This is a genomic window from Sulfuritalea sp., from assembly GCF_031426875.1.
Taxonomy (GTDB): Bacteria; Pseudomonadota; Gammaproteobacteria; order Burkholderiales; family Rhodocyclaceae; genus Sulfuritalea.
Map to the genome: position 1 here is coordinate 166,720 of NZ_JASJPC010000008.1, position 109,900 is coordinate 276,619.

Consider the following 109,900-nt stretch of genomic DNA (forward strand, 5'->3'; position numbering starts at 1 on the left):
CTGATCGAAGCGCTGCGCGCGCGTGGCGAAAACGCTTGCGGCGGCGGGGGCGATCACATGCGGCGGTTCGCTGCTCGACTTGATCGGGATCACGGGAGTTTGGGTAGGTGCATTCATGGTGGGGAGAGTCTTACATAAAAAACCGCGGGCCGAAGCCCGCGGGTTTGCCGCTGCGGCTGACCGCCGGTTCAGGACTTGCCGGTGACTTGGCGATACCACGCCCGGTGATGCTGCTTGGCCCAGGCGCGGGTGACCGTGCCGTACACCATGGCGCGCACCGTTCCCCTGACCCACAGCGCGGCATAGACGTGCACGAAGATCATCGCGATCATGATCGCGGCGATCGCGGCATGGACCACTGCGCCAAGGCGCACCACATCCACCGGCAGGCTGAAATAGGCGCGCCAGAGGAAGATGCCGGAGACGAACAGCAGCAGCACGGAGAGCGCCATGACCCAGAACATCGCCTTCTGCCCACCGTTGTACTTGCCCTGTTCCGGCATGTTGTGGTCGTCGCCATTCATCATCTCGCCGGCACGCGAGAGCCATTCCTTGTCCGCCGGTGTCATGACGTTGAGCGCCCTGAAACGGAAGAACATGACGATGAACGCCACCGCCATGATCACGCCGATGTAGGGATGCAGGATGCGCGCCCAGACCCCGCCGCCGAACAATTGCGTCAGCGGATAGAAGGCCGGATGGAAGAAGGCCAGGCCGGACAGCGCGAGCAGGATGAAGCAGATGCCCACCAGCCAGTGATTGGCCCGCTCATGCGCGTCGTAGCGTGCAAGGTCTTTCGGATTGCGGATCATTTTGTGTCCTCCTTCTCCAGTTCATCCTCAAGCTCTTTGCTGACCTCGTTCGGACCCTTCATGACGTAGTGGAACAGGCTGCCCAGTGCCACGGCAGCCATGGCCACGGATGCCAGCGGCTTGGCGAAGCCCTTCCACAGCGACACCAGCGGACTGATGCTGGGGTCTGCGGGCAGGCCCTTGTAGAGCTCCGGCCGGTCGGCGTGGTGCAGCACGTACATGACGTGGGTGCCGCCCACACCGGCTGGATCGTAGAGCCCCGCCTTGTCGTAGCCGCGCGACTTGAGGTCGACCACACGCTTCGCCGCGTAATCCTTCATCTGCTCTTTCGAGCCGAACTGGATCGCGCCGGTCGGGCACACCTTGGCGCAGGCCGGAGCCTGGCCGACGGCCACCCGATCGGAACACAGCGAGCACTTGTAGGCCTTGTTGTCTTCCTGCGAGATGCGCGGGATGTTGAAGGGACAGCCGGTGATGCAGTAGCCGCAGCCGATGCAGTTTTCCTGGTGGAAATCGACGATGCCGTTGGCGTACTGGATGATGGCACCGGGGGCCGGGCAGGCCTTGAGGCAGCCCGGATCGGCGCAATGCATGCAGCCGTCCTTGCGGATCAGCCACTCCAGCTTGCCTTTCTCTTCCACTTCGGCGTAGCGCATCACGGTCCACGACTTGGCCGTCAGGTCCATCGGATTGTCGTACACGCCGTGGTTGACGCCGACTTCGTCGCGGATGTCGTTCCATTCCATGCACGCCGCCTGGCAGGCCTTGCAGCCGATGCAGGTGGAAACGTCGATCAGCTTGGCCACTTCCGTGGTCTGCCGGACGCCGGGTGCCGGGGTGGTCGTCGCCGAGCGGCGGGCGATATCTAAGCTTTGTAGTGCCATTTAGCTATCTCCTCACACTTTCTCGATGTTGACCAGGAACGCCTTGTATTCCGGCGTCTGGCAATTGGCGTCGCCGACGAAAGGCGTCAGCGTGTTGGTGATGAAGCCCGGCTTGGTAACCCCCTTGAAGCCCCAGTGGATAGGAATGCCGACGGTATGGATCTTCTTGCCGTCGACGTCGAGCGTCTTGATCCGCTTGGTGACCACCGCCACGGCCTTGATGAAGCCGCGGTTGCTGCGCACCTTGACCTTGTCGCCGGTGGCGATGCCCTTCTCCTGCGCCAGTTGCTCGCTGATCTCGACGAATTGGTCGGGTTGCAGCACGGCGTTGATCCGGGAGTGCTTGGTCCAGAAGTGGAAGTGCTCGACCAGGCGATAGGTGGTGGCCACATAAGGGAAGTCCTTGGCCTTGCCGAAGGTTTCCATGTCGCCCTTGAACACCCGCGCCGCCGGATTGCTGGTGGCTTTCGGATTGCCGGGATGGAAGGGGTTCTTGTCCAGCGGCGTTTCGAAGGGCTCGTAATGCTCGGGGAAGGGACCGTCGGCCATGGCCGGCGCGAACAGCCGCGCCACGCCTTCCGGCGTCATGATGAAGGGCATCACGTTCTCGTCGGGCGCCGCGTCGGGCCGCATGTCGGGCACGTCGTTGCCGCCCCAGGCGGTGCCGGTCCACTTGATCACGGTGCGCTTCGGATCCCAGGGCTTGCCGGAAAGGTCGCAACTGGCGCGGTTGTAGATGATGCGCCGGTTGGCCGGCCAGGCGAAGCCCCAGTTCAGCGTCTGCCCCAGTCCCGAAGGATCGGAGTTGTCGCGCCGTGCCGTGAGGTTGCCCGCCTGCGACCAGCAGCCGCTGTAGATCCAGTTGCCGCAGGAGGTGGAACCGTCGTCGCGCAACTGCGCGAAGCCGGCCACCTGGTCGCCGGCCTTGACGATGACCTTGGTCTTGTCCTTCGGATCGAAGACGTCGCCCAGCGCCTTGCCGGAGATTTCCATGAGGAGCTCTGCCGACGACGGCTTGGCCGGGATGCGGTAGGGCCAGGTCAGGTTGAGAATCGGCTCGGGCAGCTTGCCGCCGTCCTTGGCATACATCGCCTTGAGCTTGAGGAACAGCGCGGCCAGAATCTCGATGTCGCCTTTCGATTCGCCGGGACCGTCGGCGGCCTTCCAGTGCCACTGGATGACGCGGCCGGAATTGGTGAAGCTGGCGGTCTCCTCGGCGAAGAGGTTGGCCGGCAGGCGGAACACCTCGGTCTGGACCTTGCTCGGATCGACCTCGTTGAACTCGCCATGCGGCTTCCAGAACTCCGAGGTGTCGGTGGCCAGCGGATCGATGATGACCAGGAACTTGAGCTTGGCCAGCGCATCGCCCACCTTCTTCTTGTTCGCCACCGATGCCAGCGGGTTGAAACCCTGGCAGAAGAAGCCGTTCATCTTGCCCTGGTGCATGCGCTCGAAGATCGCCAGCACGTCATAGGCGGCATCCTTCTTCGGCAGCCAGTCGTAGCCGTAGTCGTTCTTGTCGGTTGCCGCCGCCCCGTACCAGGCCTTCTGCAGACTGGTAAACCACTTCGGGAAGTTCTGCGGGAAGTTCATCTGGTTCGGCCGCAGCGCCTTCGGCGTGCGCTTCTCCAGATAGGTCTTGCGATCGACATCGGCGTCGGTCGGCGCCGACAGGTAGCCCGGCAGCACTTCCGAGTAGAGGCACATGTCGGTGATGCCCTGCACGTTGGCGTGCCCGCGCAGCGCATTGATGCCACCGCCGGCCATGCCCATGTTGCCGAGCAGCAGCTGGATCAGGGCCATGGTGCGAATGTTCTGCGAGCCGACCGAATGCTCGGTCCAGCCCAGCGCATAACAGATCGTCATGGTCTTGTCGGGCACCGAGGTCTCGGCCATCATTTCGCAGATCTTGAGGAAGGCATCCTGCGGCGTGCCGGTGGTCTTGCTCACCAGTTCCGGCGTGTAGCGGCTGTAGTGCTTCTTCATCAGCTGGAACACGCAGTTCGGGTCCTGCAGGGTCGGATCGACCATGGCAAAGCCGTCCTTGCCCATCTGGTACTTCCAGGTGTCCTTGCCGTAGCTGCGTTTTTCGGCGTTGTAGCCGGAGAACAGGCCGTCGTCGAACTTGAAGCCTTCGTCGATCAGGAATGCGGCGTTGGTGTAGTTCTTGACGTATTCGTGATGGATCTTGTCCTTCGACAGCAGGTAGTTGATGACGCCGCCGAGGAAGGCAATATCGGAACCGGCGCGAATCGGCGCATAGAAATCAGAAACGGAGGCCGAGCGCGTGAAGCGTGGATCGACCACGATCAGCTTGGCCTTGCGGTCCTTCTTCGCTTCGATGACCCATTTGAAACCACAGGGATGCGCTTCGGCGGCATTGCCGCCCATGACGATCACCAGGTCTGAATTCTTCAGATCGACCCAGTGATTGGTCATTGCACCACGCCCAAATGTCGGACCCAGACTGGATACCGTGGGGGCGTGTCAAATACGTGCTTGCGTGTCGAGTGCGACGACTCCGAGGTTGCGCAGGATCTTGGACGTCAGGTAACCGGCTTCGTTGCCGGCGGCCGACGAGGCGAGGAAACCCGTGGTGTTCCAGCGGTTGACCGTGACGCCGTCGGCGTTCTTCTCGATCAGGTTGGCGTCGCGATCCTTCTTGACGTGGGTCGCGATGCGGTTGATGGCATCGTCCCAGGAGATGCGCTTCCACTCGCTGCTGCCGGCTTCGCGCACTTCGGGGTACTTGAGCCGGTTGGGGCTCTTGACCATGTCCATCAGACCCGCGCCTTTCGGGCACAGCGTGCCGCGATTGACGGGATTATCCGGATCGCCCTCGATATGGATGATGTCCGCCTTCGCGTTCTTGGACTTGTCGCCCGTGGTGTAGATCAGGACCCCGCAACTGACCGAGCAGTAGGGGCACATATTGCGGGTTTCCGTGGCGTGGGCCAGCTTGTAGCTGCGCACCTCCGCCAGGGCCGATGTTGGCGAGAATCCCATCAGTGCGATGGAAGACCCGCTCAGACCGGCGCCGCAGACCTTGAAGAACTGCCGCCGTGAGACTTGCATTTTTTGACTCCTCCTTGTTTGTATGCCAGCGGTCAACCAACGCAATTAACGCGCCAATTCATCACTATTCGAAAGCTCAAACACTTACCGCGTTGCAGCAATCACGACTGGACAAAATGTCCACGCCATATCGGGACAAGTGGGACAATTTGTCGCGCCGACAAAGCTTGATTGCCAAGCCACGTCGAATTGACGATGATTGGCGACATACAAAATTAAATCCAGCGAGGAGACAAGTTTGAGTTCCGTTCCTGCGGTCGCGACGGCTGAGCTTTCGCCATGGCAGCACCAGTCGGTGCTGGTGGTCGACGACGAACCGGGCATGGTCAGCTTTCTGCACCGTTCGCTGACCCGGCGCTGCGGCTGGGTGGCCACCGCCGGCAGCGTCGAGGAAGCGGCGGAACTGCTGAGCCGGCGTCACTTCGACCTGATCGTGCTCGACATCGCGCTGCCCGGCCGCTCGGGCGTCGAGTGGCTGCACCAGTTGCGCGACCAGGGCTTTGCCGGCGACGTGGTGCTGATGACGGCCTATGCCGATCTCGAAACCGCGATCGACGCCTTGCGCGCCGGCGCCGCCGACTTCCTGCTCAAGCCCTTCTCCGTGGCGCAGATGCTGAACGCGGTGAAGCGCTGCTTCGAGCGCTCCTCGTTGCGGCGCGAGAACTTCGTGCTGCGCCGCGAACTGGATCAGCGCGACGACAGCGTCGAGGGCATGGTCGGCCAGTCGGGGGCCATCCGCGATGTCTGCGCCCGCATCAAGCGCATCGCGCCGACCCCGTCGACGGTGTTGATCCATGGCGAATCCGGGACCGGCAAGGAACTCGCCGCGCGCGCCCTGCACCGCATGAGCCTGCGCGGCAGCGGGAAGAATGCCGGTCCCTTCGTGCCGATCAACTGCGCCGCAATCGCCGAGGAACTGATCGAGTCCGAGCTGTTCGGCCACGTCAAGGGCGCATTCACCGGCGCCGCCGCCGGCCGCGAAGGCCTGTTCTATTACGCCCGTGGCGGCACGCTGTTTCTCGACGAAGTTTCCGAACTGCCGCTGACGCTGCAGGCCAAGCTGCTGCGCGTGCTGGAGGAGCACAAGGTGCGCCCGGTGGGCTCGGAACAGGAAGTGCCGGTGGATGTGCGCGTCGTCGCCGCGACCAACCGCGACCTGCTGGGCGAGGTCGCCGCCGGACGCTTCCGCCGCGACCTGTACTACCGGCTGCAGGTGGTCGAGGTGCTGATGCCACCCCTGCGCGACCGTCTCGACGACCTGCCCGACCTGGTCCATTATTTCATCGGGCAGTTGTCGGCACGCCTTGGCGTATCCGAATTCACCTGCGATGCCGCAGTGATCGCGCGCCTGCGACGCTACAACTGGCCGGGTAATGTGCGCGAACTGAAGAACCTGGTCGAACGCTCGCTGATACTTGGCTACTGCGCCGACGATTTTGTGCCCGATGAAGAGGCAGGCGCCGTTACCTGGCCGCGAAGCGGCATCCCAGGTACGCAAAGCGACGTGGCGCCATCCGCGGGGGATGCCGTCTCCGGCTACCCCGAAGGCATCACTTCCGACGCCGGCGGCGAGGACTCGCTGGCCGCCATCGAACGCCGCCACATCCTCGGCGTGCTGGAAACCTGCAAGGGCAACAAGTCCGAGGCGGCACGGCGGCTCGGGGTTTCGCGCAAGACGCTCGAGCGCAAGTGCGCGGCGTGGGGAGTCTAGGAATTCTCGCCAGGCTGGGCGCGCGCTTCCGCGGTTCGCTGCGCTTCAAGCTGCTGGCGCTGGGACTGGGGCCGCTCCTGGTCGCCGTGCCGATCCTGATCGGCATCCTCGCCGGCTGGGGCGCGGTGTATTACGACCGGCTGCTGATTACCAAGGTGCAGAGCGACCTGGCCGTCGCCCACGGTTATTTCCGGCAGGTCAAGGACGTTCTCGACCGTCGCGTCGAGGCCCTTGCCGGTTCGGAGAGGCTTGCCCGCGCCTTGCGCGAGCGGTCGAGTCCCGCGGCGCTGGGCGAGCTGTTGCGCGAGATGCGACGCCAGCTCGGGATCGATTTCCTGATCCTGCTCGACGGCGAGGGACGCGTGCGCGCCGCCAGCAGCGGCCCGACGCCGGGCAGCCGCTACGGCGATTGGCCGATCCTGCGCCGCGCACTGTCAGGCCACGCCGAAGCCGAGGTGGATATATTCAATGCCGCCCAGCTTGCCGAAATTGACCCGGGGTTGACCGCCAAGGCGCACACGCCGCTGATCGCCACCCGCAATGCACGGGCGACGCAACGCACGGAGGAGACCAGCGGCATGGTGATGCACGCCGCCGCGCCGGTTGCCGTTGCTACCCGCGACGGCAGCGTCGGCACCGGTGTGCTGGTCGGCGGCCTGCTGCTCAACAAGAATCTCGACTTCGTCGACCGCATCAACGATATCGTTTATCCGGAAGGCGCCCTGCCGCTCGGCAGCATCGGCACCGCAACCCTGTTTCTCGACGATGTGCGGATCGCCACCAACGTCCGCCTGTTCGAGAACGTGCGCGCCATCGGCACCCGCGTCTCGGCAGCCGTGCGCAACACGGTGCTCGACCAGGGGCGCACCTGGCTGGACCGCGCCTTCGTGGTCAACGACTGGTATGTTTCTGCCTACGAACCGATCGTCGACAGTGGCGGCAAGCGGGTCGGCATGCTCTATGTCGGTTTCCTCGAGGCGCCGTTCCAGCATGCGCGGTGGCTGGCGCTGGCGGCGGTGGCGCTGCTGTTCGTGCTCACCGTGACGGTGGCCGCGTTCGTCTCGCTGCGCCTGGCGCGGCACGTCTCGCAACCGGTGGGGCGCATGCACGGCACCATGAGCGCCATCGAGGCGGGCCGGATCGAGGCGCGGGTCGGCGCCCATCCGCCGGATATCGACGAGGCGGACGAACTGGCCGAGCTGGCCGCGCACTTCGACCGCCTGCTCGACCGGCTCGAAGCCCAGACGGACGCGCTGCAACGCTGGGGCCACGAACTCGACGGCAAGGTGGCCGAACGCACCGCGGAACTCGCGGCCGCCAACCAGACGCTGCGCTCGGCTCAGCAGCGTCTGGTCATGTCGGAAAAGCTGGCCGCCATCGGCCAGCTCGCTGCCGGCGTGGCGCACGAGATCAACAATCCGGTGGCGGTGATCCAGGGCAATCTGGACGTGCTGCGCGAAACCCTGGGCGCCGCCGCCGAACCGGCACTCGCCGAGATACGCCTGATCCAGGACCAGGTGTTCCGCATCCGCCTGATCGTGACCAAGCTGCTGCAGTTCGCCCGGCCGGCGGAATACGCCGGCTATCTGGAACCGGTGCGCCTCGATCAGGTGGTGCAGGACAGCCTGGTCCTGGTGGCGCACCAGTTGAAGAAGACCTGCGTCGAAGTGGTGCAGGTGACGCCGGCGACGCGGCCGGTGACGATCAACCGCAACGAATTGCAGCAGGTGCTGATCAACCTCATCGTCAATGCCCTGCAGGCCATGCCCGGGGGCGGCACCTTGCTGCTGACCACCGGCGACCGCGAGGAAAACGGCATCCCGGGCGGCTATGTCGCCGTTGCCGACAGCGGCCCGGGCATTGCCCCCGAAATCCGCGAGCGCCTGTTCGATCCCTTTTTCACCACCAAGACCAGCGACGGCACCGGCCTCGGCCTGTGGGTCAGCCAGGGCCTGGTGCAGCGCTATGGCGGCCGCATCGAGGTTGCCAGCCCGCGAAGCGGTAGCCCTGGCATGCAAAGCACCAGCCCGCGTAGCGGAATTCCCGGCACGCAAAGCGATAGCCCGCCGGCCGGCGGCTCGGTGTTTACCGTGTGGCTGCCGAATGAAGCCCAGGCCGCCTAGCCGCCCGTGGGGTTGAAACGCTTCTCGATTTCCGCTGCCGGGATATAGCCGCCGACGCGTTCGCCGCTGGCAAAGAAAATCGCCGGCGTGCCGTTGATGCGCAGCTTGCCGCCGAGCTGGGCGGATTTGTCGAGGCCGGCGGTATTGCACTTGGCCGGTGCGGCAGGCGGCGCCTTGCCGGCCGTCATCCAGTCGACCCAGGCTTTCGCCTTGTCCGGCGCGCACCAGATCGCCTTCGACTTCTCGTAGGAATCGTCGCCCAGCACCGGCAGCAGGAAGGTATAGACGGTCACGTCCTTCAGCGTCATGAGGTCTTTCGCCAGCTTCTTGCAATAGCCGCAGTTCGGGTCCTCGAAAGTGACCATGACGTTCTTGCCCGAACCGCGCACCTGCTTGACCGCCAACTCCAGGGGCAGGGCGTTGAACTGGCGCTCCGCCGTGATGTTCCTGCCGGTCTTCATGTCCAGCAGATTGCCGAAAATCAGGTAGGTGGCCTTGTCGTCGGCGTAGAAGATCTGGCCGTCTACCGTCACTTCCCAGATCCCCGCCATGGGCGCCTTGACGATTTTTTCGACCTTGCCCAGCTTGGCTTCGACGGCCTTCTTGACGTCGGCCTCGTCAGCGAAGGCGGCGAGGGACACACAGGCCAGGGTGGCGGCCAGCAAAGATAGTTTCATGAGTTCTCCAGGGAAATTCGGGACGCCCTTGCTTCAGGACGCGAGCGCATAGCGGACCAGCAGGTTCTTTACGACCGGCAATGTATTGGTGAGGTTCAATCCGAAATTGCGCAGACGCCTCAGTGAGCCCGCAGCGGGCCCGAATAGGTCGTGCAGGCTGTCGGTCAGCGTCTGCAAAGTCACCACTTCCTCCTTGCGCGCCCGCTCGTAGCCGCGCAGCAGGGCCAGGTCGCCGCAATCCACATGGCCGGGCTTGTCGCACAGCACGCCGGCCAGGACCTGCGCATCCTGGAAGCCCAGGTTGATGCCGTGGCCGGACAGCGGATGTATCGTGTGCGCCGCATCGCCGATCAGTGCCAGGCGCGGCGCCACGGACCGCGGCGCGCGCATCAGGCGCAAGGGAAAGCCGGCCGCCGGCGTCAGCAGTTCCAGCGCGCCCAGGCGCTGCCCGCCCGCTTCGGCAACGCGGGCGCACAGCGCAGCGGGTTCGAGCGCCAGCAGTTCGCGCCCAGGGTCTTGCGCGGCCGACCAGACCATCGATATGCGATTGCCCGGCAAGGGCAGCCAGGCCAGCACCCCGTCCTGGCGGAACCACTGGAAGGCCGTGTCGCGGTGCGGCAGTTCGGTAGCGAAGTTGGCCACCACGCCGAGCTGGTCGTAAGGGTCGAAACGCACGTCGATGCCCGCCGCGGCGCGGGTCCAGGAATCGGCGCCGTCGGCCGCCACGACCAGTCGCGCCGCAAGGCTGCGGCCGTCGGCAAGGGTCAGTTGCGCCGCCTCGGCGCCTATCGTCAGGGCTTGCGGGCGCGCCGGGCAGAGCAGGGTCAGATTGCCCTGGCGCTTGACGGTCTCCCACAGCTCGCGCTGCATCAGCGAGGATTCGAGGATCCAGGCCAGCTCCGAGACGCCGCTGCCATAAGCCGTGAAATCCAGCCGGCCGCCGGCATCGCCGTGTATCTCCATGGCCCGCACGGCTTCCATGCGCTCCGCCGCCAGATGGCGCCAGGCACCCAATTCATCGAGGAAGCGCGCGTTGGCCGGACTGATGGCATAGATGCGCGTATCCCAGTCTTCCGCAAACACCGGCGCCCGCCCTTCGACCAGCGCCACCGACAGGGACGAGCGGCGCAAGGCCGCCGCCAGCGCCAGCCCCGCCAGCCCCCCACCCACAATCACGATATCGAAATTCATGACGCAATTGTCGCCTACCGGCGCTTGTCTTGACAAGGCAAGCCTGCGGCGAGGATAATTCCGCCCCTTTGCACGGTGATGTAGCTCAGTCGGTTAGAGCATCGGATTCATAATCCGGGGGTCGGTGGTTCAAGTCCACTCATCACCACCAGTATTCAAACGGCTCCCAGCGATGGGGGCCGTTTTCGTTGGTGGGATCGTAGCCTCCGAACACCGAGTCCAGTCGCGCAGCTGTCAAAGCCAGATGATGTTGTAAGCGCGCGCTTACACTGGTCGGAAGCTCCAAGAGCGGTTCTTGGTCTTTCGATCAGTTCAACCGCCCCGACTCCCTCGTGGTTCCGGGTGATCCATCAGTTGCCGTCATTTCGTCAATCCTGTCCGCTTGGGGGCTCTTAGTCGGCTGAAATACTCGGAGCGCTGGTGCAGCACCCGGACAATCTTGACCTCCCGCGCCCTGGACACATAGACCAGCGTGTAGGGGAAGCGCGTCATGACGCATTCTCGGGTTCCCGTCCGGATGCCCGGTCGAAACTTCAGGTCGAGGGCGGCGATCTTCTCGGCTTCGTTCAGGATGGCGTCCACCGCCCGGTCGGCGACCGTCTCGCCAGCTTCTTCCAGATAGTAGGCTTCGATGGCCTCAATGTCCCGGCGCGCCCTTGCCGCGTAGTCAAGCCGCTTTTTTGTCACGACGGGCAGATCGGCGCTTCGCAAAGTGTCCCCGGACATCCTGGGCGGAGTGGGTGCGCCCGGCCTCGATGTCGGCCAGGCCCTCGTTGATGTTCTTCACCGCGTACTCGCAATAGTCGAGTCCATCGCGGATAACGAAGCGCAGCATGGATTCAGGCGTCCGTCCCGCCGCCTGAGCGAGCTTTTCGATGCGGCGCGAAAGTTGTGCGGATAGCGCTAGCGATGCGGTAGGCATGAAGATTTCCCCGTCCCAATAAATCAGCTTGGATGATAGCCCGCAGCCTGCGGGGTGTCCATTCTGCAAGCCATTGACGCGGCGCGGTTGCAGACTTGGCTTCATAATCCGGGGGTCGGTGGTTCAAGTCCACTCATCACCACCAGCTTTCAAACGGCTCCCAGCGATGGGGGCCGCTTTTGTTTTTCCGAGGTCTTTGCGCCCGGCCTGTTTCCTGTGGCGCGGCTCGACGATGCCCATGTTGGGCGCCGGCTCGCCGACACTGCGCGGCGCTGTTCGCAGCGCTGCTGCACATCCCGCTGCTGCACATTGCTGTAGGCCACCCACCAGTCACGCTCGTCCTGGGTCCGGTAACTGCCGCGGCACAGCCCTTTTTCCGGATCGAGTTCGCAAACCTCGACGCATGGCGAGCGCACCGGCGGCGGAGCAATAAAGTTGTTCATCGGGTCGCTTCACAGCAACACGCAGCCCGGCCGCATGCGGCCACGACAAACGCAACATAGGAAAAACACGGCGCGGAATCGGATCTGCGCGCCATGCGCGGGCTTACTTCTTGGGCGCCTTCATCTTGCGGCAGCCAATCTGCCTGGCCTTGTCGTTGGCGAAGTATTCGAGTCCCATGGCGCAGCCCAAGGGCTTTGCCGGGGCCATTGCGCCCTTGCCGCCCTTGCAGGAGAAATCGCCGGCCTTGCCCATGCGGCCGACCATCCTGTAGCCCTGCGGACAGGTCGGGGCCGCGGCGGCGGCGGCCGGCCCCGGTTCGACCACCAGCTTGGCCGTTGCCGTGCCGACACAGGGGAAATGGGTAGTGATGCGCTTGCCTTCGGCCTTGATGCTGTAGCTGCCCGCCTTGGCATAGGTCTTGGAAATGCTGACGGGAAATTTGCCTTCCTTGCCGTCGATCTTGACGTTGCGCGATTCGCTGCCGTCATCGAAATGCACCACCATGCCGCAGAAGGCAGGCGCCTCGCCTTCGGCCGCGATGGTGATTTTCACTTCCTGCCCGGCGCGGGCCGGATTCGGTTCGACCTTTACCATGCCGATGCCGCTCTGCTGCGCGAATGCCAGCGTCGACGCCATGCCCAGAACAAGACTCAGTTTGTATTTCATTTGCACTCCCCTTCGCCTGTCAATCACATTAATCTAGCTCATTTTCCCGGAACAGGAAATTCGCATGAAGGCATTCCGCATTATCGGCATCGCACTGGGTCTGGCTCTGGCCCTGCTCGCGGTGGGGGTCGGCGTGCTGTACGCCCTGTTCGACGGCGAAAGGATCAAGGGCGAAATCAGCCGCGTGGTGCTGGAGCAGTCGCAACGCAGGCTGGACATCGCCGGCAAACTCGAACTCTCGGTGTGGCCGGATGTCGGCATCAGGCTCGGGCGCCTCAGTCTGTCGGAGCCCGGCGGCAAGGAGGAATTCCTCGCACTCGAATCGGCGCGCGTGGCCGTGGCCGTGATGCCGCTGCTGTCGCAGCAGGTGCAGGTGCGACGGATCGAAGTCGATGGCCTCCAGGCGACGCTGGTCAAGCGCAAGGATGGCACGCTGAACATCGACGACCTGACGGGCAGCAAGACCAAGAAGCCGAAAGTTGGCGCTGGCGACACGCCGAGCGCGCCGCTGCAGATCGACATCGCCGGCATCAAGCTGGCCAATGCGCAATTCACCTGGCGCGACGAGAAGAGCGGCAGCGCCACGACTCTGTCCAGGCTCGATCTCGGCACCGGGCGCGTGCAGGCCGACAGCGGCAGGCAGACCCTGTCGGTCGATGCGCTGGCGCTGGCCGCCAAGGGCAAGAGCGGCGGCGATGCCTTCGAGCTGAAACTCGATGCGCCGAAGCTCGCTATATCGCCCGACAAGGCCGGCGGCGAAACGCTGAGCCTCAGCGCGACGCTGGCCGGCAGCGGCCGCAGCGTCGCGGCAAAGCTGGTGCTGTCGAACGTCGAAGGCAATGCCAAGGCGCTGAAGATCGGCAAGCTGGCGCTCGATCTCGATGCGAAGTCGGGCGAGACGACGGTCAAGGCCCACCTCGATTCCCCGGTGGCGGCCAACGTGGCGGCGCAGACCGTGGCGCTGGAAAAGCTCGGCGGCAGCATCGACCTGGCCAATCCGCAGCTGCCGATGAAGCAGCTCAAGCTGCCCCTGTCGGGCAGCCTGCGCGCCGATCTGGCAAAGCAGAGCGCCACGCTTGATCTGGGCACCCGCTTCGACGAATCGACCATCGCGCTGATGCTCAACGTGGCGAAGTTCACGCCGCCGGCAATCGTCTTCGACCTCGGCATCGACCAGCTCAACGTGGACAAGTACCTGCCGCCCAAGGCCGCCGAGGACAAGACCGCCTTGGGCGGCAAGCTGGATTTCTCCGCCCTCAAGGGTCACGACGTCAAGGGCAGCATCCGCATCGGCGCGCTGCAGGTGTCGAAGCTGAAGCTGGCCAAGCTGAATGCGAAGCTCAGGCTCGCCGACGGACGATTGGACATCGCGCCGCTGAGCCTGAATCTCTACGAAGGCACGGCCAGCGGCAGCCTGTCGCTGAATGCGGCAGGCAATCAAGTCGGCCTCAAGCAGCACCTGGCGGGCATCAGCATCAACCCGCTGATGAAGGATCTGGCCGACAAGGATTTGCTGGAAGGTCGCGGCAACGTCGCGCTCGACGTCGCCAGCCGCGGCGACAGCGTCACGGCGATGAAGCAGGCGCTGGGCGGCACCGCCTCGGTGAACCTCAAGGATGGCGCGATCAAGGGCATCAACCTGGCGCAAACCCTGCGCGACCTCCAGGGCAAGCTCGGCGCCGCATCCGGCAAGGACTCGACGCAGCAGGCAAAAGCCGGCGACAAGACCGACTTCTCGGAACTCGCCGCCTCGCTGAAAATCACCAGCGGCGTCGCCCACAATGAAGACCTGGCGATGAAGTCGCCTTTCCTGCGGCTCTCCGGAGCGGGCGACATCGACATCGGCGGCGGACGCATGAACTACCTGGCCAAGGCCAGCGTGGTCGCCAGCAGCGCCGGCCAGGGCGGGCAGGGCCTCGACCAGTTGAAGGGACTCACCGTGCCGGTGCGCGTCGCCGGCCCTTTCGAGAAGCTCTCCTACACGCTCGAACTCGGCAGCCTGGCCGCCGACGCGGCCAAGGCCAAGGTCGAAGAGAAGAAGGAAGAAATCAAGACAAAGATCGAGGACAAGGCCCGGGACAAGCTCAAGGGTCTGTTCGGCCGATGAGTCCAAGGCGAAGCGGCGCGGCGTCAACCAGAACGGCATTGGCTTGCCGACCGACGGCGGCGGCGACCCGACGGCGTCGGGCAAGGCCCAGCATGCCCGACAGCGTGTTGCCGCTACGTAGATTCCGCAGTTTGTCGCGTAATTCACGGATCAACAAGGCGGCTTGTCTTTGAGAGTATCGGTCCGCTGGTGGCCGCAGCCATACCTGCGTTGCGGTTTGCCGATACGAGCGATGAAATCTGCGCCCTGTTGCGGGGATGATCGGGTAGGTGCACACATACATGCGAGGCAAGGACTTGGCTGAGAACCCGCCGTTCATCCCGGATACGCCGAGTGTCGCGACAACCTCATCGCCTGTGGCGGCGACGCCTGCGTTCCCAGGTCCGGCGCAGAGACGCCAATGCCCAGAGCAGTGAATTGTGGAAAGCAATGCGTCCAATAGCGCCGCAGCAGGAGCGACGAAGGCCTTGAAATTGAATTCCCTCGGTCTTTCCTCGATCGGCGCGAAACTTACCCTGGCGATCTGTTCGGTGATCGCGCTGGGCTTCGGCTCGATCGTGTTTTTCTACGCCAAGCAGCAGGAAAAGAACATCCTGCTGCAAAACGAGCGAGCGTTCCAGCAAGTCCTCAACAGCGTCAGCGAAGGATTGCAGACGGTCATGATCACCGGCTCGGCGGACGTCGCCGAACTCTATGCGGACAAGCTGAAGGGTATCAAGGATGTCGACGATTTCCGCATCGTGCGCACCAACGGTCTCGAGGCATTCCGCGACAACGAAACCATCCACAAGGTCAACCAGCATCGCGGCGAGGCCGACTTCGAACCAAGGCCGACCGAGCACGAGCACCGCGTTTTCGCCGCTGACGACGCCAACCTGGTACGGGCGATCAGCACCCAGCGCTTCGTCTATTACTATCATCAGCAGCACGGCCTGGAGCACCTGACCTTCCTGCTGCCGATCAAGAACGTCAAGAAGTGCCACCGCTGCCACGGCAAGGAACGCGAAGTGCTCGGCGTGCTCGAGTTCCGCTCCGCGCTGGACACCGTGCGGGAACAGGTGCGGCAAACCTGGATGCAGTCGCTGCTGGTCCTCGCGATGGCCCTCGCTGCGGTGCTGGTGGTGGCCACGGTGGTGCTGCGGCGCTACATCGTACGCCCGATCGAGGTCGTCTCGCTGGCGATGGCGAAGGTCGCTGCCGGCGATCTGAACCAGAACATTCCGGTCATTGGCCGCGACGAGCTATCGCTGATGGCGCTGTCCTTCAACAAGATGACCGGCGAACTGCGCGACAGTTATGCCGGATTCAATTCCGAGCACAACAAGCTGGAAACCATACTCATGGGCACCGACGAGGGAATTGTCGTCACCGACGGTTCCGGCGCTGTGGTGCTGGTCAACCCGGCGGCGGAAATCCTGCTCGACAAACCTGCCGCCCGCATCGTCGAGGAGGGTTTCCTGCGCCTGCTGGACGACCCGCAGCGCATGGAATGCTCGCTGGAACACGCGGGCATCGCCGGCACCAACGATGTCTTCCTCTACCACCAGCGTTTCCTCGCCGTCTATGCCTCGACCCTCAAGCGCACCGACGGGCGCATGCTCGGCCATGCCGCCATCATTCGCGACATGACCAAGGAAAAACGCCTGGAACAGTTGCTGCGGGAGCTGTCGAACACCGACGCGCTGACCGGCCTGGCGAACCGGCGCGCGCTCGATGAAACCCTGGCGCGGGAATTCGCCCTGGCCCACGAGCAGGGACGTGAACTGGCCGTGCTGATGTTCGACGTCGATCACTTCAAGAAATTCAACGACAGCCATGGCCACGACCAGGGCGACCGGGTACTCAAGGCTTTTGCCGTCACCACGCGTTCCTACGTCCGCGAGGTGCTCGATACCGTGTGCCGCTACGGTGGCGAGGAATTCATGGTGATCGCCCGGGAGACTTCGCAGGAGGGAGCCGTCATCCTGGCCGAGCGCATCCGGGAGGGCATCGAAGCCATGGTGGTCGATGGCCTGCGCGTGACGACCAGCATCGGCGTTGCCGGCATCCGCGAAACCGGCGCCGGCACGCCCGGCGAACTGATCGAACGCGCCGACGCTGCGCTTTACGAAGCCAAACGCAGCGGACGCAACCGCGTCACCGCGGCGGCCCGCGGAGGTGCCGCATGATCCACTTCAGGCGCATCGGCCACCGCCTGCTCGCCTCGGTGGGCGGCATCGTGATCCTCGGCATCGTCGCGATCGCCCTCACCTATGCGATACGGCAGGAAGCCTCGTCCCTGCAGCAGGCCGAAAATGCGCTGGGCAAGGTGACCGACAGCGTCGCCGAAGGCCTGGCTGCGATCATGCTGGGCGGTCATGCCAAGGCGGCGCCGGATTTCGCCAGCCGCCTCAAGAATGTGCCGAATGTCGTCGACTATCGCATCATCCGCATCGACGGCACGCAGGCTTTTGTCGACAACGCCACGGTGGAACAGGTCAACGCTCGCTTGGGCGAATTCGAGTTCACCGGCCGCAAGGGCGAACCGGCGCCGGTCCGCGCCGTATCCAGCATCGACCCGGCCCTGGAACGCATGCGGCAAACCGGCGAACGCGTGTTCTCCTACCATACCCAGCCCGGCGGCGAACGCCTGGTCACGGTGTTCAGCCCGATACACGCCGGACTTTCCTGCAAGAAGTGCCATGGTGCCGAGGCCGCCCTGCGCGGCGCCATCACGCTCACCGTTTCGATGAAGGAGATCGACGACGACGTCGAGCACACCTGGCGCCTGTCGATCCTGGTGATCATCGGGGCACTTGCCGGGATCATCACGCTGATCTACTGGTTCGCCCACCGTACCGTGGTTTCCCAGATCGTCGAGTTCCTGAAGGCCATGGAAACCGCCGCGGTCGGCGACAATTCGGTGCGGCTGAAGGCCACCAGCCGTGACGAAATAGGCCGCATGGCCCGTTCCTTCAATCACATGAACGAAGAGCTGCTGCAGATCTACGGCAACCTCAAGGAGGAACGTGCCAAGCTCAATACCGTGATTCATGGCGCCAGTTCCGGGATCGTGGTCACCGATGCGCTGCAGCATGTGGTACTGGTCAACCGCGCTGCGGAAAACATCATCGGCAGAAGCGAGCAGGCAATCATCGAAGGCGGTTTCCTGCATCTTTTCGACGATTCCGCATGGATGGAGGCGCGTATCCAGAACGAAGGGGGAGAAGCCTCCTCGCCCCTGCTCGAATGGAATGGCAAGATCCTGTCGGTCCAGGCATCGACCATACGCCACGAAGGCGGCACGATCATCGGTTCGGCTGCGCTGATACGCGACATTACCGAGGAAAAGCGCCTGGAGGCCAGGCTGAAGGAACAGTCGATCACCGACGCCTTGACCGACCTGCATAACCGGCGCCATTTCGACGAGGTGCTGGTTACCGAATACAAGCGCTGGAAGCGCTATGCCCAGCCGCTGTCGGTGATGATGATCGACGTCGATCATTTCAAGAAATTCAACGATACGCATGGCCACGACTGCGGCGACCGCGTGCTCAGCGCGATCGGCGCGGTGCTCAAGACACTGGCAGCACCCTCGTTGATTCCCTGCCGCTATGGCGGCGAGGAAATGCTCATCGTCATGCCCGGAGTTGTCGAGGAACGGGGAGTGCAGCTTGCCGAAACGGTTCGCCAGCGGATTTCAGAGCTGGTGATAGACGGGCTGAAGGTCACCGTCAGTATCGGCGTCGCCGGCGTGCCGGGACATGAAGTGGAAAATGGCGACGCGCTCGTCAAGCTGGCCGACGACGCGCTTTACGATGCCAAGGAAGGTGGCCGCAACCAGGTGCGCCGCGCCGGCCCGCGATCGGCAGGCTATCTCGGCGCCGATACCCAATAAACGGCGCCTTCAGCGCCAGCGGTAGTAGTAGCTTGCGCCGATGAAGCTGGTGTCCTGCAGATTCGGCTGGCTCACCGTCGTTCCGTCGCTGTAGGTGTAGCCCGCCCAGCTCCAGTCGTTGGTCTTGCGGCGATCGTAGATGAATGTGGCGCGCAGCCCGGAATCCCGCTCGATGGCATAGTCGGCGAACAGCTTGAGCGACAACTGCCTGTAGAAATAGGCAGGCAGTGCGGTCGGGCTGAAGGTGTCGGTTGCGGTCCCGGCATTGCCAAGTCGTGCCATGCCGTGCTCGGCCGTATCGGTCGAACTGCTGAGATCCGCGCCGACTTCGAGATAGGCTCTGGGCTTGCCCTTCAGGCTGAGCCCCCAGGCCGTGGTGCCGTTGCGGATATCCGCCTCCCAGATCACGCCCTTGGCGTTGGCCACGGCCGAGGCGTAGTCCGTATGCGTCGTCTGGTTGGCGGTCGTGCGTTCGGCCGAGACCCAGCCGCTGAATTTCCATTTTTCGCTGATTGCATAGGTGGCGTCGCCGGACGCAAATATCCCGGTGCCCGTGCGCGGCCCAAGCGCACGGCCGCCGTAGCGGTCGGCCGAGACGTCGCCGATGAACTGTACGGACCACCGCTCGTCGGGAATCCAGTCGGCCGTCAGCCGCAACTTGTCGCGCTGGCGGTCGGCCCAGATCAGCGGATTGACCAGGTTGGTCGGTGCCGCCGCGGTTCCCGCATAGCTGTCATTGACGTAGTCCGATCCGCCCCGGTCGCTGCGCACGTAAGACACCGCGCCATTGAGCGTTTCCGAAAGACTGCGCTTGAGTTCGAGTCGCGCCAGGGTCTCATCGGTTTTCTCGCGGAAGGCAACGCGCCGGTACTGCACCGGGACATTGCGTGCGATCTGTTCCTGCTCCACGGTGGCGACCAGGCGGTAGCCGTCGTCGAGCTGGTAACCCGCCTCGACCATGCCTTTGAGCTGCTTCTGCGAGCGCGGCACGTTGAATCCGGTGAATCCGGCACTGGCCAGGCCGGGCGCGGCGGACGGCGCAGCAACCTGGCTGGGCAGATACAGGGCGGTCGGCGTCTGGTCATCGCGATCTTCATAGCGGATGTTCGCAGTAAGGCCGAGCCGGTCGAGCGGCCGCAGCGACAGATCGGCGAACGCCAAAGTGGTCACCAGGCGTCCGTCGAGCGACGCCTTGCCGGGCGCGTTGGCAATGCCGAAAACGCTGTCCTGCCGTGCCAGGGTGTGGGAAAACCTGAAGCTCGTGCGGGTGCTGTCGTCGATGTTGTAACCGCCGGAAAGAGCCAACTGATGCGCGTCGTTTGACGGCGGCAGCGCGAGCGTCGTGATGCCGGTGCCGCCGCCAGGGCTCACGGCCAACAACTGTTTTCTGTTCTCGAAGGACGAGCCGCTGTAGCCGCCGGACAGCTGAAGTTTCTTGTCGGCGTATCCAACCAGGACTTCCCACTGGCGAATTGTCCGGTCGATCGGTTCGGTAAGGAACTCTTGTGTGACCCCGCCGCCGCGTCCGTACATGCGGTCGCCGCGCTTCTCGTCCTGTTTGAAACTGACGCGGACATTGAACCCGCCGATGATGAATTTCCGTGCGCCGAGCGCGAAGGACTCGTGTTCCAACTTGAGGTTGACGTCGCGCTTGGGCGCCGCGGCGCTGACGGTTTCGGCGCTGGTGCCGATGCCGCCCAGACCGGTGCGGACTATCCAGGGTTCGTTGCGCGTCAAACGGCCGGATCCGAGAAAATAGCTCCAGTCGCCCTGACGCTCGTGATCGAAGCGAATTTCGCGATTTTCGTTACCGAGCTTGCTGCCCTTGAGCTTGAGCCAGGTGCCGGTCGCGTCGTCGCGTTTGATCAGGTCGAGGTTGAACAGGCCATAGGCGCCGTCGGAATTGAAGCCGCTGAACTGGCCGAAGCGCCGGCTTTCGCCGGAGACCAGGGCAACGCCGGCTTCGATGCGGCTGTCGGGAGTCGCCAGATCATGCCGGATCGCGTCGGAGACGGCGGCGACTTCGGCCGCCGATTGCGCAAACGCGGGACCGAAAGCCGCCAGCAGGGCAGCGGCCAGCGTCGACCGGCGAAACATCGATGGATGGTTTTTCGACATTCGCCTCTCCTAGCGCCGATCCACGCGGGAACCGGCGCTATTGGCCGGATTGCTGCCGCCGTGCAGGTTGGTATGGCAGTTCATGCAGCCGCGTCCCTGGGTCAAGCTGCTGGCGCCGACCGCATTGGTGGTCGCGCCGTTGAGGCCGGGGAAATTGCCGCGATGATTGGCCGGCTCGTGACATTGCTGGCACAGAAAGGGCATGCGCATTTTCAACAGGCTGGCGGCGACCGTGCCATGCGGGTTATGGCACAACGAACAATCCTGGCGGACCGCGGGGTGGCTCCAGAGGAAGGGGCCGCGATAGTCCATGTGGCAGGTGTAGCAGGTCTCGTTGACGCTGTCCTTGACCATCAGCTTCGGCCCGGCTGAACCGTGCGGATTGTGGCAATCGACGCAAACCATCTTGCCTTCGGGTACCGGGTGATGGTTCGGCCGCGCGAACTGGGCGCGCTTTTCCTTGTGACAGGACATGCACATGTCGGCGACTTTCTCCCGGGTCGTCGCCGGGTCGTGGGCTACGTGCATCTGATGGCAGCCACTGCAGGCCAGGTCGCGGCGCGAGTGGGTGCTGCCCCCCCAATGCATCAGCTTGTCGCCTTCGTGGCACGCCAGACAGGCCTTGTTGTGGGGCTTCGGGTCGCCCGCGGCATTCTTGCCGAAGGGGCGTTCGGGCAAGGGACGTTCGGTGCCCACCTGCTTCAGGTGGGTTTCGCTTTCGCCGTGGCAGGTCACGCAGGTCGGCGTGCGGGAATCGGCGACCGTGCCGTGCTTGGTACGGCCGATCGGGAGCACCGGGTAGTTTTCGATCTCGCCGTCGCTGACATCGTTGTGACAGCGGGTGCAACGGGCATCGCCGACCCTGAGGATGTCCTTGGCGTCACTCTTCTTGCCTGAGGATGCCGCCATGGCGGCCAGCGGCAAGGCGAGCAGGAGCGCCAAAAACCAGCGGGAAGAAAGCCGTATCGCACGCGCGCGGACCAGGCCCGCAGCACTCGCCCGGAGGATAGATGCGCTCACCGCGAGAGTATCCAGCGCAGCAGGTTGAGGATTTCCTCTTTCTTCTTCGACTTCACGATCTGGTGATCCTCCTCTTCGCCGTCGATCTTCACCTTGGGCGCGGTTGTGACATGCGTGAAAAGCGTTTTTTCTGCATCGGGTTTGCCGCGGTATTTCTTGGCGACTTCCCGATAGGGCGGACCTTCCTTCTTCACGTCGACCGAATGACACTTGAGGCAGTTGCTCTTCTTCGCCAGTTCAAGCGCCGCCTCCTCGTCGACCGCCGCCCGTGCCGCGCCAGGCAGGGTCAGGGCAACGCACGCCAGGAAGGTGCAAAAGCCGCCCGTCCGCCTCTTACTTTCGCGATAGGGCGGCAAGAATAACATTACCAAAATCATGGTCAACTCAGTATTTACCGTATCGCTTGGCGTCGGCAGATTCTCGCCCAGGCCGGGCGCGCCGGGCCGCGGTGGCGCCTCAGCCACGATACTATTCCAGCTTATCGGCACGCTCGGCAGAATGTTAAGGACAGGAATTGATCTTGGCGGCAGCAAAATCGAAATCATCGCCCTTGGCGATGAAGGCGAGGAGTTGTTGCGCGAACGCGTGGCCACGCCCCAGGGCGATTACATGGCGACACTGAGGGCCGTCGCCGATCTCGTCGTCGCGGCGGAATCGAGAGTTGGCGCTGGCGGTGCGGCGGCGAGTGTAGGCATCGGCATCCCCGGTGCGGAATCGCGCGTGAGCGGTCTGATCAAGAACGCCAACTCGACCTGTTTGATCGGCAAGCCGCTCAGGCACGACCTGCAGCAACTGCTGGCGCGCGAGGTGCGCATCGCCAACGACGCCAACTGCTTTGCCTTGTCTGAAGCCGTCGACGGCGCGGGCGTCGGCGCCCGGGTGGTGTTCGGCGTGATCCTCGGCACCGGCGTCGGCGGCGGCATCGTCATCGACGGCAAGCTGCTGACGGGAGCCAACGCCATCGCCGGCGAGTGGGGCCATAACCCCTTGCCCGGGGAACACCACCAGGACAGCTGCTATTGCGGAAGGCGCGGCTGCATCGAGCTCTACCTCTCCGGCCCGGGCCTGGCCCGCGATCATCGCCGCTCGGCGGGAGAAATCGCGGGCGACGACATGTCGCCGGAAGCCATCGTCCAGCGCGCAGCCGCCGGCGATGCGCAATGCGAAGCCACGCTGCAGCGCTACGAGGCGCGTCTGGCGAAGGCCCTGGCGACGGTGATCAACATCCTCGATCCGGATGTCATCGTGCTGGGCGGCGGCCTGTCGAACATCGACCGCCTGTATTCGAATGTGCCGCGCCTGTGGGGGCAGCACGTCTTTTCCGATCAAGTCGCGACCAGGCTGCTCAAACATCGCCACGGCGATTCCTCCGGCGTGCGCGGCGCGGCCTGGCTATGGCCCTGAATCCGCCCGTCCTGATCGACGGCCTGTATGCCGGTCAGGTAGCCCTGCTCGCCGGCGACAGCCGCAGCAGCGCGATCGTCAAGAGCGCCGTGGCCGGCCGCCGCCAGCTGAGCGCTGACGGCCTGGCCGGCGATACCCAGGCCGATCGCCGGGTGCATGGCGGCGGCGGCAAGGCTTTGCACCAGTTTCCCGCCGAACACCATGCGCGCCTGGCGGCAGCCTTTCCCGCGGCGCAGAATCTCGCGCCGGGCGGCCTCGGCGAAAACCTTTCGACGCGCGGCATGACCGAGGAGCAGGTCTGCATCGGCGACGTGTTTCGCCTTGGCGGCGCGCGCATCCAGGTTTCGCAGCCGCGCACGCCGTGCTGGAAGATCGATCGGCGCACGGCCTGCGAGGGCGTGGCGGCCTACATCGCCGAGCACGGCCTGGCCGGCTGGTACTACCGCGTGCTGGCGGCGGGCGGGGTCGCGGCCGGCGACCGGCTGGAACACATCGAGCGCCCGGCCGATGCCGTGACCCTGGCGGAATTCTGGCGCGTCGCCGGCGCGCCGCGGCCGTCGATAGCCGCGCTGCTGCGGCTGGCTTATGCCAGCGGCCTGGACCCGCAGTGGACCGGCAGACTGACCCAACGCGCGGAATGGCTGCGCAACAACGGAAACGCAACATGAATCTCTGGCTACGCATTTTCCTGCCCTTCGCCGCGGGCTATTACTTTTCCTACTTCCTGCGCAACGTCAATGCCGTGATCGCGCCGGAGCTGACGCGCGAACTGGGCGTCTCGGCGGCCGACCTGGGGCTGCTGACCAGCGCCTACCTGCTTGCCTTCGGCGCCGTGCAGCTGCCGCTGGGTCTCGCCCTCGACCGCTACGGCGCGCGCCGCGTCGAGGCCGCGCTGCTGCTGATCGCCGCCACCGGCTGCGCATTGTTCGCCGCGGGCAGCTCGCTGACCGAACTGGCGTTCGCGCGGGCGCTGATCGGGCTCGGCGTCTCGGCCTGCCTGATGGCCTCGTTCAAGGCCTTCAGCCAGTGGTTCGGCCTCGAACGCCAGGCCTCGCTCAATGCCGCGATCATGGCCGCGGGCGGCCTCGGCGCCTTGACCGCATCGACGCCGCTGTCCTGGGCGATTCCCCAGCTCGGCTGGCGCACCGTCTTCGTTGCGCTGGCGGTGGCCGGCGTAGCCGCCGCGGCGGGAATTTTCAGCACCCCGGAGAAGCCGGGCCACGCCCATTCCGAGCCGCTGCGCAGCCAGCTCGCCGGGCTCGGCGCGGTGCTCGCCAGCCGCGCCTTCTGGCGCTACGCGCCGCAATCGACGCTGATCATCGGCGGCTTCCTGGCCTTGCAGGGGCTGTGGGCGGTGCCCTGGCTGATGAACTTCGCCGGCCTGCCGCGCGAGGCGGCCGCCCACCATCTGCTGCTGATGGGCGGCGGCATGCTGGTCGGTTTTCTCGGCATCGCCTTCGGCGTCGCGCCGCTGGCCCGGCGCGGCCTCCAGCCCCTGCGGCTGTTGCAGGGCGGCATGGGCATAGGCTTGCTCGCGACCTTGCTGATCGTGCTCGGTACCGCGCCGGGTGAACCGCTGTGGTTCATTTTCGGCCTGGTGTTTTCGGTCGGCAACCTCGCCTACGCGCTGCTGCAGGCGCACTTCAGCCCGGCGCTGGCCGGACGCGTCAACACTGCGCTGAACCTGATGGTGTTCGTCGGCGCCTTCGCCATCCAGTGGGGTTTCGGCGCCATGGTGGATCTCCTGCAGGCCGCCGGCTACACCATGCGCGCGGCCTATCAGATGAGCTTCGGCGGCCTGCTGGCGGTGCAGGTGGCCAGCTGGCTGTGGTTTCTCAGGAAAAGCTAGAACTCCAGCGGATCCACGTCCAGATGCCAGCGCAGGCCGGCCGGCATCTTCAGCGCATAGAGAACTTCCATCCACGCCGCGAGGAAGGCCTGCAGGGCCGGGCGGCTCAGCGATTCGACCAGCAGCTGGCCGCGTTCGAGGGTCATCAGGCGTTGCAGGCGCATCGGCACCGGGTCGTAGAGCGTGACCCCGGCGGCCAGCGCTACGGCGGCACTGCGTGCGGCGGCGAGAAAGTCCAGCGCCTGCTCCATGGTCCGCGCCTCCGCGCGCAACATGGCCTGGAAGCTGAAGGGCGGGAAACCGGCGATACGCCGTTCGTCGAGTTGCGTGCGGGCGAAGCGCACGTAGTCGTGTTCGACCAGCGCCTGGTACAGCGGATGGTCGGGATATTCGGTCTGGATCAGCACTTCGCCGGGCAGCGCGGCGCGCCCGCTGCGGCCGCCGACCTGCATGAGCTGGGCGAACAGACGCTCCGGCGCGCGGAAGTCGGCGGCGAACAACGCAGCATCGGCGCCGACCGCGCCGACCAGGGTCAGCAGCGGAAAGTCGTGGCCCTTGGCCAGCATCTGGGTGCCGACCAGGATGTCGGCCTCACCGGCGTGGATGGTCGCGAGCAGCGCCTGCCATTTCTTCGGCGTGCTCGCCGAATCGCGGTCGATGCGCAGCACCCGCGCCTCGGGGAAGCGCTCGACCAGCATGGTTTCGAGGCGTTGCGTGCCGCGCCCGAAGGGCAGCAGATCGACGTTGCCGCAATCGGGGCAGGCGCGCGGCACCCGCGTCTCGAAGCCGCAGTGGTGACAGCGCAGGCGCCCGTCCGCCAGATGCAGCACCAGGTTGGCGGCGCAGCGCTGGCAGCGCGAGATCCAGCCGCAGGGCGGGCAGGCCAGCACCGGTGCATAGCCGCGCCGGTTGAGGAACACCAGGCTTTGTTCGCCGCGCTCCAGGCGTAGTTGCAGGCCGGCCAGCAGCGCGGCGGAGAGGCCTTCCTGCAGCTTCTCGCGCCGCGTGTCGATGATGCGCACCACGGGCATCGCCTCGGCCACGGCGCGCTCGGGCAGTTCCAGCATCTGGTAGCGACCCGTCCCACCGCCGGTGGGCCGCGCCCCGAAGGAAATCCCCTTGGTGGACCCCAAGGCGGGACCGTCCAATGACCCGGAGCCACTGCGCGGCGCACCGATGTCACCCCCCGGTGCGGGGGGGGCGGGCCTTGGGCTGGCGTGATGGAAGGTTTCCAGCGAAGGCGTGGCGGAACCGAGCACGATGGGTATATTCAATTGATGCGCGCGCCATATCGCGACATCGCGCGCCGAGTAGCGCAGGCCTTCCTGCTGCTTGAAGGAGGCGTCGTGTTCCTCATCGACGACGATCAGTTGCAGGCGCGGCAGCGGCATGAAGACGGCCAACCGGGTGCCGAGCACGATCTGGGCGCGCCCCGTCAGCGCCTCGATGAAGCCGCGGGCGCGCGCCGCATCGGCCATGCCGCTGTTGGCGCAGACGATGTGGGCGCCGGGGAAGCGCGCCGCGACGCGGCCTTCGAGCTGGGGGGTGAGCGCGATCTCCGGCACCAGCATCAGCGCCTGGCCGCCCCTGGCCAGCACGGCGTCGATCGCGCGCAGATAGACCTCGGTCTTGCCGCTGCCGGTGACGCCGTGCAGCAAGAGGGTGTGGAAGCCGTCAACGCCGGCTATCGCCTCGACCGCCGCCTGCTGCGCCGGCAGGAGCGGCGGCAGGGCGTCGACAGTTGGCGCTGGCGCTACGGCGGCGTCCGCTGCCGGCTTCCTGATGCGGGGCAGTTTGCCGCGCCGCAGCATCGGCGGCAGGGCGAAGGACGTCACTTCGCCCAGCGGCGTTTGATAGTAGCGCGCGCAAAATTCGCAAAGCGCCAGCCATTCGGCAGGCAAGGCCGGCATGTCGCGCAGGATCGCCGTCACGCTTTTCAACTTGCCATCGGGATGTTCACTGGCGGCCGCGATCGCGACAATCACTCCGGTCCGCGAAGCCTTGCCAAAGGGCACGGTCACCCTCCGGCCGATATCGCTTTCGTCAGAATCCGGCGCGAGATAATCGAAAAGCCGCGGCAGGGGCAAATCGAGAGCGACGCGGACTATGTTCATGTCTGCTCAGATGCTTGGCCGACAATGCTCGACAAAATCTCTGCATGGGCACTCAACGCTTTGCTGCAAAAGGGAAAATGGCTTACCCACAAATTCTGTGGATAACTTTGTGGGTAAGCAGCCGGTGAAACGTCTAAGTGGCCGTCCGACAAGGCGATTCCCATCTCTGTGCAATATTTGAACAAAATATTTTTATTTATAAACAACGTGTTACGCGAACAGATCAGGGAGTGGCGGGGCCGCTGCGGAAACTACGGGGTCTGGCGGATTTCTGTGAATAAGTCAACGCCTTGGGGCATTTTTCTGCCCCCTCCGCAAGCCTTGTCGGACGGCCTTTTTCGCGGAAGCAAGCGGCCCAAACCGCGCCTCCCTTGGCTTGGCAAATCAGCCGCGCGCGGAACCGCGCCGGCTGTGGCTGTGCACGGTGTCAACCAAAATTTTCACGTTCTCCGGCGGCGTAAATTGGGAAATCCCGTGACCGAGATTGAAGACGTGTCCGCCGGTATTCTTTCCGTCGCCGCCGTCGTCGGCGGCGTAACTGTCCAGCACACGCCGCGCTTCGGCCGCCACCTTGTCCGGCGAAGCGAACAAGGCCATCGGATCGAGATTGCCTTGCAGTGCAACACGGGAACCCACGCGTCGCCGCGCTTCGCCCAGATCGGTGGTCCAGTCGAGGCCCACGGCGTCGCAGCCGATGTCGGCGATGGCTTCCAGCCACTGGCCGCCGCCCTTGGTGAAGACGATACTGGGCACGCGCTCGCCGTCATGGCTGCGCTTGAGGCCGGCGACAATGCGTTGCATGTAGGCCAGCGAGAACTCGCGATAGGCCGCATGCGACAGCGCGCCGCCCCAGGAATCGAAAATCATCACGGCCTGCGCGCCGGACTCGATCTGCGCATTGAGGTAGTCGGTCACAGCAGTGGCCGTCACGTCCAGAATGTGGTGCAGCAGATCGGGTCGATCGTAGAGCATGGTCTTGATCGTGCGGTAATCGGTCGCGGAGCCCGAGCCGCCTTCCACCATGTAGCAGGCCAGGGTCCACGGGCTGCCGGAAAAACCGATCAGCGGCACCGAGCCATTCAGTGCACGACGTATTTCGACCACCGCATCCATCACATAGCGCAGGTGAACGTTGGGATCGGGGACCGTCAGATCGCGGATCGCCCATTCCTCGCGCAGCGGCCGCTCGAACTTCGGTCCCTCGCCATCGGCGAAATACAGGCCCAGGCCCATGGCGTCGGGCACGGTGAGAATGTCGGAAAACAGGATCGCCGCATCGAGCTCGAAACGCGAGAGCGGTTGCAGCGTGACCTCGCAGGCCAGTTGCGGGTTCTTGCACAGATTGAGGAAGCTGCCGGCGCGACGGCGCGTCTCGTTGTATTCGGGCAGGTAGCGTCCGGCCTGGCGCATCAGCCAGACGGGGGTGTACTCGACGGGTTCGCGCAGCAGCGCACGCAGAAAAGTATCGTTCTTGGGACGGGTCGAGGGTGACATGAGCGGCAATCCGGCAGGGCAAAGAACGGATTATCGCATTGCCTGCCCGCGAAGCGAAATTGCGTGCCCCCCGAAGGAAAGCCCCAGACACGCAAAGCGAGGCGTGCGAAGCAACCGCCCCGCCCCTGACATCAGCGCCGCCAGAAGGCCGGTGTAAACAAGACAAACACCGAAAGCACCTCAAGCCGCCCGAGCAGCATGGCGAAACTGCACACCCAGGTCTGGAAGTCGGTCAGTGCGGCATAGTTCTGCGCCGGACCGACGACATTGAGACCGGGACCGGCATTGTTGATACAGGCGACGATCGCAGTTATTGCAGACGTGAAGTCGAGGCCGCTGGCGATCAGGAAAAACGTCAGCTCGCCGACTGCAAGGATGTAAAGAAAGATGAAACCGAGCACGGCACCGGCAATTTGCTGGGGAATCGCGTTATGGCCCACCCGCAGGGGCGCCACCAGTTGGGGATGCACCAGACGCCGGAGTTCGACCAGGCCCTGCTGGGCGAGGATCAGCGTGCGGATCATCTTGATGCCGCCGCCGGTGGAACCCGAAGACACCGTGACGCAGGACAGGAACAGCATCCACAAGGGCACGAAGATCGGCCACTTGTCATAGTCCTGACTGGCAAAGCCGCAGTCGGTGGCGATCGAAACCAGGTTGAAGGCGACGTGACGCAACGCCGTCGCGAAATCCGGATAGACCCCCCGCGCCAGCAGGTAAATGGTGCAGACCAGAGTGCTGACCGCTAGCAGCGCCACCACCGCCCTGGCTTCCATGTCCGACCAGTAGGCCTTGAGCGAGCGCCCCTGCCAGGCGATATAGTGGGTGGCGAAGTTGATCGCCGCGACGATCATGAAGAAGATCAGCACGGCTTCGATCGCCGGTGAATCGAACTGGCCGACGCTGGCATCGTAGGTGGAAAAGCCGCCCAAGGAGAGCGCGGCGAAGGCGTGGCAGATGGCATCCAGCCAGTTCATGCCGACCGCCTTGAGCGCCAGGATGCACGCCAGCGTGACGCCGAAATACACCAGCCAGAGCGCCTTGGCCGTATCCGCGATGCGCGCGGTCAGCTTCGCATCCTTCATCGGCCCCGGCGTCTCGGCCTTGTACAACTGCATGCCGCCGACGCCCAGCAGCGGCAAGATCGCCACCGCGAGCACGATGATGCCCATGCCGCCCAGCCAGTTGAGTTCGTGACGCCAGATGTTCACCGCCGGCGGCAGCTTTTCGAGCCCGGCGAGTACCGTGGCCCCGGTGGTGGTCAACCCCGATATGGTCTCGAAAAAGGCATCGGTGAAGGACAGGCCGTCGATCACCAGCATCAGCGGCAAAGTCGCGATTGCGGCCATCAGGATCCAGGCCAGCGTGACCAGCAGAAAGCCGTCGCGCGGCTTCAATTCGCGCTTGTGGCGGCGCGTGCCGAACCAAAGCAGAAAGCCGGCGGCGAACGAGATCGCCATCGCATCGACAAAGTCGAGCGCGGTACCGTCGTCATAGATCAGGGAGCCGACGATGGGCATCAGGTAGGTGATGCTGAAGAACATCAGCATCCCGCCGAGAACGTGGCTGACCGGCAGCAGACGATAGAACATCAGAAAAACCCGGCGCTTACCTGGAACAGCTTTTCGACTTTCGCCACCTGCTGCTTGTGCGTGCAAAACACCACGACGTGGTCGCCCGCCTCGATTACCGTGTCGTGGTGTGGGATCACTACCCGGTCGAGTACTTCATCGACCAGGAAGCCTTCGCGCCGCACGACGCTGGTTTCGCTGCCGCGCCTGACGATTGCCGCAATGCGCGCGCCCCTGATCACCGGCAGTTCCTCGATGCGGCGGCCGACCACTTTCGATGTGGCGCGATCGCCATGCACCACCAGTTCGAGCGCCTCGGCCGCACCACGGCGCAGACTATGCACCCGTTCAACATCGCCGCGGCGCACGTAGGCCAGCAGCGAACCAATGGATATCTGGGCTGGCGAGAGGCCGATGTCGATCGGACCACCCTGCACCATGTCGGCATAGGCGCGCCGGTTGATCAGCGCCAGCACGCGCTTGCAACCCAGCCGCTTGGCCAGCGAGGCGGCCATGATGTTGTCTTCGTCGTCGTTGGTCAGGGCGAGGAACATGTCCATCTCGTCGATGTTTTCCTGCGCCAGCAGCTTCTCGTCAGTGGCTTCGGCACACAGCACCAGCGCCCCGGGCAGGCTCACCGCAATGGTTTCAGCGCGGCGCGAATCACGCTCGACGATCTTGACCTCGCAATGGGTTTTCAGCGCCGCGGCAACACGGGCGCCGATATTGCCGCCACCGGCGATCATCACCCGCTTCACCGGTTCCTGCATGCGCCGCAACTCGCGCAGGACGGGCCGGATGAAGCGTGTCGCGGCCAGCAGGAATACCTCGTCGCCGGCCTCGATCACCGTGTTGCCTTCCGGATCCACCGGCTGCAGGTCGCGGAAAATCGCGGCGATGCGGGCCTCGACGCCGGATCCCAGATGCTCCTTCATGGTATTGATCGACTGGCCCACCAGCAGGCCACCGTCGTAGGCCCGCACACAGACCAGCGTAACGCTGCCGTTGGCAAATTCGAGCACTTGCAGCGCCTCGGGAAACGCCACCAGCCGCGTGATGTAGTCGGTAACTTCCTGCTCGGGGCATATCGCATGGCTGACGCTGAACATGTCGTCGGCGAGCAGGGCTTCATCGGCGACGAAGTCGACCCCACGCAGGCGTGCGATACGGGTCGGCACGTTGAATATGCCTCGCGCTATCTTGCAGGCGACTAGGTTGGTCTGGTCGGACTGCGTCACCGCCACCAGCATTTCCGCGTCCTCGATGCCGGCGCTCCTGAGCACCGAGGGCAGCGCCGCGTTGCCGGTCACGGTGCGCACGTCGAGCCGGTCGGCGAGCTGCGCCAGACAGGCGCTGCTCTGGTCGACGACCGTGACGTCGTTGATTTCCGAGGCCAGGGCTTCGGCCACGGAGGCGCCGACCTGGCCGGCGCCGAGGATGATGATTCTCATGGTGTCTAGCGCAGTCCGAGGTCTTTGAGTTTTCGATACAGGTGGGTGCGCTCCAGCCCGGTCTTGTCCGCCAGGCGCGTCATGTTGCCGCCGTCCCGCGCCAGGTGGTACTCGAAGTACATGCGTTCGAAGGCCTCGCGCGCCTCGCGCAGCGGCAGCTCGATCACTTCCGGCGCCAGGCCGGCCGGCGCCAGGGTGGGCTCGCCGGCCGGCGCCAGCAGATGCAGGGTCTCCTCTTCGCCGATCTCCTCGTCCAGGCTGGCCAGCGCCAGCGACTTCACCGCCGCCTTGAGTTCGCCATAGCCGCCGCTCCAGGCATGCTGGCGCAGGGCGTTGAGCGCAGCGCTGGAAAACCGCCGCAGCGGGATCTCGTCGCTCTCCATCAACTGGGTCAACAAGTGCGCCGCGATGTCCGGCACCTCGTCCTTGAGTTCCGCCAGGCTGGGCACCCCGAGCCCGGTCTCGAACAGGCGCAGCAATCCGCCTTCCTCCCAGCCGAGGCCCTGCAGTTCCGCGCTGCTGTGCGTGGTCGCCGCCACCAGGCGCAGGCCGTAGCGGTCGAGGCGTTCGGCGGCAAACAGCAGGTTCTTCTGCTGCAGGCGCGTCAAGCGCGCCATTTCCTCACACCACAGCACGCCGCCGGCGGCACGCTGCAGCATCTCGGTACTCAGGGGATTGGAGTCGTGCGCCAGATCGATCCACGGCTTGCCGGGCACCTGCGCCGTGCGCGCCACCAGTTCGACGATGCCGCCGGGCGCGGCGCGCAGCAGCAGCAGGGGGCTCTTGGCCAGCACCTGGTCCAGCCGCCGCTTCAGGTCGCGCAAGGGGCCGGGGCGGGCGAAAGCGCCCAGCGAGAGGCCGCCGCCGGCATGGCGGGCGCTGCGTTCAAGCGCCTTCTTCACCGCCGCCAGCAGCTTCTGCATGCCGATCGGCTTTTCGAGGAAATCCAGCGCGCCGATACGGGTCGCCTCCACCGCCGTGTCGATCGTGGCGTGGCCGGACATCATCACCACCGGCATGTTGAGTTGGCCGTTGCCGGCCCACTCCTTCAGCAGCGTGATGCCATCGGTATCGGGCATCCAGATGTCGAGCAGGACCATGTCGGGGCGTCCGGCTTCGCGCGCCAGTCGCGCCTGCGCGGCGTTCTCCGCCAGTTGGACGTCGTGGCCCTCGTCGCGCAGGATCTCCGACAGCAGCTCGCGTATCCCGACCTCGTCGTCGACCACCAGTATTTTCGGCATTTCTCTAAGCTCCCTTTACCGCATCCTGCGTTGCCAGCGGCAACCAGATGCTTACCTCGCCACCCTGATGGTTCGCCAGGCGAATCTCGCCGCCATGGTCATCCACGATTTTCTTCACGATCGCCAGGCCCAGCCCGGTGCCCTTCGACTTGGTCGTGACGTAGGGCTCGAAGGCGCGCGACAGAATCTGCGGCGGGAAGCCCGGTCCGTTGTCGCTCACGGTCAAGCGCACGCGCGCCGCTTCGCGTGCCGTGGTGATGGTGATCCGTGCCTCGGCCGCGTCGCTCAGGGCATCCTGCGCGTTGGTCAGGACATTATGCAGCACCTGGCGCAACTGGTTGGCATCGGCCAGCACCGGCGGCAGGGGTTCGAGAGTTGCCGCTGGCGCCACGGCGATCGCGACGCCGGCGTTCTCGTAGAGACCCAGCACCTCACCGAGCAGGGCCCGCAGGTCGACGGGCGCGAGCTGTGGCAACGGGGTCCGGGCGTAGTCGCGGAAATCATTGACCATGTTCTTCATCGCCTCGACCTGATTGACGATGGTCTGCGTGGCGCGATCCAGCAGCTCGCGCGAGGCGCCCGTCAGCTGGTCGGCCAGCTTGAGTTGCAGGCGCTCGGCGGACAACTGGATCGGCGTCAGCGGATTCTTGATCTCGTGGGCCAGGCGCTGCGCGACCTCGCCCCAGGCGGCGGAACGCTGTGCGGCAATCAGCCGCGTGATGTCGTCGAACACCACCACATAACCGCCGCCACCGGTTGCCGGCAGCGCCGTGCCGCGCACCAGCAGCGCCTGCGACATGCCGTCGGGACGGGCGATTTCGAGCTGCTCCTGCCATTCGTCGCCGCGCCGCGCGAAGCCTTCCATGATCGCTGCGGCCAGGGTTTCGTGGCGCGGCCAGTCCTGCAGGCGGGTCTGCTCGAAGCCGGAGAGATCGTCGTCGAGTATCGCCAGCGCACCGCGATTCGCCGCGCGCAGGCGGAAGCGCAGGTCGAAGGCCAGCACGCCGGCCGAGAGATTCGCCAGCACCGATTCCAGGTAGGCCTGTGCCGCCTCGGTTTCCGCGCGGTTGTGCTCGGCCTGCGCGCGCGCCTCGCTCAATTGATGTGTCATGGTGTTGAAGGAATGCGTCAACACGCCGAGTTCGTCGGAGGCCTCCACCGTGGCACGCGGCGTGAAATCGCCGGCCGCCACCGCCTGCGTGCCCTCGGCCAGGATCAGCAAGGGCCGCGCCAGGCGCTCGGCGAGAAAGAAGGCCAGGGCGATCGCGGCGAACAGGGCCAGCAGCAGCGCCAATGTCAGCGTCAGCGTGTAGATGCGCTTGAGGCCGACGCGGCCCAGTTGCAGTTCCTGGTAGTCGCGATGCGCGGCCTCGACGCTTTCCGCGCTATTGACGAGGGAGTCCGGCACCAGCGCCGTCAATTGCAGGATGCGCGGATCGGCGTTGAAGCCGCTGCCGGCAACCGGCACCAGGGCGCGCACCATCAGGCCGCCGCCCGCGGCGTCGCCCACCAGCGCCAGCCCGCGCGCAGTGCGCGCCTGCCGTAGCTGGCTGGGCGCCGGGACGGAAGGCATGAAGCGACCCATCTCGGCGGAACTGCTGCTCAGCACCTGGCCGGAGAGCGTCAGCAGTGTCGCGCTCTGTGCGCCGGACTGTTCGCGCAGCCGGTTCAGCCGGCTTGGCCCGACGAAGACGTCGTCGCCCAGCTCCAGCGCCGCACCGCGTGCCTTGGCCAGCAGGTCGGTCTGCAGGGTATCGAGCACGCTGCGGCCGAGGGCGAGGCCGCCTTCCAGCGCGGCATCGACGCGCACGTCGAACCAGGAATCGATGCTCTTCACCGCGAACTGCATCGAGACCCCATATACCAGCGCGCCGGGTACCACCGCCATCAGCGAGAGCATCAGCAGCAGGCGCGACTTGAGACGCGAGCCGAACACGCCGTTTCTGTAATCGCGGCGTAGGCGGCGCAGCTGAAGGCCGACCAGCACCACCAGCGCCAGGGCGGCGACGCCGTTGATCGCCAGCAGCCAGGGATAGCTCGCCGCAAACAGCGCGGTGTTGGCGGAAGCCGAAGCCAGCAGGAACAGCAGGATCGCGCCGAGTGCGGCAATCACCGCCAGCGCAATTTTCACAGGACTACCCTCCCCCCGGCCCCGATCCCACGGCCGGCCCTGCATGGCCGGCCGGCTGCGGCAGCGCGGAGCAGTGCTCCGCGAAACCCTGCCTTCGCCCCAAGGCAGGGGGTGATATGTCCCTCCTCAGGAGGGACGGTATCCCCCGGTGGGACGGTGGTTCGCCGCTGCGCGGCTCCGTAGGGTGGCTGCGCCCCCCTTGGGACGGCCCGGCGGGGAGCGCTCATTGCGCCACCACGGGCGCGACGAATTGCCAGCGCAGAACCTTGGCATCCACCTGCAAGGCGCTGTCGGTGATCGCATCGACCTGGAAGGGTTTGGGCAGCTGGCTGCGATCGAGTGCCAGACGCACCGCCGCCTCGTAGGATTCGCCGGCCTTGAGGACATCCTTTTCCAGCACCGGCAAGGCCGCGATACGTCCGACCACGCGCATCGCCTCCGCCAGGCTGCCGAAGTTCTGGTGCAGGTTGCCGGTGGTCAGCCGGTACTGCCGCGTCAGGCTGCTGTAGGCGAGTCGGTAGCTCAGGCTGCGGGTCGTGATGTGTTCATTGACCCAATACTTGCGACTGCGCTCGAGCACGAATTCGAGATTGAAGTAAAGCGGTACGCCGCGCGCCACGGCGTCTTCCAGCCGATTGCCGAGATCGAGCGCGAACTCGGCCGACAGGCTGTAGCCGTCCTCTCCGGGAATCAGCGCCGCGCGCTTCGGCTCGATGCTGCCGGCCCGGGCGGCGCAGGACACTGCCAGCAGCAGGGCCATGACCAGGGCCGGCAAGCCGGCCTCAAGCCTTTTGCAGCAGCGCGAAATAAAAGCCGTCATGTTCGGCATCGGGTAAAAAATGTGCATCGCTGGTTGTGGCCTCTTGGGTCTTCAACTGCCGCGCATCGGCGTGGCGACCGAGGAAGGCTTCTACCTGACGGGCATTCTCCTGCGCAAACACCGAACAGGTGGCATAAAGCATTTTGCCACCGGGGGCCAGAGTTAGCCACAGGGCATCGACGATGGCCTGCTGCGTCGCGGCGAAGGCGGCAACGTCCGCTGCGCGGCGCAGCCATTTTGCATCGGGATGGCGGCGTACCACGCCGGAAGCCGAACACGGCACGTCGGCCAGGATGCGCTCGAAGGCACGGCCGTCCCACCAGGCATCGACGGCCCGTGCGTCGGCCACTTTCATCGTCGCCGCCAGCCCCAGGCGCTGCAGGTTGTCGCCGATGCGCGCCGCGCGCATAACGTCCGCATCGAGCGCGGTCAGCTCGATGTCGGCCGATTCAAGCAGATGCGCGGCCTTGCCGCCGGGTGCGGCGCAGGCATCCAGCACGCGCATGCCGTCGACCACGTCGAGCAAGCCGGCCGCGGCCTGCGCACCCCAATCCTGCACCGAGCACAAGCCGGCGCCGAAGCCGGGAATGCGTTCGACCGGCAACGGCTTGTCGAGCAGGATCGCGGTATCGTCCAGCGCGCGCGCCGCAATCCCGGCCGCATCGAGTTGTGCAAGGAAATCGATGGCGCTGGTACGGCGCCGATTGACGCGCAGGCACAGCGGCGGATGGCTGTTGCCGGCGGCAAGAATGCCCTCCCAATGCTGCGGATGGTCCTGCTGCAGGCGCGCGATCCACCAGGCCGGATGCTGCCAGCGCGCCACCGCGTCGGCATCCGCCAGCGCCAGCAGCTCGGCGCGGCGGCGCAGGAAATTGCGCAGCACGCCATTGACCAGCCCCTTGAATTGCCCCTTGCCCAGACGCGCCGCCGCCGTCACGGCCTGGTCCACCGTGGTGTGCGCCTCGTCGGGCCGCGCTTCGAGACGCGCCAGGGCGACCAGCAGCAGGCCGCGCACCGCCGCATCCTTCGGTGCCCGCGCCAGCAAGCGGTCAAGCAGGAAATCGCCGCGACCGAAGGCGCGCAGGGTCGAATAGGCCAGGTCCATGGTTGCGGCACGCAGCGGCCCCGGCAGGCCAGCGCGCGCCAGAACGGTATCGAAATTGCGGCCGGCGATCACGGCGGCGATCAGGCCCGCGGCCGCGTGCAGGGATTCAGCGAGGGGAGGAAGCATCAGCATGGGTCAAGAATACCAGCCCGTGTGCGCGCTGATCGATGGACTCGGGAACTATCGCCTCCGCTACACTGCGTGAATCTTCCCGGTGCCACCCCAATTCCGTGTTCATGCTCCGCTCCATCGAGATTCCGCGCAGTCGCGCCGACGACAGCCAGGCGTTGCCGCTCGCGGCGCTGGTCGCCGTCGCCACCCGACAGGCACGCTGTTTCGCGCTGATCGGGACGTTCCTGACGCTGCCCGCCTTTGCCGGCGAACTGGCCCCTGTGCCGCAAAGCGGCGACGCCACGATCACCGCAGTGCTTCGTCATGAACATGGCGACGGGGTCGCCATGAATGCCGGGCGGGCAGCGGAAATGTATTGCGCCGCCGCGCGTGAGGGCAATGCCGATGCCGCTTATCGGCTCGGCTGGATGTACGCCAACGGAATTGGCGTCGAGCGCAACGACCGCCATGCGACGGCGCTGTTTCGGCGCGCGGCCGTGCAGGGACACGCCGCCGCGACGCGAATGCTGGAAACGATGTCGACCGGCGACGCGCGGCAGCCCCTGTGCATGACGCTTGAGCCGCCGCCGACGGTCACGGCGAAACCCGACGCCGATGGCGAGCCGCCCTTGCCAACGGGGCGGGAAAACTCCGCGACGGCGTCGGTCTACGGCGGCGGCGCGACCCATGCCGGCTCGATGGCGACGGCGCCGCCGCTTGCAGCGCCGCCCGACGGCGACCAGGTATTGCTCGCCGTCGCGCGCTGGGGCGACGCATGGTCGCAACGGCAGGTCGGGCTCTATCTGGCGGCCTATGCGCCGGACTTCCAACTTCCGGCCGGCGAATCGCGGCAGCAGTGGGAACGCCAGAGGCGCGCGCGCATCGCCGACAAGGCATGGATCGACATCAAGCTGCACGATCTGACGATCGCCGTCGAGGACGATCTGGCCAGGGTGCGTTTCCTGCAGGAGTACCGGTCCGACAAGGGGCGCGACAGCACCATCAAGACCCTGACGCTGGTGAAGTCAGGCCGGACTTGGCTGATCCGGCGGGAACAAAGCGAAGCCTTGCCGTCGTCGCCGCTCGCCCGATAGTGCGCACATGGCTCAAGCGCGCCTGGCGGCGGACAAGCAATCCCGGCCGGTCAATCCGGCTTCAGCGCGCTGCCGTGCAGAAAGTCGGCGCTGGTGACCCGGCGGCCGCCGGGCTTCTGCAGTTCGGTGAGGCGCAGGGCGCCTTCGGCACAGGCCACCACGATGCCGCTGGGATTGACCGAGAGCACCTGGCCGGGGCGGCCGCTGGCGGCGGCGACTTCGCCGCGCCAGGCCTTGACCGGCTCGCCAGCCAGGGTGAGCACCGCGCCGGGGAAGGGATTGAAGGCGCGCAAGCGCCGCGCCAGCTCCGTCGCCGGCTGGTTCCAGTCCAGCCGCGCCTCGGCCTTGTCGATCTTGTTGGCATAAGTCACGCCGCCGCCGGGCTGCGGCACGGCGGGCAGCTGGTCGAAGCGCGCCAGGGCGTCGACCACCAGCCTGCCGCCGAGTGCGGCGAGGCGATCATGCAGGCTGCCAGTGGTGTCCTGCGCGTCGATGTCGATCGCGGCGGAAAGCAGCATCGGCCCGGTATCGAGCCCGGCTTCCATCCGCATGATGGTGATGCCGGTCTGCGCATCGCCGGCCTCGATGGCGCGATGGATCGGCGCTGCACCGCGCCAGCGCGGCAAGAGCGAGGCATGGATGTTGATGCAGCCGCGGCGCGGCAGGTCGAGCACGGCTTGCGGCAGGATCAGTCCGTAGGCCGCGACGACCATCAGCTCGGCGCCGCCTGCGTCGCCTTCGGCGCAGGCGGCGCGGATCGGCTCATGGGTCGCCGGATCCTTGAGGCGCTCGGGCTGGAATACGGGGATGCCGTGGGCGAGCGCCACTTTCTTCACGGCGGACGCCTGCAGCGCCATGCCGCGCCCGGCGGGGCGGTCGGGCTGGGTCAGCACCAGCACGACCTGATGCCCGGCCGCCAGCAGCGCTTCCAGTGCCCGCGCGGCGAACTCGGGCGTGCCGGCGAAAACGAGTTTCATCTGATAGCCCGATTCAATAGGTTTCACGCGCCTGCTTGACCAGCTTGCTGCGGATCCGCGTCTGCTTGAGGCGCGACAGGTATTCGACGAAGACCTTGCCTTCGAGGTGATCCATTTCGTGCTGGATGCACACCGCCAGCAGATCGTCGGCCACCAGCTCGAAGGGCTTGCCGTCGAGTCCCAGCGCACGCACCCGGACGTGGCTGGCGCGCGCCACGGTCTCGTAGATGCCGGGCACCGACAAACAGCCCTCCTCGCCTTCGCATTCGCCGGATTTTTCCAGGAGTTCGGGATTGATGAAGGTCTGCAGCTGCGACTTGTCTTCCGAAATGTCGATCACGATCAGGCGCAGATGCTGGTCCACCTGTGTCGCAGCGAGACCGATGCCGGGCGCCGCATACATGGTTTCGGCCATGTCCGCCGCGAGTTGGCGGATGCGCGCATCGACCTGCGCGACCGGAGCAGCCTTCTTGTGCAGCCGGGGATCGGGATATCGCAAAATGGGCAATAGGGCCATGAAACCGCTCTTGAAAGAATTGATGCTGGGGGAATTGTCGGGCAGAATCGGGCGAATATCCGGGTGGCCCGCCGCGCCATCCACACAGACACTCGGCCAGGAGATCAAGCCATGCGTCGCATTATATCTGCGCTGCTCATCAGCATTTCAAGCACCCTGGCGCTCGCCCAGGGTGCCAAGCCACTGGAACTGGCCCCTGACGCGCCCGAGCGCCACATCGTCGTGCCCGGCGACACCCTGTGGGGGATCTCCGCCAAATTCCTCAAGGATCCCTACCGCTGGGGCGAGTTGTGGAGGATGAATACGGAGGAAGTCAAGAATCCGCATCGCATCTATCCGGGCCAGGTCATTGTGCTCGATCGCAGCGGCAGCCAGCCGCGCCTGAAGCTGGTGACGACCAAGCAGCCCCGCCGCGAGTATGTCGAGCCGCTAAGCAAAGGCATCCCTTCGATTCCCGCCCAGGAAATCGAGCCCTTCCTCAGCGAACCGCGCGTACTCGACGCCGCCGGTCTCGACGCCGCGCCGCGCGTGGTGGCGCTGCAAAGCGACCGCGTGATCGCCGGCGCCGGCGACACCATCTATACCACCGAGATCACCGCCCGGCATAAGGCCTGGCAGTTGTTTCGTCCCGGCAAGGCGCTGATCGACCCGGACAGCAAGGAGACCCTGGGCCACGAAGCCCTGTATCTCGGCACTGCGCGCATGACCCAAGCGGGCGTGCCGTCGAGCTTCCTGGTGACGACCTCGAAGCAGGAAATCGTTCGCGACGACCGCCTGCTGGCGGCACCGCGACAGGATATTCCGAGCTACATCCCGCGCGCGCCGAGCATCCAGGTCAAGGCCAGGGTGCTGGCGATCTATGGCGGGGTCAATTTCGGCGGCCCGCAGTCGGTGGTTACGATCAATCGCGGCAAGGCCGACGGACTGGAGATCGGCCATGTGCTGGCCGCCGACCTGGCCGGCGCCGAGGTAAGCAACCGCTACCAGGGCGACAAGACCGACTACAAGCTGCCCGACGCCCGCAACGGCCTGCTGTTCGTGTTCCGCGTGTTCGACAGGGTGTCCTATGCGCTGGTGATGAACGCCACGCATCCCGTGGTGGTCGGCGACACTGTCCGCACGCCATGACCGGCAGACAGCGGAGTTGCGCTCCTGCAGCGCGGCAAGCTTCTGTCTGTCGCACTTTCAGCGCCGCCTCCTGAATGGAACTCGCTGCCTGGCTGCGCCTCACGCTGGTCCCCGGCGTCGGCGGTGAAGCCCGGCGCGCCCTGCTCAAGGCCTTCGGCCTGCCGCAGGCGATATTCGCAGCCAGCCCGCGCGCACTGTCCGCAATCGTCGATCCCGTCGCGGCCGAACGCCTGCTCGGCCATGAATGCAGCGCCGAGATCGACGCGGCGCTGGACTGGGCGGCCTCGCCCGGCAATCGCTTGCTGACGCTGGCCGATGCCGACTACCCGCAAAGTCTGCTGAGTTCGGACGACCCGCCGATACTGCTTTACGCCAAGGGCGATACGAGGCTGCTGAATCGCCCGATGCTGGCCGTGGTCGGCAGCCGCAACGCCACGGCGCAGGGCGAGCGCGATGCCGAAGCCTTCGCCCGGGCGCTCGGCGAGGCCGGCCTGACCATCGTCAGCGGCCTGGCGCTGGGCATCGATGCCGCCGCCCATCGCGGCGCGCTGCCGACGCCCGCCGGCACGGTGGCCGTGATCGGTACCGGCGCCGATCGCCTCTATCCGGCGAAGAACGAGGCGCTGGCCCGCCGCATTGCCGAAAAAGGCGTGGTCCTCAGCGAGTTCGCCCTCGGCACGCCGGCGCTGGCATCCAACTTCCCGCGCCGCAACCGCATCATCGCCGGTCTCGGGCTGGGTTGCCTGGTGGTCGAGGCGGCGCTGAAGAGCGGCTCGCTGATCACCGCGCGGCTGGCCGCGGAAAGCGGACGCGAGGTGTTCGCGATTCCCGGTTCGATCCATTCGCCGCTGTCGCGTGGCTGCCATCAACTGATCCGCCAGGGGGCAAAGCTGGTCGAAGCGGCCCAGGACATACTCGAAGAATTGCGCTGGGAATCGGCTAGCGCCGCACCCGCTGCCGCAGACCGAGTCTCTGTGACACAGGGCGGTAGCGAAGAGCAAGTGCTCGCTGTACTGGGCGATGCGCCTTGCGCACTCGACACGCTCTCGGCACGCAGCGGCTTGACGCCCGCCGACCTTCTTGCCATGCTCCTGCCCATGGAACTCGCCGGCCGTGTTGCCCAGTTACCCGGCGGGCTCTACCAAAGGCTCCATTGAGATCATGATCGACATCCTCGTATACCTGTTTGAGAACTACCTGCCCGACGCCTGTCCGGAACCCGCCGTGCTGGCGCGCAAGCTTTCGGCCGCGGGCTTCGGCAATGACGACATCACCGCGGCGCTGTCCTGGCTGGACGGCCTCGCCGGCGAAGAAAGCGGACGCTGCCGCAACCCGGCGCTCGCCGGTTCGATCCGGATTTACGACGAGGAAGAACAGGAAAGGCTGCCCGCCGCCTGCCGCGGCTTCATCGCCTTCCTGGAGCAGCATGACGCCGTCGATGCCAGCTTGCGCGAAGCCATCATCGAGCGCGCCCTGGCCCTGCCGGACGCCGAAGTCAGCCTCGACCGGCTCAAGGTCATCGTGCTTGCCGTGATCTGGCGCTACCGCCACGAAGTCGACGCCCTGATCCTCGAGGAACTGCTGGCCGAGGAGGGCGACGACGAAGATTTCGGCAGCGGCGGCGACGTCACCCGCCTCCTGCTCAACTAAACCCCGGCTTGCCTAATTGGGAAAGGCGCGCTTATGATGCGCCGCTCCTGACCGTGCACTGCGCCCGCAGTACTCCAATAGCCCGCATCACCCAAACAGACAATGTCAAAGCAACTCATCATCGCCGAGAAACCTTCCGTCGCGCAGGATATTGCCAAGGCGCTGGGGGGCTTCACCAAGACCGGTGACTACTTCGAGAGCGACGACTACGTGTTGTCGTCGGCCATCGGCCATCTGCTGGAACTGGCCGTGCCGGAAGAGTACGACGTCAAGCGCGGCAAGTGGAGCTTCACCCACCTGCCGATGATCCCGCCGCATTTCGCGCTGAACCCGATCGAGCGCACCCAGGAACGCCTGCGCCTCTTGACGCGCCTGATCAAGCGCAAGGACGTCACCGGCCTGGTCAATGCCTGCGACGCGGGACGCGAGGGTGAGCTGATTTTCCGTTACGTCGCGCAGCACGCCCTGGGCGCCAAGCAGAAGCCGATCCGCCGCCTGTGGCTGCAGTCGATGACGGCCACCGCGATCCGCGACGGCTTCGCCCATCTGCGCACCGACCACGAAATGCTGCCGCTGGCCGATGCCGCGCGCTGCCGCTCGGAAGCCGACTGGCTGATCGGCATCAACGGCACGCGCGCCATGACGGCCTTCAACTCCAAGGAAGGCGGCTTTTACAAGACGCCGGTGGGCCGCGTGCAGACGCCGACGCTGGCGATCATGGTCGAACGCGAAAGCCGCATCCGCGCCTTCGTCTCGCGCGACTACTGGGAAGTCGAAGGCGAATTCCAGTGCGTCGCCGGCACCTACCGCGGCCGCTGGTTCGACGAGAAGTTCAGGAAGGCCGATGACGAGCACGCCCGCGCCGAGCGGCTGTGGGACAAGGCCAAGGCCGATGCGCTGCGCAAGAAATGCCTGGGCCAGCACGGCACGGTGGATGAGGACAGCAAGCCCAAGACCGAAGCCTGTCCGATGCTCTACGACCTCACCTCGCTGCAGCGCGAGGCCAACGGCCGCTTCGGTTTTTCGGCCAAGAACACCCTGGGTCTGGCCCAGGCGCTGTATGAAAAGCACAAGGCGCTGACCTACCCGCGGACCGACAGCCGACACCTGCCGGAGGACTATATCGGCACGGTCAAGGAAACCCTCGCCGCAATGGCTGGCACACCCTACGCGACCTTCGCCGGCGCCATCATCAAGAACGGCTGGGTGCATCCGAACAAACGCATTTTCAACAACGCCAAGGTGTCGGATCACTTCGCCATCATTCCCACCGGCGCCGCGCCGAAGAATCTTTCCGAACCGGAACAGAAGATCTACGACCTGGTCACCAAGCGTTTCCTGGCGATTTTCTATCCGTCGGCCGAGTACAACATCACGACGCGCATCACGCGCATCGAGCAGGAAGCCTTCAAGACCGAAGGCAAGGTGCTGGTGACGCCGGGCTGGCTCGCGGTGTACGGCAAGGAATCGCAGGAGACGCGCGAGGAAGCCGGCGAGAACCTGAACCTGCCGCCGCTGGAAAAGAACGAGCGCGTCTGGGCCAAGGATGTCGAGGTCAAGACCAAGGCCACCCAGCCGCCGCCGCGCTTCTCGGAAGCCACGCTGCTGACCGCGATGGAAGGCGCCGGCAAGCTGATCGAGGACGAGGAACTGCGCGAAGCCATGTCCGAGCGCGGCCTCGGCACGCCGGCGACGCGCGCCGCCACCATCGAGGGCCTGCTGGCCGAGGAATACCTGCATCGCAACGGCCGCGAACTGCAGCCGACGGCCAAGGCCTTCTCGCTCCTGTTCGCGCTGGAGAACCTCGGCGTCGATGAAATCCGCTCGGCCGAACTGACCGGCGAATGGGAATACAAGCTGCGCGAAATGGAGCACGGGCGCCTCCAACGCGACGAGTTCATGAGCCACATCGTGGACAAGACGCGCGAAATGGTCGAGCGCATCAAGACCGGCGAACTGCCCGAAGCCGCCTTCTCGACGCTGAAGACGCCCTGCCCGCGCTGCGGCGGCGTGATCCAGGAAAATTACAAGAAGTTCCAGTGCAAGTCCTGCGACTACAGCCTGTGGAAGATCGTCGCCGGCCGGCAGTGGGAGCCCGAGGAAATCGACGAGCTGCTGACGAAGCGCGTGGTCGGTCCGTTGCAGGGATTCCGCAGCAAGATGGGGCGCCCCTTCGCGGCCATGATCAAGCTCAAGGAAGATCACACGCCCGAATTCGATTTCGGCCAGTCCGATGCCGACGCCGATGCCGAGGAAGTGGATTTCTCGACCCAGGAAGCGCTCGGCGCCTGCCCCAAGTGCGGCAGCCGCGTCTTCGAGCACGGCATGGCCTATGTCTGCGAAAAGGCCGTGGGCGCCGGCAAGACCTGCGACTTCCGCTCGGGCAAGGTGATCCTGCAGCAGGAAGTGGCGCGCGGCGACATGCAGAAGCTGCTGGCGACCGGACGCACCGACCTGCTCAAGGGCTTCATCTCGAACAAGACGCGGCGCAAGTTTTCCGCCTATCTGGTGCGCGATCCGGCCAGCGGCAAGGTCGGCTTCGAGTTCGAGCCGAGGAACCCAAAAGCGGCGCCGAAAGCCGGGGCAAAGCCGGGGACCAAGCCGGCCGAGACCAAGCCGGCGAAGCCCGCCAGCGCCAAAGCCGCGTCGACAGTTGGCGCTGCCGACACGGCGAAGCAAGCTGCCGTGAAGAAACCCACCGTGAAGAAGCCGGCGGCCAAGAAGCCTGCCGCCAAGAAAACCGCCGCCAAGCCCGCAGTGAAGAAAGCGGCGGCCAAGAAAGCCGGATGAGCACCGCGGTACCGCTCGCCAGCGCCGTCATCGACTTCTGGTTCCTGCCGCCGGACCACCCCGGCCACGGAACTTACCGCCCCGAGTGGTTCCGCAAGGACGAGGCTTTCGATGCAGCGATTCGCGAACGCTTCGGTGCCGAGGTCGACGCGGCATTGAGTTCGACCCTCGGTGATGCCCCCGACATGGCCATCCTCGCGCGCATCCTGTTGCTCGACCAATTCACGCGCAACATCCACCGCGGCACGCCGCGCGCCTTTGCCGGCGATGCCCAGGCGCTGTCGCTGGCCACAAGCCTGGTCGGCGCCGGCCGCGACAAGAACCTCTCGCCCTGGCAGCGCTGGTTCGCCTATCTGCCTTTCGAGCACAGCGAGTCGCTGCTCGACCAGGAACGCGCCGTCGCCCTGTTCGCCGCGCTGCGGCGCGAAATGCAGCACGAGGCCTTCGACAGCGCCTACGACTACGCCCTGCGGCACCGCGAGGTGATCGCCCGCTTCGGCCGATTTCCGCATCGCAATGCGGTTCTTGGTCGCACCTCGACCGAGGCCGAAATCAGCTTTCTGCAGCAGCCCGGTTCGAGCTTCTGATCGACCCGGAAACGGCTTCGCGCGGATTTACACTGGGATCCGAATTTTCGTCGCATTTTCCGGTAACGAAGGACTTCGGTCCGGCTTGAATCCAGTGACAGAACCTGGGTAGTCCGGAATCGGGCGCTTCGCTGCTCCGGCCAGGCTTTACCCGATCGCCAGTAACTGTTCCCCAAGGAAACTTCGAAGTGATCAAAAACTACAGCATCAAATGGCGTATCTGGGCTTTGGTTGGACTCCTCATGCTTGCCTTGATTGCCGTCGCCATTGCAGGGCTCAGCCTCGCAACGCTTGCCAACCAGAGCGGGCGCGAGACCTACGAGAAGAGCATGCGCCCGCTGCAGAAGCTCGCCAAGGTCCTGGCTCTCATGAGCGACAACCGCAGCCAGATCATGCTTGCACTGCAACACGATCCGGCCAATCCGAATTCCAGCCGGCACGATCATCCGATCGCCATGCATACCGACACAGTCGCCCGCAACAATGAGGCCATCGGAAGTTTATGGAACGATTACGTGAAGATGATCGACAACCCCAAGGAAAAAGCACTGGCCGATCAGTTCGCTGGCGCTCGCGCCATCTATGGACGAGATGGAGTGGCTCCCGCGGTAGAGCATCTCGCCGCCGGTCGCTTTACGGATGCGCAGGTCACGCTGCTGAAGGCCGTCAATCCGCTGTTCAATCAATCCATGAAGCATGGCGCCGGCGTCGAGGAATTTCTCGACAAGGAAGTGACCGCCCGCCTGCAGCACAACGAAGCCCGGTTTGCCGCTGCCCGATCCACGATAAGCGGCGGCATCGTGTTGCTGCTGCTTGTCGTCGCTGCGCTTGCGGTCTGGATCCTGCGTTCCATCACCCGACCGCTCGGTGAAGCCGTCGATGCGGCCAACCGTCTCGCCGAGGGCGATCTGACAGTCCGGATCTCGATCGATTCGAAAGACGAGCCAGGACAGCTCAAGGCCGCCATGCAGACCATGGTTGGCAAACTCTCCCAAATCATCGGCGACGTGAAGGGCGCCGCCGACGCGCTCTCCAGCGCGTCGGGCCAGGTCTCGACCACGGCGCAGTCGCTGTCGCAGTCATCCTCCGAGCAGGCCGCATCGGTCGAGGAAACCACGGCCAGCATCGAACAGATGACCGTCTCCATCACCCACAACACCGAGAACGCCATGGCGACCGACAACATCGCCGCCAAGGCCTCGGCGCAAGCCGTCGAGGGCGGCAAGGCGGTCAGGGACACGGTCGCGGCGATGAAGTCGATCGCCGGCAAGATCGGCATCATCGACGACATCGCCTACCAGACCAACCTGCTGGCCTTGAACGCGGCGATCGAGGCGGCCCGCGCCGGCGAGCACGGCCGGGGCTTTGCCGTGGTCGCCGCCGAAGTCAGGAAGCTGGCCGAGCGCAGCCAGATCGCGGCGCAGGAGATCGGCCAACTGGCCGGCTCCAGCGTCACGCTGGCCGAGCAGGCGGGCCGGCTGCTCGACGAAATGGTGCCCAGCATCAAGAAGACCTCCGACCTGGTGCAGGAGATCGCCGCGGCGAGCCAGGAACAGAGCCAGGGCGTGGGCCAGATCAACGGCGCCATGGGGCAATTGAACCAGGCCACGCAGCAGAACGCCGCGGCCTCCGAGGAACTCGCCGCCACCGCCGAGGAGATGGGCGGCCAGGCCGCGCAGTTGCAGGCGCTGATGGAGTTCTTCACGATCGAAACGCAGGGCGGCGGCCGCAATGCCGGCGCGAAAGTTGGCGCTGGCGACACGCCACCGCAGGCGCGTCCGGCCGTCCGGGCAGCGGGCAACGCCCCCAGGCCGCCTGCCGCACGTCCGCGGGCCGCGACGGCGGGCGAGGGCGACTTCGAGCGCTTCTGAATGCTCAGCTTCTGAGCGCTTCCCGGGTCTATTCAGTCGGCAGTTTGCGCGCCTTGAGCGAACAGAACGCCCCATAGCGGGTTTGTTTTCGCGCGCCATCGAACTACGTAGATGCCGCAGTTTGCCGCGTAATTCACGGATTAACACGGTGCCGCTCGTTTGAGATTATCCCTGCACGTGGGATCCCAAGCGTGTCGCTGACTTGCGATAAAGCCGCCATTGCCTTCAGCGAAAACATCTGCAAAAGGAAGCGCGATGTGCATCGATCGGGCGAAACCGCCCAGCCACTTCCGTAGCACATCCACTGGCTGCGGCGTCGACTCCCGATAGGGCTCGTATATGCTGAAAAATATTTCTGTCCGCGCCCGGCTCATGGGCAGCACGATCGTCGCGATTGCCTTTCTGACGCTGCTGGCCGGTATAAATTTTTACGCCCAGCAAAGCTCCACGACCGCGCTCGACGAAGTGCTGCACGGCGGTGTCGAGCCCCTGCTGGCCGTCAGCAAGATCGAAAGCCAGCTCAAGGAGGTGCGGTTTCGCGCCGCCGCCGTCGTCCTCGATATCACCTCGGTTTTGGGCGCCAGGAATCACCTGAAGGAAACCCGGGAGCAACTGCCCCTGCTCTGGAAGGATTTTCTCGCAGGCTATCGGCCGCAGACGGCGACTGAGGAGGAACGCAAGCTGGTCGATGCGATCGGCAAGGAGCTGGCGGGGCTGCCCGCCTTCTTCGATGTGCTCGATGCCGCCTATGCCAAGGATGACCGGGATGCGCTGACAGCGCTGCAACAGGAGCGCTGGCCGAAAATCAACAAGCAATTGACCAAGCCGCTTGAACAACTGGTTCCGTCGCGGGTCGCCGGCATAAGCACTACTTTCGAGCGCAGTGCCGAGGCGGGCAGCCGCCTCGAAACGACCTCCCGGGTGGGCTACTTCGTTTGCGTGGTGCTCCTGCTGCTGCTGACCCTGCCTCTGGTCCGATCCCTGTCGCGGGCCCTGATCGACCTGAAGACGACCCTGGCCCGCGTTGCCGAGGGCGACCTCACTGCACGAGTCGATACCCGTCGCGGTGACGAATTGGGCGATATGGCTCGCTCGCTGGACGCCACATTGGCGCGACTTGAGGAAACCATCCACGGCGTCAAGAAATTCGGCGACACAATTTCCAGCGCTTCCGGCCAGGTCTCGACCACGGCGCATTCGCTGTCCCTGTCCTCCAGCGAGCAGGCTGCCTCGGTGGAGGAGTGCACGGCTTCCATTGAACAAATGAGCGCCAGCATCACGCAGAACACCGAGAACGCCAGGATCACCGACAACATCGCCGCCAAGGCCTCGGCGCAAGCCGTCGAGGGCGGCAAGGCGGTCAGGGACACGGTCGCGGCGATGAAGTCGATCGCCGGCAAGATCGGCATCATCGACGACATCGCCTATCAGACCAACTTGCTGGCCTTGAACGCGGCGATCGAGGCGGCCCGCGCCGGCGAACACGGCAGGGGCTTTGCCGTGGTCGCCGCCGAAGTCAGGAAGCTGGCCGAGCGCAGCCAGATCGCGGCGCAGGAGATCGGCCAACTGGCCGGCTCCAGCGTCACGCTGGCCGAGCAGGCGGGCCGGCTGCTCGACGAAATGGTGCCCAGCATCAAGAAGACCTCCGACCTGGTGCAGGAGATCGCCGCGGCGAGCCAGGAACAGAGCCAGGGCGTGGGCCAGATCAACGGCGCCATGGGGCAATTGAACCAGGCCACGCAGCAGAACGCCGCGGCCTCCGAGGAACTCGCCGCCACCGCCGAGGAGATGGGCGGCCAGGCCGCGCAGTTGCAGGCGCTGATGGAGTTCTTCACGATCGAAACGCAGGGCGGCGGCCGCAATGCCGGCGCGAAAGTTGGCGCTGGCGACACGCCACCGCAGGCGCGTCCGGCCGTCCGGGCAGCGGGCAACGCCCCCAGGCCGCCTGCCGCACGTCCGCGGGCCGCGACGGCGGGCGAGGGCGACTTCGAGCGCTTCTGAGCGCAACAGGCCGGCCGCTCCCTGATCGAGTCGGATCGCCTCTGAACAAAGCAACAAGGCCCCTCACGGGGCCTTGTTGCTTTGCGTCGGACCGAACTCAGCGATGCCGCTGTCCGCTGTGGTGGCTGGCCGGCTTGGCGCCACCGGTACCGGCGCGCGCGGGGCGCGGCGGGCGCGGCGCGCCGCTGCGCTCGCCGGTACCGCTGCGGGTGCGGGCCTGGGCCGGCTTCTGCGCCGGCGGACGGCCGGCGGCGGGACGCGGCACCGAATGCGTGTGCTGCGGCTCGAAGCCGGGCAGGATCGAGGTTTCGATTTCGCGCTTCAACAGGCGTTCGATGTCGCGCAACTGGATGCGCTCGTCGCTGCTGACCAGGCTCAGGGCTTCGCCGCTGGCGCCGGCACGGCCGGTGCGGCCGATGCGGTGGATGTAGTCCTCCGGCACGTTGGGCAGCTCGAAATTCACCACGCGCGGCAGCGAGTCGATGTCGAGGCCGCGGGCCGCGATGTCGGTGGCGACCAGCGCCGCCAGCTTGCCCGACTTGAAGTCGGCCAGGGCACGGGTGCGGGCGTTCTGCGACTTGTTGCCATGCAGCGCCGCAGTGCGCACGCCGGCCTGTTCCAGCTTCTTGGCCAGGGCGTCGGAGCCATGTTTGGTGCGGCAGAACACCAGCACCTGGTGCCAGCCGTGGGCGGCGAACAGGTGCAGCAGCAGGTCGCGCTTCTTGTCCTGATCGACCTTGATCACCGTATGCGTCACGAGTTCGGCCGGCGCATTGCGGCGCGCGACTTCGACCATGGCCGGGTTGCGCAGCACGGTGTGGGCCAGTTCGCGCACTTCGGCAGCGAAGGTCGCGGAGAACATCAGGTTCTGGCGTTCTTTCGGCAGGCGCTCGATGATGCGGCGAATGTCGCGGATGAAACCCATGTCGAACATGCGGTCGGCTTCGTCGAGCACCAGGGTCTGCACTTTCGACAGGTCGACGGTGCGCTGGCCGAGGTGGTCGAGCAGGCGGCCGGGAGTGGCGACCAGGATGTCGATGCCGCGGCGCATGGTCTGGATCTGCGGGTTGATGCCGACCCCGCCGAATACGGCGAGGCTGCGCAGGCCGGTGTGGGCGCCATAGACGCGCACGCTTTCCAGCACCTGCGCCGCGAGTTCGCGCGTCGGCACCAGCACCAGCACGCGCGGCGCAGTGTGGGTGACCTTTTGCAAGGGGCTGGTGAGAGGATTGGTCAGGCGCTGCAGGATCGGCAGCACGAAGGCCGCGGTCTTGCCGGTGCCGGTCTGGGCCAGGGCTTCGAGGTCGCGGCCGGCGAGGATGTGGGGAATGGCCTGCTGTTGCACAGGGGTGGGCGTGGTGTAGCCCTGCTCGCCAATGGCGCGCAGGAGCTCGGCCGAAAGGCCGAGATCGGTGAACTGCATGTTGAATACCTCTGAAGCCGACCCCCGCGATATGGCAGGCCAATCTGGACGGAACTTCTATGGGGTGTAACCTTCGAGGGGACTAAGACGAGAACGCCATGTCGCCATTCAGGCACGACCGGCAGACTGGGGCGCGGTCGCTGAGGAGGTGAAGCGGGCGCACTGTAACACAGGCGGCCCGGAACTTCCGGATTACTTTCTCGCCGCATCGCCAGCATCGCCGCATCGCCAGCACCAACTCTTTAACTGCGCCCATCATGCCCCGATCAGCAGCGGCGCATTTCAGATCGCTGAGAGGCTCGCTTATCTCAGTCCTGCCGCCGTGCGGCCACGAACGCGCCGAATTTCTTGTCGCTGGCTTCGATGTGCTCGGTAAGCCAACGGTAGAGAAAGCGGGGCAACTCCATCGGCATCGACTGGTCGCCGATTTCCACCCGCATTTCCATGTCATAGGCCCGCGAGAGCAAGTGCTGGTGTTCGAGGCGATGGGCCGCCAGCTCCGGGTAGGCGGCGGCTTCCATCAGGCCTTCCTCGCTGCCGAAATGCGTCGCGGTGTATTCGATCAGTTCGGCAACCGAGCTGCGGATCACGGCTTGCGTCGTTCCGTCGCCGGCCCGGACGCAGTCGTAGGTGCGCGCCGCGATTTCGAATAACTGCCTATGCTCCCGGTCTATCTGGTCGACCCCGACCAGGAACTTTGCATCGAATTGCGGCCGCTCATCCATCGGTGTTTGCCTCGCTCACATCTGCAAAAATCAGGGTCGCCGCAACCGCCGGAAACACTCCGCGTGCGCGCTCAGCTCTTGAGAAAAGTCGGATGCAGGCCTTGCCAGGACAGGCGCGGCCATTCCAGGGCGTCGAGCATGTTCTTGACCCGCAGGCCGAGTTCGGTATCGCCCTCGATGGTCAGGCTGCGATTGAAAAACAGGGTGTCGGGATCTTCCTGGCGGCTCACCATCTGCAGAAAGGCCGACAGGCGCGCCGTGAAGTGCAGGTCGGGGTCCCCCGCGGCAACGAACACGGGCCGGAATGCGCCCTGGCGGTAAGCGAAGTCGGCCACCATGCCGGTGTCCAGCACCGTGACGCGGAAGTAGCGGCCTTCCAGCTCATTCAGGCTATCTTCGGGCAACACGCCCATTTTGCGCGCCGCATTCAGCGCCAGCGCCAGATTCACCGAATGCGGCCATTGCGGCAGGCGCGCACCCAGCCGGGCCACCAGAGACGGCAGAGTGAAAGGTGGAATCGTCGGAAGTTTCAAGGCATTGGCCATCGGGACTCCTTTCGACTTCGCTTCAGACGGACTGGTGCGCCGTGCCGGCGCGACCGAACCAGAAACCATTGACCAGGCCTGCAGGCGCCCAGCTTGCCTGGTCGGCGGCCGGCTGCCCGTGACGTGCCCGATCGAAAGCATCGAGAATATCAAAAGTATGCGCCGGCTGCGGGCTGATGCGCACCGCGTCGATGCCCAGGCGCAGAATTTCGGGCATCTGCTCCAGCAGGCTGCAGGTCTGCGCCGACATGGTCTGGATGCCATTCAAAGTCAGGAAAGCCTGTCCTTCGCGGGTATTCACCAGCATGCCTTCGGGATGGTCGAGGCACTTGAACTGGCAGTCGTCCTTGTTCAGGCCGTAATGGCGCGCCGTGAAGCAGCGCGCCGAGAAGGCCAGCGGCAGCTTGCCGAAGGCGAACACCTCGGTTTCCATGCCGGCCGGACGGCTCTGGTGCAGGGTCTCTATGACGCTGCCGGACACTTCCAGCGGCGGCAGCCAGCGCTTCGCGCCCTGCGCGGCAAAAAAGGCCAGGGTGTGCTCGTTGTAGATGTTGAGGTGCGGACCGGCGACGAACCCCAGCCCCGCGTCGCAGGCGATCTTGACCGCGCCCAGGTCGTTGGCCTCGATCATGCCGCCGGCGTCGGCGATCAGGCGGCGCAGGGCCTTGAGATCGCTTTCGGATTCGAGCAGGGCCTGCGCCGTGAGCACGACTTCCTTGCCGGCATCGCGCAGATCCCTGGCCAGGCCGATCCAGTCTGCCGTGCGCAACTGCTGGCGGCGCGAACAGACCGCCTCGCCGATGTAAATGCGGTCGATTGCCGGATGCTGCGCAGCCTGGGCATAGAACTCCATGACCTCGGCTTTCGGCCAGAAGAACAGCAGCGGTCCCAGGGTAATCTGCATCAGCGCCACGGCCTGTTGTAGGCGCCCAGCGTGATTTGCGAGCCTTCCGCGACCTTGCCCAACTCGGCCGCCCAGGCCGGCTTGACGGCGAACTTTTCCGGCGCGGCGAACGCGGCATCGAGCGCCTGGCGCAGGTTGCGCGTGACTTGCGCAACATAGGTCGGGCTGCGCTGGCGGCCCTCGACCTTGATCGCGGCGACGCCGATCCTGATGATTTCCGGCAGCATTTCCAGCACGTTGAGGCTGGCCGGTTCTTCCATCGCGTAATAGGTTTCGCCTTCGACTTCGAAGCGGCCCTTGCAGATGGTCGGGTAGCCGGCGTTTTCGTCATTGCCGTAGCGGTCGATGAGAATGCCGTTCAGACGCACGTCCATTTCGTTCGGCTTCTTTTCCCACTGCACGAATTTTGCGGGAGAGCAGGCACCGACCGTATTGGGCGATTCGCCGGTGGCGTAGGACGAGAGCCAGCAGCGGCCCTCGTTCATCACGCAGAGGCTGCCGAAGCCGAAAACTTCGATCTCGACCTCGGTGTTGCGGATCACGTTCTCGACCTGGGCCAGGGTCAGCACGCGCGGCAAAACGGCGCGCTGGATGCCGAACTTCTCGCGGCAGAAGTTGATGGCTTCGTAGCTGGTGGCCGAGGCCTGCACCGAAAGGTGGCGGCGCATGTCCGGATAGGTTTGTGCTGCGTAGTCGAGCACCGCCGGATCGGCGATGATCACCGCGTCGATGCCCAGCGCGGCAGCCTTGTCCACCGAGGCGGTCCAGTCGGCGAAGCGCCCGGCCTGGGCATAGGTATTGATCGCCGCCAGCACCTTGCGCCCGCGCTGATGGGCGTAGCGGATGCCTTCGGCCAGGCTCTTCTCGTCGAAGTTCAGCCCGGCGAAGTTGCGCGCGTTGGTGTCGTTGCGAAAGCCCAAATAGACGTCGTCGGCGCCGTTATCGACGGCCGCCTTGAGTGCCGCGAGACTGCCGGCCGGACATACGAGTTGAGGTTTTGCCGCCATGTACCACCCCTAAAAGCAGGCGGGCAGTGTAGTTGAGCAGCGGGAAAAATCAACTGATCCGCGTCAACCCGGGACAAAGTCAGGCCAAATCGGCTGCCAGCGAGGCGCGTACCGGTTCCGCCAGGGGATCGGTAGATGCCGTGTAATGAGGGTGATCGATCCCGGCGGAGAGTGCGGCGCCGCCTTTTGCGGCGGCGACCATGCCGGCCGACAGCTCGAAGCGCAGGAAATGCACGGCCGAGGTCTTTTGTTCGTTCTCGCGCTCCAGATCCTCGTCGGCGATCGCGAACACCGGGTCGAAGCCCTCGACGCGGACCCAGACGCGGTCCTCGACTCCCTTGAGCTTGCCCAGCATCTCGTGCCGCTGCTGCTCATCGGCGTACTCGATCTGCATCGTGACCTTGAAGTTGCTGCCGGTCGGTACCAGCGGCACATAGGATTCCAGTTCGTGGCGGATGCCGTCTTCCTCGAAGATCTTTTCGACGCGAAGCATCTCCTGGATCTGATAGCGGATCAGCAGTTCGTTTTCGAATATCAACAGGATGTTCTCGCCCAGCTTGACCCGGCGCAGCTTCTTCTGCGCCATGACCTCGTCGCGCATGGCTGCACGGGCCTTGGCATAGGCTTCGAGGGTCATCAGTGAATCGCGGGTGATCATTGGGTGCTCCATCAGTATTTTCAGTATTTCAAAACAGAAATTCAGCCACAGAGGACACAGAGAAAGCCGAAGGACAAAGGCTCAAAAGTTTTTCCTCTGTGAACTCTGTGTCCTCTGTGGCCAAAAAGGTCTTGTATTTAGTCCAGCCCGTAGGCGATGCGCAGCAGGGTCAGCGGATGCTGTTTCTCTTTTCGGCCCGTCGCGCCGGCTTCGTTCATGCCCTGCAGGATGTGGCGCCCGGCAATGGCGCAGTCGGAGCTGACGTAGTCGGGCTCGTCCTTGGCCATTGCCTTGAACACCGGTTTGCCGATTTTCATCGACAGCGCGTAATACTCTTCCTTGACGCCCCAGGTGCCGTCGTGGCCGGCGCAGCGCTCCACGGTATTCACCGTTGCCCCCGTCAGCTTGAGCATTTCCTCGGTCTTGCGGCCGACGTTCTGCACCCGCGAGTGGCAGGGGATGTGATACGAGACGCGGCCCAGCGGCACCTTGAAGTCGGTCTTGAGCAGGCCGTCCTTGTGGCGCAGGACGAAATACTCGAAGGGGTCGTACATGGCTTCCGACACCGCCTTGCAACGCACGTCGGCGGCGAACAGCAGTGGCAGCTCGGCCTTGAACATCAGGGTGCAGGAGGGCACCGGGGTCACGATGGCGTAGCCGGCCTGGGCCAGGTCGTAGAGGCGCGGGATGTTGCGCTCCTTATACTTCTCCACAGTTTCCAGGTCGCCCAGCTCCAGCTTGGGCATGCCGCAACAGGTTTCGCCCTGGACCAGCACGTAGGGAATCTCGTTGTGGTCGAGCAGCTTGAGCAGGTCGTGGCCCAATCCCGGCTCGTTGTAATTGACGTAGCAGGTCGAAAACACCGCGACTTTCCCGGGTGAGCGCTCGCCCTCGCGTACCGGGTGGTTGTGGCTGACCGATGCGTTGGCGCGGAAGTTGGCGCTGTCGAACTCGGGCAACTGGCGCTCTTTCTGTACCCCGAGCACTTTTTGCAGCACGGCGCGCGCCGGACCGTTCCTGTTGGCGGCGTTGACGAAATGAACCACCACCGGAATCGAGGACAGGGTGCCGACCAGTTCGGTCGAGGTCAGCAGCTTGTCGCGGAATTTCATCTTGCCCGTCTTGTACTGGATCGCCTTGGCGCGCAGCATGGTGTGCGGGAAATCCAGGTTCCAGGCGTGGGGCGGCACGTAGGGGCACTTGGTCATAAAGCAGACGTCGCACAGATAGCACTGGTCGACGACTTTCCAGAATTCCTGTTTCGGCACGCCGGCGGTTTCGGCGTCGCCCGCCGCGTCGATCAGGTCGAACAGGGTCGGAAAGGCATTGCACAGCGAGACGCAGCGGCGGCAACCGTGACAGATGTCGAAAATGCGTCCGAGCTCCTTCTCGCAGGCCGCTTCGTCGTAGAAGTCGGGTTCCTTCCAGGCTATCGGGTGGCGGGTCGGAGCTTCCAGATTGCCTTCGCGCATGACGTCCTCAGGGCTGCTGATAAGGTGGAATACGTCGCCAAGCACGTCGTGTCAGATTCGAGCGCAGCGAGCTAATTGATAGCCTCCCCCGCGAGGGGGAGGACGGGAGGGGGTGGGCCCACTTGCCAGCTTGAGGCAATGCGACGCCAAGGAATTTTAAGATGCGAGGGTGGCTCATCGAAGCCATGAGCGTTAAGAAGGGTGTTGGGGCGGGGGGTGAAAGTAGGCGCTGGCGGTACGGCGCGCGGGCTGGCCGCGTGCCGTCCGCAGGGTTTTATCAGCCGTTCAGGCTGTCCAGCGTCCTCTGAAACTTGTTGGCATGCGAGCGCTCGGCCTTGGCCAGCGTCTCGAACCAGTCGGCGACTTCGTCGAAGCCTTCGTCGCGTGCGGTCTTGGCCATGCCCGGGTACATGTCGGTGTACTCATGGGTTTCGCCGGCAATCGCGGTCTTCAGGTTGGCGGAAGTTTCGCCGAAGGGCAGGCCGGTGGCCGGGTCGCCACAGGTTTCGAGATATTCGAGGTGACCATGGGCGTGGCCGGTCTCGCCTTCGGCGGTGGAGCGGAACACGGCGGACACATCGTTGTAGCCTTCGATGTCGGCCTTGTTCGCGAAATACAGGTAGCGGCGGTTGGCCTGGGATTCGCCGGCAAATGCGGCCTTCAGGTTGCCTTCGGTTTTGGATCCCTTGAGTTCCATAATTCTGCTCCTCTGGTTGGATGGGAGGCGCCGTGTCCATGCACGGCCCCAAGTCACTGAGACATCAGCTCGTGGACCTGAGCAAACTCTAGCCGAGTAACCCGACAAGTTCTAATTGTATTTTTCGACTGCCACAATAGGCACGGACTATCGCGTCGTCGCATGAGTGCCGGGCAACCGGCAGTCGAGCAGCGCCTCGCGAATCACGTCGATTGCCTTATGTCGCGGAAAGCTGGAACGCCAGACGAGACCGACGCGGCGCGTCGGCGTCGGGTCGACGAAGGGCTTCACGCGCAGCAGCGGATCGTCGGCGGGGATGCCGTCGACGCTGCTGGCCGGCATCACCGTCACGCCGACGCCGGACGAAACCATGTGGCGTATCGTCTCCAGCGAACTGCCTTCGAGCACCTGGGGCGACTCGCCGCGGCTGGCCCGGGCGCACAGGTCCAGCACCTGGTCGCGAAAGCAGTTGCCCGCACCCAGCATCAGCAGCGGTTCGTCGAGCAGCTGCTCGGGCCGCAAGGACTTGAGCCCGGCCCAGGGATGGGCCACCGGCACCAGGGTGCGGAAATCCTCTTCGTAGACCGGCTGAACGACCAGCCCGGGTTCCTCGATCGGCAGCGCCAGCACCAGCACGTCGAGTTCGGAGGACTTGAGCCTTTCCAGCAGGTTTTCGGTGTAGCCCTCGGCGATGTACAGCGGCATTTGCGGCGCGCGCAGCTTGACGCGCGGCACCAGGACCGGCAACAGCCACGGGCCGATGGTGTAGATCACGCCGAGACGCAAGGGGCCACATAGCGGATCCTTGCCGCTCGCGGCGATCTCGGCCACCCGGGCGGCTTCGGCCAGCGCTCGCTCGGCCTGCGCCACCACCTGGGTGCCGATCGGCGTGGCGCGGACGTCGCCGGAACTGCGCTCGAACAAGGCGATGCCGAGTTCTTCCTCAAGCTTCTTGACTGCCACCGACAGCGTCGGCTGCGAGACATTGCATTTGTCAGCCGCGCGCCCGAAGTGGCGCTCCCGGGCCAGGGCGACGATGTAGCGAAGTTCGGTCAAGGTCATGGCGAATTGGCGGAAGCGGATATGAAACGTCGCTGTGGTCGGAGCCGGCCGGGTCTGCAGGCAGGGCCGGCTTCAGTGAACGCGAGACTATCACGGTCGTCGGATCGTCGCCGGAAACGATGCCAAAGCCATGTTTCAACGTCAGTTTCAAGGCTTGCGTATTGCCGGCCTGGATGATGCCGTGCATCTCCTGCTGCCCGGCCGCGACGGCGATGCCCAGCAAGGCCTGCAGCAGGCGGCCGCCGATGCCGTGTGCGCGGTACTGCGGCAGGACCATGAGCGCGAACTCGGCCCTGCCGTCCGCAGCGACATACTCGCCGTGGCCCAGCACCTGGCCATTGAAGCCGACCGCCAGCACTGCGACGCGGTCGCGCCAATCGACGGCGTCGAGGCGGCGCAGCAGTGCCAGGTTGGGTGCCTCCCCATGGGAAAAATGGCGCTGATATAGGCCGGCGCGGTCCATCGCGGCGAGAAAACCGGCTACCTGGTTGCGGTCGCTCGCGCCGGCAGGCCTGACTTCGACCTCCAGGAAATCGGCCGCCCAGGGCTGGCGGGCGCTCACGGGACTACCCTCCCCCCAGCCCCCTCGCCAAGCGAGGGGGTGACTACGGTGCGCCGCTGCGCCGCTTCGTGGATAGGCCGCGCTCCGGCGATAAAGTCGGCCGCCGCCTTGATCACGGCGGGATCCTCAAGCAGGCGCCGATGACCCAGGCCGCGTGTCGCCAGCAGACGGGCGCGGGGCCAGTTGATCACATGGCGGCGGCCTTCGCTCAAGGGCACCTCGCGATCCTCGCGGTCATGAATCACCAGCAAGGGCTGCTCGCCACTGACGCGTTCGGCCTCGAATTCGCTCCAGTTCACGCCGAAGCGATACTCGATGCGGCGCTGCATCGCAGCGCGTAGCGGCTCCGGCCAAGCCAGCTTTTCGGCGATGCGGCGCGAGGATGCCGCGAGGCTGGCCGGGGGTGCGATCAGCACCGCGCAGCCGATCACCGAACGGCGCGCCAGGGCGCCCGCCGCCACCGCGCCGCCGACCGAATGGCCGACGATCGCATGCACGCTGCCTAGGTGGTCCAGCACCGCGTCGAGTGCCTGCTGGATGTGGGGCAGCGATGATTCCCGGCCGCCGGTCATGCCATGCCCCGGCGCATCGAAGGCCACCACCGAAAATCCTTGCGCGAGCAGCGGCGCGATGAAACCGCGCAACTGGGTGCCGCGCCCGCCCCAACCATGCAACAGCACGACCGCCGGATCGGCGGCACTGCCCCAGCGCCAGGCGATGAGACGGCCCGAGATCAGCGGTATTGGCAACAGGCTGGCCTCTTCGAGCGTCAGCAGCTCGGCGTCGGAAAAAGCATGGCGCGGCGGCGTCAGCATCAGGCGCATGGCCCGCTCGATGGCGCGGTGGGGGGATGCTTGCCAGAGCACGCGAAAAACCGCACGCTGCAAATATACCTTTGTCGAGAACTTCAGCGAACGAACGATCGTGCTGTTTGTTGGCCAAAAAAAAGCAGCCTTGAGATTCAGTTCCATGATTACTCCTTCTGCTGGATGACGGCATGGTCGCGGACCAGTCGGTCGAATGCAGCCAGCGCCCGGCGGTCCGCATCGGGGTCGCTGAACAGGCGGCGGTTCTGCTGCGCCGCCTGGTAAATCCCGTTGAGCTCGAATACAAACTGCTCGATGTCTATATCCGGCCGCAGTTCGCCGGTTTCCACGGCCTTGGCCACAGTCTCGGCCAGCGTGCGGCGCAGCGCCAGCAGGCTGTTCTTGACCTCGTCGCGCAAGGGCCCCGGCTGGTCGTCGAATTCCAGGGCGGCGGCATTGATCACGCAGCCCCCGGGCAGGTTCACCGCGCGGGTCCAGTCCAGCCAGTTGATCACCATGGCGCGCAAGCGCCCCAAACCGCGCGGCAGGCGCAAGGCCGGGCGCAGCACGACTTCGGCAAAGCGTGCCTGCGATTCGCGCAGCACCGCCAGCTGCAGTTCCTCTTTCGAACCAAAATGGGCGAACAAGCCGCTCTTCGACATGCGCGTGCGTTCGGCGAGCACGCCGATGCTCAATGCCCCGACGCCGATGCGACTTGCCATCGAGAACGCCTCGTCGAGGATTGCCTGCCGTGTTTGTTCGCCTTTGCTCATGGACACTTTATAGAACGATCGTTCGTTAGTGTCAACCCCCAGTGCGAGGAAAGCTTCCGAAGCGCACGAGAGTTGGCGCTGGCAACACGGCAGTCCCCTCGCCGCGCCGACCGGGAAAGCTTACGGACTGCCGAACTTACATGTTGCCGAGATCGGCAATGGCATCGACCACCATGCCGGTACCGACCGCGATCAACAGGATGTCGGTGGCGACGCGCACGTACTTGTGGCCGGCCGGCGGCACCCCCAGGCTCACCACCACGTGCGGCGGCAGATCGTAATAAATCACGTCGCGCGGCAATGGCCGGCCCTGCACCCACTTCTTGGCCTGGCCGGGAGGCAGGCAACCGTTATGCTTCTTCGCCAGTCCGGGCGGGCAGCGGCCGGAACGGAAGCTTTTCTCGTAATACTGCCGCACGACAACGCGCTGCTGATCGTTGAAATAGGATTTTCCCCGCCCGTCGCGGCCTTCGTCGCGCCGGCCGTCATTGCGCGATTTGGATTCCTTGGCCTGCTTTCCCGGCTTGCCATTGCCGGCCCAATCCGGCTTGTCCGCAAACACCGGACCGGCGGCAAAGACGCCAGTCACGAACAAGGCCAACGCCACTTTTCTTTGCAGGATGATTCGCATGATTATTCTCCGTAGATCATGATCGGAAGCCTGGCCATCAAGGCTAAAGCCATTGCGAGTATGCCCGCGGCCTGCTGAAAAACCTGTGCGTTATCACACAAGTGCTTGGATATTGTCCGCCCCGGCCGGGTTCCCGCAAAGCGCAACCGGCTCGATCATGATACCCGCCGTGTTTCCAAACACGGCATGACATTGATATTCGTCAATGCATTTGCATCTTGAAGGCACAGAATGAACCTGAAAGTTGCGAATCTGTTTTAAACTTGAATGAATACCACGCGCGTCGCGTTTCTTCCGTCGGTCGTCCTGCCTTGGCCCGCGGCGCACCGACGATGCAGCCGACATCCCATCCGCGCCGGCATGACAGGCTTGCCGCGCACGGTCGGATATTGCGGTTCGGCTTGACGCCCGCCATCGACCTGCAGAGCACAGAATAGAAAAGCCATGAGCCTTGGCGCTAACCAGGGAGGTAAGCCAGCACGCACCTCATTGATGCCGAATCGATCCCGATTCCGGCTGTTGCGCTATTTCACGATCGCGGGACTGGCTTCCTTCCTGATCGTCGGCATTGCCCTGTACCTGCTCGAAGAAAGAGAGCTTGCCTTCTTCAAACAAGTACAGCAGGGCCAATCGAAGTTTTTCAGGGAAGCCCAGGCCGAACTCGCCGTCGAAACCGAGCAGACTGCGCGGAAGAATCTGGTGACGGCGCAGGAGACTGCCAACGTCAATCTGACGCAGCTTTTTGCCAATGCCCTGTGGGAGTCCGACTTCGCGCCGCTGGTGAACCGGGTCCAGTCGATTTCGCTGGATCGCTGCAGGGCGATGGCCGAAAAAACGGCGCCGGGCCCGGCAGCCGACGTGCGCCAGGAATGCTTCGCCGAACTGGGGCTGAAGATCAGGTCGCTGCCCGGCTTCACCGCGCTGGACCGGCGTGCAATCGCCGCCATGCGCAACAGCAACGTGTTCAAGATCAAGGTCTTCGATCTGCGCGGCTTCACCGTCTATTCTTCGGATCACCGCAACATCGGCGAGGACAAGGCCGCCAATGCCGGCTGGCGATCGGCCGTGACCGGCAAGGCCGCCAGCGAGCTGACTCATCGCAACCAGTTCAGCACCTTCGAGGGGATTGTCGAGCACCGCGATCTGCTCTCCAGCTATATCCCGATGCGTCGCCACGGCAGCCAGGAGGTCGTCGGCGTTTTCGAGATATATGCCGACGTGACGCCGATGCTGGAGCAGATCAAGACCAGCTCCGCGCAGCTTGCCGGCCTGGTGGCCGCGAACCAGGGAAAAGTCGAACAGGCGTCGAAACGCAATATCGAAATCGTTGCATCGAACGCGGCCAATGTGCTGAATATCGTCGGCGCCTTGCTGGTGCTGTTGTTCGTGACGCTGCTGTATATCGTCAAGCGCGGACAGGACATGATCGATGAGCAGATGCTGGTGCGGGAACAGGCTGCGGCGCGCGAGCGGCTCTGGCATCGGGAGAAGATGGCGGCGATGTCGACCATGGCGGCCAATGTTTCGCATGAGACGGGCAACGCCCTGACCGTGATCGCCTCCCTCGCCGAGGAGCTTGCCGATCCGCAGCTGACCGGCAGGGATCCGGCCGACGTCGCCCGGGAAATACGCGAGCAAAGCCGCCGCGTGTTTCAGATGACCCGCCAGATAAATGCCTTTGCGGCGGCCAGCGATCAACCCGAGTTTGCCAACGTCAACCCGCTGATCGAGGCCGTCTGCTATTTTTTCAGCTTCGACCGCCGCTTCCGCAGCCCCATCGAATTCCGTCCTGGCGAAAACCTGCCGTGGTGCGATTTGATTCCCGATTACCTGAAGGAAGTCCTGATGAATCTGCTGCCGACCCGGCACGGACACATCATTGTCGAAACCGCACCGTGCAGCAAGGGCGTGCGGATCCGGATCCGCTCCGAAGCAGCCGCTGAAGGGTCGCCGCAAGAGCACGATCCGCTGTCCGCCGACCGGCTGGAAATAGCCATCCGGCGCGTCGGCGACATGGGCGGCAGCCTGGCGCTGGGCGGAAGCAACGGCGAACTGATCGAGATCGAACTTCCGGCCTGCATGCGCGAAGACAGTCCGCACTGAGCGCCCCGATACGGAAAACCCGGCGCGAGCCCAGGCAATCATGGCGACCCAGTCCGCTGCCCTGCCTCCCCTGATCGCGGCGCTTCTGGCACCGAGCTGCTATCCGCATCCGGCGGCCCGCGTCGAACTGGTCGAAACCCATGCGTCGTGGCTGCTGCTGGCCGGCGAGTTCGCCTACAAGATCAAGAAACCGGTCACCCTGCCCTTTCTTGATTACGGCACCCTGGCGCGGCGCGAGGCCTGCTGCCGTGCCGAGTTGCTGCTCAACCGGCGCTTCGCGCCGGCGTTGTATCTCGACGTGGTGCCGATCGGCGGCAGTCCGCAGCAGCCGCAACTGGGCACCAAACCCGCGATCGAATGGGCGGTGCGCATGCGGCGCTTCGACGAGAGCGGCCGCCTCGACCGGGTCGCGGCCCGCGGCGAGCTGCAGCCGGCCCACCTGACGCAACTCGCGGCCACGCTCTGGACCTTCCACGAAACTGCGGCGGTCGCCGCCGCCGAGACGCGTTTCGGCGCAGCGCAGCAGGTGCTGGCGGCAGCGCAGGAAAATTTCATCGAACTGCGCCAGCTGCTGCCGGCCGGGGCCCAGCCGCAGGTCGAACAACTGGCGCGCTGGACCGACGCGGAGTTCCAGCGCCGCGCCGCCGATTTCGCCGCGCGCAAGGCCGGCGGTCGCGTGCGTGAAGGCCACGGCGACCTGCATCTGGGCAATCTGGTGCTGATCGAAGGGCATGTCACGCCCTTCGACTGCATAGAATTCAACGAGGACTTCCGCTGGAGCGACGTGATCAGCGAAATCGCCTTCGTCTGGACCGACCTGCTCGACCACCGGCGCCCAGGGCTTGCGGCCTGGCTGCTGAATGCGTGGCTGGAAATCGGCGGCGACTTCGACTCCATGGCCGTATTGCGCTTCTACGCGGTGTACCGTGCTGTGGTGCGCGCCAAGGTCGCGGCCCTGCGCGCCGGCCAGCAGGATGCCGCGCAGCGGCGGGCCGAGCTCGACACCGCAGGCGCGTATCTGCGGCTGGCGTGGCAGCTCGCCGTACCGCCAGCGCCAACTTTGGTCATCACCTGCGGCCTGTCGGGCTCGGGCAAAACCACGGCCAGTTCCGCGCGCCTGCTCGACCCGACCGCCACGTCGGCCGGCAGCCTGGTGCGCCTGCGCTCGGACGTCGAACGCAAACGCCTGTTCGGCCTGGCGCCGCTGGCCGCCAGCGGCTCGGCGCCCGACGCCGGCATCTACACCGCGCAGGCCACCGTGCGCACCTATGCGCGGCTGCACGCCCTGGCGCGCGAGCTGCTCGCCGCCGGCTGGCCGGTGATCGTCGATGCCGCCTTTCTGCGGCGCGAGGAACGCGCGGCCTTCCGCCGGCTGGCAGAAGAGCTCGGCGTCGGTTTCGGCATCCTCGCCACCGAGGCGCCAGCGGCCGAACTGCGCCGCCGACTCGTGGCGCGCAGCGGCGACGCTTCGGAAGCGAGCGTGGCGATACTCGACCGGCAACCGAGTTGGTTCGAGCCGCTCGACGCGGACGAGCGCGGCTACACCGTCCGCGCCTGAATCAGGCCTGGCTGCCGGATGTCGCGGCGACGCTGTAACGCGCCAGGCCCTCCAGCACCAGATTGTCGATCAGGCGAAACGGCAGGTCCAGCTGCGGCGCAAGCTCCTGGGCCGCGCCGCCCGAGAGCAGGCACAGCGCGTCCTCGCCAAGTGTCGCGTGGATGCGTTCGATGGCGCCCAGCGTCGCATGGATCGCGCCGCTGACGATGGCATCGTCGGTGTTGGTCGGCTGCGCCCGGTAATGGCCGGCGGCATGCGGCAGATCGGCGGTGTTGCGCGCCAGCGCGGCGCGCATCAGGGCCAGCCCGGGCAGGATCAGGCCACCGCGAAACAGGCCCTGGGCGTCGAGCGCATCGATCGTGGTAGCCGTGCCGGCCATCACCACCACAGCCGGGCCCGCGTGCAGCGCCCGCGCCCCGATCAGCGCCGCCCAGCGGTCGGCACCGAGTTGCTGCGGCGTGTCGTAGCCGTTCTTCACGCCGCAAGCCGTGGCCGATCCGGTCAGCCAGACCAGCGGCACATCGAGGCTGCCGGCCAGCGCCGCGATGCGCAGGCGGATCGCTTCGCCGGCCACGTTACAGGCCACGATGCGGCTCGGCCGCTGCGGCAGCTGCACGATCAGGGCATCGAAGTCCGGGTAGGCGAGTAGGCCCTGCAGGCGCCAGCCGCTGTCGTCCCTGAGGCCGTACTTCAGTCGCGTGTTGCCGGCATCCAGGCAAAGCAACATGGTCGCGGATCAGGCGCGGCGCAGCGAGACTTCGCCGGACAGGATGCGCTCGCTGCGGCCGTCGACGTCCAGCAGCAGCGCGCCGTCGCCATCGACGCCGCGACAGATGCCGACGACGGGGGCGCCGAAATCGCTGGCAATGCTCACCGGGACATCCTGGAAGGCATGGCGCGCCAGCCATTCCGGGCGGAGTGCGGCGAAACCCGCGCTACCGAAGCTTTCCAGCGCGGTCAGCAGTTCGCCGAGCAAGGCGGCATACAGCGCGTTGCTGTCGGCCGCGACGCCGGCGGCGTCGATCGCACCGATGGCGGCCGAGGCGGCGCGCACATCGTCGGGCATACCCGGCGGCAGCTGCAGGTTGATGCCGATGCCGATCACGGCGGCATGCGGCGCACCGGGCACCAGCTCGACCAGGATGCCGCCGAGTTTGCGCCCCTGCTTGAGAATGTCGTTGGGCCATTTCAGCGCCGCATCGCCAGCGCCAACTTTCTGCAGCGCGCGCGCGACGGCGACGCCGACAGCGAGCGACAGGCCGGCCGGCGCGGTGCCCGGCGCAAAACGCCAGAGCAGCGAAAACGTCAGGCTGTCGCCGGGGCTGGAAAACCAGCTACGGCCGCGCCGGCCGCGGCCGGCGGTCTGTTCCTCGGCGATGACGACGGTGCCGGACGGGGCGCCGGCCTCGGCGCGGGCCAGCAATACCGCATTGGTCGAATCGCAGCTTGGCAGCACGTCGATATCGAAACGGCGCGCGGCATTTCCCAGCTTGGCGACGATGGCGGCAATGGTGGCAGGCATGATGGATCCCCGATGACAGTGGGTTGCCGGCAGGGCCGGCCTGGTCATGCTGACTATACTTGAAGCCGCCGCGGCGCGTCAGCCCTCCTCGGCCTTGAGTTCGTCCAGGCCGAGTTCCTGGATCTTGCGCGTGATGGTGTTGCGCCCGATACCGAGCAGTTGCGCGGCATCGATGCGGCGTCCGCCGGTGGCATTCAGTGCGCGCCGGATCAGCGTGGCTTCGAACTCGCGGTTGAGCTGATCGAAGACCTGGCCGGGCGCCGCGGCCAGCAGCCGGTCGGCTTCGCCGGCCAGTGCCGCGCTCCAGCTGGCCGGCAGATCGCGGCGCGCAGCACCGTCCTGGCCCTCGCGCAGTTCGGCGGGCAGGTCCGGAATATCCACGCTCTGGCCGGGGGCCATCACGGTCAGCCAGTGGCAGAGGTTTTCCAGTTGCCGCACGTTGCCGGGGAAATCCAGGCCCTGCAGGTACTTGAGCGCCGCATCGGTCAGGCGCTTGGGTTCGCCGCCGAGCTCCTGGGCGCTTTTCTGCAGGAAGTGCCTGGCCAGGAGCGGGATGTCGTCGCGCCGCTCGCGCAGCGGCGGCAGGCGCAGGCGGATCACATTGAGGCGGTGGAACAGGTCTTCGCGGAACAGGCCGGCCTTGACCCGCCCTTCGAGGTCCTGGTGGGTCGCGGCGATCACGCGCACGTTGGCCTTGACCGGCTGGTGGCCGCCGACGCGATAGAAGTTGCCGTCGGACAGCACGCGCAGCAGCCGGGTTTGCAGCTCGGCCGGCATGTCGCCGATTTCGTCGAGGAACAGGGTGCCGTTGTCGGCCTGCTCGAAGCGTCCGCGGCGCAGAGCGGCGGCGCCGGTGAAAGCGCCCTTTTCGTGGCCGAACAATTCGGATTCCAGCAGGTCGCGCGGTATCGCCGCGGTGTTGATGGCGATGAAGGGCGCATCCTTGCGCGGGCTGTGCCGGTGCAGGGCGCGCGCCACCAGTTCCTTGCCGGTGCCGGACTCGCCGTTGATCAGCACCGTGGCGTGCGACTGCGACAGTCGGCCGATGGCGCGAAAGACTTCCTGCAGCGCAGCGCCCTGGCCGAGTATCTCCGGTACGGCGCGCGTTTCCTCGGCTGCACCATTCTGGTGCGCCGCTTGCGTGAGAGCCCGCCGCACCAGATCCACGGCCTGATCGACGTCGAAAGGCTTGGGCAGGTATTCGAAGGCGCCGCCCTGGAAGGCCGCGACGGCCGAATCGAGATCGGAATAGGCGGTCATGATGATGACCGGCAGGTCGGGATAGTGCTCCTTGACGTGGCGCAACAGGTCGAGGCCGCTCTTGCCGGGCATGCGGATGTCGGAAACCACCACCTGCGGCCGCGCGCCGTGTTCGAAAGCCGCCAGCACTTCGTCGGCGGAACCGAAGCACCTGGCCGCGATGTTCTCCCGGCCGAGGGCCTTTTCCAGCACCCAGCGGATCGAGCGGTCGTCGTCGATGATCCAGACCGGATTCATGGTCTGCCACCACAAGCGGCCGGCGGGCGGGCGAAAAGTCTGTTCGTCATGCTTCTTCCTTCTTCTTTCTGGCCAGCGGCAGCATCAGCGAAAAACAGGTGCGGCCGGGGCGCGAGTTGACCTCGATGGTTCCGCCGTGCTGCTGGACGAAGCTCTGGGCGATGGTGAGACCGAGACCGCTGCCATTCTCGCGGCCCGACACCAGCGGATAGAAGATCTTGTCGCGAATCTCCTCCGCGACGCCGGGCCCGTTGTCGATCACCTGCAATTCAAGTGCCAGATGGTGGTGCTTCTTCGCCAGCGTAACCTGGCGCGCCGCGCGGGTGCGGAAAATGATTTCGCCATGGCCTTGCATCGCCTGCGCCGCGTTGCGCGAAATGTTGAGGATGGCCTGGATCAGCTGTTCGCGGTCGCCGGTCATATCGGGCAAGGACGTGTCGTAGTCGCGGCGCACGGCGACGTCATGATATTCGGCATGGATCAGGCGCCGCACGCGTTCGAGGATCTCGTGGATATTCACCTGCGCCGGCTGCATCACGCGGTGCGAGGAGAGCAGGCGCTGCATCAGGTCCTGCAGGCGGTCGGCCTCGTCGATGATGACCTGGGTGTATTCCTTGAGCGGTTCGCTGGACAGCTCGCGCTCCAGCAACTGTGCCGAACCGCGTATGCCGCCGAGCGGATTCTTGATCTCGTGCGCCAGGTTGCGCACCAGCTCGCGGTTGGCCTGCTGCTGCTGGGCCAGCTGTTCCTCGCGCGCGGCCTTGAGCTGCTGGTCGATCGGCCGCACTTCGAGCAGCAGGCGCGCACTGCCGCCTTCCACGGGCGTCACCGTGCAATCGACATGCAATTGCGTTTCCGGCGTCGGCTTGATCAGGATGTTGTGGCCGGTGTAGCTCCAGTTGTTCTTCAGCGCATTCTCGAGCGCGGCCGAAAGTTCGGGCGGATCGCCGACCAGGCGCTGCAGGGGGTGGCCGAGCAACTGGCGCGAACTGACCGCGAACAGGTTCTCCGCGGCCGGATTGACGTGGCGGATGATCAGTTTGGCATCGACCAGCACCACGGCGGAAGACAGCAGATCGAGCCCGCTGAAGGCATGAAAGGTTTGGCTAGCGTTCATCACCGGTGATTCTTGCAAGAAGCACACCAGCGGCGCCGAATTTCATCTGCGCCGCGAATCAGCGCAGGTTGCCGAGTTCTTTCTTCAGCGACTCGACGTTGCGCTCGTGCAGCGCCACGGTATCGCGCAGCGGCTGCAGCTTGTCCGGTGACTGGTTACCGGCATCCTGCAGGGTCTTTCTGGCTTTCTCGGCGTTCTGCAGCTCGGTGGCCAGTTCCCTGTCCAGAATCGCACGTCGATCGCCGTCGCGGATCCTCTGTTCGTTGCTTGAAATGCGCGGGAAATCGCCAGGCGTCGGCGCCGCCGCGGGGCGTTGCCTGACCACGCCGCCGGGAGGCGGAGGCGGTGACTGGTAGGAAAGCACGGTGCAACCCTTGCGGGTGACCTTCTGGTTGGTAAGCAGCACCGCACCGGACTCGTCCGTACACTTGTAGAGCGTGTTGGCGGCGGCTGGCAACGCCAGCAACAGCGACAGGGGCAGCAGGAACATCTTCATGCCGCCCAGTGTATGTCAACGGCGGAAACATCGCCAGAACACCATCCACGATGCTCCCGCTGCGGACATATCCCGCCAGGAGATATCGCGTCCGCGGCGAGTACGCCGCAGACATATCCCATCGGGGGATACCGTCCCCGCCTCCTGCGGGGGGCCTTGCCCGCCGGGGATTGCGCTGCGCGCGCCGGCGATAAAAAAGGACGGGCAAGGCCCGTCCTTTTTGTCGCCGCGTCCGCGGTCATCCGTAGCGGCGAGGTCAGCTGCTGGCCCGCCTGCTACGCATCCACAGCGAAGCGGGCAGGGGTTTTTCCTGCCCCTTCTTGTTGTGCAGGGGTCACATCAGGAGCCTCATCAGATCGAGTAGTACATCTCGTACTCGAGCGGATGCGTGGTCATGCGGAAGCGCGTGACTTCCTCCATCCGAAGTTCGATGTAGGCATCGATCATCTCATTGCTGAACACGCCGCCGCGCAGCAGGAATTCGCGGCCCTTGTCGAGGTATTCCAGCGCCTGTTCCAGGCTGGAGCAGACGGTCGGGATCTTCGCGTCTTCTTCCGGCGGCAGGTCGTACAGGTTCTTGTCGGCCGGATCGCCGGGGTGGATCTTGTTCTGGATGCCGTCGAGGCCGGCCATCATCATCGCGGTGAAGGCCAAGTAGGGGTTGGCACCCGGATCCGGGAAGCGCACTTCGATGCGGCGCGCCTTGTCGTTATGCACGTAAGGGACGCGGATCGAGGCGGAGCGGTTGCGTGCCGAGTAGGCCAGCTTGACCGGGGCTTCGAAGCCCGGCACCAAGCGCTTGTAGGAATTGGTCAGCGGGTTGGTGATGGCGTTCAGGGCGCGGGCGTGCTTGATGATGCCGCCGATGTAGTACAGCGCCGTATCGGACAGGCCGGCATAGCCGTTGCCGGCGAACAGGTTCTTGCCGTCCTTCCAGATCGACTGGTGCACGTGCATGCCGGAACCGTTGTCGCCGACGATCGGCTTGGGCATGAAGGTCGCGGTCTTGCCGTAGCTGTGGGCGACGTTATGCACGATGTACTTGAGGATCTGGGTCCAGTCGGCGCGCTGCACCAGGCTGCTGAACTTGGTGCCGATTTCGCACTGGCCGGCGGTGGCGACTTCGTGGTGATGCACTTCCACCGGCACGCCGCAGGCTTCCAGCGCCAGGCACATCTGGGCGCGGATGTCGTTCAGGCTGTCGACCGGCGGCACCGGGAAATAGCCGCCCTTGACCGTCGGCCGGTGGCCGCTGTTGCCCGACTCGAACTTGTCGCCCGAGGCCCAGGCGGCTTCTTCGGAAATGACTTTGCAATAGGAGCCCGACATGTCGATCTTCCACTCGACGGCATCGAAAATGAAGAATTCGGGTTCCGGGCCGAAGTAGGCCGTGTCGCCGATGCCGGAGGACTTCAAATAGGCCTCGGCGCGCTTGGCGATCGAGCGCGGATCGCGGTCATAGCCCTTGCCGTCGGCCGGTTCGACCACGTCGCAGGTCAGCACCAGCGTAGTTTCGTCCATGAAGGGATCGATGTAGGCGGAATTGGCGTCGGGCATCAGCTGCATGTCGGAGGCCTGAATACCCTTCCAGCCGGCGATGGAGGAACCGTCGAAGGCATGGCCGTCTTCGAATTTTTCCATGCCGAAGGCGGAGATCGGCACGCCAACGTGTTGTTCCTTGCCGCGGGTGTCGGTAAAGCGGAAGTCGACGAAACGAACTTCCTTTTCTTCAACCAGTTTGAGTACGTCCTGGGGGGTCATGAGCTGCTCTCCTGAGAGTAAATGGCAAATGCTGTGAAATCGATACCGAAACAATAACGGTGCAGCTCGCAGATAGCAGGTAGCGTGCCATCAAAACCTGCGCCGCAAAACGAAGTTTCAGTGAAGGCTAACGCCGTCCCTATTGGCGTTAAGCCGAAACTAAAACTCATTGATTCAGTGAAGGCTAACGCCGGCATTATCCGCGTTAAGCCGAAACTAAAACACATTGTTTCAGTGAAGGCTAACGCGGGCATTATCCGCGTTAAGCGCAGCGGCCGAAACTAAAAGAACGCGATTGTGCCACAAGTCTTTTTGCTTCTCGATACCTCGATACATGCACCAAGATAATGCGTAGTCATCGTCGACCGCACTAAATTGGTGCAATCCTCTGATTGAGGTGAATGACGATGAACCAGGAGTCGCCGGGCAGGGCCGCGGCCACGCGCTGCCTGATCGCGGCGATTTCGGCGTCGTCGGCAAAGCCGGGCGGCAGAAAAACTTCGGCCTCGACCCGCGCGCCGAGGTAATGCAGAAGGGTCCGCTCGAGCTCCGGAGGATCGGCGCCGAGCAGTTCGCGCAGATGGGCGAGCAGGAAGGCGCGGTCGGGCAGGGCAACGGCGGCATTGCCCAGCAAGTCGTTTTCGGGGTCGACATGAACCAATACGTCGAGCACTTCCGGATGGCTGTCGAGTACGCGCTGCCGCACCGTTTCGGCGACGCGGTGGCCTTCGGAGACGCTGATGCGCGGATTGACCTGGACATGGGCATCGACCAGAACCTGGTGCGCCATGCGCCGGGTGCGCAGTTCATGCATGCCGAGCACGCCGGGGGTCGTCGCGATGGTCTTGCGGATGGCCGCCACCTCCTCCGCCGAAAGGCCCGTATCGATCAGTTCGCGGATGGCTGCCCAGCCGAACTTGAGTCCGGCGCGGACGATCATGGCGCCGACGATGATGGCGGCCACGGCGTCGGCGAAGTTGAAGCCGAGCAAGGCGCCGGCGATGCCCGCCGCCACCACCAGCGAGGACAGCGCATCGGCGCGCGCGTGCCAGGCGTTGGCCACCAGCATCGGCGAACGCAGGCGCTCGGCCGTCGTCAACATGTAGCGGAACAGGCCTTCCTTGGCCGCCAGCGTGAACATCGCCGCCCACATCGCCGCGACGCCGACCAGCGGCGCGCTGCCGATGTTCTGCAGGCGACCCGCCGCCGTGATCAGGATGCCGGCGCCGGTGCCGGCCAGCAGCAGGCCCAGCACCAGCGAGGCCGCCGTCTCGAAGCGGCCGTGGCCGTATGGATGGTCGGCATCGGCGGCTTCCGCACCCTTGCGGTTGGCGAACAGCACGAAGGCGTCGGCGACGATGTCAGACAGCGTGTGCATGGCGTCGGCGATCAGGCTCTGCGAGTGGGCGAAGAAGCCCACCACCAACTGCATGGCTGTCAGCACGGCATTGACGCAGACGCTGACCCAGGTGATGCGCTGGCCCTCGGCGAAACGCGTGTCCTGGCGCGCCGGCGTGCCCGTGCGCGGGAGGTCGGCCATCTTGGGTGAATGGGTTTCGCGGGACATGAGGGAAAGCTATACTCGAATCCTTCGCATTCTATCCCGCTCATCCAACCGGTATTCCCATGGGACGCATCACCGAACTGCTCAGCCTGGCCCAGTCGCGCGCCCGCGAACTGAACCTGTCCTATGAAGGCGCGCTGACGCCGCGCGAGGCGCATGAGCTGCTGCAGCTGGCGCCCGGCGCGCGGCTCGTCGACGTGCGCACCAAGGCCGAGTGGGACTGGGTAGGGCGGGTGCCCGGCGCAATCGAAATCGAATGGATGGCCTACCCGGGCAACGTACTCAATCCGCATTTCATCCAGACCCTCAAGCATTCCGTGATGACCGAATCCCTGTTGCTGTTCCTGTGCCGTTCCGGCCAGCGTTCCAGCGCCGCGGCGAAGGTCGCGACCGAGGCCGGGTTCCCCGATTGCTACAACATCCTCGAAGGTTTCGAGGGCAACAAGGATTCCAACGGCCAGCGCAACCGCAGCGGCGGCTGGCGAGCCTGCGGCCTGCCCTGGAGCCAGGGCTAGCAAGAACGGACACCACCATGCAAACCGCCACCATCTCCTTTGACCGCTTCAACACCCTGGCCGACCGCGACGCCGGCGAACGCATCCGTGCCGCGCGTGCCAAGCTCGGCGACAAGGTCGTGCTGCTGTGCCACCACTACCAGCGCGCCGACGTCTATGTCCACGCCGACATCACCGGCGACTCGCTCAAGCTGTCGCGCCTGGCTTCGCAGTCGAACGCCGAGAACATCGTGTTCTGCGGCGTGCATTTCATGGCCGAAGTGGCCGACATCCTGTCGCGCCCCGAGCAGGTGGCTATCCTGCCCGACCTCGCGGCCGGCTGCTCGATGGCCGACATGGCCAGCCTGGCCAAGGTCGAGCGCGCCTGGCGCGAACTTGCCGCGGTGCTCGATCCGGACCAGAAAGTCACGCCGGTCACCTACATCAATTCGGCGGCCGATCTCAAGGCCTTCTGCGGCGAGCACGGCGGCATCGTGTGCACTTCGAGCAACGCGCCGAAGATCCTCGACTGGGCCTTCGCCCAGCGCGAGAAGGTGCTGTTCTTTCCCGACCAGCACCTGGGCCGCTGGAGCGGCTACAAGATGGGCATCCCACTCGATGAAATGGTGATCTGGAATCCCGACCTCGAACAGGGCGGCCTGACGCGCGAGCAGATCGACAAGGCGAAGATCATCCTCTGGCACGGCTTCTGTTCGGTGCACCAGATGTTCCAGCCGCGCGACATCATCAAGTTCCGCAACCAGTATCCCGAAGGCCTGGTCATTTCGCACCCCGAGTGCGGCTTCGAGGTCTGCAAGCAGTCCGACTACATCGGCAGCACCGAGACCATTTTGCAGACGGTGAAAGCAGCACCGCCCAACACGCGCTGGCTGGTCGGCACCGAACTCAATCTGGTCGAGCGCCTGGCCCAGGAAGTCAAGCACGAGGGCAAGATCGTGCAGTTCATGGCCAGCACCGTCTGCATGTGCTCGACCATGCAGCGCATCGATCCGCAGCACCTGGCGTGGACCCTGGAAAACCTGGTCGAAGGCCGCGTCGTCAACCAGATCAAGGTCCCGCCGCACGAAGCCGCGCTGGCCAGGATCGCCCTGGAACGCATGCTTGCGGTTTCCTGAGTGAAGCTACACAGCAAGGAGCAGACCCGGGTCGCGACACCCTCGGCGCTGTCCGTCGCCACCTGGAACATACACAAGGGATTCTCGCAATTCAATCGCCGCATGATGGTGCATGAGCTGCGCGAACGCCTGCGCGAGCTGTCGGCCGACATCGTGTTCCTGCAGGAAGTGCAGGGGCTGCATCTGCTGCACGCCGCACGGCATACCGACTGGCCGTCGCTGCCGCAGCACGAATTCCTCGCCGAGGACGTCTGGAGCAACCATTGCTACGGCAGCAACATGGTCTACGACCACGGCCACCACGGCAATGCGATCCTTTCGCGCTTTCCCATCCTGCATAGCGACAACCAGGATGTGACCCACCTGCGTTTCGACAAGCGCGGACTGCTGCACTGCGTCGTCCAGCTGCCCTGGCTGGCGCAGCCGCTGCATTGCGTCTGCGTGCATCTGTCGCTGTTCGCGCGCTCGCGGCGGCTGCAGCTCGATGCGCTGGCAAGCCGCATCGAGGAAGTCGTGCCGGCCGCTGCGCCGCTCCTGATCGCCGGCGACTTCAACGACTGGCGCAATCGCGCCGACGACCTGCTGGCCGAGCGCCTCGGCCTGGCCGAGGTATTTTCCGGTGACGGCCGCCGGCCCTCGCGCAGCTATCCGGCCGCCCTGCCGATGTTTCGCCTCGACCGCATTTACCAGCGCGGCATGCAGGTCGTCGCGGCGCAGGTGCATGCCGGACGGCCGTGGTCGAGCATTTCCGATCATGCGGTGCTTGCCGCCGTGCTCCAGGGTGGAAACGCCGTGCCGTGAGCGCCAACTTTCGGGCCACCGCGGTGCATGACTTGGTTGCCGGCAACCGCCTGCAGCTGCTCGAATCGGGTAACGAGTACTTCCCGGCGCTGATCGCCGCGATCGACGCCGCGCGGCATGAGGTGCACCTGGAAACCTACATCTTTGCCGACGACACCACCGGGCGCCGGGTCGCCGCGGCGCTGGCCCGCGCCGCGCAACGCGGCGTCGCGGTGCGGGTGCTGGTCGACGGCTTCGGCGCGCGCGAGTTTGCCACTGGCCTCGGCGCCTCGCTGACGGCGCAAAACGTCGAGGTGATGATCTACCGCCCGGAGATCGGAAAATTTCGCTTCCGGCGTCACCGCCTGCGCCGGCTGCATCGCAAGCTGGTGGTGGTCGACGGCCGCCTGGCCTTTGTCGGCGGCATCAATGTGCTGGACGATTACGACGACGGGAAGCAAGCCGCGCCGCGTTTCGATTACGCCGTAAGCGTCGAGGGGCCGCTGGTGACGCGCATCCACGCCACCATGCGCCATGTCTGGCGGCTGGTGCGCTGGGCTCGGCTCGGCCGCCGTCCGCCGCCGCCGGCGCCGCTGCCGGCGGTGCCCGAAGCGGGCGGCTCGATTGCGGCGAAGTTGCTGATCCGCGACAACCTGCGCCATCGGCGCGACATCGAGAATGCCTACCTCTCCGCCATCGCCACCGCGCGGCAGCGGATCGTCATCGCCAACGCCTATTTCCTGCCCGGCCGCCGCCTGCGCAAGGCCCTGCGCGCCGCGGCAAAGCGCGGCGTCAGCGTCAGCCTGCTGCTGCAGGGACGCGCCGACCATCCGCTGTTGCGCTACGCGACGATGTCGCTTTACGACCGCATGCTGGCCACCGGCGTGCGCGTCTTCGAATACCGCAGGGCCTATCTGCATGCCAAGGTGGCGGTGGTGGACAGCGACTGGTGCACGGTCGGCTCGTCCAACATCGATCCCTTCAGCCTGTTGCTGTCGCGCGAAGCGAACCTGGTGGTGCGCGATGCCGACTTCGCCGCGCAGTTGATGGCCAGCCTCGAAGCCGCCATCGGCGGTGCCGCCGTGGAAATCCGGGCGGAGGACCAGCGCCGCCGATCCTGGCTGGCGCGCGTCGCCAGCTCCGCCGCCTACGGCCTGGTGCGCTTCCTGACCGGCATCACGCGCTACGCGGGCAAGCAATACGCCGATTAGCGTGCCGCAGGATGCTCCGGGCGGACCGTAGGGCGGACTTCAGTCCGCCAACCACCCCTGGCCGACTAAAGTCAGCCCTACAACGCCATCCACCCCTGGCCGGCTGAAGCCGGCCCTACAACACTACAGCGCCTGCAATTTTCCTGTTATCCGCTGTTGCGCAGGCCGGCGGCGACGCCGTTGATGGTCAGGTGGATGCCGCGCTGCACCCGCTCGTCGGTCGCACCGGCACGGTGGCGGCGCAGCAGTTCGATCTGGATGTGGTTGAGCGGATCGAGGTAGGGAAAGCGGTTGCGGATCGAGCGCTTCAGGAGCGGATTGAGGTCGAGCAATTCCTTTTGCCCGGTGATCAGCAGCAGCGCATCGATCGATGACTGCCACTCGGCCTTGAGGCGCGGGAAGATCGCATCGCGCAGGGTCTCGTCCTTGACCAGCTGCGAGTAGCGCTCGGCGATCGCGATGTCGCTCTTGCCCAGCACCATATCCATGTTCGATAGCAGGGCGCGGAAGAAACCCCATTCGCGATTCATCTCGGCCAGCAAATCCATGCCCGCTGCGCCGTGCGTTTCGCGGAATGTGGCGACTGCGGCGCCGAAGCCGAACCAGCCCGGCAGCATCAGGCGGCACTGCGCCCAGGAAAACACCCAGGGGATCGCGCGCAGATCCTCGATCGCCGTGGATGGCTTGCGCGAGGCGGGGCGGCTGCCGATGTTGAGCGCGGCGATTTCGGCGATCACCGTGGACTCCCAGAAATACTGCTCGAAGCCCGGCGTCTCGTAGACCATCTTGCGATAGGCGGCGCAGGCCGCGGCCGAGAGTTCTTCCATCGCGGCGAGGAACTCGGGGCGCGGCGCGTCGTGCTGGTGGCCCAGCAGCGTGGCTTCGAGCGTCGCGGCGGCGAGGATTTCGAGATTGCGCCGGCCGAGTTCCGGGTTGGCATATTTCGAGGCGATCACCTCGCCCTGCTCGGTGATGCGGATCTGGCCCTGCACCGCGCCCTGCGGCTGGGCGAGGATGGCCTGGTAGCTGGGTCCGCCGCCGCGGCCGACCGAACCGCCGCGGCCATGGAACAGGCGCAGCGTGATGCCATGGCGGGCGAAGACCTGGGTCAGCGCGATTTCGGCGCGGTAGAGCGCCCAGCCGGAAGTCAGGAAACCGCCGTCCTTGTTGCTGTCGGAATAGCCGAGCATGCACTCGTGCAGCGCCTGTCGTGAATCCTGTTGCGCCCCCGGGGGGGCCAAGTCGTTCTTGGAACGGCCCTGCGAACGACTTGAGAGCAGGCGCTTGTAGAGCGGGATCGCGAGCAGGCTGTCCATGATCGGGCCGGCATTGGCGAGATCCTCGATGGTCTCGAACAGCGGCACGATGTTGACGTCGAGCGCGTGCTCCAGCGGCCGCAAGAGGCCGACTTCCTTGAGCAGCACCGCGACTTCGAGGATGTCGGAAACGCCGTCGGTCTTGGAGATGATCACGTTCTCGATCGCCGCCTTGCCATAGCGCCGGTGGATGCTCTGTGCGGTATGGAAAATCGCCAGCTCGCCGCGGGTTTCCTCCGAGTAGTCGACGCCGGGCGCCGTCAGCGGCCGCGGCGTGGCGAGTTCGTCGAGCAGCAGCGCGATGCGCGCGGCTTCGTCCTGCGCCAGGTAGTCGCTGCCCGGTCGCGCGACGGCCAGCAGCTCGGCCACGGTGCGCGCATGCACATCCGAGTTCTGCCGCAGGTCGAGCGGCGCCAGGTGGAAGCCGAACATCCTCGTGGCATGACGCAGGCGGCGTAGGCGCCCGCGCCCGAGCAGGGCGCATTTGTGGCTGATCAGCGAGCGGTGCAGCACGTCGAGGTCGGCGCCGAATTCGGCGGCCGTGGCATAAGGCTCGGCCGTGGCCACGGCATGGCGCGGCGCTTCGAGCTGGTCGAGCTGCAGGGCGGTGGCGGCGAGGCGCGCGTAGAAGCCGGCGATGGCGCGCCGATAGGGTTCGTCTGCGCGGTGTGGGCTGCGGTCGGGCGACAGTTCGGCCAGGCGCATCAACTCGACATTGGGCACCGAGATCAGCGAGGTGGTGGTCGACAGTTCGGCGCCGAGCTGGTGCAGTTGTTCCAGCAGATAGCCGATCGCCTTGCGGCTTTGCGCGCGCATCGCGGCATCCAGCACCTCGGCAGTGACGAAGGGATTGCCGTCGCGGTCGCCGCCGATCCACGAGCCGGGGCTGAGGAAGGCCGGCAGCTCGTCCATGCCCTGCGCCTCCCAGTCCGGCACGGCGCCGGCCAGGTGATCCTCACAGGCGTTGTAGAGGCGCGGCAGTTCGCGCAGGAAGGTCATGTCGTAGAAGGACAGCGCGTTGCTCACCTCGTCCATGACGGAAAGCTTGGCCCGCCGCAGCATGCGCGTCTGCCACAGGCGCAGCACGGCGCGGCGCAGGGATTCATCGTGCTCGGCCTGCTCCTCGGGCGAGAGTTCGGTGCGGTCGCGCTGGTCGAGCAGGCGCGCGATCTTCCACTGGCAGTCGAGGATGCTCTTGCGCTGCACTTCGGTCGGGTGCGCGGTCAGCACCGGCCTCACCTGGGCGCCGGCGAAGAAATCGCGCAGCCTGGCGGCATCGATGCCGGCCGCCAGCGCGCGCGCCAGGGCCAGCGCCAGGCTGCCCTCGCGCGGCGCCGCGCCGGCGCGGGCATGGGCACGCGCGCGGCGGATGTGGTGCTGGTCCTCGGCAATGTTGGCCAGGTGCGAGAAATAGCTGAAGGCGCGGATGACCTGGCTGGTGCCGTCGCGCGGCAACGCGCGCAGCAGGGCTGCCATCTCCTCGCGCGCGGCGCGATCGTCGTCGCGATGGAAGCGCAGCGCGAGGCGGCGGATCTGCTCGACGCGCTCGAAGACTTCGAGGCCTTCCTGTTCGCGCACGGTGTCGCCGAGCAGGCGACCGAGCAGGCGGATGTCGTCGCGCAGGGGTTGGTCTTTGTCGGCGGCGAGTGAATTCATTATGGTTTGCGGCGCTGGAGTCGGGTTCGGCTTTCCTCGATCGCGCGGTCGAGGTAGGCAGCATAGAAGTCGGCCAGGCGGAAGCCGACGATGGGTTCGGCCAGTGCCGCGCCGTCGGGACCGTGGAACATCACGGTCGGCGCGAAGCGCGCCTGCACCTGGTTTGAAAAGTCGACGCTGGCGATACGGCGCCCGGCGAAATCCACCACGGTGCCGGCGCGGTCCATGTGCACTTCGCGCACCACGGCCGGCGCCGCCGGATTGCGCGACAGCGGGCCCAGATGCTCGCGCCGCAGCTTCTCGCACCAGCTGCAGTCTTCGCGGCTGTAGAGCACCACCAGCGGCACGCCCTTCGCCGCGGCGAGGCGCGCATCGGCGGCCAGGTCCGTGGCCTCCGTCAATGCGCTGGCCGGCGCCGCCGGCGCCAGTGCCGGCAAAGCGGCAAGCAGGCAAGCCGCGATCAGCGCGAGTGCGCGCTTCAAGCAGATTCCGATACCCATGATTTCCTTCCGTCCGAGGCCCAGCAGGGCATCTTACCGGCGCCTCGCGTCGGCACAATTACTGTCTTCAATCCCGCGATCAGTGGTGCAGGATGCGGGAAAGGAAGGTCTTCGCCCGCTCGCTGGCCGGGGCGTCGAAAAACTGCGCGGTGGGCGCGTCCTCGACGATCTCGCCGTGGTCCATGAACACCACGCGGCGCGCCACCCTGCGCGCAAAGCCCATCTCGTGGGTGACGCACATCATGGTCATGCCTTCCTGCGCCAGCTCGACCATGACGTCGAGCACTTCGCCGATCATTTCCGGGTCGAGCGCCGAGGTCGGTTCGTCGAACAGCATGCAGATCGGGTCCATCGCCAGGGCGCGGGCGATCGCCACGCGCTGCTGCTGGCCGCCCGACAGCTGGCCGGGAAATTTCGCCGCGTGCGCGCGCAGGCCGACGCGGTCGAGCAGCGCCTCGCCGCGCGTGGCGGCCTCTTCCTGGCTGCGGCCGAGCACCTTGACCTGGGCCAGCGCGAGGTTCTGCAGCACGCTCATGTGCGGGAACAGCTCGAAGTGCTGGAACACCATGCCGACCCGGGCGCGCAGCCTGGGCAGGTCGGTCTTCGGATCGCCGACCGAAATGCCGTCCACCGTGATGCTGCCCTCGGTGAAGGCTTCGAGGCCGTTCACGCACTTGATCAACGTGGACTTGCCCGAACCCGACGGCCCGCAGACCACCACCACCTCGCCCTTGGCGACATGGGTGCTGGCGTCGTTCAGCACCTGGGTCTGGCCGTACCACTTCGACACATTGCGTATTTCGATCATGGCGGCTTTCAGCGAATGATGGCGACACGTTTTTGCAGCTGCTTCACGGCCAGCGACAGGCTGAAGCAGATGGCGAAGTAGATCAGGGCCGAGAGCACGATCATCTCCACCGGCCGATTGTAATTCTTGCCGACCACGTCGGCCGCCTTCAGCATGTCCTTGGCGCCGATCGCGTACACCAGCGAGGTGTCCTGGAACAGCACGATGGTCTGCGTCAGCAGCACCGGCAGCATGTTGCGCAACGCCTGCGGCAGGATCACATGGATCATGGTCTGCGCCCGGCCGAGGCCCAGCGCCTGCGCCGCATCGAGCTGGCCGCGCGGCACGCTCTGGATGCCCGAGCGCATGATCTCGCAGTAGAAAGCCGCCTCGAAGGCGGTGAAGGTGATGAGCGCCGATGTCTCGGCGCCGACCGGCGAGCCGGTGATGAAGGGAATCACCAGGAAGAACCAGAGGATCACCAGCACCAGCGGGATCGAGCGCATCAGGTCCACATAGGCGCCGGCGATGCGCGCCAGCGGCACGATCGGCGACAGCCGCGCCAGCGCCAGCAGGGTGCCGATCACGATGCCGCCCGTCATCGCCACCAGCGTCAGGCGCAAGGTGAACAGCAGTCCGTCGCGGATGAAGGGCAGGCTCGGGCCCCAGACGCTGAAGTCGAAGTCGCCCATTTCAGTTGTTCCACCGCGCTTCGCGACGCATGAAACACCTTGGTCGTTGGAAGGGGACGGGGGCGCCAAGGGCGGTGGGTGGCCGTCGCCGCTCGTGTCCTCCGAGCCGGGCTGCGCCCGGCTCTCCCCCTTTACCTCGCCGCGACGGCCACCCACCGCCCTTGGCGGGATACGCTCGTGCTTTGCGACCGTCGAACTGCAACAGCGTCACCTGATCGGGAAGGTGGGGCGTTCTGCGCAGCGAAGTAAAGAAGGGCGTAGGCAGGGTTTCGCGGAGCACTGCTCCGCGCTGCCGAAGCCGGCTTGCCATGCAGGGCAAGCCGTGGCGACGGAGGACATGAGCGAAGCAGAATGCCCCGCCCTCCCGATCCCGCGCCAACCACGATTCCACGACAAGTTTCATCCTAGCTCGTCCGCGCGATCAGACCCGGCACGCGGGTGCGCGCCTCGATCCAGGCCATGCCGCGATTGGCGGAAAACGCGCAGATGAAATACAGCAGCGTCACCGCCAGGTAGGTTTCGATGCCCTGCTCCGAATCCTCCTGCATTTGCCGCGCCTGGAAGGTGAGTTCCAGCACGCCGATGGCAAAGGCCACCGAAGAGTTCTTGAACACGTTCATGAATTCCGAAGTCAGCGGCGGGATCACGATGCGCAGCGCCTGCGGCAGGATCACATAACGATAGGATTGCGGCAGGGTGAAACCCAGCGCGAGCGAGGCATCGCGCTGGCCGCGCGGCAGGCTGCCGACGCCGGCGCGCACCTGTTCGGCGATGCGCGCCGAGGTGAAGAAGCCTAGGCACAGCGCGGCGGTGACGAACTCCTTGGCCGGCATTTCCTGCTTGACCCACAGCGACCAGTCGCGCGGCAGGAACTCGGGCACGACGAAGAACCAGAGGAACATCTGCACCAGCAGCGGAATGTTGCGGAACAGTTCGACCCAGGCATTGCCGAGTCCGACCAGCAGGCGCGAAGGCGTGGTGCGCAGCGCGCCGACAGCGATGCCTATTGAGAGTGCGAGCAGCCAGGCTGTCAGCGACACCGCCAGCGTCCAGCCGAGGCCGGTGATCAGCCAGTCGAGATAGGTCTCGTCGCCCGACTTGACCTGCTCGAGGAAGATGCCCCAGTTCCAGTGGTAGTTCATGTCTTCATGGGAACAGTCAGACGATGTAATGCGCCGTACCGCTAGCGCCGACTTTTACTCTTTGGGTATTCGGACTTGGTGGTGGATATGCGAAAGGAATGTTTCTGCACAATATGGTTGTACTGATTTTTGATCCACGGATGAAACCATCAATGGCTCAGTTGTGTCCACAAGAGACAGTCGGCATCGCGCTCATCAACTGTCCGGTATTCGCAACTAAGCTGGCACCGAATATCCCGATAGGCGGCTGAACGTCAAACCTGCTTAACAAACTCCTCGAACTCTGCCAGCGGCAGCGGACGGCTGAACAGATATCCTTGATATGCATGGCAGCCATGAAGCTCGAGGAACTCGCGCTGTGCCTCGGTTTCCACTCCCTCGGCAATGACATTCATTGCCAGCTCCCGCCCCAGCGTGATGATAGTTCGCGTAATGGTCTCGTCGTTTTTTTTCCCAGGGAGGCTGCACACGAAAGCCTTGTCGATCTTGATCTGATCGAGCGGTAACTGTGCCAGATAGGATAGAGACGAATAACCAGTGCCAAAATCATCCATTGAAAAGTTGACGCCCAGTCGTTTGATCGCCTGCATCTTCTCAATGGTGTCCTCGATGTCTTCCAGCACCATACTTTCGGTCAGTTCGAGTTTCAGGCGCGCTGGAATTGCGCCGCTGGTTTCAAGAACGCTCTGTATCTGAGCCACAAAGTCAGGCTGCCGGAATTGCCGGGCGCTGACATTCACTGCGACTTGCAGTTCGCGGGTACGTGCATCGCCCTCCCAGGTTTTGAGCTGGGCGCAGGCGGTTTCCAGTACCCAAAGACCAATAGGCAGAATCAACCCGGTGTCTTCCGCCAGCGGAATGAAATCATTCGGCTGTACCAGGCCGCGTTCCGTATGTTGCCAGCGCAGCAGGGCTTCGACGCCTATCACGCGACCTGCGGCATCGACTTGTGGCTGGTAGTAAAGCCGCAATTCGTCGCGTTTTAGCGCCTGGCGCAGCTCGACCTCCAAGGCACTGCGCAGATCCAGCGCTGACTGCATGGCCGGGTCGAAAAAACGTAACGTATTGCGCCCCGCCCTCTTGGCTTGATACAGCGCGAGGTCGGCATGCTTGAGCAGGTCTTCGACCGTATCCTGCGCATTAAACAGACTGACCCCGACACTGAGCCTGCAATGGTATTCATAGGCATTGAGGGTAAAAGGGCTGTCAATGGTCTCGCGCAGCTTTTCACCTAGCTGTTTGGCCAGAGTGGCGGCCTCATTGGCCTCGGCGCCGAGATCTTCCACCAGCAGCACAAATTCGTCGCCGCCCTGGCGTGCCACCGTGTCGCCTTCGCGCATCCCTGCCCGCAAGCGCTGCGCCACCGCAACCAGCAGCAGGTCGCCAACATCATGACCGCGTGTATCGTTGAGCGCTTTGAAATTGTCCAAGTCGATAAAAAAGACTGCGCCGTATAGCCGGCTCCGCGCCGCGGCCGCAACGGCCTGCCCCAGGCGGTCCTGCAACAGGCGACGGTTGGGTAATCTGGTGAGCGGGTCGTAGTAGGCCAGGCGGTGAATCTCGGCCTCGGCTTCCTTGTCCTCCGTGATGTCGGAAAAGCTGCCGACGTAATGGGTGATGGTCTGGTCGGGCGCGACAATAGCCGTGATGGTCAGCATCTCGGCGTAGATCTGGCCGTTTTTGCGCTTGTTCCATATTTCACCCTTCCAGTAACCTTTCTCCTTCATCGACTCCCACATGCGCTGATAGAACAGGCGATCCTGGCGTCCCGAGTTGAGCAGCGCTGGCGTCTGCCCAATGGTTTCTGTGGAGCTGTAACCGGTCAGGTGAGTGAAGGCCGGATTGACCCGCAGGATGACGCCTTTGGCGTCGGTGATCATCATTCCGTTCTGGGACGCGAAGGCGACGGCGGAGATGCGCAACTCGCCTTCGGCCTGCTTGCGCTCAATTTTCCGTCGATAGAAGAAATATCCACCGATGCCAAGAAACACCAAGACGATCGGGATGATGTACTTCAGCATGTCGCGCAATCCGACTTCTTTGACCTCATAAATACCGAACCATTTGTCGTACAGTGCGTCGTAGGCCCCGTTGGACTTGGTGAGTGCCAGACCTTCGTTGATCTTGGCCAACAATTCGGACTGCCCTTTTTGCACTGCAAATGCGAATTTCTGCGAGAACTCGACCTTAGCCTTCAGCGCCTTGATGTGGGTCAGCCCCAGTGCTTGTAGCGTCTGCATTCCTGACAGTTTGCCTAGCAACATGGCATCGTGCTTGCCAGAAGCCAGCAACCGAAAGCCTTCTGCCGCGGCATCCACCAGCACCAGTTGCTTCTTCCATCCTTTCAACACAGCGTAGTCGTGCGCCAGATCGGCGTTAAGGACGATAAGTGATTTCCCTGCAAGATCGTCTTCCGAGTTAATTTTGGAGTCACCCTTACGCACAAAGATCGCGCCGTTGACGACGACATGGGGAACGGTGAAATCAGCGAATTGATTGCGTTCATCAGACCGCGCGAGATTGATCAAGACATCGATCTTGCCTTCTTTGAACTCTTGAAGGATCTGATGAAAAGGCAGTACGCGGATAGTGAAGTTCAAGCTGGCTTCTGCTGCCACAGCTTTCCATAGATCGACCGTGAAGCCGCCTGCTGTGGCATCGGTCATGCCTGTGGCGAAAGGCGGATAGTCTTGTTCACTACCGACTACCAGCGTGTCTTTTTGCGTTTGATTGGCAGGGAGGGATTTCTGTGCAGCGGCACCAGATTGCTTGACGGATGTCAGCGCCTGTGCAGCCCCGCTAGAGAATAGCGCGAGAAAAACGGCAAGGGCGAAACCTGGCAACAGACTACCGAAACCGCGCGAAATAATTGGGGGACGAGGGGAAACCATTTCGATGGTGGTAAGTTGCATAAGGATTTGGTTCCCAAATGTGGCCGGGCTATGCGTACCGATGATGGTTCCTCAATCTCTCGCAGAGCAAGGCGTAGGTTATGCCAGATGCAGGCGCGTGTCGACCATCTGATTGGGAACGACGCTAACATTTGTTGCTGGGTTGCGTCGCTTAAATATTAAACGCCATGTGGCTGGTTATGGCCAAACTGCGACGACCAGTGCGGCGACAAATTGCAAACCAATGGCATTGTGCGCCGCGCTGCGGATTATCAATCATGGAATCCTGAAAACCTACCTCTTGTTGAAGCTTTCGGCCGGCGCGTCGCTCGGCGCCTTGATCAGGGCCTTGAGCTGTTCGCTCATGGGGAAGTTCATGTTGGCGTTCTTCGGCGGAATCGGCGCGAGGAACCAGCGCGTGTAGAGCTTGTCCAGCTCGCCGCTTTTCATCAGGCCGATCACTGCCGCATCGACCAGCTTCTTGAATTCGGGATCATCCTTGCGCAGCATGATCGCGATCGGCTCGATGTTGAGCACCTCGCCGACGATGGCGTAATCGGCCGGCGACTTGGAGCTGACGATGAGGCCGGCGAGCAGGTTGTCGTCCATGACGAAGGCCACGGCGCGGTCGGTCTCCAGCATCAGGAAGGCGTCGGCGTGGTCCTTGCCATAGACCTCCTTGAAGTCGATGTTCTTGCCTTTCTCATGGGCGCGCATCAGTTGCACGCTGGTGGTGCCGGTGGTGGTCGCCACCGGCTTGCCGCCGAGCTGGCCGAGACCGGTGATGCCCGAAGATTTTTTCACCGCCATGCGCACGTTGGTGACGAAGGTGGTCGGCGCGAAGGCCACTTGTTTCTGCCGCGCCTCGTTGTTGGTGGTCGAACCGCATTCGAGGTCGACGGTGCCGTTGCCGACCAGCGGGATGCGGTTCTGCGAAGTCACCGCCTGGTGCTGCAGCTTGAGCGCCGGCAGCTTGAGCCGGGCCTTGACCGCATCGACGATGCGGTTGCAGACGTCGATGTGATAACCGACCGGCTGCTGCTTGTCGTCGAGGTAGGACAGCGGGTAGGAGGATTCGCGGATGCCCAGCGTGATGCTGCCGTTGTCCTTGACCTTCTTCAGCGTGCCTGCGTCCTGCGACAGGGCCGGTGCGGCGACGGCGGCGAGGATGAGTGAAACGAATACTGCGGTGCGAGAGTTCATGGCGTTCTCCTTGGGTCAGGCTTCGATCAGGTGTTGTTGCTGTTGCAAGGCCCACATCTGGGCATATAAACCGTCGCGTGCGAGCAGCGCGCGGTGGCTGCCGCGTTCGACGATGCGCCCGGCATCGAGCACCAGGATCTCGTCGGCGTTCATCACTGTAGACAAGCGGTGGGCAATGATCAAGGTGGTGCGGCCGACGGCGACTTGTTCGAGTTCGGCCTGGATGGCTTTTTCGGTCTTCGAATCGAGCGCCGAGGTGGCCTCGTCGAAGATCAGGATCGGCGGGTTCTTCAGCAGCGCCCGCGCGATCGCCACGCGCTGCTTCTCGCCGCCGGAAAGCTTGAGGCCGCGTTCGCCGACGCGCGTCTGGTAGCCTTCGGGCAGGCGCTCGATGAACTCGTGGATGTGCGCCGCCTGGGCCGCAGCGATGACTTCCTGGCGCGGCGCCGCGGGCCGGCCGTACTGGATGTTGTAGAAAATCGTGTCGTTGAACAGCACCGTGTCCTGCGGCACGATGCCGATCGCGGCGCGCACCGAGGACTGCTGCAGCGCGCGCAGGTCGGAACCGTTGATCCTGACCGAGCCGGCCGTGGTGTCGTAGAAGCGGAACAGCAGCCGCGCCAGGGTGGACTTGCCCGAGCCGCTGTGGCCGACCACGGCCACCGTCCTGCCAGCGCCAACTTTGAAATTCACGTCGAACAGGATCTGCCGATTCGACTCGTAGGCGAAGCCGACATTGACGAATTCGATTTCGCAGGGGCCGCTTTCAGCATTGGGGAACAGCGGCCGCGCATCGGGCGCATCCTGGATTTCGCGGTTCTTGCCGAGCAGGCCGAACATGCGCTCGATGTCGGTCAGCGACTGGCGGATCTCGCGGTAGAGCACGCCGAGGTGGTTGAGCGGCATGTAGAGCTGGATCAGGAAGGCATTCACCAGCACGATGTCGCCCACCGTCATCTGGCCGGCGGCCACACCCACAGCGGCGCGCCACATCATCACCGTCACGCCGGCGGCGATGAGCAGCGACTGGCCCAGGTTGAGCCAGGACAGCGAAATCTGGCTGCGGATCTGCGCCTTCTCCCATTTCTGCATCTGCTCGTCGTAGCGGTCGTGCTCCCAGCGCTCGTTGTTGAAATACTTGACCGTCTCGAAGTTGATCAGGCTATCCACGGCGCGCACGTTGGCCGCCGAATCGAGTTCGTTCACCTCGCGCCGCAGCACCGTGCGCCAGTTGGTGACGACTATCGTGAAGCTCACGTAGAGCGTCAGCGTGACCAGCGTGATCAGCGTGAAATCCTTGTCGTAGCGCGCGGCGAGGATGCCCAGCACCAGCGCGATCTCGACCAGCGTGGGCAGGATCGAATACAGCGTGTAGCTGATCAGCGAGCCGATCGAGCGCGTGCCGCGCTCGATGTCGCGCGTGAGGCCCCCGGTCTGGCGGTCGAGGTGAAAGCGCAGCGACAGCGAATGCAGGTGCTCGAACACCTGCAGCGTGATCGTGCGCACGGCGCGCTGGGTGACGCGGGCGAAGAAGATCTCGCGCAGCTCGGTGAACAGCACGGTCGAAAAGCGCAGCGCGCCGTAGGTCGCCAGGAGGCCCAGCGGCACCAGCAGCACGGCCTGCTCCAGCTTGCTGGCGCCGGGCAGGGTGAAGGTGTCGATGATGTCCTTGAACACCAGCGGCACCGCGACGTTGGTCAGCTTGGCCAGCAGCAGGCAGACCAGCGCGAAGACCACGCGACCCTTCCATGCCCAGAGATAGGGCAGCAGGGTCTTGATCGTGTGCCAGTCGTGGCGGGTCTCGGGAATCGGGCCCGGCAGGGCCATGGTGGGGGGGGTGCGGCGCATCATGCTTTAGATTCTAACAACATGGCGCGGCGCGCCCGGCCTGGCGTGCCGGCCATAGCGCCGCGATGCTCGTCGAGCCGCGGCGCCAGACCCGCCGCTCAGGTCGACAGCTTGCGCCCCAGCCTGTCCTCGACGGCCGCCACCTTGGCCTTGATGCGCCCGCCCGGCCCGGCGCGATAGTCGATCTTGATCTGGGTGCTGATGCGGTCGCAGTCGATGCGCATCGCCTCGAAGCAGGCCGTGACCACCGCCATGACCTCGGCCCACTCGCCTTCGATGATGGTGCCCATCGGCGTCAACTGGTAGGGCAGGCCGCTCTTGTCGATGATGTCGAGCGAGCGCGCGACATAGGGGCTCAGGCTCTCGCCCCTGGCGAAGGGCGACATCGAAAATTCAAGCAGCACCATGGTCATCCTCCTGGGCCCGGCCCGGCAGCGCGTCGATGGCCAGCACCGTGAAGTCGTCGCCGCCGTGCCCTTCGGCGATCAGCCGGTCCATGCGGTCGGCCACGCAGGGCAGCACCGCCAACGGCCGGCCGCCGGCCGTCGCCAGCATCAAGCCCACGTCCTTGCGCGCCATGGCCAGCTCGAAGCTCGGCGCGAACCTGCCCCGGGCCATGTTGGCGCCGCGCGTCGCGACGATCGTATTCAGGTCCAGCAGGCCGAACAGGCGAATCGCCGCCTCGCCATCGACATCGCTGGCCTGGGCCAGGGTCAGCACGTCGGCCGTGGCCGCCGACAGGCTGATGATCAAGGCGTTGCCGAGGAGCTTGTTCACGGCCGCCAGATCGCTGCGCTCGCCCTGGTACTCGAGGCGCCCGGTCATCCTCGCCAGCTCGTCCCTGACCGATTCGAAGACCGCCTGCGGCCCCGCGGCCAGCATCGAGCCCTGCACGTTGCGCGCCGCGGCCGGGGTCATGAACACGGGACAGTGCAGGTAGCTGAGCCCGTCCGCCGCGAGCCGCTGCGCCCTTTCGGCGGTAAGCGGCGGCAGTGTCGTGCTGTGGTCGATCAGCACCGCGTCGGCCGCCAGCCCGGCGCGCGCCGCGGCAATCACCTCATCCACCACCGCGTCGTCCTTGAGCACCAGATGCACCCGCGCGGCATCGCGCACCGCATCGGCCGGCGTGGCCGCCAAGCGGATGCCGAACTGGGCCAGCGCGCGCGCCTTGTCCGGCGAGCGGTTCCAGACCGTGACCGTATCCCCCCGCTTCGCCGCGGCTTCCGCGAAAGCCGCGCCGAGCAGACCCGTACCGAGAAATGCAATATTTGCCATGGTTGTATTCCTGAAGGGTTGAGCAAGCTGGTTAACGCCGAGGCCCGCCGATCGACGGGCTTGCGTTGTTGAATGATCTTAACCCGGAGGCGACTGGTCGGCTCATGCCGTTGGCGAAGCGGTTACTGCTGCAATGCTGAGGGCGGGGCTCGGCCGAAGTGAGGGTTCATATCGTAACGCTGGAAGCAAGCCGAACATATTCAGAAACGCTGCTAATTTGGGTTACACGATAATTGGCACACCGATGTTGGCGGCTACTTGTTGATCAATTGGCGTGTAAAGGTCCACATCTATCTTCGGCGTACGGATGGAGACGATGAGGCTATAGCGGGCTGGCAGATCGTATCGTTCTTGCGCCGGACGAGTGCGCCACCAGCCGTTCGACGGGTAGACGGCCACAAACCCGCGACTGGCAAGGTCTGCCGCGCTGCCGCGCCAAACGTCCTGATGCAGCGAACCACGATGCCGATTGTAATCGCCGAGAACCCAGTTCGAATCGGTCGGTACGGTGACACGACCTGTCTCCTCCCGCAAGGCCGCCGCGTTGATACGCGCTTGAAAGTCTTCCACCGATTCGAGCGGCCTTCGGACAGCGAAGCGCAGGCGATGCGAAGGGTAGTGATATTTGGATGAACTGCCGCGAGCAGACGGATTCGGTTCTACGAAGTAGGACAAAGTAACCCGCATCTCGACCTGAATGTCCTGCAAGGCCTCCAACTGGTCCTTGGGCCACGGCAGCGAGTGCAGGTTCATGTCTCGTGACTTAACGACGCTGCCGTCCTTCTTATAGGGATGGACCTGATCTTCCACGATCAGCGACAGCGAATTTCCTGCACTCCACAGGGCACGCTCCAAGCTCGGGACGCCCCAACCGCAGTGGCGAATGAGTGCGGAGTATTCCTGCTTGGTGCGTTGCGCACCACGCGGCGGATACATCTGCAGCATGGCCTCTGTCCACTCGGCCGAGTTGACGATCAGAGCACGAACCGTCTCCGGGCGCAGCACTGGGTAGGCCGCCATGATCTGAGCCGCCATACGCGAGCAGAGGGCGGATGCAGCGCTTGTGGCATTGGTAGTCCAGAACAAGCGGGACAGCGGGCGATTGTTCGTCGTGAGGAGTTCAAGGCTGGCAAAGTTGTCGATATTCACGCCATCCGTGCCGGCGTTGCCCCCCTCGAACACGACATCAGGCTTCAGAGGCCAGGCACGTTCACTCCACATGGACGAACTTGAAGTGAATGGGCTTAGCGCACCGCTCGGCGCGACAGGATCGAAATGTGTGGCACCACGCTCGGAAATATTCGTTTTCTCGGTGAACGCACCGACGGTCAGCGCGTTCCAGGACTGACCTGGATCATGAACCTGATTCAGAGACAGACTGTCCGGATACTGCGCCCAGTGAGCCCTGTCGTTGGTGTTCCCTGCCGAGAGTACGAAGAGACGAGGAAAGGCGCCTTCGCCAAGATCATCGGACGCCAGAGAATCAACTGTCGACGACCATGCCGATGGCCGCCCAAAGTCTCGGTAGTCTGATGCCGTCACTGCAGACGAGAAAACCCGCTTTCTCTGACCAAAATAGGTTTCGGGAAGTGTGACGCCATCCAGGAAGAGGCGAGCATGGTGCTTGTCGTCGCCGACGTTTGCGCCTTGGTTTGGCGTGAGCTTGACGGACTCAATTCGATGCGAAATGGCGATTGGACCGTTAGACGCTAGGGCTGCATGTAGGTCACCGTAGCCGGCCAGACCAGCCAAGCCGGTACCGTGATTTGCCGTGTCGTTCGTTCCCCAAGCGGCGTTCACGGTGTGCAGATCGGAAGGCGCGATCAGCGGGTCGAGCAGAGGGTGACCACGGTTGACGCCCGAGTCCAGCAGACAGACACGAGGAACTTCATCGCCATCTCCAGGGGCCTGTAGCCTTGCTACCAGATCGGCACTCCATTGCTGTTGTTCGACACCGCCCAAGCCGACGAAGAACTCCGCAGTGTCTTTCGCGCGGCGAAGTTCGGCCACGCAGTTGAGGGCCATTACGGACTGGGAAAGCTGCCACTGTGACCCGTACATGACCACCACTGAGCGCTCGGGAAAGTCGACCACTGCGTCGCTTACCTGGCACTGCGACATCGCAGCCAGCCGTCGAAAATCTTCAACCGCCGACGAGTCAGCATCCCTGCTGCGACGGAGCCATATCTCCCACCAGAACGCCTCTTCGGGATTGGCGGGCAGCAACTCGGGCGAATCGGTCCAAAGTCCTTGGATGGCAGCGGCCCGAATGCTGCCAATTGTGTTTAGCAGGGTCTTGTTGTCTCGCGGTTTGCCATTGCGATCGGTCTTCGACTCAAGGTATTCCGAGACCAGGCGCTCAAAGTGTTGAAGCTGACCATCAGGCACGAAGACGTTCGCCAACACTGCTTTGTTGTCGCGTTCCTGAATACTGAGCAGTTCGATGCCTTTGCTCTTGCCCTCTGACGCCAAACGCTCGAATGCCAAGTCGGCGTCAGGTCTGGACAGGAACTGGATTTGGAGGCCAAGCCCGGCTTCAAGGCCTATCTCTTCCTGGCGCTGCTTAGCGGCTTCGGCTAAGGGGAGCAAGGCATGCAATTGGCCGCGAAGGGCTGCGCCATGTTGTTCTCGATCCAACTGCGGAAGTATCGGTTTCGCCCCACCTTTTGGCGAGTGCGCTGTGAACGGCCTCGCCTCAGACGTGTTCTGGAGTACGAAGTGCGGTCGCTTATCGGGTGTTTGATCCGACATTCTTTGACGCGTGCATGCTGTTCTTTGCGAGCTTCGCACTGATGAGGCGGCGCTCCCCTAACGCACGCCCTAGTTCGGCTCGTTGCACTTTGGTCTGATCATGCATGATCGCGTCCTTGATGGATGCGTCGACCGCGCGACAAATCTCAGCGTAGCTCAAGCCCTCGGTCTGCTCCACCAAGCCATCTTTCTTGAAAGGCTTGGGCGCAAAGCAGCCTAGGCGGGAACGAATCAGTTCCATCGCTTGAGCGGGAGTTGGCAAGTGGTACTCCACTACGTCATCAAATCGCCTAAACAACGCGTAGTCGAGAACTTCTGGGTGGTTGGTTGCCGCGATAATCAGGCTGTTCGACTGATCATGCTCGATCATCTGCAGGAAGCTGTTCAGAACACGGCGAATCTCGCCTACGTCATTGGCAAGCCCACGCTGTGAACCGATGGCGTCGAACTCATCGAAGAAATAGACGCCACGGATATCGGTTATCGCATCAAAGACCAATCGCAGTTTTGAGGCGGTCTCGCCCATAAACTTGGTGATCAGTGAATCGAGCCGGACCAAAAACAGTGGGACACCAAGCTCACCTGCCACGGCAGCAGCGGTCATGGTTTTGCCCGAGCCCGGAGGTCCGACGAGGAGCAGCTTGCGACGCGGAGAGAGCCCGTGCTCCTTGATCCGAGCAAGTTGCCGCTGTTCTTTGATGACCCGCTGCAGTTGGTTGGACGCCACTTCGTCCAAGACCATGTCCCCGAGGCGATTCGCAGGATGAGAGACCGTAAGTAAGTTAGCCAGTTCGCCGCGTGGCTTGGCTGCGCTGCCTATCGCGACGAGCTTGCCGGTTGCGTCCTGCCCAATGCGGTTCTTGGCCGCATCGATCATCTTGCGCAGTTCCTCTGCCACCCTCCCGTGACCAAGCTTGGCCTCATGCGCGGCAACCTGCATAGCGATAGACAAAAAATGTCCGTCATCGCGACTGATGTGCGACTTAATGAGAGCCTTGAGTTGCTCGGAGCTAGCCACTATGCAAATTAATCCTGATTTCTAAAACTTGAGGTATCAAGTCCAACTTATAACTCTATTGTGGATGAAGTAAGGCGCAGATTCCATTACTTTGATTAGTCAAATTGCGATCTCAATGGATTGGTGAATTATGGGTCCCTTCTTTTCGTGCATGTGATATTCCGTTAAGACCAATAAGCGAGCCTCCTGAATTCCCTGCTTTGCGACGTCATCCTCACCGTAGCGCCAGCGCCAACTCTTGGCCGCGAGATACCCGTTCCTGCAGGCACTCGGCGGCCCCGCGGCCGACCTGTCAGCCAAATTTATCCCCGCCCGCCGCCCTTGCGCTGTCTATACTTGCCGCCATGATCACCGTCCACCATCTCGAAACCTCGCGTTCGCAGCGCGTGCTGTGGCTGCTCGAAGAACTCGGCCTGCCTTACGAGATCAAGCTCTACCGGCGCCACCCGGTGACGCGGCTGGCGCCGCCGGAGTTGCGCGCGGTGCATCCGCTGGGCAAGTCGCCGGTGATCACTGACGGCGAACTGACGATTGCCGAGTCGGGCGCGATCCTCGAATACCTGGTCGAGCGCTATGGCGACCAGGGCCGCGGCGACGTGGCCCATCTGCAGCCGGCCGCCGGGACGCCGGAGTACCGGCAGTGCCGCTTCTGGATGCATTACGCCGAGGGCTCGCTGATGAACTGGCTGGTGATGAAGCTGGTGTTCCTCAGCATCCCGAAGCAGCCGATGCCGTTTTTCGTGCGGCCCATTGCCCGCCAACTGTGCAAGAAGGTCCTGGCGAAGCTGGTCGATCCGAACGTAGCCACGGCGATGAAATTCATCGAGGAGCATCTGGCGACGCATGCGTGGTTTGCCGGCGAGCAGATCACGGTGGCGGATTTCCAGATGAGTTTTGCCGTCGAGGCCGCTCTGTCGCGCGCCGGCAACGGGCGCTTGCCGCACCTGCAGGCCTACAAGGCCCGGATGGAAGCCCGGCCCGCGTATCAGCGCGCGATCGCCAAGGGCGGTCCGGTCGTCATGGCGGCCTGATCCGCCGCCAATCCCGCCGGCAGCTTTTTGCCGGCTCCCGTTTCGTTTCATTCAAAGGTCATTGCATGCACCCTATCCACGATGTGGACGTACTCCTCCTGATGGCGACGGCGCTCGCGGCGAAGCGGCGGCCGGCGGAGCTGGTGGAAATCATGGCCGCGGCGCACCTGATCCACGGCTCGATCCCGCTCGACGTGGACCTCGCCGCGGCATTTCTGCGCCTGTCCAGCCAGGGCCTGCTGGCCGAGGAGGCGGGCCGCTACGGGCTGACGCCGGACGCAGCGGCTTTCATGGCCGGCGTGCGCCACAAGCGCAAGGCCGAGCCCGAGGAACGCCTGCTCGCGATCAAGGCGGCGCTGGCCGACTACACGCCGAAGGGCGGCGGCGCGGCCATCGCGCTGGCGACGGAACAGATCGGCGCCGCGATCCAGGCGCACCGGGCTTTCCTCAAAAGCCCGGGCCGCAACATGCTGGTGCCGAAGCCGAAGCCCGCGCTGGACAAGGCCAAGCGCCCCGGCCAGTGGCGCAAGCTCGACGGCGGGCGCCGCGCCAAGCATTAGTCGGCAATGGTGGATGGCGGACTGAAGTCCGCCCTACAGTCCGCCCTACAGTCGGCCCTACATGCTCTCGGGAATTGCGGCGGTCGCGGCCGACCACAGCGGGCGGCCGGTCGCGTCGAGGTGGCAGAGGTAGGCGCGCAGGTCGAATTCGAGCTGGTGGTAGTCGGGTTCCATGTGCCGGCACAACTGGTAAAAAGCCTTGTCGTGTTCGCCCTGGCGCAGGTGGGCCAGCTCATGCACCACGATCATGCGCAGCAATGCGAGCGGCATGTCGCGGAACACCGCGGCGATGCGGATTTCGCGCTTGGCCTTGAGCTTCTGGCCCTGCACGCGCGAGATGCGGGTGTGCGTGCCGAGCGCGTTGCGGATCACATGCAGCTTGCTGTCGTAAGCGACCTTGCTCAATTGCCCGGCGTTGCGCAGATATTCGTCCTTGATCGCCTGCACATAGCCGTGCAGTGCGCTGTCGCTGCGCACCGTGTGCGGCAGCGGATACTTGCGCAGCAGCCGCGCGGCCAGCAGATCCTGTTCGATCAGGGTCCGCACTTGCCCGGCCAGTTCGGCGGGATAGCCGGCAAGGTAGTCCGGCGCGGGTTTCGGGCGCATGGGGTTGAAGGCTAAACAGGGTGGCGCGATTGTACCGGCCGCGATGGTCAGCATGGGCGGCAGCGGCCGCCCGGGAATTGACATTTGCAGCGTCATTGCGCAGACTGAAACAACTGTTTGAAACCCTTGTTCGTCAAAGGCATGGCCGCCCATGGAACCCGATACCCGCTCCCGCATTCTCGACGCCGCCGAAAAGCTGCTGGTGCAGCATGGCCTCGATGCGACCACGCTGCGCATGATCACGACCGAGGCGCAGGCCAACCTGGCCGCGGTGAATTATCACTTCGGTTCCAAGGAGGCGCTGATCGAGGCAGTGTTCCGCCGCCGCCTGACCTGGCTCAACGAGCAGCGCATCGCCGCGCTGGATGCCTTCGAGGCCGAGGCCGGGGGCGCGCCGCTGAAGCCGCGGCAGATCGTCGAGGCGTTCTTCGGCGTGGCGATCCGCATGGCCGCCGACAAGGGCGGCGGCCAGAGCTTCATGCGCCTGCTCGGGCGCACCTACACCGAGCCGTCGGATTTCGTGCGCAGCTTTCTCGCCGCGGAATACGCCGAGGTCATCGCGCGCTTCAAGGCGGCCTTCTTCAAGGCGCTGCCCGACGTGCCGCAGGAGGAATTCCTGTGGCGCTTCCATTTCATGATGGGCGCGCTGTCCTACGCGATTTCCGGCGCCGATGCGCTGCGCCTGCTGGGGCCGATCGACGAGCCCGACCCCGACGCGCTCTACGCGCGGCTGATGAGCTTCCTGATCGGCGGCCTGCGCGCGCCGCTGCCGACGCTGGCGCCGGCGAGCCAGGCCAAGGCCGCGAAGAAGCCGCGCGGCAAGCGAGCGGCGTGACCAAGGGCATGCCGATCCGCCTGGAATACCGTGCCAAGCCGTCGGTGTTCGGCTTCATGGCCAATGTCTGGCGCCCCTCGCCGGGCTTTGCCGGCGACGGCCGGCTGCCCGACATCCAGGCGCGCTGGAGCGGCCACCGCTCTTCGCCGCGGGAACTCGAGGATTTCTTCAAGCTCTCCGGCATGCCGCCGGGCGAGGGCCTGTCGATTCTCTATCCGCACACGGTCAGCTTTCCCATGCTGATGGCAGTGCTCAGCCATCCGGCATTTCCGCTGCCGATCTGGAAGGTACTGCAGGTGCGCAACCGCCTGATCCAGCACCAGCCGATCGCGCCCGACGCGGTGCTGGATTTCAGCGTGCGCACGGGCGAACGGCGGGTGCTCGAAAAGGGCGTCGAGATGGATCTGCTGGTCGCGGCGCAAAGCGGCGGCCGCACCGTGTGGGAGGCCGTGGATACCTTCTATGCGCGCGGGCGCTACGGCGCCTCGACGCAGGGCGAGGCGGCCGCCAGCCCGGTCGTGGCGGGGAGGGCGGCGGCCGAGTGGCGCATGCCGCAGCATGGGCGCTGGCGCTACGGCCTGCTCTCGGGCGATTTGAATCCGCTGCACATGAGCAGCATGTATGCGCGCCGCTTCGGCTACGCGGGCGCCTTCGCCCATCCGCAGCGGGCCATCGGCCAGTGCCTCGGCCATCTCGGCGCCGCGCACCATGCGCCGATGCAGCTCGACACCTGGATCAAGGGCCCGGTCTTCTACGGCGCCCGCGTCGCCCTGCGCAGCGAGCCGCGCGCGGCCGAGCAGCTCTTTGCGCTGCACGTCGATGGCGATGCGCGGCCGGCCATCGTCGGACGCTTCGTCATTCCGCACGGGAACAAGGATTTTTCAACATGAGCACCTTCAAGCACTGGCGCCTCGAGCGCGAAGCCGACGGGGTGGCCTGGGCCATTCTCGATACCGCGGATTCCTTGACCAACACGCTGGGCGCCGCAGTCATGACCGAACTGGGCCTGCTGCTCGACGAGTGCGAGCGGCAGCCGCCCAGGGGCCTGATCTTCAAGTCGGCCAAGGCAGCCGGCTTCATCGCCGGCGCCAACATCGAGGAATTCGTTGAGTCGGATACGCCGGAAAAGGCGCGCGCGCTGATCCGGCGCGGCTGGGATACCTACAACCGGCTCGCGGCCGCCGGCTACCCGACGCTGGCGCTGGTGCGCGGCCATTGCATGGGCGGCGGCACCGAGCTGGCGCTGGCCTGCCGCTACCGGATCGCGGTCGACGAACCGGGCACCAGGTTCGCGCTGCCCGAAGTCATGCTCGGCATCATCCCCGGCTGGGGCGGCATGCTGCGCCTGCCGCAACTGGTCGGCCCGGCGGCGGCGCTGGACATGATGCTGACCGGCAAGAACATCCCGGCCTCCCGCGCGAAAGAAATCGGCCTGGCCGACGAGTGCGTGCCGCCGCAGGTCATGGACAATGCCGCGCGCATGCTGCTGCTGTCGGGCCGGCCGCCGCGCCGCTTGCCCTTCATGCAGCGCCTGCTGAACGGGCCGCTGAAAAGCTTTGTCGCCCGCGGCGCCAGGAAGCAGGTGGCAAAGCGCGCGCGGCCGGAGCACTACCCGGCGCCTTACGCGATCATCGACCAGTGGCAGAACTACGGCGGCAACACGCTGGCGGTGCCGGCCGGGCGGCCGACCTCGCTCGATGCGCTGGTGAGCCACCCGACCACGCGCAACCTGATCCGCGTTTTCTTCCTGCAGGACCGGCTCAAGGGTTTCGGCAAGGAGGCGGCCGGTTTTTCGCCGCGTCACGTCCACGTGGTCGGCGCCGGCGTCATGGGCGGCGACATCGCGGCCTGGTGCGTGCTGCGCGGCATGACGGTGACGCTGCAGGATCAATCGAAGGAGCAGGTCGCGGCGGCCATCGGCCGCGCCGTGACTTTCCTCGAAAAGAGACTGCGCGACGGCAAGCTCGCCCGCTCCGCGCTCGACCGCCTGATCGGCGACCCGGACGGCGACGACCTGCGCCAGGCCGATGTCATCATCGAGGCGATCTTCGAGGATCTGGCGGCCAAGCAGGCACTGTTCGCCGAGATCGAGGCGCGCGCCCGGCCCGACGCGCTGATCGCCTCCAACACTTCCTCGCTGAAGCTGGCCGACATCGCGGCGGCCTTGAGTGATCCCGCGCGCCTGGTCGGCATCCACTTTTTCAACCCGGTAATGAAGATGCCGCTGGTCGAGGTCGTCGCCGGCGAGCGCACCGCGCCCGAGGTGGCGCAGCGCGCGGCGGCCTTCGTGCGCAGGATAGACAAGCTGCCGCTGCCGCTGCGGGACGCGCCGGGCTTCCTGGTCAATGCCGTGCTGGCGCCCTATATGCACGAGGCGATGCGCTGCGTCGACGAGGGCATCGCGCCCGAAACCGTCGATGCGGCCATGGTCGACTTCGGCATGCCGATGGGGCCGATCGAGCTGGCCGATACCGTGGGCCTCGACGTCGTCGTCGCGGCCGGCCGGCAACTGGTCGGCGCGGCCGATGCGCCGAAAAAGCTGGTCGAGCTGGTGAGCGCCGGGCAACTGGGCAGGAAGTCGGGACGCGGCTTCTACACCTGGGCCGCGGGCAGGCCGCAAAGAGTTGGCGCTGGTGCGCTTTGCGTACCTGGAATTCCGCTTCGCGGGCAGGTAACGGCGAATCCGGCGCTGGCGCAGCGCCTGCTGCAGCCCCTGCTGGACGCGACGCAGCGCCTGGTGCGCGAAGGCATCGTCGCCGACGCCGACCTGGCCGACGCCGGCGTGATCTTCGGCACCGGCTTCGCGCCGTATACCGGCGGGCCGATGAATTATCTGGACAAAGATGTCGCGTAGCGAGAGGGTCCGCCCGCAAATAAGCACATCGAGATGCCGAAGGTTTGGCGAGCTATTTGGCGAGATCGGCGAGGCGGTCGCGCAGGTTTTCAGGCGCGAAGAAAACATAAGCGTTTCCCTGCTTGGCAATTTCCAGCAGTCCCAGGTCGTGCAAGTCCAACAGGTCATTGCGCGCCGTCTGGTAAACAACATTGTGGGACCGCCGATGCGCATCGACTCGATAGCCTTCCCCGGTGTTGCGCAAAGCGTGTGTCAGGAGGGCAACTTGCCGATGGTTGAACCGGGTCCGCAGTTTTGGCGAAGCGGATAGCAGTCGCTCGGTTTCCTTTTGTTCGCGCACCTTTCTGTCCATGTATTCATGGAGCGCTACGATTGCCCGCCTGATCGTGTTGAGTTGGTGCAGCAGAAAGTAGGTCGTATCGTTATTGTCCGTTTCGGTGTGGAGGTAGGACCGCATGTACCTGACCGGAGCGCGGCGCAGAATGTGGCTGATCGACGTGTATTCCATCAGCCAGTAGCCGCTGCGGGCCATCGACCAATAGAACAGCGCGCGCGCAGTGCGACCGTTTCCATCCTCGAATGGATGGTCGTAGCCGATCATGAAGTGCAGCAGAATGGCCCGTAATACAGGGTGCACGAAAAGCAGCGAGGTTTCGTCGGAATTGGCGAACGCGCAAAGCCTTTCCAGACGAGCGGGAAGCTCGGTGTACGTGGGCGGATCGTGCAACACGGTGTTGTCTCGGCTGTCGATAACCTTGATCGCATCGGCTTGCCGGTAGCGGCCAACATCTTCGGGATTGTCCAGGGTGTCTTCGGTGAGGATGCGGTGCAATTCCAGGATACGACCGGGGGTCAGCGGCTCTTTCTTCAGCGCCCGCAAATGCTCCATCGCCCGATAATTGTTGAAGATCATCGTTTCGCTGTGATCGCGCGGTTTTCTGCCGGTGCGAAGCATGGCAGCGGCAACCTGGCGCGTCGTGGAGGCCCCTTCGAGCTGGCTGGATGTGATCGCCTCTTCAATGAGCGAACTCATCAGGTAGCGATTGGGGTCTTCGCGGATGGAGTCTCCGGCGGCGGTATGAATTTGTCCTGCGGCATCCCGGTCAATATGGTGCAGATCAATCAGAACCGGGCTGGGGGTCGCAAAGCGGAACGGGAGTCCGCGTTTGTCCAGGAGTGGCAGGTTTTGCAGTAGTGGAGTGCGGGCCAGCATGACTGCGGTCCACCACTCTTCGCGTGATAGTCCCTGGGGCGGGTCTCTATACCGCAACTCGTCCCAATGGAGATATCTCCCTTTCGGTAGCGGCGTGCTGTGTTGAACGATCAATGACAATCTATCGGCAGGCAAGCGCTGGAAAAACTGCTCAAGTCCAGGGGCTGTATCAGGTATCCGCATGGGTATACTAATTGATGACAAGATTAGTAGAAATTAGTATAGCTACTGCTGAAAAATTGTCTACTAATGCTTCCATGAATTAGTAAAGTTTGGTAGCTCAATACAGCTTGGATAGAGCACTAATGTCTACTAATCTTGTTATAAGTTAGTAGAAATTATGTTGTGGCGAGCGCTATCCGCGGATGTTGCTGCCGCGCCTCTCATTGACTGGCGGCGGGGTGTCGGTGGGTAACGCGGGAATTCCGCGCGCGTTACGAATTCATAATCCGCGCGGACAATCACGGCATTACCTCCGGCAACCAGGCAGGGTGGCCGTTTCGCGCCGACCTGGCGACCCGGCGAATCCGCTCTTACCCGACGCCGGCGTGATCTTCGGCACCGGCTTCGCGCCGTATACTGGCGGTCCGATGAACTATCTGACTTCCGGAGAACACTGATGCCTCACGAGGGCGTACTGATACCGGGCCGCGAGCCCGTGCTGCGCGTGATGCCGATGCCGGCCGACATGAACGGCAACGGCGACATCTTCGGCGGCTGGGTCATGGCGCAATGCGACGTCGCCGCCGCGATTCCGGCGATGCGCCGCGCGCGTGGCCGCATCGCCACGGTGGCGGTCAATTCCTTCCTGTTCAAGCAGCCGATCTCGGTCGGCGACATCGTCAGCTTCTACGCCGAGATAGTTCGCGTCGGCCGGACTTCGATCACCGTCGATGTCCAGGTCTATGCCGAGCGCAACCCGAGCAATCCGGTGGTGGTCAAGGTGACCGAGGCGCAATTCACCTACGTCGCCATCGACGACAACGGCGGCAAGCGCGCCGTGCCGGCGGCATAGCGGCCTGAGCCGGCGCGGATCGCCGCTGCGGAGTAGCCGAATGGGATTTGCCGCTCGCTCCATCGAGGCGCTTGCGCGCGTCAGGTACTGGGTGCAAAGCCCGGTGCGCGCCGTGCTGTTGCTGGGCACCCTTGCCATCGGCATGGTGCTGATATCGACCGAGATCTACCTGGTCGGCCTGCGCGACAGCGAACTCAGGCATGCCGCCGAGGAAGCCGGCAGCATGAGCCGGGTCATCGGCGACCAGACCGCGCGCGCGCTGCAAGGCGTGCACCTGGTCATCGGCAGCGTGGTCGACCGGGTCAGCCAGCTGGAGCAGCGCCGCATCCCGCTCGACGACGAACTGATCCACATCACGCTGAGGTCGCGCATCGAGGGCATGCCGCATATCGGCGCCCTGTTCGTGGTCGATGAGCACGGCACGGTGGTCAATGCCTCCGCCGAGTTTCCGATCCCGCAGGTGCGGGTGGCCGACCGCGACTATTTCCAGTTCCACCGCAACAAACCGGGAGGCGAGGTGTTCATCGGCCCGCCGCTGGTGAACCGGATGGGTGGCAAATGGACGGTGCACATGAGCCACCGCGTCAATCGGCCCGACGGCGCCTTTGCCGGCGTCGTGGTCGCGGCGCTGAATCTCGATTACTTCGAGCAGCTGCATAACCTGAAACTCGAATACATAAGTCCGATTGCGCTGTACCTGAGCGACGGCCGCCTGCTGACGCGGACGCCGCGCAACGAAGCCATGATCGGGCGCGCTTTCGAGCTGCCGCCGCACCTCGCGGATGCGGGTGGAACGCCGCCGGTCGTGCGCTTCGGCGGGGATGCGCCGGGTGTGGCGATCTATCGCGACATCGCGGGATTTCCGCTGACTCTGGCGGTTTCTGCGCTGGATGCCGCCGCGCTCACCGCCTGGCGCGAGAACGCGGTCACGCTGCGGCTCGGCGCCGGCGCCATGGCGGCCTTCATCGCCCTGATCACGCTGCTGCTGGTGCGCGAACTGAAGCGGGAGCAGGCTCTCGCCGAGAATCTGGCACAGACCGGCGAGACACTGCAGGCGATGATCGATACGGCGCTGGATGCGATCGTCTCGGTCGACATGACGCAGCGCATCGTGCTGTTCAACCCGGCCGCGGAAAAGATGTTCGCCTGCAGCGCGGCCGATGCCATCGGTGCGCCGCTGTCGCGCTTTCTGCCCGAACGCTACCGCGCGACGCATGAAAGGCATATCGCCGGGTTTCGCGAAAGTAGCGCCACGGCGCGGGCGATGGGCAACGAAGTGGTCGGCCTGCGTGCCAACGGCGAGGAATTTCCGGTCGAAACCAGCCTGTCGCAGGTGACCGTCGCCGGACAGACGCTGTTCACCGCCGTGCTGCGCGATATCTCCGAACGGCAACGCGCCGAACTGGCCCTGACCGCCACCAATGCCGAGCTGCGCCGCCTCTCCGAATCGCTGATCATGGTCCGCGAATCGGAACGCAACCGCATCGCACGCGAGCTGCACGACGAACTGGGCCAGCAGTTGATGCGCCTGCGCCTCGACCTGTCGTCGCTGGCCGGGCCGCTGCAGAAGTCGCATCCCGAACTGGAAAAGCGGGTCAAGGTGATGAAGGATTTGCTGGCCGACACCGTCGCCTCGGTACGCCGCATCACCACCGAGCTGCGCCCGCCCCTGCTCGACGACCTCGGTCTGGTCGCCGCCGCCGAATGGCTGACCAACGATTTTTCGCAGCGCAGCGGCGTCGGTATCGATGTCGATATCGATGCCGACGCCGACGCCTGCGAAGCCGGCATGGCGACGGCGGTGTATCGCATCCTGCAGGAGGCGCTGACCAACGTCGCCCGTCACGCCGCCGCCAGTCGCGTCACAGTCAGCCTGAAGCTGGAGCACGATGCCCTGCACCTGACGATCGAAGACGACGGCCGTGGCTTGCATTCGTCATCGGGGGCGATCTTTTGCGCCGGCAACGGCCTGGTCGGCATGCGCGAGCGCGTGCTGATGTTCAGCGGCCGGCTGAACATCGGTGAATCGGCCGCGGGCGGCGTGGCGATCGAGGTGAGCCTGCCGCTCAGGCACCGCGACGCCGAACCGCTGCCCGATGCCGCAGCCGCAGGCGCCGAGCCGATTCAGGAGCAGAGCACATGACCCGCGTTTTTCTGGCCGACGACCACTCCATCATCCGCGACGGCCTGAAGCAGATCCTGGCCGACACCGACGACCTGGTGGTCAGCGGCGAGGCCGCCAACGGCAACGAACTGCTGGCGCGCCTGCAGACCGTGGAGTGCGACATCCTGGTGCTGGACATCTCGATGCCGGGCAAGAACGGCCTGGAATTGATCAAGCTGGTGCACCGCGATTATCCCCACCTGCCGATCCTGATACTCAGCATGCATCACGAGGATCAATATGCCATGCGCGCATTCCGCGCCGGCGCCGCCGGCTACATCACCAAGGAAAACGATGCGGATCTGCTGGTGGCGGCGATCCGCAAGGTCGCGGCGGGCGGCGTCCAGATCAGCGCCCATGTCGCCGAACTGATGGCGCGCCGAATCGGCGCGCACAGCGAGGCGCTGCCGCACACCCTGCTTTCCAACCGCGAATACCAGGTGTTCGAAATGCTGGTCGCGGGATTGGGCCCGAGCGAGATCGGCGCCGCGCTGTCGCTCAGCGTCAAGACCGTGAGCACGCACAAGGCCCGCATCCTGCAGAAGATGGGCCTGGCGAGCACGCCGGATCTGGTGCGCTATGCCATCGCCCACGAGCTGACCAATTTGCCGGGCTAGCACGGACGGCGGCGCGCAGCCCGCGCGCGGTAGGACTATTCCTACAGAAACTTTAAGCGCTAGCCGATATGGTGCAGTGCCGAAAAAGTTCAAAATCCCCTGCAATGTCAATGTCAACGCCGAAGCCCTGCTCGCCACGCCAAAGTGGCGCGACGAGACGAGCCGAAGCTGCGCAATTCAACTTGAAGGGGATCCGGATCATGAAACGCCACCTTGCCGTTCTTGCCTGCAGCCTTGCTGTTGCGGTTCCCGCCTATGCCGCCGACGAGGCTGACGCGATGGCCTTGCTGGAGGACAGCAAGTGCTTCAAATGCCACAGCGTGGACAAGAAGAAAGACGGCCCGGCCTACAAGGAAGTCGCCGCCAAGTACAAGGGCAAGCCGGAGGCCGAAGCCAAGCTGACCAAGCACGTGACGCAGCCGAGCAAGGTCAAGATCGACGGCGTGGAGGAAGACCACGGCGCGGTGAAGATCCGCAGCGAGGCGAGGATCAAGAACCTGGTGCAATGGATACTCTCGCGCTGAACGGCGCCGAGGGACATCATGAAGATCGCCTGGCTGACCCGTTTCTGGGTCACATTGCGCACTCCCTGCGTCAAGTACTCCCTGCTCACGGTGGGCAGCAGTTTCTTCGTTGCCGGCATCATTTTCTGGGGCGGTTTCAATACCGCCATGGAAGCCACCAACACCCTTGAGTTCTGCACCGGCTGTCACGAGATGCGCGACACGGTGTACCAGGAATACAAGAAGACCATCCATTACTCAAACCGCACCGGTGTGCGCGCGATCTGTTCCGACTGCCATGTGCCGAAGGACTGGGTGCACAAGATGGCGCGCAAGATCCAGGCTTCCGGCGAAGTCTGGGGCAAGCTCACCGGCGTCATCGACACACCCGAGAAATTCGAGGCCAAGCGCTACCAGCTGGCCAGCCGGGCGTGGGCGCGCATGGTGACCACCGATTCGATCGAGTGCCGCAATTGCCACCACATCGATTCGATGGCTGCCGACAAGCAGACCGAGAAGGCGCAGCGGCGCCACGCCAAGGGAAAGGCCGAAGGCAAGACCTGCATCGAATGCCACTTCGGCATCGCCCACAAGGAGCCGGTCGGCGCCGACGGCCCCACGGAACTGAAGGCGAAACTGGCGGCCGGCAAATGATCCGGCATATTGAAAATGCATCACGCCCCGATTGCGCTTGTCGCGCGGCAGGGGGCACGCGGTTTTGATCGATTTGAACTTAAACAGAAGGAGTAAGCCATGAGACGTCTTGCCGTGTTGTTGGCGGTTATCCTCGGAGGCGCCCTGCATGCCGGCGCCTGGGCCGCAATGCCCCCGGCGGCGAAGGCCGCACCGATCAAAGGTGACCAGTGCGTTGAATGTCACAAGACCGAGGCGAAGACTTCGCACGCCTTCCACGGCGAATGCAACAGTTGCCACGTCAATGCGGGAGACCACGCCAAGGCCCATGAAGCACGCGAAAAGGCCAAGGGCAGCGCCAAGCCGCCGAAGGTAATCGCCACCAAGCCCGAATCGAAGGAATGCCTGGCTTGCCACGAGAGCGACAAGCGCCGCATGCACTTCTCCATTGCCGAGCACAACAAGGCCGGCGTCCAGTGCCGCGACTGCCACGGCAATCACACGCCGAAGGTCAAGACGCTCAACGCCGGCATGGAAAAGGGCGGCAAGACCACCGCGCTGTGCGCTACCTGCCACCAGGACGTACTGGCCAAGTTCAGCATGACCTCGCATCACCCGGTCAAGGAAGGCGGCGCCACCTGCACCGGCTGCCATGATCCGCATGCCTCGAAGCAGGCCGCCCTGGGCGCCGCCACGGCGCAATGCACCTCCTGTCACCAGGCGGTCCGCGGGCCTCACGTATTCGAGCATGCACCGGTGGTCGAAGGCTGCACCAACTGCCACGATCCACACGGCGCGCCGAACCGCAGGCTGCTTTCAGTTGCGCAACCGATGCAGTGCCTGCAATGTCATGCGATTGCAGGCAACCGCCACGCTTTGGGCGGTGCCAACAACGACAACGTCTCGCGTGTTTCCGGGGCCGTATTGCGCGACTGTGTGAGCTGCCACAGCGCGGTGCACGGCAGTTCAACCGACCAGCATCTGAGATTCTGAGAACTTAAAGGAAGACATCATGAATGCGAAAACACAGATCAAAGTCATGGCGCTGGCCGTGGCGAGCGCGTTCGGCGCGCCCTTGTACGCGGCCGAGGGAACCGTCTTTAGCGGCGAAGCTACGCCCAAGCTCTACGTCTTCGATTACTACAAGGGAGCCGGCACCAACGGCACGCAGTTCCTCGAACGCTACAACTACCAGCAGGGCATGGGTGGCGACCAGCGCAACGGCGGCTACCTCGATCTCGACCTGAGCTTCGTCGGCAAGAGCGCCGAGCGCAATGTATTCGAGCTCGAGCGCCAGGGCTTCGGTGCCCACAACCATCGCGGCACGGTCAAGGCCAATACGAATACCCTGGGCTTTTCCGGCTATTACACGAATTTCCGCACATCGACCGGGGGCGTGAGCTTCCTGTACACCCCTGGTCAGATTCCAAGCGGTGGCGTGGATACAGCCTATGCGGCCGGCAGTCAGACCGGATTTGTCCGGCAGTTCAACAGCGACTCACCGGGCCAGACCCAGTTCAAGATCGATCGCACGACCTACGGCCTGGGCCTCGCATTGAAGCCGACACTGTTCGAAAACTCGCTGGCGGCGGCCGTCAATTACGACGGCTACAAGCGCGACGGCAATCGCTTTGCTACCTATGTGCTGGGCAACGGCGACTTGACTGGCGCCAACGCCGCCAAGCGGCCCTTGCGCTGGCGCGGCTATGACAGGCCCGTCGACGAACGGATGAATCGCTACACCTTGAGCCTGAACGGCGCGCCGGGGGGGTTCAATCTGGCGTATGAGGGTTCCATCGAGAAGTTCGACAACAAGGCAAAGAATTTCCGCCTCGGCGACTTCAATGCCGCGATCAATGCCCAGGACGCCACGGTGTCCATCACTGCGCCAACGCGGCCCAACCAATTCGTACCGGACAGCACGCTGATATCCAACAACCTGCGATTCGCCAAGAACTACGGCAGCACATCGGTGGCGGCGGGCTACGGCCTGTCGGTGCTGAGCCAGGATTCATTCTCCGCAGAGCAGGAAGTCGTCGGCTACAACACCGGGAAGATCACGACCAATAGCGCCTATCTCAACGTGACTTCGAGCGCAGTGAGCGGTATCGGCATCGAGGGCTTCATCAAGTACAACAACCGCAAGAACAATTCCAGCTTTCCCGTCGTGGGCCTGATCAATCCGGCGGCTACCGAAGGCCTCGATGTGCGCATCAACCGGATCAAGGCATTGACCTACGGCCTGGCCGGCACCTTCCGCCCGGGTGCGCTGAAGTCGACCCTTACCGTCGGCTGGAAACACGAGGACAAAGACCGCGATCTGACCTGGAGCCAGTGGGGCGGCGGGGTGGTCTCGATCAATCCGGCGCAGACGCTCTACCGCGAGTCGACACAGTCGGACGAGTTGTACGCCAACTGGATCGCGCGTCCGATGCCGGGAATGATGCTCCGCGTGACGCCCGCCTACGTCTGGGCCAAGGACACGGGGCTGGTGGTCGAACCCGAGAAGGCCTTCAGCCTCAAGACCAAGTTGAGCTATGCGGCGGCGAACGGCATGCTGGTCAGCGGTTATTTCAACCACAAGGAAGCCAAGAATGCCAATAATGCCTTCACCAGCAGCGCTGCTGGTGGCGCACTGGGCGCATCGGTCGGGCAGGATACCAAGAAGACCCAGCAGGCCGCAGGTGTGTCGCTCAACCTACCGGTCAGCGAATGGATCAATACTTCGGCCAGCCTGTCGTGGATGCAGGACGATTTTGCGAGCTATTTCATCCGCAACGGTTCGCGCCGTTACGATGCACCGACTGCCGCAATAAACTTCCTGGCGATCGATCGCTCGAACTACAACATCGACACCTACGTCTTCACCCTGGGTGGCGACTGGCAGGTGAGTGACGAGCTGCGCTGGAACGGCGGTTACACCTGGTCGAAATCGAAGGGAAATACGGCCAGCGGCTATGTCTTCGATCAGTTGGCGGCAGGCAATTCGATCGACGGCACCATCAGCAGCGCGGTGCACAGCCTGAACCTGGGCGTCGATTACCAGCTCAAGAAGAACGTCAAGCTCAAGGCATCCTACGTCTATGACTACAACAAGGACGACTCTTACTCAGCCCTGACTGGCGGCTATCACACGCTGATGATGGGTGTCGGTTTCGGCTTCTGAGCCCGCAAGGGGAAACCGGGCATCCCGGTTTCCCCGATTTGAATGCAATAGTTGGCGCTGGCGACACGGCGAACACGGGTTGGGTTCGCCGGTCATGTCACCGCACCGTCGCTGCAGTCCATGCAGCTCAGTCCAGCCCGCAAGTAAATGGCGTTCGGCCCCGGCTTTCCGACCACCAGTCTGCAGCGAGATGTCAGATAGCGGGGCTCTCGAAGGGAAACGGAAAATGAAACGGGTAGCCTTGGCCGCATTGGCGGCAGTCATGACAGGCCTCGCCGCGGCACCGGCGGTTGCCGCGGCGGCGGCGGACGCCGCGTCGATCGTGCGCGGTGGCCGGCTCTACGACAACTGGAGCCGCGAGTCGAAGGAGCGCCTGCCGAATCACCCGAATCCGGTATTCAAGACCAAGCAGGTGCGCGTGGCGGCGGCCGATACCTGGCGCTGCAGCGAATGCCACGGCTGGGACTACAAGGGCAGGCATGGCGTTGCCGACATCCGCGGCCGGCGCAACGCCGACCCCGCGGCGATCGTCGCCGTGCTCAAGGACGCCAATCACGATTACGCTGAACTGCTGCACGAAAGCGACCGGCAGGATCTGGCCAACTTTGTCGCCTACGGCCAGGTCGATATGCAAGCCCTGGTCGAGGCGGCGAAACGGGCAAAGCCTTCTGCCGCGACCACCGGCAAGTTCTTCGCCACGGCCTGCGCCGCCTGCCATGGCCTCGACGGCGGCAGCCTGCGCGAGATACCGCCACTCGGCGACGGCGCGCGGCAGCGCCCCCACGAAGTCCTGCATGTGATCCTCAACGGCCATCCCGGCGGCAGGATGCCGGCCCTGCGCACCCTGGGCGAGGAAGCAGCGGCCAGGATGCTGGCTTATCTGCAAACCCTGCCCAACGCGAATCTGGTCGCCTCGATCGTCAATGGCGGCCGCCTCTATGACGACTGGCAAATCCATTCGGGAGGCCCGGGCCAGGCCTTGCCGCATCCCGCTTATCCGCCGAAGGCCTACTATGCCAATTCGCCGGCCATGACCTGGCGCTGCAAGGAATGCCACGGCTGGGATTACAAGGGCAGCCAGGGCGAATACGCCAGCGGCATCCATGCGACGGGCATCAAGGGCATCCGCGCCATGGCAGGCATCGACCCCGATCAGATCGCCACCGTCCTGCGCAACGGCACGCATCTTTACGGCGCCGTGCTGAAATACCGCGACCTGCTCGATCTGGCGAATTTCGTCAGCCAGGGACAGACCGACATGGACACCACGATCGATCCCCGCACCCGTCTTTCGCGTGGCGATGCCGGCCGCGGTGCGGCGCACTACCGGGCCATCTGCGCCGGCTGCCACGGCCTCGAAGGCCACTTCACGGCCAAGCGCACCCTCAGCCGCGAAGCCCGCGCGAACCCGTGGGAGAGCCTGCACAAGATGCTCAACGGCCACCCCGACGAAGCGATGCCCGCCCTGCGCGAACTCGACCGCAAGGTGATCGCGGACATCCTGGCCCACATCCAGGGATTGCCGGACAAGCACTAGTACGCAGACATGTTGAAACCGATGGATGTAGGAGCGAGCTTGCTCGCGAC

Annotated in this window: 92 protein-coding genes and 1 tRNA gene (1 of these 93 cut by a window edge); 36 read left to right on the forward strand and 57 right to left on the reverse strand. The window is 64.7% G+C overall.

The window, feature by feature from the left end; all coding sequences use genetic code 11:
* From fdhE to fdnG, 4 genes are all read right to left on the reverse strand, one after another.
* A protein-coding gene (fdhE, locus tag RMO95_RS04410; protein WP_310449376.1) for a formate dehydrogenase accessory protein FdhE crosses the window boundary here: on the reverse strand, nt 1-117 show its beginning. It extends 807 nt beyond the left edge of the window; 117 of the gene's 924 nt are visible here — the first part of the coding sequence; the start codon lies at nt 115-117; its stop codon lies beyond the left edge, outside the window.
* 71 nt (nt 118-188) lie between these two features.
* Nucleotides 189-812: a formate dehydrogenase subunit gamma gene (locus tag RMO95_RS04415; RefSeq protein WP_310449377.1), complete on the reverse strand. Its 624-nt coding sequence runs from the start codon at nt 810-812 to the stop codon at nt 189-191.
* Nucleotides 809-1,696, reverse strand: coding sequence for a formate dehydrogenase subunit beta (fdxH, locus tag RMO95_RS04420; protein ID WP_310449378.1), 888 nt, complete (start codon nt 1,694-1,696; stop codon nt 809-811). Before fdxH ends, RMO95_RS04415 begins: the two co-directional genes overlap by 4 nt.
* 12 nt (nt 1,697-1,708) lie before the next feature.
* The gene (gene fdnG, locus RMO95_RS04425) at nt 1,709-4,771 is read right to left on the reverse strand and encodes a formate dehydrogenase-N subunit alpha (RefSeq protein ID WP_310449379.1); all 3,063 of its coding nucleotides are present in this window, start codon (nt 4,769-4,771) and stop codon (nt 1,709-1,711) included.
* A gap of 238 nt (nt 4,772-5,009) precedes the next feature.
* Between fdnG and RMO95_RS04430 the strand changes: the two genes are divergently transcribed.
* Both RMO95_RS04430 and RMO95_RS04435 read left to right on the forward strand, forming a co-directional pair.
* A complete protein-coding gene (locus RMO95_RS04430; protein WP_310449380.1) occupies nt 5,010-6,482 on the forward strand; it encodes a sigma-54 dependent transcriptional regulator in 1,473 nt (490 codons plus the stop codon).
* Nucleotides 6,470-8,605, forward strand: coding sequence for a cache domain-containing protein (locus RMO95_RS04435; protein WP_310449381.1), 2,136 nt, complete (start codon nt 6,470-6,472; stop codon nt 8,603-8,605). Before RMO95_RS04430 ends, RMO95_RS04435 begins: the two co-directional genes overlap by 13 nt.
* Here the strand turns inward: RMO95_RS04435 and RMO95_RS04440 are convergent.
* Nucleotides 8,602-9,282 (reverse strand): DsbC family protein, encoded by a 681-nt coding sequence (locus RMO95_RS04440; protein ID WP_310449382.1) that lies wholly within the window; start codon nt 9,280-9,282, stop codon nt 8,602-8,604. The genes RMO95_RS04435 and RMO95_RS04440 overlap by 4 nt on opposite strands.
* 33 nt (nt 9,283-9,315) lie before the next feature.
* Nucleotides 9,316-10,473, reverse strand: coding sequence for a UbiH/UbiF family hydroxylase (locus tag RMO95_RS04445; RefSeq protein ID WP_310449383.1), 1,158 nt, complete (start codon nt 10,471-10,473; stop codon nt 9,316-9,318).
* A 74-nt stretch (nt 10,474-10,547) separates the two neighbouring features.
* On the opposite strand from RMO95_RS04445, the gene RMO95_RS04450 reads away from it, so the two are divergent.
* Nucleotides 10,548-10,624, forward strand: a tRNA-Met gene (locus tag RMO95_RS04450).
* A gap of 209 nt (nt 10,625-10,833) precedes the next feature.
* On the opposite strand, the gene RMO95_RS04455 is transcribed toward RMO95_RS04450, so the two are convergent.
* The 4 genes from RMO95_RS04455 to RMO95_RS04470 all read right to left on the reverse strand — a co-directional run bounded on the left by RMO95_RS04455 (nt 10,834) and on the right by RMO95_RS04470 (nt 12,505).
* Nucleotides 10,834-11,160 carry a type II toxin-antitoxin system RelE/ParE family toxin gene (locus RMO95_RS04455; protein WP_310449384.1) on the reverse strand — a complete coding sequence of 109 codons (327 nt, stop codon included), beginning with the start codon at nt 11,158-11,160 and terminating at the stop codon, nt 10,834-10,836.
* Nucleotides 11,141-11,395 (reverse strand): hypothetical protein, encoded by a 255-nt coding sequence (locus tag RMO95_RS04460; RefSeq protein WP_310449385.1) that lies wholly within the window; start codon nt 11,393-11,395, stop codon nt 11,141-11,143. Before RMO95_RS04460 ends, RMO95_RS04455 begins: the two co-directional genes overlap by 20 nt.
* A 149-nt stretch (nt 11,396-11,544) precedes the next feature.
* The gene (locus RMO95_RS04465; RefSeq protein WP_310449386.1) at nt 11,545-11,838 is read right to left on the reverse strand and encodes a DUF1289 domain-containing protein; all 294 of its coding nucleotides are present in this window, start codon (nt 11,836-11,838) and stop codon (nt 11,545-11,547) included.
* Nucleotides 11,839-11,941: 103 nt separating this feature from the next.
* On the reverse strand, nt 11,942-12,505 hold the full coding sequence (locus RMO95_RS04470; RefSeq protein ID WP_310449387.1) for a hypothetical protein: 564 nt from the start codon (nt 12,503-12,505) through the stop codon (nt 11,942-11,944).
* A gap of 64 nt (nt 12,506-12,569) precedes the next feature.
* Here RMO95_RS04470 and RMO95_RS04475 point away from each other — a divergent pair, with 64 nt between their 5' ends.
* The 3 genes from RMO95_RS04475 to RMO95_RS04485 all read left to right on the forward strand — a co-directional run bounded on the left by RMO95_RS04475 (nt 12,570) and on the right by RMO95_RS04485 (nt 18,489).
* Nucleotides 12,570-14,612 carry an AsmA family protein gene (locus RMO95_RS04475; RefSeq protein WP_310449388.1) on the forward strand — a complete coding sequence of 681 codons (2,043 nt, stop codon included), beginning with the start codon at nt 12,570-12,572 and terminating at the stop codon, nt 14,610-14,612.
* A gap of 467 nt (nt 14,613-15,079) precedes the next feature.
* Complete coding sequence (locus tag RMO95_RS04480; RefSeq protein ID WP_310449389.1) at nt 15,080-16,780, forward strand: diguanylate cyclase; 1,701 nt, start codon at nt 15,080-15,082, stop codon at nt 16,778-16,780.
* Nucleotides 16,777-18,489: a diguanylate cyclase gene (locus tag RMO95_RS04485; protein WP_310449390.1), complete on the forward strand. Its 1,713-nt coding sequence runs from the start codon at nt 16,777-16,779 to the stop codon at nt 18,487-18,489. Before RMO95_RS04480 ends, RMO95_RS04485 begins: the two co-directional genes overlap by 4 nt.
* Nucleotides 18,490-18,498: 9 nt before the next feature.
* Here the strand turns inward: RMO95_RS04485 and RMO95_RS04490 are convergent, their stop codons facing one another.
* From RMO95_RS04490 to RMO95_RS04500, 3 genes are read right to left on the reverse strand one after another with little or no spacing between them, the layout of a single operon-like run.
* Complete coding sequence (locus RMO95_RS04490) at nt 18,499-20,607, reverse strand: MtrB/PioB family decaheme-associated outer membrane protein (RefSeq protein ID WP_310449391.1); 2,109 nt, start codon at nt 20,605-20,607, stop codon at nt 18,499-18,501.
* 9 nt (nt 20,608-20,616) lie between these two features.
* Nucleotides 20,617-21,627, reverse strand: coding sequence for a DmsE family decaheme c-type cytochrome (locus RMO95_RS04495; protein ID WP_310449392.1), 1,011 nt, complete (start codon nt 21,625-21,627; stop codon nt 20,617-20,619).
* Nucleotides 21,624-22,172 carry a c-type cytochrome gene (locus RMO95_RS04500; protein ID WP_310449393.1) on the reverse strand — a complete coding sequence of 183 codons (549 nt, stop codon included), beginning with the start codon at nt 22,170-22,172 and terminating at the stop codon, nt 21,624-21,626. Before RMO95_RS04500 ends, RMO95_RS04495 begins: the two co-directional genes overlap by 4 nt.
* On the opposite strand from RMO95_RS04500, the gene RMO95_RS04505 reads away from it, so the two are divergent.
* From RMO95_RS04505 to RMO95_RS04515, 3 genes are read left to right on the forward strand one after another with little or no spacing between them, the layout of a single operon-like run.
* The gene (locus RMO95_RS04505; RefSeq protein ID WP_310449394.1) at nt 22,126-23,031 is read left to right on the forward strand and encodes an ROK family protein; all 906 of its coding nucleotides are present in this window, start codon (nt 22,126-22,128) and stop codon (nt 23,029-23,031) included. The two genes, RMO95_RS04500 and RMO95_RS04505, sit on opposite strands and share 47 nt — an antisense overlap.
* Nucleotides 23,022-23,699, forward strand: coding sequence for an MOSC domain-containing protein (locus tag RMO95_RS04510; protein ID WP_310449395.1), 678 nt, complete (start codon nt 23,022-23,024; stop codon nt 23,697-23,699). The genes RMO95_RS04505 and RMO95_RS04510 overlap by 10 nt, the downstream gene beginning before the upstream one ends.
* The gene (locus RMO95_RS04515; RefSeq protein WP_310449396.1) at nt 23,696-24,880 is read left to right on the forward strand and encodes an MFS transporter; all 1,185 of its coding nucleotides are present in this window, start codon (nt 23,696-23,698) and stop codon (nt 24,878-24,880) included. The genes RMO95_RS04510 and RMO95_RS04515 overlap by 4 nt, the downstream gene beginning before the upstream one ends.
* On the opposite strand, the gene priA is transcribed toward RMO95_RS04515, so the two are convergent.
* The 8 genes from priA to rsmB form a co-directional block, all read right to left on the reverse strand.
* The gene (gene priA / locus RMO95_RS04520; protein ID WP_310449397.1) at nt 24,877-26,994 is read right to left on the reverse strand and encodes a primosomal protein N'; all 2,118 of its coding nucleotides are present in this window, start codon (nt 26,992-26,994) and stop codon (nt 24,877-24,879) included. The two genes, RMO95_RS04515 and priA, sit on opposite strands and share 4 nt — an antisense overlap.
* 384 nt (nt 26,995-27,378) lie before the next feature.
* Nucleotides 27,379-28,488: a uroporphyrinogen decarboxylase gene (gene hemE / locus RMO95_RS04525; protein WP_310449398.1), complete on the reverse strand. Its 1,110-nt coding sequence runs from the start codon at nt 28,486-28,488 to the stop codon at nt 27,379-27,381.
* Between the two features lie 131 nt (nt 28,489-28,619).
* Nucleotides 28,620-30,080: a TrkH family potassium uptake protein gene (locus tag RMO95_RS04530; RefSeq protein WP_310449399.1), complete on the reverse strand. Its 1,461-nt coding sequence runs from the start codon at nt 30,078-30,080 to the stop codon at nt 28,620-28,622.
* The gene (gene trkA / locus RMO95_RS04535) at nt 30,080-31,510 is read right to left on the reverse strand and encodes a Trk system potassium transporter TrkA (protein WP_310449400.1); all 1,431 of its coding nucleotides are present in this window, start codon (nt 31,508-31,510) and stop codon (nt 30,080-30,082) included. Before trkA ends, RMO95_RS04530 begins: the two co-directional genes overlap by 1 nt.
* A gap of 5 nt (nt 31,511-31,515) precedes the next feature.
* The gene (locus tag RMO95_RS04540; protein ID WP_310449401.1) at nt 31,516-32,751 is read right to left on the reverse strand and encodes a sigma-54-dependent transcriptional regulator; all 1,236 of its coding nucleotides are present in this window, start codon (nt 32,749-32,751) and stop codon (nt 31,516-31,518) included.
* A 4-nt stretch (nt 32,752-32,755) separates the two neighbouring features.
* Entirely contained in the window at nt 32,756-34,882 is a 2,127-nt protein-coding gene (locus RMO95_RS04545; protein ID WP_310449402.1) for a sensor histidine kinase, read from the reverse strand.
* A gap of 223 nt (nt 34,883-35,105) precedes the next feature.
* Nucleotides 35,106-35,657, reverse strand: coding sequence for a DUF4390 domain-containing protein (locus tag RMO95_RS04550; RefSeq protein WP_310449403.1), 552 nt, complete (start codon nt 35,655-35,657; stop codon nt 35,106-35,108).
* A gap of 7 nt (nt 35,658-35,664) precedes the next feature.
* Nucleotides 35,665-36,933, reverse strand: coding sequence for a 16S rRNA (cytosine(967)-C(5))-methyltransferase RsmB (rsmB, locus tag RMO95_RS04555; RefSeq protein WP_310449404.1), 1,269 nt, complete (start codon nt 36,931-36,933; stop codon nt 35,665-35,667).
* Between the two features lie 161 nt (nt 36,934-37,094).
* Between rsmB and RMO95_RS04560 the strand changes: the two genes are divergently transcribed.
* The gene (locus RMO95_RS04560) at nt 37,095-38,012 is read left to right on the forward strand and encodes a hypothetical protein (RefSeq protein WP_310449405.1); all 918 of its coding nucleotides are present in this window, start codon (nt 37,095-37,097) and stop codon (nt 38,010-38,012) included.
* A 50-nt stretch (nt 38,013-38,062) separates the two neighbouring features.
* Here the strand turns inward: RMO95_RS04560 and fmt are convergent, their stop codons facing one another.
* Nucleotides 38,063-38,989, reverse strand: coding sequence for a methionyl-tRNA formyltransferase (gene fmt / locus RMO95_RS04565; protein WP_310449406.1), 927 nt, complete (start codon nt 38,987-38,989; stop codon nt 38,063-38,065).
* Nucleotides 38,990-39,002: 13 nt separating this feature from the next.
* A complete protein-coding gene (def, locus tag RMO95_RS04570) occupies nt 39,003-39,506 on the reverse strand; it encodes a peptide deformylase (protein WP_310449407.1) in 504 nt (167 codons plus the stop codon).
* A gap of 111 nt (nt 39,507-39,617) precedes the next feature.
* Here def and RMO95_RS04575 point away from each other — a divergent pair, with 111 nt between their 5' ends.
* The 7 genes from RMO95_RS04575 to RMO95_RS04605 all read left to right on the forward strand — a co-directional run bounded on the left by RMO95_RS04575 (nt 39,618) and on the right by RMO95_RS04605 (nt 49,533).
* Complete coding sequence (locus RMO95_RS04575; protein ID WP_310449408.1) at nt 39,618-40,634, forward strand: LysM domain-containing protein; 1,017 nt, start codon at nt 39,618-39,620, stop codon at nt 40,632-40,634.
* A gap of 74 nt (nt 40,635-40,708) precedes the next feature.
* Nucleotides 40,709-41,791 carry a DNA-processing protein DprA gene (gene dprA / locus RMO95_RS04580; protein ID WP_310449409.1) on the forward strand — a complete coding sequence of 361 codons (1,083 nt, stop codon included), beginning with the start codon at nt 40,709-40,711 and terminating at the stop codon, nt 41,789-41,791.
* 4 nt (nt 41,792-41,795) lie between these two features.
* Nucleotides 41,796-42,284 carry a DUF494 domain-containing protein gene (locus RMO95_RS04585; protein ID WP_310449410.1) on the forward strand — a complete coding sequence of 163 codons (489 nt, stop codon included), beginning with the start codon at nt 41,796-41,798 and terminating at the stop codon, nt 42,282-42,284.
* Between the two features lie 102 nt (nt 42,285-42,386).
* A complete protein-coding gene (locus RMO95_RS04590; protein WP_310449411.1) occupies nt 42,387-45,074 on the forward strand; it encodes a DNA topoisomerase III in 2,688 nt (895 codons plus the stop codon).
* Nucleotides 45,071-45,661 (forward strand): DUF924 family protein, encoded by a 591-nt coding sequence (locus RMO95_RS04595; protein ID WP_310449412.1) that lies wholly within the window; start codon nt 45,071-45,073, stop codon nt 45,659-45,661. The genes RMO95_RS04590 and RMO95_RS04595 overlap by 4 nt, the downstream gene beginning before the upstream one ends.
* Before the next feature lie 188 nt (nt 45,662-45,849).
* A complete protein-coding gene (locus RMO95_RS04600; RefSeq protein ID WP_310449413.1) occupies nt 45,850-47,532 on the forward strand; it encodes a methyl-accepting chemotaxis protein in 1,683 nt (560 codons plus the stop codon).
* 339 nt (nt 47,533-47,871) lie between these two features.
* Complete coding sequence (locus RMO95_RS04605) at nt 47,872-49,533, forward strand: methyl-accepting chemotaxis protein (RefSeq protein WP_310449414.1); 1,662 nt, start codon at nt 47,872-47,874, stop codon at nt 49,531-49,533.
* Between the two features lie 97 nt (nt 49,534-49,630).
* On the opposite strand, the gene RMO95_RS04610 is transcribed toward RMO95_RS04605, so the two are convergent.
* The 13 genes from RMO95_RS04610 to RMO95_RS04670 all read right to left on the reverse strand — a co-directional run bounded on the left by RMO95_RS04610 (nt 49,631) and on the right by RMO95_RS04670 (nt 60,798).
* Nucleotides 49,631-50,956, reverse strand: coding sequence for a DEAD/DEAH box helicase (locus RMO95_RS04610; protein WP_310449415.1), 1,326 nt, complete (start codon nt 50,954-50,956; stop codon nt 49,631-49,633).
* 308 nt (nt 50,957-51,264) lie between these two features.
* A complete protein-coding gene (locus RMO95_RS04615) occupies nt 51,265-51,681 on the reverse strand; it encodes a bacteriohemerythrin (RefSeq protein WP_310449416.1) in 417 nt (138 codons plus the stop codon).
* Nucleotides 51,682-51,752: 71 nt separating this feature from the next.
* On the reverse strand, nt 51,753-52,226 hold the full coding sequence (locus RMO95_RS04620; RefSeq protein ID WP_310449417.1) for an SCP2 domain-containing protein: 474 nt from the start codon (nt 52,224-52,226) through the stop codon (nt 51,753-51,755).
* A gap of 22 nt (nt 52,227-52,248) precedes the next feature.
* Entirely contained in the window at nt 52,249-53,130 is an 882-nt protein-coding gene (locus tag RMO95_RS04625; RefSeq protein WP_310449418.1) for a U32 family peptidase, read from the reverse strand.
* Nucleotides 53,130-54,137, reverse strand: a complete 1,008-nt coding sequence (locus RMO95_RS04630; RefSeq protein ID WP_310449419.1) for a peptidase U32 family protein — start codon at nt 54,135-54,137, stop codon at nt 53,130-53,132. The genes RMO95_RS04625 and RMO95_RS04630 overlap by 1 nt, the downstream gene beginning before the upstream one ends.
* A gap of 79 nt (nt 54,138-54,216) precedes the next feature.
* On the reverse strand, nt 54,217-54,795 hold the full coding sequence (locus tag RMO95_RS04635) for a DUF3501 family protein (RefSeq protein ID WP_310449420.1): 579 nt from the start codon (nt 54,793-54,795) through the stop codon (nt 54,217-54,219).
* Nucleotides 54,796-54,932: 137 nt separating this feature from the next.
* A complete protein-coding gene (locus tag RMO95_RS04640; RefSeq protein ID WP_310449421.1) occupies nt 54,933-56,267 on the reverse strand; it encodes a heterodisulfide reductase-related iron-sulfur binding cluster in 1,335 nt (444 codons plus the stop codon).
* 277 nt (nt 56,268-56,544) lie between these two features.
* Nucleotides 56,545-56,964 carry a rubrerythrin family protein gene (locus RMO95_RS04645; RefSeq protein WP_310449422.1) on the reverse strand — a complete coding sequence of 140 codons (420 nt, stop codon included), beginning with the start codon at nt 56,962-56,964 and terminating at the stop codon, nt 56,545-56,547.
* A 147-nt stretch (nt 56,965-57,111) separates the two neighbouring features.
* Nucleotides 57,112-58,026 (reverse strand): hydrogen peroxide-inducible genes activator, encoded by a 915-nt coding sequence (locus RMO95_RS04650; protein ID WP_310449423.1) that lies wholly within the window; start codon nt 58,024-58,026, stop codon nt 57,112-57,114.
* Complete coding sequence (locus tag RMO95_RS04655) at nt 57,959-58,588, reverse strand: GNAT family N-acetyltransferase (RefSeq protein WP_310449424.1); 630 nt, start codon at nt 58,586-58,588, stop codon at nt 57,959-57,961. The genes RMO95_RS04650 and RMO95_RS04655 overlap by 68 nt, the downstream gene beginning before the upstream one ends.
* Nucleotides 58,585-59,559 (reverse strand): alpha/beta fold hydrolase, encoded by a 975-nt coding sequence (locus tag RMO95_RS04660; RefSeq protein WP_310449425.1) that lies wholly within the window; start codon nt 59,557-59,559, stop codon nt 58,585-58,587. Before RMO95_RS04660 ends, RMO95_RS04655 begins: the two co-directional genes overlap by 4 nt.
* Nucleotides 59,560-59,561: 2 nt before the next feature.
* A complete protein-coding gene (locus RMO95_RS04665) occupies nt 59,562-60,167 on the reverse strand; it encodes a TetR/AcrR family transcriptional regulator (RefSeq protein ID WP_310449426.1) in 606 nt (201 codons plus the stop codon).
* 136 nt (nt 60,168-60,303) lie between these two features.
* Complete coding sequence (locus tag RMO95_RS04670; RefSeq protein WP_310449427.1) at nt 60,304-60,798, reverse strand: hypothetical protein; 495 nt, start codon at nt 60,796-60,798, stop codon at nt 60,304-60,306.
* Between the two features lie 519 nt (nt 60,799-61,317).
* Between RMO95_RS04670 and RMO95_RS04675 the strand changes: the two genes are divergently transcribed.
* Nucleotides 61,318-62,901, forward strand: coding sequence for a histidine kinase dimerization/phospho-acceptor domain-containing protein (locus tag RMO95_RS04675; protein ID WP_310449428.1), 1,584 nt, complete (start codon nt 61,318-61,320; stop codon nt 62,899-62,901).
* Between the two features lie 40 nt (nt 62,902-62,941).
* The gene (locus RMO95_RS04680; RefSeq protein WP_310449429.1) at nt 62,942-64,459 is read left to right on the forward strand and encodes an AAA family ATPase; all 1,518 of its coding nucleotides are present in this window, start codon (nt 62,942-62,944) and stop codon (nt 64,457-64,459) included.
* Nucleotide 64,460: 1 nt separating this feature from the next.
* Here the strand turns inward: RMO95_RS04680 and RMO95_RS04685 are convergent, their stop codons facing one another.
* The 7 genes from RMO95_RS04685 to RMO95_RS04715 form a co-directional block, all read right to left on the reverse strand.
* Nucleotides 64,461-65,186, reverse strand: coding sequence for a type III pantothenate kinase (locus RMO95_RS04685; RefSeq protein ID WP_310449430.1), 726 nt, complete (start codon nt 65,184-65,186; stop codon nt 64,461-64,463).
* A 9-nt stretch (nt 65,187-65,195) separates the two neighbouring features.
* Nucleotides 65,196-65,981 (reverse strand): biotin--[acetyl-CoA-carboxylase] ligase, encoded by a 786-nt coding sequence (locus RMO95_RS04690; protein WP_310449431.1) that lies wholly within the window; start codon nt 65,979-65,981, stop codon nt 65,196-65,198.
* A gap of 78 nt (nt 65,982-66,059) precedes the next feature.
* On the reverse strand, nt 66,060-67,478 hold the full coding sequence (gene ntrC, locus RMO95_RS04695; protein ID WP_310449432.1) for a nitrogen regulation protein NR(I): 1,419 nt from the start codon (nt 67,476-67,478) through the stop codon (nt 66,060-66,062).
* Between the two features lie 46 nt (nt 67,479-67,524).
* Nucleotides 67,525-68,595 carry a nitrogen regulation protein NR(II) gene (gene glnL, locus RMO95_RS04700; RefSeq protein WP_310449433.1) on the reverse strand — a complete coding sequence of 357 codons (1,071 nt, stop codon included), beginning with the start codon at nt 68,593-68,595 and terminating at the stop codon, nt 67,525-67,527.
* 58 nt (nt 68,596-68,653) lie between these two features.
* Nucleotides 68,654-69,085 carry a DUF4124 domain-containing protein gene (locus tag RMO95_RS04705; RefSeq protein ID WP_310449434.1) on the reverse strand — a complete coding sequence of 144 codons (432 nt, stop codon included), beginning with the start codon at nt 69,083-69,085 and terminating at the stop codon, nt 68,654-68,656.
* 357 nt (nt 69,086-69,442) lie between these two features.
* Nucleotides 69,443-70,852, reverse strand: a complete 1,410-nt coding sequence (glnA, locus tag RMO95_RS04710) for a type I glutamate--ammonia ligase (RefSeq protein ID WP_310449435.1) — start codon at nt 70,850-70,852, stop codon at nt 69,443-69,445.
* 370 nt (nt 70,853-71,222) lie between these two features.
* Nucleotides 71,223-72,419 carry a cation diffusion facilitator family transporter gene (locus RMO95_RS04715; protein WP_310449436.1) on the reverse strand — a complete coding sequence of 399 codons (1,197 nt, stop codon included), beginning with the start codon at nt 72,417-72,419 and terminating at the stop codon, nt 71,223-71,225.
* Between the two features lie 59 nt (nt 72,420-72,478).
* Here RMO95_RS04715 and RMO95_RS04720 point away from each other — a divergent pair, with 59 nt between their 5' ends.
* Genes RMO95_RS04720 through clsB form a run of 4 tightly spaced genes read left to right on the forward strand, consistent with a single transcriptional unit; the run spans nt 72,479 to nt 76,037 of the window.
* Nucleotides 72,479-72,931 (forward strand): rhodanese-like domain-containing protein, encoded by a 453-nt coding sequence (locus RMO95_RS04720; protein WP_310449437.1) that lies wholly within the window; start codon nt 72,479-72,481, stop codon nt 72,929-72,931.
* A 17-nt stretch (nt 72,932-72,948) separates the two neighbouring features.
* Entirely contained in the window at nt 72,949-74,046 is a 1,098-nt protein-coding gene (nadA, locus tag RMO95_RS04725) for a quinolinate synthase NadA (RefSeq protein ID WP_310449438.1), read from the forward strand.
* Nucleotides 74,047-74,847 (forward strand): endonuclease/exonuclease/phosphatase family protein, encoded by an 801-nt coding sequence (locus RMO95_RS04730; RefSeq protein WP_310449439.1) that lies wholly within the window; start codon nt 74,047-74,049, stop codon nt 74,845-74,847.
* Entirely contained in the window at nt 74,844-76,037 is a 1,194-nt protein-coding gene (gene clsB / locus RMO95_RS04735) for a cardiolipin synthase ClsB (RefSeq protein ID WP_310449440.1), read from the forward strand. The genes RMO95_RS04730 and clsB overlap by 4 nt, the downstream gene beginning before the upstream one ends.
* A gap of 146 nt (nt 76,038-76,183) precedes the next feature.
* Here the strand turns inward: clsB and ppc are convergent, their stop codons facing one another.
* The 12 genes from ppc to RMO95_RS04795 all read right to left on the reverse strand — a co-directional run bounded on the left by ppc (nt 76,184) and on the right by RMO95_RS04795 (nt 93,116).
* Nucleotides 76,184-79,009 carry a phosphoenolpyruvate carboxylase gene (gene ppc, locus RMO95_RS04740; protein ID WP_310449441.1) on the reverse strand — a complete coding sequence of 942 codons (2,826 nt, stop codon included), beginning with the start codon at nt 79,007-79,009 and terminating at the stop codon, nt 76,184-76,186.
* A complete protein-coding gene (locus tag RMO95_RS04745) occupies nt 79,009-79,491 on the reverse strand; it encodes a hypothetical protein (RefSeq protein WP_310449442.1) in 483 nt (160 codons plus the stop codon). Before RMO95_RS04745 ends, ppc begins: the two co-directional genes overlap by 1 nt.
* A 97-nt stretch (nt 79,492-79,588) precedes the next feature.
* Nucleotides 79,589-80,317, reverse strand: coding sequence for an amino acid ABC transporter ATP-binding protein (locus RMO95_RS04750; RefSeq protein WP_310449443.1), 729 nt, complete (start codon nt 80,315-80,317; stop codon nt 79,589-79,591).
* Between the two features lie 8 nt (nt 80,318-80,325).
* Nucleotides 80,326-80,988, reverse strand: a complete 663-nt coding sequence (locus RMO95_RS04755) for an amino acid ABC transporter permease (protein WP_310449444.1) — start codon at nt 80,986-80,988, stop codon at nt 80,326-80,328.
* 404 nt (nt 80,989-81,392) lie between these two features.
* A complete protein-coding gene (locus RMO95_RS04760; RefSeq protein ID WP_310449445.1) occupies nt 81,393-82,130 on the reverse strand; it encodes an amino acid ABC transporter permease in 738 nt (245 codons plus the stop codon).
* A gap of 254 nt (nt 82,131-82,384) precedes the next feature.
* Complete coding sequence (locus tag RMO95_RS04765) at nt 82,385-85,042, reverse strand: EAL domain-containing protein (RefSeq protein ID WP_310449446.1); 2,658 nt, start codon at nt 85,040-85,042, stop codon at nt 82,385-82,387.
* A 273-nt stretch (nt 85,043-85,315) separates the two neighbouring features.
* Nucleotides 85,316-86,224 carry a transporter substrate-binding domain-containing protein gene (locus RMO95_RS04770; protein ID WP_310449447.1) on the reverse strand — a complete coding sequence of 303 codons (909 nt, stop codon included), beginning with the start codon at nt 86,222-86,224 and terminating at the stop codon, nt 85,316-85,318.
* Between the two features lie 15 nt (nt 86,225-86,239).
* Nucleotides 86,240-88,072 carry an ABC transporter ATP-binding protein/permease gene (locus RMO95_RS04775; RefSeq protein ID WP_310449470.1) on the reverse strand — a complete coding sequence of 611 codons (1,833 nt, stop codon included), beginning with the start codon at nt 88,070-88,072 and terminating at the stop codon, nt 86,240-86,242.
* A 98-nt stretch (nt 88,073-88,170) separates the two neighbouring features.
* On the reverse strand, nt 88,171-88,479 hold the full coding sequence (locus RMO95_RS04780) for an MTH1187 family thiamine-binding protein (protein ID WP_310449448.1): 309 nt from the start codon (nt 88,477-88,479) through the stop codon (nt 88,171-88,173).
* Complete coding sequence (locus RMO95_RS04785) at nt 88,466-89,347, reverse strand: NAD(P)-dependent oxidoreductase (RefSeq protein WP_310449449.1); 882 nt, start codon at nt 89,345-89,347, stop codon at nt 88,466-88,468. Before RMO95_RS04785 ends, RMO95_RS04780 begins: the two co-directional genes overlap by 14 nt.
* A gap of 222 nt (nt 89,348-89,569) precedes the next feature.
* A complete protein-coding gene (locus RMO95_RS04790) occupies nt 89,570-91,945 on the reverse strand; it encodes a S8 family peptidase (RefSeq protein WP_310449450.1) in 2,376 nt (791 codons plus the stop codon).
* Nucleotides 91,946-92,075: 130 nt separating this feature from the next.
* Nucleotides 92,076-93,116 (reverse strand): AAA family ATPase, encoded by a 1,041-nt coding sequence (locus RMO95_RS04795; protein ID WP_310449451.1) that lies wholly within the window; start codon nt 93,114-93,116, stop codon nt 92,076-92,078.
* A 344-nt stretch (nt 93,117-93,460) separates the two neighbouring features.
* Between RMO95_RS04795 and RMO95_RS04800 the strand changes: the two genes are divergently transcribed.
* Nucleotides 93,461-94,147 (forward strand): glutathione S-transferase, encoded by a 687-nt coding sequence (locus tag RMO95_RS04800; RefSeq protein ID WP_310449452.1) that lies wholly within the window; start codon nt 93,461-93,463, stop codon nt 94,145-94,147.
* Nucleotides 94,148-94,212: 65 nt separating this feature from the next.
* Nucleotides 94,213-94,707: a hypothetical protein gene (locus RMO95_RS04805; RefSeq protein ID WP_310449453.1), complete on the forward strand. Its 495-nt coding sequence runs from the start codon at nt 94,213-94,215 to the stop codon at nt 94,705-94,707.
* Between the two features lie 57 nt (nt 94,708-94,764).
* Here RMO95_RS04805 and RMO95_RS04810 read toward each other — a convergent pair whose 3' ends face one another.
* Nucleotides 94,765-95,313: a M48 family metallopeptidase gene (locus RMO95_RS04810; protein WP_310449454.1), complete on the reverse strand. Its 549-nt coding sequence runs from the start codon at nt 95,311-95,313 to the stop codon at nt 94,765-94,767.
* A 151-nt stretch (nt 95,314-95,464) separates the two neighbouring features.
* Between RMO95_RS04810 and RMO95_RS04815 the strand changes: the two genes are divergently transcribed.
* The 3 genes from RMO95_RS04815 to RMO95_RS04825 are packed head-to-tail and all read left to right on the forward strand — an operon-like array spanning nt 95,465 to nt 99,002.
* On the forward strand, nt 95,465-96,148 hold the full coding sequence (locus RMO95_RS04815) for a TetR/AcrR family transcriptional regulator (RefSeq protein ID WP_310449455.1): 684 nt from the start codon (nt 95,465-95,467) through the stop codon (nt 96,146-96,148).
* The gene (locus tag RMO95_RS04820; protein WP_310449456.1) at nt 96,145-97,038 is read left to right on the forward strand and encodes a hypothetical protein; all 894 of its coding nucleotides are present in this window, start codon (nt 96,145-96,147) and stop codon (nt 97,036-97,038) included. Before RMO95_RS04815 ends, RMO95_RS04820 begins: the two co-directional genes overlap by 4 nt.
* Nucleotides 97,035-99,002 (forward strand): 3-hydroxyacyl-CoA dehydrogenase NAD-binding domain-containing protein, encoded by a 1,968-nt coding sequence (locus RMO95_RS04825; protein ID WP_310449457.1) that lies wholly within the window; start codon nt 97,035-97,037, stop codon nt 99,000-99,002. Before RMO95_RS04820 ends, RMO95_RS04825 begins: the two co-directional genes overlap by 4 nt.
* 52 nt (nt 99,003-99,054) lie before the next feature.
* Here RMO95_RS04825 and RMO95_RS04830 read toward each other — a convergent pair whose 3' ends face one another.
* Nucleotides 99,055-100,215 carry a Fic family protein gene (locus tag RMO95_RS04830; RefSeq protein ID WP_310449458.1) on the reverse strand — a complete coding sequence of 387 codons (1,161 nt, stop codon included), beginning with the start codon at nt 100,213-100,215 and terminating at the stop codon, nt 99,055-99,057.
* Nucleotides 100,216-100,834: 619 nt separating this feature from the next.
* Between RMO95_RS04830 and RMO95_RS04835 the strand changes: the two genes are divergently transcribed.
* The 8 genes from RMO95_RS04835 to RMO95_RS04870 all read left to right on the forward strand — a co-directional run bounded on the left by RMO95_RS04835 (nt 100,835) and on the right by RMO95_RS04870 (nt 109,850).
* Nucleotides 100,835-101,230 carry an acyl-CoA thioesterase gene (locus RMO95_RS04835; RefSeq protein WP_310449459.1) on the forward strand — a complete coding sequence of 132 codons (396 nt, stop codon included), beginning with the start codon at nt 100,835-100,837 and terminating at the stop codon, nt 101,228-101,230.
* A 40-nt stretch (nt 101,231-101,270) separates the two neighbouring features.
* The gene (locus tag RMO95_RS04840; RefSeq protein ID WP_310449460.1) at nt 101,271-103,373 is read left to right on the forward strand and encodes a PAS domain S-box protein; all 2,103 of its coding nucleotides are present in this window, start codon (nt 101,271-101,273) and stop codon (nt 103,371-103,373) included.
* Entirely contained in the window at nt 103,370-104,011 is a 642-nt protein-coding gene (locus RMO95_RS04845) for a response regulator transcription factor (RefSeq protein ID WP_310449461.1), read from the forward strand. Before RMO95_RS04840 ends, RMO95_RS04845 begins: the two co-directional genes overlap by 4 nt.
* 200 nt (nt 104,012-104,211) lie before the next feature.
* Nucleotides 104,212-104,535: a c-type cytochrome gene (locus RMO95_RS04850; protein WP_310449462.1), complete on the forward strand. Its 324-nt coding sequence runs from the start codon at nt 104,212-104,214 to the stop codon at nt 104,533-104,535.
* Nucleotides 104,536-104,553: 18 nt separating this feature from the next.
* The gene (locus RMO95_RS04855; protein WP_310449463.1) at nt 104,554-105,168 is read left to right on the forward strand and encodes a NapC/NirT family cytochrome c; all 615 of its coding nucleotides are present in this window, start codon (nt 104,554-104,556) and stop codon (nt 105,166-105,168) included.
* Nucleotides 105,169-105,267: 99 nt separating this feature from the next.
* The gene (locus RMO95_RS04860) at nt 105,268-106,140 is read left to right on the forward strand and encodes a cytochrome c3 family protein (protein WP_310449464.1); all 873 of its coding nucleotides are present in this window, start codon (nt 105,268-105,270) and stop codon (nt 106,138-106,140) included.
* 19 nt (nt 106,141-106,159) lie between these two features.
* On the forward strand, nt 106,160-108,313 hold the full coding sequence (locus tag RMO95_RS04865) for an MtrB/PioB family outer membrane beta-barrel protein (RefSeq protein ID WP_310449465.1): 2,154 nt from the start codon (nt 106,160-106,162) through the stop codon (nt 108,311-108,313).
* Nucleotides 108,314-108,539: 226 nt separating this feature from the next.
* On the forward strand, nt 108,540-109,850 hold the full coding sequence (locus RMO95_RS04870) for a c-type cytochrome (protein WP_310449466.1): 1,311 nt from the start codon (nt 108,540-108,542) through the stop codon (nt 109,848-109,850).
* The last annotated feature ends 50 nt before the right edge of the window (nt 109,851-109,900 follow it).

Coding starts and splice junctions, on each gene's coding strand:
- RMO95_RS04415 (WP_310449377.1), bottom strand. CDS start 812: ATGATCCGCAATCCGAAAGACCTTGCACGCTACGACGCGCATGAGCGG.
- fdxH (WP_310449378.1), bottom strand. CDS start 1,696: ATGGCACTACAAAGCTTAGATATCGCCCGCCGCTCGGCGACGACCACC.
- RMO95_RS04440 (WP_310449382.1), bottom strand. CDS start 9,282: ATGAAACTATCTTTGCTGGCCGCCACCCTGGCCTGTGTGTCCCTCGCC.
- RMO95_RS04445 (WP_310449383.1), bottom strand. CDS start 10,473: ATGAATTTCGATATCGTGATTGTGGGTGGGGGGCTGGCGGGGCTGGCG.
- RMO95_RS04460 (WP_310449385.1), bottom strand. CDS start 11,395: ATGCCTACCGCATCGCTAGCGCTATCCGCACAACTTTCGCGCCGCATC.
- RMO95_RS04465 (WP_310449386.1), bottom strand. CDS start 11,838: ATGAACAACTTTATTGCTCCGCCGCCGGTGCGCTCGCCATGCGTCGAG.
- RMO95_RS04470 (WP_310449387.1), bottom strand. CDS start 12,505: ATGAAATACAAACTGAGTCTTGTTCTGGGCATGGCGTCGACGCTGGCA.
- RMO95_RS04475 (WP_310449388.1), top strand. CDS start 12,570: ATGAAGGCATTCCGCATTATCGGCATCGCACTGGGTCTGGCTCTGGCC.
- RMO95_RS04485 (WP_310449390.1), top strand. CDS start 16,777: ATGATCCACTTCAGGCGCATCGGCCACCGCCTGCTCGCCTCGGTGGGC.
- RMO95_RS04490 (WP_310449391.1), bottom strand. CDS start 20,607: ATGTCGAAAAACCATCCATCGATGTTTCGCCGGTCGACGCTGGCCGCT.
- RMO95_RS04505 (WP_310449394.1), top strand. CDS start 22,126: ATGTTAAGGACAGGAATTGATCTTGGCGGCAGCAAAATCGAAATCATC.
- RMO95_RS04500 (WP_310449393.1), bottom strand. CDS start 22,172: ATGATTTCGATTTTGCTGCCGCCAAGATCAATTCCTGTCCTTAACATT.
- RMO95_RS04510 (WP_310449395.1), top strand. CDS start 23,022: ATGGCCCTGAATCCGCCCGTCCTGATCGACGGCCTGTATGCCGGTCAG.
- RMO95_RS04515 (WP_310449396.1), top strand. CDS start 23,696: ATGAATCTCTGGCTACGCATTTTCCTGCCCTTCGCCGCGGGCTATTAC.
- priA (WP_310449397.1), bottom strand. CDS start 26,994: ATGAACATAGTCCGCGTCGCTCTCGATTTGCCCCTGCCGCGGCTTTTC.
- hemE (WP_310449398.1), bottom strand. CDS start 28,488: ATGTCACCCTCGACCCGTCCCAAGAACGATACTTTTCTGCGTGCGCTG.
- RMO95_RS04530 (WP_310449399.1), bottom strand. CDS start 30,080: ATGTTCTATCGTCTGCTGCCGGTCAGCCACGTTCTCGGCGGGATGCTG.
- trkA (WP_310449400.1), bottom strand. CDS start 31,510: ATGAGAATCATCATCCTCGGCGCCGGCCAGGTCGGCGCCTCCGTGGCC.
- RMO95_RS04540 (WP_310449401.1), bottom strand. CDS start 32,751: ATGCCGAAAATACTGGTGGTCGACGACGAGGTCGGGATACGCGAGCTG.
- rsmB (WP_310449404.1), bottom strand. CDS start 36,933: ATGCTTCCTCCCCTCGCTGAATCCCTGCACGCGGCCGCGGGCCTGATC.
- fmt (WP_310449406.1), bottom strand. CDS start 38,989: ATGAAACTCGTTTTCGCCGGCACGCCCGAGTTCGCCGCGCGGGCACTG.
- def (WP_310449407.1), bottom strand. CDS start 39,506: ATGGCCCTATTGCCCATTTTGCGATATCCCGATCCCCGGCTGCACAAG.
- RMO95_RS04575 (WP_310449408.1), top strand. CDS start 39,618: ATGCGTCGCATTATATCTGCGCTGCTCATCAGCATTTCAAGCACCCTG.
- dprA (WP_310449409.1), top strand. CDS start 40,709: ATGGAACTCGCTGCCTGGCTGCGCCTCACGCTGGTCCCCGGCGTCGGC.
- RMO95_RS04585 (WP_310449410.1), top strand. CDS start 41,796: ATGATCGACATCCTCGTATACCTGTTTGAGAACTACCTGCCCGACGCC.
- RMO95_RS04590 (WP_310449411.1), top strand. CDS start 42,387: ATGTCAAAGCAACTCATCATCGCCGAGAAACCTTCCGTCGCGCAGGAT.
- RMO95_RS04595 (WP_310449412.1), top strand. CDS start 45,071: ATGAGCACCGCGGTACCGCTCGCCAGCGCCGTCATCGACTTCTGGTTC.
- RMO95_RS04605 (WP_310449414.1), top strand. CDS start 47,872: ATGCTGAAAAATATTTCTGTCCGCGCCCGGCTCATGGGCAGCACGATC.
- RMO95_RS04610 (WP_310449415.1), bottom strand. CDS start 50,956: ATGCAGTTCACCGATCTCGGCCTTTCGGCCGAGCTCCTGCGCGCCATT.
- RMO95_RS04615 (WP_310449416.1), bottom strand. CDS start 51,681: ATGGATGAGCGGCCGCAATTCGATGCAAAGTTCCTGGTCGGGGTCGAC.
- RMO95_RS04620 (WP_310449417.1), bottom strand. CDS start 52,226: ATGGCCAATGCCTTGAAACTTCCGACGATTCCACCTTTCACTCTGCCG.
- RMO95_RS04625 (WP_310449418.1), bottom strand. CDS start 53,130: ATGCAGATTACCCTGGGACCGCTGCTGTTCTTCTGGCCGAAAGCCGAG.
- RMO95_RS04630 (WP_310449419.1), bottom strand. CDS start 54,137: ATGGCGGCAAAACCTCAACTCGTATGTCCGGCCGGCAGTCTCGCGGCA.
- RMO95_RS04635 (WP_310449420.1), bottom strand. CDS start 54,795: ATGATCACCCGCGATTCACTGATGACCCTCGAAGCCTATGCCAAGGCC.
- RMO95_RS04640 (WP_310449421.1), bottom strand. CDS start 56,267: ATGCGCGAAGGCAATCTGGAAGCTCCGACCCGCCACCCGATAGCCTGG.
- RMO95_RS04645 (WP_310449422.1), bottom strand. CDS start 56,964: ATGGAACTCAAGGGATCCAAAACCGAAGGCAACCTGAAGGCCGCATTT.
- RMO95_RS04650 (WP_310449423.1), bottom strand. CDS start 58,026: ATGACCTTGACCGAACTTCGCTACATCGTCGCCCTGGCCCGGGAGCGC.
- RMO95_RS04660 (WP_310449425.1), bottom strand. CDS start 59,559: ATGGAACTGAATCTCAAGGCTGCTTTTTTTTGGCCAACAAACAGCACG.
- RMO95_RS04665 (WP_310449426.1), bottom strand. CDS start 60,167: ATGAGCAAAGGCGAACAAACACGGCAGGCAATCCTCGACGAGGCGTTC.
- RMO95_RS04670 (WP_310449427.1), bottom strand. CDS start 60,798: ATGCGAATCATCCTGCAAAGAAAAGTGGCGTTGGCCTTGTTCGTGACT.
- RMO95_RS04680 (WP_310449429.1), top strand. CDS start 62,942: ATGGCGACCCAGTCCGCTGCCCTGCCTCCCCTGATCGCGGCGCTTCTG.
- RMO95_RS04685 (WP_310449430.1), bottom strand. CDS start 65,186: ATGTTGCTTTGCCTGGATGCCGGCAACACGCGACTGAAGTACGGCCTC.
- RMO95_RS04690 (WP_310449431.1), bottom strand. CDS start 65,981: ATGCCTGCCACCATTGCCGCCATCGTCGCCAAGCTGGGAAATGCCGCG.
- ntrC (WP_310449432.1), bottom strand. CDS start 67,478: ATGAATCCGGTCTGGATCATCGACGACGACCGCTCGATCCGCTGGGTG.
- glnL (WP_310449433.1), bottom strand. CDS start 68,595: ATGAACGCTAGCCAAACCTTTCATGCCTTCAGCGGGCTCGATCTGCTG.
- RMO95_RS04705 (WP_310449434.1), bottom strand. CDS start 69,085: ATGTTCCTGCTGCCCCTGTCGCTGTTGCTGGCGTTGCCAGCCGCCGCC.
- glnA (WP_310449435.1), bottom strand. CDS start 70,852: ATGACCCCCCAGGACGTACTCAAACTGGTTGAAGAAAAGGAAGTTCGT.
- RMO95_RS04715 (WP_310449436.1), bottom strand. CDS start 72,419: ATGTCCCGCGAAACCCATTCACCCAAGATGGCCGACCTCCCGCGCACG.
- RMO95_RS04720 (WP_310449437.1), top strand. CDS start 72,479: ATGGGACGCATCACCGAACTGCTCAGCCTGGCCCAGTCGCGCGCCCGC.
- nadA (WP_310449438.1), top strand. CDS start 72,949: ATGCAAACCGCCACCATCTCCTTTGACCGCTTCAACACCCTGGCCGAC.
- ppc (WP_310449441.1), bottom strand. CDS start 79,009: ATGAATTCACTCGCCGCCGACAAAGACCAACCCCTGCGCGACGACATC.
- RMO95_RS04750 (WP_310449443.1), bottom strand. CDS start 80,317: ATGATCGAAATACGCAATGTGTCGAAGTGGTACGGCCAGACCCAGGTG.
- RMO95_RS04755 (WP_310449444.1), bottom strand. CDS start 80,988: ATGGGCGACTTCGACTTCAGCGTCTGGGGCCCGAGCCTGCCCTTCATC.
- RMO95_RS04760 (WP_310449445.1), bottom strand. CDS start 82,130: ATGAACTACCACTGGAACTGGGGCATCTTCCTCGAGCAGGTCAAGTCG.
- RMO95_RS04765 (WP_310449446.1), bottom strand. CDS start 85,042: ATGCAACTTACCACCATCGAAATGGTTTCCCCTCGTCCCCCAATTATT.
- RMO95_RS04770 (WP_310449447.1), bottom strand. CDS start 86,224: ATGAACTCTCGCACCGCAGTATTCGTTTCACTCATCCTCGCCGCCGTC.
- RMO95_RS04775 (WP_310449470.1), bottom strand. CDS start 88,072: ATGCGCCGCACCCCCCCCACCATGGCCCTGCCGGGCCCGATTCCCGAG.
- RMO95_RS04780 (WP_310449448.1), bottom strand. CDS start 88,479: ATGGTGCTGCTTGAATTTTCGATGTCGCCCTTCGCCAGGGGCGAGAGC.
- RMO95_RS04785 (WP_310449449.1), bottom strand. CDS start 89,347: ATGGCAAATATTGCATTTCTCGGTACGGGTCTGCTCGGCGCGGCTTTC.
- RMO95_RS04800 (WP_310449452.1), top strand. CDS start 93,461: ATGATCACCGTCCACCATCTCGAAACCTCGCGTTCGCAGCGCGTGCTG.
- RMO95_RS04805 (WP_310449453.1), top strand. CDS start 94,213: ATGCACCCTATCCACGATGTGGACGTACTCCTCCTGATGGCGACGGCG.
- RMO95_RS04810 (WP_310449454.1), bottom strand. CDS start 95,313: ATGCGCCCGAAACCCGCGCCGGACTACCTTGCCGGCTATCCCGCCGAA.
- RMO95_RS04815 (WP_310449455.1), top strand. CDS start 95,465: ATGGAACCCGATACCCGCTCCCGCATTCTCGACGCCGCCGAAAAGCTG.
- RMO95_RS04825 (WP_310449457.1), top strand. CDS start 97,035: ATGAGCACCTTCAAGCACTGGCGCCTCGAGCGCGAAGCCGACGGGGTG.
- RMO95_RS04830 (WP_310449458.1), bottom strand. CDS start 100,215: ATGCTGGCCCGCACTCCACTACTGCAAAACCTGCCACTCCTGGACAAA.
- RMO95_RS04835 (WP_310449459.1), top strand. CDS start 100,835: ATGCCTCACGAGGGCGTACTGATACCGGGCCGCGAGCCCGTGCTGCGC.
- RMO95_RS04840 (WP_310449460.1), top strand. CDS start 101,271: ATGGGATTTGCCGCTCGCTCCATCGAGGCGCTTGCGCGCGTCAGGTAC.
- RMO95_RS04845 (WP_310449461.1), top strand. CDS start 103,370: ATGACCCGCGTTTTTCTGGCCGACGACCACTCCATCATCCGCGACGGC.
- RMO95_RS04850 (WP_310449462.1), top strand. CDS start 104,212: ATGAAACGCCACCTTGCCGTTCTTGCCTGCAGCCTTGCTGTTGCGGTT.
- RMO95_RS04855 (WP_310449463.1), top strand. CDS start 104,554: ATGAAGATCGCCTGGCTGACCCGTTTCTGGGTCACATTGCGCACTCCC.
- RMO95_RS04860 (WP_310449464.1), top strand. CDS start 105,268: ATGAGACGTCTTGCCGTGTTGTTGGCGGTTATCCTCGGAGGCGCCCTG.
- RMO95_RS04865 (WP_310449465.1), top strand. CDS start 106,160: ATGAATGCGAAAACACAGATCAAAGTCATGGCGCTGGCCGTGGCGAGC.
- RMO95_RS04870 (WP_310449466.1), top strand. CDS start 108,540: ATGAAACGGGTAGCCTTGGCCGCATTGGCGGCAGTCATGACAGGCCTC.